General features: G+C 56.4%; 91 protein-coding genes, 1 pseudogene and 1 other annotated feature (2 of these 93 running past the window's edge). Of the genes and pseudogenes, 45 read left to right on the top strand and 47 right to left on the bottom strand.

Translation table 11 applies throughout. The annotated features are described in order from the left end of the window. The 5 genes from H2O17_RS02385 to H2O17_RS02365 all read right to left on the bottom strand — a co-directional run. Positions 1-1104: the 5' portion of a dipeptide ABC transporter ATP-binding protein gene (locus H2O17_RS02385; protein WP_182050167.1), read on the bottom strand. The gene continues 624 nt to the left of window position 1, outside the view; only the first 1104 of its 1728 coding nucleotides appear in the window; it begins with the start codon at positions 1102-1104; the stop codon falls past the left edge of the window. Next, positions 1104-2054, bottom strand: a complete 951-nt coding sequence (locus H2O17_RS02380) for an ABC transporter permease (protein ID WP_182050166.1) — start codon at positions 2052-2054, stop codon at positions 1104-1106. The genes H2O17_RS02385 and H2O17_RS02380 overlap by 1 nt, the downstream gene beginning before the upstream one ends. Then, entirely contained in the window at positions 2047-2973 is a 927-nt protein-coding gene (locus H2O17_RS02375) for an ABC transporter permease (RefSeq protein ID WP_182050165.1), read from the bottom strand. The genes H2O17_RS02380 and H2O17_RS02375 overlap by 8 nt, the downstream gene beginning before the upstream one ends. A gap of 100 nt (positions 2974-3073) precedes the next feature. Then, on the bottom strand, positions 3074-4696 hold the full coding sequence (locus H2O17_RS02370) for a peptide ABC transporter substrate-binding protein (protein ID WP_182050164.1): 1623 nt from the start codon (positions 4694-4696) through the stop codon (positions 3074-3076). Positions 4697-5364: 668 nt separating this feature from the next. Continuing rightward, the gene (locus H2O17_RS02365) at positions 5365-6741 is read right to left on the bottom strand and encodes an amino acid permease (RefSeq protein WP_246311307.1); all 1377 of its coding nucleotides are present in this window, start codon (positions 6739-6741) and stop codon (positions 5365-5367) included. Positions 6742-6812: 71 nt separating this feature from the next. Between H2O17_RS02365 and def the strand changes: the two genes are divergently transcribed. After that, on the top strand, positions 6813-7373 hold the full coding sequence (gene def, locus H2O17_RS02360) for a peptide deformylase (RefSeq protein ID WP_182050163.1): 561 nt from the start codon (positions 6813-6815) through the stop codon (positions 7371-7373). Positions 7374-7487: 114 nt separating this feature from the next. On the opposite strand, the gene H2O17_RS02355 is transcribed toward def, so the two are convergent. The 7 genes from H2O17_RS02355 to H2O17_RS02325 form a co-directional block, all read right to left on the bottom strand. Further along, positions 7488-9260 (bottom strand): dipeptide ABC transporter ATP-binding protein, encoded by a 1773-nt coding sequence (locus tag H2O17_RS02355; protein WP_182050162.1) that lies wholly within the window; start codon positions 9258-9260, stop codon positions 7488-7490. Then, the gene (locus H2O17_RS02350; protein ID WP_182050161.1) at positions 9257-10297 is read right to left on the bottom strand and encodes an ABC transporter permease; all 1041 of its coding nucleotides are present in this window, start codon (positions 10295-10297) and stop codon (positions 9257-9259) included. Before H2O17_RS02350 ends, H2O17_RS02355 begins: the two co-directional genes overlap by 4 nt. Then, on the bottom strand, positions 10297-11400 hold the full coding sequence (locus H2O17_RS02345) for an ABC transporter permease (RefSeq protein WP_182050160.1): 1104 nt from the start codon (positions 11398-11400) through the stop codon (positions 10297-10299). Before H2O17_RS02345 ends, H2O17_RS02350 begins: the two co-directional genes overlap by 1 nt. A gap of 94 nt (positions 11401-11494) precedes the next feature. Beyond that, positions 11495-13129 (bottom strand): ABC transporter substrate-binding protein, encoded by a 1635-nt coding sequence (locus H2O17_RS02340; protein ID WP_182050159.1) that lies wholly within the window; start codon positions 13127-13129, stop codon positions 11495-11497. Positions 13130-13567: 438 nt separating this feature from the next. After that, positions 13568-15061: a multicopper oxidase domain-containing protein gene (locus H2O17_RS02335; protein WP_182050158.1), complete on the bottom strand. Its 1494-nt coding sequence runs from the start codon at positions 15059-15061 to the stop codon at positions 13568-13570. Beyond that, the gene (locus H2O17_RS02330) at positions 15042-16433 is read right to left on the bottom strand and encodes a hypothetical protein (RefSeq protein WP_182050157.1); all 1392 of its coding nucleotides are present in this window, start codon (positions 16431-16433) and stop codon (positions 15042-15044) included. The genes H2O17_RS02335 and H2O17_RS02330 overlap by 20 nt, the downstream gene beginning before the upstream one ends. A 5-nt stretch (positions 16434-16438) precedes the next feature. Further along, positions 16439-17719, bottom strand: a complete 1281-nt coding sequence (locus H2O17_RS02325) for a hypothetical protein (protein ID WP_182050156.1) — start codon at positions 17717-17719, stop codon at positions 16439-16441. 105 nt (positions 17720-17824) lie between these two features. Between H2O17_RS02325 and H2O17_RS02320 the strand changes: the two genes are divergently transcribed. The 3 genes from H2O17_RS02320 (at position 17825) to H2O17_RS02310 (ending at position 19478) form a co-directional block, all read left to right on the top strand. After that, positions 17825-18460 (top strand): helix-turn-helix transcriptional regulator, encoded by a 636-nt coding sequence (locus tag H2O17_RS02320; protein ID WP_182050155.1) that lies wholly within the window; start codon positions 17825-17827, stop codon positions 18458-18460. A gap of 143 nt (positions 18461-18603) precedes the next feature. After that, positions 18604-18981, top strand: coding sequence for a DUF488 domain-containing protein (locus tag H2O17_RS02315; RefSeq protein ID WP_182050154.1), 378 nt, complete (start codon positions 18604-18606; stop codon positions 18979-18981). A 47-nt stretch (positions 18982-19028) separates the two neighbouring features. Beyond that, positions 19029-19478 (top strand): VanZ family protein, encoded by a 450-nt coding sequence (locus H2O17_RS02310; protein WP_182050153.1) that lies wholly within the window; start codon positions 19029-19031, stop codon positions 19476-19478. 465 nt (positions 19479-19943) lie between these two features. On the opposite strand, the gene H2O17_RS02305 is transcribed toward H2O17_RS02310, so the two are convergent. Continuing rightward, positions 19944-20117, bottom strand: a complete 174-nt coding sequence (locus H2O17_RS02305) for a hypothetical protein (protein WP_182050152.1) — start codon at positions 20115-20117, stop codon at positions 19944-19946. A gap of 1948 nt (positions 20118-22065) precedes the next feature. Here H2O17_RS02305 and H2O17_RS02300 point away from each other — a divergent pair. The 4 genes from H2O17_RS02300 (at position 22066) to istA (ending at position 27193) form a co-directional block, all read left to right on the top strand. Beyond that, positions 22066-22788 (top strand): WecB/TagA/CpsF family glycosyltransferase, encoded by a 723-nt coding sequence (locus tag H2O17_RS02300; RefSeq protein WP_182050151.1) that lies wholly within the window; start codon positions 22066-22068, stop codon positions 22786-22788. Further along, the gene (locus H2O17_RS02295) at positions 22778-23881 is read left to right on the top strand and encodes a glycosyltransferase (RefSeq protein ID WP_182050150.1); all 1104 of its coding nucleotides are present in this window, start codon (positions 22778-22780) and stop codon (positions 23879-23881) included. The genes H2O17_RS02300 and H2O17_RS02295 overlap by 11 nt, the downstream gene beginning before the upstream one ends. 48 nt (positions 23882-23929) lie before the next feature. Next, the gene (locus H2O17_RS02290; protein ID WP_182050149.1) at positions 23930-25036 is read left to right on the top strand and encodes a glycosyltransferase family 2 protein; all 1107 of its coding nucleotides are present in this window, start codon (positions 23930-23932) and stop codon (positions 25034-25036) included. A 951-nt stretch (positions 25037-25987) separates the two neighbouring features. After that, positions 25988-27193: an IS21 family transposase gene (istA, locus tag H2O17_RS02285; protein ID WP_182050910.1), complete on the top strand. Its 1206-nt coding sequence runs from the start codon at positions 25988-25990 to the stop codon at positions 27191-27193. Between the two features lie 209 nt (positions 27194-27402). On the opposite strand, the gene H2O17_RS02280 is transcribed toward istA, so the two are convergent. Both H2O17_RS02280 and H2O17_RS02275 read right to left on the bottom strand, forming a co-directional pair. Beyond that, positions 27403-28655, bottom strand: a protein-coding gene (locus H2O17_RS02280; protein WP_246311266.1) for an IS3 family transposase whose coding sequence is annotated in 2 segments (ribosomal slippage) — positions 27403-28364 and positions 28364-28655 — 1254 coding nt in all. Because the reading frame shifts where the segments join, the coding sequence is not laid out codon by codon here. Then, positions 28234-28368: a sequence feature (AL1L pseudoknot), on the bottom strand. (Overlaps the previous gene by 135 nt.) Before the next feature lie 545 nt (positions 28656-29200). After that, positions 29201-29434: a hypothetical protein gene (locus tag H2O17_RS02275; protein ID WP_182050148.1), complete on the bottom strand. Its 234-nt coding sequence runs from the start codon at positions 29432-29434 to the stop codon at positions 29201-29203. Between the two features lie 688 nt (positions 29435-30122). On the opposite strand from H2O17_RS02275, the pseudogene H2O17_RS02270 reads away from it, so the two are divergent. Both H2O17_RS02270 and H2O17_RS02265 read left to right on the top strand, forming a co-directional pair. After that, positions 30123-31274 (top strand): annotated as a pseudogene (locus H2O17_RS02270) (IS110 family RNA-guided transposase). Between the two features lie 1049 nt (positions 31275-32323). Further along, entirely contained in the window at positions 32324-33493 is a 1170-nt protein-coding gene (locus H2O17_RS02265) for a hypothetical protein (protein ID WP_182050147.1), read from the top strand. 1699 nt (positions 33494-35192) lie between these two features. Here the strand turns inward: H2O17_RS02265 and H2O17_RS02260 are convergent. The 3 genes from H2O17_RS02260 to H2O17_RS02250 all read right to left on the bottom strand — a co-directional run bounded on the left by H2O17_RS02260 (position 35193) and on the right by H2O17_RS02250 (position 40292). Continuing rightward, positions 35193-36278 carry a polysaccharide pyruvyl transferase family protein gene (locus H2O17_RS02260; protein WP_182050146.1) on the bottom strand — a complete coding sequence of 362 codons (1086 nt, stop codon included), beginning with the start codon at positions 36276-36278 and terminating at the stop codon, positions 35193-35195. 367 nt (positions 36279-36645) lie between these two features. Beyond that, complete coding sequence (locus H2O17_RS02255) at positions 36646-38175, bottom strand: lipopolysaccharide biosynthesis protein (RefSeq protein WP_182050145.1); 1530 nt, start codon at positions 38173-38175, stop codon at positions 36646-36648. A 1931-nt stretch (positions 38176-40106) separates the two neighbouring features. After that, the gene (locus H2O17_RS02250) at positions 40107-40292 is read right to left on the bottom strand and encodes a hypothetical protein (protein WP_182050144.1); all 186 of its coding nucleotides are present in this window, start codon (positions 40290-40292) and stop codon (positions 40107-40109) included. Positions 40293-40472: 180 nt separating this feature from the next. On the opposite strand from H2O17_RS02250, the gene H2O17_RS02245 reads away from it, so the two are divergent. The 4 genes from H2O17_RS02245 (at position 40473) to H2O17_RS02230 (ending at position 44695) form a co-directional block, all read left to right on the top strand. Then, the gene (locus tag H2O17_RS02245) at positions 40473-41453 is read left to right on the top strand and encodes a nitroreductase family protein (protein WP_182050143.1); all 981 of its coding nucleotides are present in this window, start codon (positions 40473-40475) and stop codon (positions 41451-41453) included. A gap of 799 nt (positions 41454-42252) precedes the next feature. Continuing rightward, positions 42253-42858 (top strand): ATP-binding cassette domain-containing protein, encoded by a 606-nt coding sequence (locus H2O17_RS02240; RefSeq protein WP_281363057.1) that lies wholly within the window; start codon positions 42253-42255, stop codon positions 42856-42858. Next, positions 42855-44099, top strand: a complete 1245-nt coding sequence (locus tag H2O17_RS02235) for a hypothetical protein (protein WP_182050141.1) — start codon at positions 42855-42857, stop codon at positions 44097-44099. Before H2O17_RS02240 ends, H2O17_RS02235 begins: the two co-directional genes overlap by 4 nt. Then, a complete protein-coding gene (locus H2O17_RS02230) occupies positions 44096-44695 on the top strand; it encodes a hypothetical protein (RefSeq protein WP_182050140.1) in 600 nt (199 codons plus the stop codon). The genes H2O17_RS02235 and H2O17_RS02230 overlap by 4 nt, the downstream gene beginning before the upstream one ends. A gap of 214 nt (positions 44696-44909) precedes the next feature. Here the strand turns inward: H2O17_RS02230 and H2O17_RS02225 are convergent, their stop codons facing one another. Further along, positions 44910-46388 carry an ApeA N-terminal domain 1-containing protein gene (locus H2O17_RS02225; protein ID WP_182050139.1) on the bottom strand — a complete coding sequence of 493 codons (1479 nt, stop codon included), beginning with the start codon at positions 46386-46388 and terminating at the stop codon, positions 44910-44912. Positions 46389-46868: 480 nt separating this feature from the next. Between H2O17_RS02225 and H2O17_RS02220 the strand changes: the two genes are divergently transcribed. Continuing rightward, positions 46869-47837 carry an AbaSI family restriction endonuclease gene (locus H2O17_RS02220; protein WP_182050138.1) on the top strand — a complete coding sequence of 323 codons (969 nt, stop codon included), beginning with the start codon at positions 46869-46871 and terminating at the stop codon, positions 47835-47837. A 394-nt stretch (positions 47838-48231) separates the two neighbouring features. Here the strand turns inward: H2O17_RS02220 and H2O17_RS02215 are convergent, their stop codons facing one another. Further along, complete coding sequence (locus tag H2O17_RS02215) at positions 48232-50034, bottom strand: BCCT family transporter (RefSeq protein WP_182050137.1); 1803 nt, start codon at positions 50032-50034, stop codon at positions 48232-48234. A gap of 476 nt (positions 50035-50510) precedes the next feature. Here H2O17_RS02215 and H2O17_RS02210 point away from each other — a divergent pair, with 476 nt between their 5' ends. After that, positions 50511-50717: a hypothetical protein gene (locus tag H2O17_RS02210; RefSeq protein ID WP_182050136.1), complete on the top strand. Its 207-nt coding sequence runs from the start codon at positions 50511-50513 to the stop codon at positions 50715-50717. A 50-nt stretch (positions 50718-50767) separates the two neighbouring features. On the opposite strand, the gene H2O17_RS02205 is transcribed toward H2O17_RS02210, so the two are convergent. From H2O17_RS02205 to H2O17_RS02190, 4 genes are all read right to left on the bottom strand, one after another. Next, on the bottom strand, positions 50768-51103 hold the full coding sequence (locus H2O17_RS02205; protein ID WP_182050135.1) for a DUF2283 domain-containing protein: 336 nt from the start codon (positions 51101-51103) through the stop codon (positions 50768-50770). A gap of 252 nt (positions 51104-51355) precedes the next feature. Next, a complete protein-coding gene (locus H2O17_RS02200) occupies positions 51356-51754 on the bottom strand; it encodes a hypothetical protein (protein ID WP_182050134.1) in 399 nt (132 codons plus the stop codon). 155 nt (positions 51755-51909) lie between these two features. Further along, on the bottom strand, positions 51910-52995 hold the full coding sequence (locus H2O17_RS02195; protein WP_246311305.1) for an ImmA/IrrE family metallo-endopeptidase: 1086 nt from the start codon (positions 52993-52995) through the stop codon (positions 51910-51912). A 50-nt stretch (positions 52996-53045) separates the two neighbouring features. Further along, positions 53046-53279, bottom strand: coding sequence for a type II toxin-antitoxin system RelE/ParE family toxin (locus H2O17_RS02190; RefSeq protein ID WP_246311303.1), 234 nt, complete (start codon positions 53277-53279; stop codon positions 53046-53048). Positions 53280-53890: 611 nt separating this feature from the next. Here H2O17_RS02190 and H2O17_RS02185 point away from each other — a divergent pair. The 3 genes from H2O17_RS02185 (at position 53891) to H2O17_RS02175 (ending at position 56461) form a co-directional block, all read left to right on the top strand. After that, on the top strand, positions 53891-55048 hold the full coding sequence (locus H2O17_RS02185; protein ID WP_182050132.1) for an ImmA/IrrE family metallo-endopeptidase: 1158 nt from the start codon (positions 53891-53893) through the stop codon (positions 55046-55048). Beyond that, complete coding sequence (locus tag H2O17_RS02180; protein WP_182050908.1) at positions 55048-55545, top strand: DUF4411 family protein; 498 nt, start codon at positions 55048-55050, stop codon at positions 55543-55545. The genes H2O17_RS02185 and H2O17_RS02180 overlap by 1 nt, the downstream gene beginning before the upstream one ends. A 262-nt stretch (positions 55546-55807) precedes the next feature. Further along, positions 55808-56461 carry an SDR family oxidoreductase gene (locus tag H2O17_RS02175; RefSeq protein ID WP_182050131.1) on the top strand — a complete coding sequence of 218 codons (654 nt, stop codon included), beginning with the start codon at positions 55808-55810 and terminating at the stop codon, positions 56459-56461. Between the two features lie 53 nt (positions 56462-56514). Here the strand turns inward: H2O17_RS02175 and H2O17_RS02170 are convergent, their stop codons facing one another. Together H2O17_RS02170 and H2O17_RS02165 are read right to left on the bottom strand one after the other, a co-directional pair. Next, on the bottom strand, positions 56515-59163 hold the full coding sequence (locus H2O17_RS02170; protein WP_182050130.1) for a phosphoenolpyruvate carboxylase: 2649 nt from the start codon (positions 59161-59163) through the stop codon (positions 56515-56517). Positions 59164-59329: 166 nt separating this feature from the next. Continuing rightward, entirely contained in the window at positions 59330-66943 is a 7614-nt protein-coding gene (locus H2O17_RS02165) for a DUF5979 domain-containing protein (RefSeq protein ID WP_182050129.1), read from the bottom strand. 695 nt (positions 66944-67638) lie between these two features. Here H2O17_RS02165 and H2O17_RS02160 point away from each other — a divergent pair. From H2O17_RS02160 to H2O17_RS02145, 5 genes are all read left to right on the top strand, one after another. Then, complete coding sequence (locus H2O17_RS02160; RefSeq protein WP_182050128.1) at positions 67639-69183, top strand: sugar transferase; 1545 nt, start codon at positions 67639-67641, stop codon at positions 69181-69183. 164 nt (positions 69184-69347) lie between these two features. Then, positions 69348-70775: a tyrosine-protein kinase domain-containing protein gene (locus tag H2O17_RS02155; protein WP_182050127.1), complete on the top strand. Its 1428-nt coding sequence runs from the start codon at positions 69348-69350 to the stop codon at positions 70773-70775. Between the two features lie 125 nt (positions 70776-70900). Next, positions 70901-71290, top strand: coding sequence for a hypothetical protein (locus H2O17_RS11610; RefSeq protein ID WP_246311302.1), 390 nt, complete (start codon positions 70901-70903; stop codon positions 71288-71290). Next, a complete protein-coding gene (locus H2O17_RS02150) occupies positions 71232-71579 on the top strand; it encodes a nitrogen fixation protein FixC (RefSeq protein WP_246311301.1) in 348 nt (115 codons plus the stop codon). The genes H2O17_RS11610 and H2O17_RS02150 overlap by 59 nt, the downstream gene beginning before the upstream one ends. A gap of 61 nt (positions 71580-71640) precedes the next feature. Beyond that, on the top strand, positions 71641-71928 hold the full coding sequence (locus tag H2O17_RS02145; RefSeq protein ID WP_182050126.1) for a ferredoxin family protein: 288 nt from the start codon (positions 71641-71643) through the stop codon (positions 71926-71928). A 93-nt stretch (positions 71929-72021) separates the two neighbouring features. On the opposite strand, the gene H2O17_RS02140 is transcribed toward H2O17_RS02145, so the two are convergent. The 3 genes from H2O17_RS02140 to H2O17_RS02130 form a co-directional block, all read right to left on the bottom strand. Continuing rightward, positions 72022-72429, bottom strand: a complete 408-nt coding sequence (locus tag H2O17_RS02140; RefSeq protein ID WP_182050125.1) for a hypothetical protein — start codon at positions 72427-72429, stop codon at positions 72022-72024. An 87-nt stretch (positions 72430-72516) separates the two neighbouring features. Then, entirely contained in the window at positions 72517-74697 is a 2181-nt protein-coding gene (locus H2O17_RS02135; protein WP_220456806.1) for a YhgE/Pip domain-containing protein, read from the bottom strand. Beyond that, on the bottom strand, positions 74694-77369 hold the full coding sequence (locus tag H2O17_RS02130) for a YhgE/Pip domain-containing protein (protein WP_182050124.1): 2676 nt from the start codon (positions 77367-77369) through the stop codon (positions 74694-74696). The genes H2O17_RS02135 and H2O17_RS02130 overlap by 4 nt, the downstream gene beginning before the upstream one ends. Positions 77370-77601: 232 nt before the next feature. On the opposite strand from H2O17_RS02130, the gene H2O17_RS02125 reads away from it, so the two are divergent. Further along, entirely contained in the window at positions 77602-79107 is a 1506-nt protein-coding gene (locus H2O17_RS02125) for a purine-cytosine permease family protein (protein ID WP_182050123.1), read from the top strand. Between the two features lie 68 nt (positions 79108-79175). Here the strand turns inward: H2O17_RS02125 and H2O17_RS02120 are convergent, their stop codons facing one another. The 3 genes from H2O17_RS02120 to H2O17_RS02110 all read right to left on the bottom strand — a co-directional run bounded on the left by H2O17_RS02120 (position 79176) and on the right by H2O17_RS02110 (position 82201). Then, positions 79176-79853 carry a hypothetical protein gene (locus H2O17_RS02120; protein WP_182050122.1) on the bottom strand — a complete coding sequence of 226 codons (678 nt, stop codon included), beginning with the start codon at positions 79851-79853 and terminating at the stop codon, positions 79176-79178. Further along, positions 79850-80074, bottom strand: a complete 225-nt coding sequence (locus tag H2O17_RS02115) for a hypothetical protein (RefSeq protein ID WP_182050121.1) — start codon at positions 80072-80074, stop codon at positions 79850-79852. Before H2O17_RS02115 ends, H2O17_RS02120 begins: the two co-directional genes overlap by 4 nt. 69 nt (positions 80075-80143) lie before the next feature. Continuing rightward, the gene (locus H2O17_RS02110) at positions 80144-82201 is read right to left on the bottom strand and encodes an ABC transporter ATP-binding protein (protein WP_182050120.1); all 2058 of its coding nucleotides are present in this window, start codon (positions 82199-82201) and stop codon (positions 80144-80146) included. A gap of 150 nt (positions 82202-82351) precedes the next feature. Between H2O17_RS02110 and H2O17_RS11465 the strand changes: the two genes are divergently transcribed. The 3 genes from H2O17_RS11465 to nrdG all read left to right on the top strand — a co-directional run bounded on the left by H2O17_RS11465 (position 82352) and on the right by nrdG (position 86590). Further along, on the top strand, positions 82352-83056 hold the full coding sequence (locus tag H2O17_RS11465; RefSeq protein ID WP_220456805.1) for a MarR family winged helix-turn-helix transcriptional regulator: 705 nt from the start codon (positions 82352-82354) through the stop codon (positions 83054-83056). Positions 83057-83429: 373 nt separating this feature from the next. Then, positions 83430-85829 (top strand): anaerobic ribonucleoside-triphosphate reductase, encoded by a 2400-nt coding sequence (gene nrdD, locus H2O17_RS02100; RefSeq protein ID WP_182050119.1) that lies wholly within the window; start codon positions 83430-83432, stop codon positions 85827-85829. After that, positions 85826-86590 (top strand): anaerobic ribonucleoside-triphosphate reductase activating protein, encoded by a 765-nt coding sequence (nrdG, locus tag H2O17_RS02095; RefSeq protein WP_182050118.1) that lies wholly within the window; start codon positions 85826-85828, stop codon positions 86588-86590. Before nrdD ends, nrdG begins: the two co-directional genes overlap by 4 nt. A 47-nt stretch (positions 86591-86637) precedes the next feature. Here nrdG and H2O17_RS02090 read toward each other — a convergent pair whose 3' ends face one another. Continuing rightward, on the bottom strand, positions 86638-88959 hold the full coding sequence (locus H2O17_RS02090) for an AAA family ATPase (RefSeq protein ID WP_182050117.1): 2322 nt from the start codon (positions 88957-88959) through the stop codon (positions 86638-86640). 199 nt (positions 88960-89158) lie between these two features. Beyond that, complete coding sequence (locus H2O17_RS02085; RefSeq protein WP_182050116.1) at positions 89159-91039, bottom strand: MFS transporter; 1881 nt, start codon at positions 91037-91039, stop codon at positions 89159-89161. A 638-nt stretch (positions 91040-91677) separates the two neighbouring features. Between H2O17_RS02085 and H2O17_RS02080 the strand changes: the two genes are divergently transcribed. From H2O17_RS02080 to H2O17_RS02070, 3 genes are all read left to right on the top strand, one after another. Continuing rightward, positions 91678-92127, top strand: a complete 450-nt coding sequence (locus H2O17_RS02080) for a hypothetical protein (RefSeq protein ID WP_182050115.1) — start codon at positions 91678-91680, stop codon at positions 92125-92127. A gap of 74 nt (positions 92128-92201) precedes the next feature. Further along, positions 92202-92936 carry a signal peptidase I gene (locus H2O17_RS02075; RefSeq protein WP_182050114.1) on the top strand — a complete coding sequence of 245 codons (735 nt, stop codon included), beginning with the start codon at positions 92202-92204 and terminating at the stop codon, positions 92934-92936. Next, complete coding sequence (locus H2O17_RS02070) at positions 92933-93751, top strand: hypothetical protein (protein WP_182050113.1); 819 nt, start codon at positions 92933-92935, stop codon at positions 93749-93751. Before H2O17_RS02075 ends, H2O17_RS02070 begins: the two co-directional genes overlap by 4 nt. On the opposite strand, the gene H2O17_RS02065 is transcribed toward H2O17_RS02070, so the two are convergent. The 3 genes from H2O17_RS02065 to H2O17_RS02055 all read right to left on the bottom strand — a co-directional run bounded on the left by H2O17_RS02065 (position 93651) and on the right by H2O17_RS02055 (position 95207). Further along, on the bottom strand, positions 93651-94295 hold the full coding sequence (locus H2O17_RS02065; protein ID WP_182050112.1) for a GrpB family protein: 645 nt from the start codon (positions 94293-94295) through the stop codon (positions 93651-93653). The two genes, H2O17_RS02070 and H2O17_RS02065, sit on opposite strands and share 101 nt — an antisense overlap. Before the next feature lie 2 nt (positions 94296-94297). Further along, positions 94298-94855, bottom strand: a complete 558-nt coding sequence (locus tag H2O17_RS02060; RefSeq protein WP_182050111.1) for a dihydrofolate reductase family protein — start codon at positions 94853-94855, stop codon at positions 94298-94300. A 145-nt stretch (positions 94856-95000) separates the two neighbouring features. Further along, entirely contained in the window at positions 95001-95207 is a 207-nt protein-coding gene (locus H2O17_RS02055) for a hypothetical protein (RefSeq protein ID WP_182050110.1), read from the bottom strand. Between the two features lie 359 nt (positions 95208-95566). Here H2O17_RS02055 and H2O17_RS02050 point away from each other — a divergent pair, with 359 nt between their 5' ends. From H2O17_RS02050 to H2O17_RS02040, 3 genes are all read left to right on the top strand, one after another. Further along, the gene (locus H2O17_RS02050; protein ID WP_182050109.1) at positions 95567-95812 is read left to right on the top strand and encodes a hypothetical protein; all 246 of its coding nucleotides are present in this window, start codon (positions 95567-95569) and stop codon (positions 95810-95812) included. Next, a complete protein-coding gene (locus H2O17_RS02045) occupies positions 95809-96834 on the top strand; it encodes an SRPBCC domain-containing protein (RefSeq protein WP_182050108.1) in 1026 nt (341 codons plus the stop codon). Before H2O17_RS02050 ends, H2O17_RS02045 begins: the two co-directional genes overlap by 4 nt. 122 nt (positions 96835-96956) lie before the next feature. Continuing rightward, entirely contained in the window at positions 96957-97274 is a 318-nt protein-coding gene (locus H2O17_RS02040) for an SDR family NAD(P)-dependent oxidoreductase (protein WP_220456804.1), read from the top strand. Positions 97275-98061: 787 nt separating this feature from the next. On the opposite strand, the gene H2O17_RS02035 is transcribed toward H2O17_RS02040, so the two are convergent. The 4 genes from H2O17_RS02035 to H2O17_RS02020 all read right to left on the bottom strand — a co-directional run bounded on the left by H2O17_RS02035 (position 98062) and on the right by H2O17_RS02020 (position 99556). Continuing rightward, positions 98062-98319, bottom strand: coding sequence for a type II toxin-antitoxin system RelE family toxin (locus H2O17_RS02035; RefSeq protein WP_182050107.1), 258 nt, complete (start codon positions 98317-98319; stop codon positions 98062-98064). A gap of 9 nt (positions 98320-98328) precedes the next feature. Then, positions 98329-98574, bottom strand: coding sequence for a type II toxin-antitoxin system Phd/YefM family antitoxin (locus H2O17_RS02030; RefSeq protein WP_182050106.1), 246 nt, complete (start codon positions 98572-98574; stop codon positions 98329-98331). Positions 98575-98777: 203 nt separating this feature from the next. Beyond that, the gene (locus H2O17_RS02025) at positions 98778-99401 is read right to left on the bottom strand and encodes a Fic family protein (protein WP_182050105.1); all 624 of its coding nucleotides are present in this window, start codon (positions 99399-99401) and stop codon (positions 98778-98780) included. After that, positions 99401-99556 carry a hypothetical protein gene (locus H2O17_RS02020; RefSeq protein WP_182050104.1) on the bottom strand — a complete coding sequence of 52 codons (156 nt, stop codon included), beginning with the start codon at positions 99554-99556 and terminating at the stop codon, positions 99401-99403. The genes H2O17_RS02025 and H2O17_RS02020 overlap by 1 nt, the downstream gene beginning before the upstream one ends. 315 nt (positions 99557-99871) lie before the next feature. On the opposite strand from H2O17_RS02020, the gene H2O17_RS02015 reads away from it, so the two are divergent. The 3 genes from H2O17_RS02015 (at position 99872) to H2O17_RS02010 (ending at position 101243) form a co-directional block, all read left to right on the top strand. Next, positions 99872-100132, top strand: a complete 261-nt coding sequence (locus tag H2O17_RS02015) for a hypothetical protein (RefSeq protein WP_182050103.1) — start codon at positions 99872-99874, stop codon at positions 100130-100132. Positions 100133-100679: 547 nt separating this feature from the next. Next, the gene (locus tag H2O17_RS11460) at positions 100680-100826 is read left to right on the top strand and encodes a P-loop NTPase family protein (RefSeq protein WP_220456803.1); all 147 of its coding nucleotides are present in this window, start codon (positions 100680-100682) and stop codon (positions 100824-100826) included. Positions 100827-100868: 42 nt separating this feature from the next. After that, positions 100869-101243 (top strand): P-loop NTPase family protein, encoded by a 375-nt coding sequence (locus H2O17_RS02010; RefSeq protein WP_220456802.1) that lies wholly within the window; start codon positions 100869-100871, stop codon positions 101241-101243. A gap of 458 nt (positions 101244-101701) precedes the next feature. On the opposite strand, the gene ychF is transcribed toward H2O17_RS02010, so the two are convergent. Then, complete coding sequence (gene ychF, locus H2O17_RS02005; RefSeq protein ID WP_182050102.1) at positions 101702-102781, bottom strand: redox-regulated ATPase YchF; 1080 nt, start codon at positions 102779-102781, stop codon at positions 101702-101704. A gap of 124 nt (positions 102782-102905) precedes the next feature. On the opposite strand from ychF, the gene H2O17_RS02000 reads away from it, so the two are divergent. Then, entirely contained in the window at positions 102906-104093 is a 1188-nt protein-coding gene (locus tag H2O17_RS02000; RefSeq protein ID WP_246311300.1) for a DNA recombination protein RmuC, read from the top strand. On the opposite strand, the gene H2O17_RS01995 is transcribed toward H2O17_RS02000, so the two are convergent. Together H2O17_RS01995 and H2O17_RS01990 are read right to left on the bottom strand one after the other, a co-directional pair. Beyond that, positions 104090-104887: a DNA alkylation repair protein gene (locus H2O17_RS01995; RefSeq protein WP_246311299.1), complete on the bottom strand. Its 798-nt coding sequence runs from the start codon at positions 104885-104887 to the stop codon at positions 104090-104092. The genes H2O17_RS02000 and H2O17_RS01995 overlap by 4 nt on opposite strands. Further along, positions 104887-106044: a 4-hydroxy-3-methylbut-2-enyl diphosphate reductase gene (locus H2O17_RS01990; protein ID WP_182050101.1), complete on the bottom strand. Its 1158-nt coding sequence runs from the start codon at positions 106042-106044 to the stop codon at positions 104887-104889. The genes H2O17_RS01995 and H2O17_RS01990 overlap by 1 nt, the downstream gene beginning before the upstream one ends. Positions 106045-106345: 301 nt before the next feature. Between H2O17_RS01990 and xseA the strand changes: the two genes are divergently transcribed. Genes xseA through H2O17_RS01975 form a run of 3 tightly spaced genes read left to right on the top strand, consistent with a single transcriptional unit; the run spans position 106346 to position 108886 of the window. Beyond that, on the top strand, positions 106346-107605 hold the full coding sequence (gene xseA / locus H2O17_RS01985; protein WP_182050100.1) for an exodeoxyribonuclease VII large subunit: 1260 nt from the start codon (positions 106346-106348) through the stop codon (positions 107603-107605). Next, positions 107598-107894, top strand: a complete 297-nt coding sequence (locus H2O17_RS01980) for an exodeoxyribonuclease VII small subunit (RefSeq protein ID WP_182050099.1) — start codon at positions 107598-107600, stop codon at positions 107892-107894. The genes xseA and H2O17_RS01980 overlap by 8 nt, the downstream gene beginning before the upstream one ends. Further along, a complete protein-coding gene (locus H2O17_RS01975; RefSeq protein WP_182050098.1) occupies positions 107891-108886 on the top strand; it encodes a PfkB family carbohydrate kinase in 996 nt (331 codons plus the stop codon). Before H2O17_RS01980 ends, H2O17_RS01975 begins: the two co-directional genes overlap by 4 nt. A 22-nt stretch (positions 108887-108908) precedes the next feature. Here H2O17_RS01975 and H2O17_RS01970 read toward each other — a convergent pair whose 3' ends face one another. Then, complete coding sequence (locus H2O17_RS01970) at positions 108909-109670, bottom strand: isoprenyl transferase (RefSeq protein WP_182050097.1); 762 nt, start codon at positions 109668-109670, stop codon at positions 108909-108911. Between the two features lie 223 nt (positions 109671-109893). Between H2O17_RS01970 and trhA the strand changes: the two genes are divergently transcribed. The 4 genes from trhA (at position 109894) to H2O17_RS01950 (ending at position 112724) form a co-directional block, all read left to right on the top strand. Further along, on the top strand, positions 109894-110625 hold the full coding sequence (gene trhA, locus H2O17_RS01965; RefSeq protein WP_182050096.1) for a PAQR family membrane homeostasis protein TrhA: 732 nt from the start codon (positions 109894-109896) through the stop codon (positions 110623-110625). 174 nt (positions 110626-110799) lie between these two features. Then, positions 110800-111285, top strand: coding sequence for a transcription elongation factor GreA (gene greA / locus H2O17_RS01960; RefSeq protein WP_182050095.1), 486 nt, complete (start codon positions 110800-110802; stop codon positions 111283-111285). Between the two features lie 162 nt (positions 111286-111447). After that, positions 111448-112128 (top strand): peptide-methionine (S)-S-oxide reductase MsrA, encoded by a 681-nt coding sequence (msrA, locus tag H2O17_RS01955; protein ID WP_182050094.1) that lies wholly within the window; start codon positions 111448-111450, stop codon positions 112126-112128. A gap of 110 nt (positions 112129-112238) precedes the next feature. Beyond that, complete coding sequence (locus tag H2O17_RS01950) at positions 112239-112724, top strand: ribose-5-phosphate isomerase (RefSeq protein WP_182050093.1); 486 nt, start codon at positions 112239-112241, stop codon at positions 112722-112724. 226 nt (positions 112725-112950) lie between these two features. On the opposite strand, the gene H2O17_RS01945 is transcribed toward H2O17_RS01950, so the two are convergent. Continuing rightward, the gene (locus H2O17_RS01945) at positions 112951-113883 is read right to left on the bottom strand and encodes a DeoR/GlpR family DNA-binding transcription regulator (RefSeq protein WP_182050092.1); all 933 of its coding nucleotides are present in this window, start codon (positions 113881-113883) and stop codon (positions 112951-112953) included. Positions 113884-113888: 5 nt separating this feature from the next. Continuing rightward, a protein-coding gene (locus H2O17_RS01940; protein WP_182050091.1) for an ATP-binding cassette domain-containing protein crosses the window boundary here: on the bottom strand, positions 113889-115343 show its 3' portion. Its footprint extends 900 nt past the window's final position; only the last 1455 of its 2355 coding nucleotides appear in the window; its start codon lies beyond the right edge, outside the window — the gene reads right to left on this strand; it ends in the stop codon at positions 113889-113891.

The following is a 115343-nucleotide window of genomic DNA, read 5'->3' as shown; positions in this document are numbered from 1 at the left end:
CATGTTCGCCACGGTCGACTTGCCGGAGCCCGACTCGCCTACCAGCGCGAGCGTGGTTTTGCGGCGCACATCGAAACTGACATGGTCGACAGCGCGAAGTACCTTGGCCTCGCCCTTCGCCCCGCGCACATCGAAATCGCGCACCAAATCCTTAACGCCAATGATCACATCAGTGGAGGTAGCTCCCGCGCCCGCGCCCGTCAGTTCTTCTTCAGTTACCTGAACGCCTGCGGCGTGGGCCGATTCAATGCGAGCAGATGCGAGTGAAGGCGCTGCCTTCACGAGGCGCTGCGTGTAGGGGTGCTGAGGATGCTGGAGAATCTCCAGCGCTGGCCCAGATTCCACGATGCGGCCACGATGCATCACGATGAGGTGCTCAGCGCGCTCAGCAGCCAAACCCAAATCGTGCGTAATGAACAGAACCGCGGTTCCCAGCTCCTGAGTCATCTCCTGCATATGATCCAAGATCCGACGCTGGACGGTCACGTCCAACGCGGATGTCGGTTCATCGGCGATGAGCAGCTTGGGGCTAGCGGCCAAGCCGATAGCAATGAGTACGCGCTGGCGCATGCCACCGGAAAACTCGTGAGGGAATTGCTTGGCGCGGCGTTCCGCATCCGGCAGTCCAGCTTCCTCAAGGAGGTCGGCAACTCGTTGACCTTCCTCAGAACGAGGAACAACGTGGTTGGCCCGCAGCGCTTCCTTCACCTGGGTACCGATACGCCACACGGGATTGAGGTTGGTCATGGGGTCCTGAGGAACCATGCCAATCTCTTTGCCGCGGACGGACTCCATCTCCTTGTCAGACAGATGCGTGATGTCACGCCCCGCCAACTCGATGGTTCCGCCCGTCACCTGACCGGTGCCGGGAAGTAGGCCGATCACAGCGGCCGCGGAGGTGGACTTGCCAGATCCAGATTCACCCACGATGGCAACAGTCTGGCCGGGGTAAATCACGAAGCTTGCTTTGCGAACCGCGGGCACCATGCCAGTCGAGGATCGGAAGGAAACCTCAAGATCAGTCACCTTCAACAGCGGTTCGAGCTCTTCGCGCTCGGGTACCGCCACGGCTTCAGCCGATTGGTTGGAGATTGATTGTGTCATTACTTGCGTGCCTTCGGATCAAGGGCGTCGCGTACCACGTCGCCCATCATGATGAAGCTCAGCACCGTTAGTGCCAGAGCCATAGCCGGGTAGAACAGGATCATTGGAGCAGTTCTCAAGGAGGCCTGAGCTGTTGAGATATCCCCGCCCCACGAGACGATCGAAGGCGGCAAGCCAATACCCATGAAGGACAAGGTGGCCTCGGTAACGATGAATGTTCCAAGTGCAACCGTGGCGTACACGATCATTGGCGCTGCCGCATTGGGCAGGATGTGGGAAATAAGGATCCTTGCCTTCGATGTGCCCAGAGCGCGAGCCGCAGTCACGTACTCCTCATTCTTGGCTGACATCACAGCACCACGCGTGATTCGTGCGATCTGCACCCAGCCGAAGATCGCCAGCACCACCACAACCATCGCAACGTTGCGGTTGTCCTTGAAGAGCTGCATGATCACAATAGCAGCCAAGATCAGCGGAATCGCGAAGAAGATGTCAGTGACACGCGAAATTAGTGAGTCCAGCCAGCCACCAATGTAGCCCGCGAGCGAACCCAAAACTCCACCCAGAATAACCACTGCGATCGTGGAGAGGACTCCAACTGATACCGATGCGCGAGCACCGTAAATGACGCGCGAGTAGATGTCGCATCCCTGACGGTCAAAACCAAATGGATGACCACTTGTGGGACTTCCCTGAGAGTTGGCCAGATCGCAGTAGCGTGGGTCAACCGAGGTGAAGAGCTGCGGGAAGATCGAAATTGCCAGTGCAACAAAGATGATGATCGCGGATATCCAGAACAGAGGGCGGCGCCGCATGTTGCGCCACGCTTCTTTCCATAACGACGACGGCGCGCGGTCGTCGTCGACAGCGTCTACGGCACCGAGTCCGGTTTCGTCTGTTTCCGATACGTAGTGGCCCTGGTACGGGTGAGCCGTTGGGAAATTACTCATAACGAATCCTTGGATCGAGCACTGCATAAAGAAGGTCAACAAGGAGGTTGACAATAATGTAGATGAGAACCATGACGGTGGTAATTGAAACGACCGTGGAAGGCTCACCCTTAAGTACCGCTTGGTAAAGCGTTCCGCCAATGCCGTTGACGGCGAAGATACCTTCCGTCACGATTGCGCCACCCATCAATGCGCCTAGGTCGCCACCCAAGAAGGTGACCACCGGGATGAGTGAGTTACGCAGAATGTGGCGAGTCATGACGGAACCATTTGACATGCCCTTGGCACGTGCTGTGCGAACGAAATCAGCAGAGACGTTCTCAACAACAGACTGGCGGGTCAATCGGATCACATATGCCAGTGATCCGATGGAAAGCACAATTGCAGGCATCAACAGACTTCGGAAGCTCACGTTTGGCCCAACCGTTGCAGGGAGTATCCCCCACTTCACGCCCACGAAGTATTGCATCAAGAAGCCCATCACGAAGATGGGAACAGAGATGAATACCAATGAAAGCACCAGCGCGGAGGAATCAATGATTCCACCTTTGCGAACGCCAGCGATGACGCCAATGAGGATTCCCAACACTGCTTCAATGATGATCGCCATGAGGGCGAGGCGAAGCGTGATGGGGAATGCATGGCTGATGACGTCAGAGACGGCACGCCCTGAGAAGGTAGTGCCGAAGTCAAGCGTGAAGACGCCCTTGATGTACAGCAGATACTGCAACACGAAAGGCTTGTCGAGGTTGTATTCCTGTTCGATCCTTTGCCGAACGGCCTCCGTCACTCCGCGTTCGCCGCCGAGGGCAGCAACAGGGTCACCTGGAAGGAGGTACACCATCGCGAAGATGAGGAATGTCGCCCCAAAGAAGACTGGAATAGTCTGCAGGAGGCGCCGGCCAACGTACCGGAGCATATCGTTGTCCTTTGGTTTGATGAATTGAGGGTTGGTGTGGACCGGAAAATGAGGGAGGGGGCGGAAGCGAATCCGCGCCCTCCCTCATTTGGTCATTCAATCAGTTCTTGGTGACCGCGTAGTAGAGCGGGACCGAGTTCCAACCGAACACGACGTTGTCAACGGATTCGCCGTAGCCACCGGTGACGTTCGAGTACCAGAGCGGAATGGCCGGCAGATCGGTCAGGAGGATTTCCTGAGCCTGGTCGAGCAGTCCGTTAGCGGTGTCCACGTCAGATGCTGCCGCAGCCTGTGAAAGCAACGAATCGAACTCGGGGTTCGAGTAGTCGCCGTCGTTCGAACCTGCGCCTGTGGCGTAGATCGGAGCGAGGAAGTTGTACAGGCCCGGGTAATCGGCCTGCCAACCGGTGCGGAACGCGGTGGTGATGGTGCGGTCAGTAACCTCGGTACGCAGGGAAGCGAAATCGGGGTACGGTGCACCTTCAGCATCGATACCAAGAGTGTTCTTGATCGAGTTGGTCACAGCATCAACCCAGGTCTGGTGCCCGCCATCAGAGTTGTAAGCAATAGCGAAGGTTCCTTCCCATGGGGAGATGGCGTCAGCCTGAGCCCACAGGTCAGCAGCGCGATCCGGATCGTAGGTCAGGATGTCTGAGCCTTCGAGGGAATCGTTGAAGCCGTCCACGACTGGTGACGTGAAGTCAACGGCCGGGGTGCGGGTGCCAGAGAAGATCGTGTCGGTGATCTGATCACGATTGATGGAAAGCGAGATTGCCTCGCGGCGCAGCTGGCCTTCCTCGCCACTGAAGTGTGGGAGCGACTGAGGAATGGTGAAGGACTGGAACACAGCAGAAGGCTGGTTCACTGCGCGATCGCCAAGTTCATCTTCGAAGGTCGAAAGAGCCGAATCGGGAATGGCATCGAGGATGTCAAGGTTGCCTGCAGTCAGATCGGCGTAGGCCGCATCCTGCTGGGCGTAGAAGACGATTGTCACGCCACCGTTCTGAGCAGCGCGGTCGCCCTGGTACTCAGGGTTCGGAACGAGCTGAATCTGAACGTTGTGCTCCCATGCATCGTCGCTTGCAAGCATGTAGGGGCCGTTGCCAACTGGGTGCTCGCCACCGTTTTCGGTATCAGCAAGCGTTGAATCCGGCAGCGGGAAGAAGGCTGAGTAGCCAAGGCGCTGCGGGAAGTCGGATTCCGGCTGGTTGAGAGCAACGGTGAAGGTGTAGTCGTCCACCACTGTGAGGCCGGTGAGCTCCGAGCCAGCTTCATCCGAGTAGCCCTCAATTGGCTCGAAGAAGTATGCGCTCAGCTGAGCTTCGGAAACTGCGAGCTTCCATGCATCAACGAAGTTGTGAGCCTGAACCTCGGTGCCGTCCGAGAACTTCTGGCCTTCCTTGATCTTGATGGTGTAATTCTGGGAGTCATCGGTCTCGATAGACTCAGCCATCTCGTTGTGCGTGGCGCCTTCGGCGTCGTAGTACACGAGACCGGCGAAGAGCAGGTCGACGATTCGGCCGCCACCGGTTTCATTGGTGTTGGCTGGGATGAGCGGATTCTGTGGCTCGGAACCATTCGCGGTGACGATTCCGGTTGATGCTCCCGCTGTGCTTGAGGCATCGGCAGATGAATTGTCATCTGAAGCCGTTCCTGATGAGCAAGCAGAGAGCGCAAGAGCAAGTGCCGCTGGCACTGCCAGTAGGGACCGCTTGAATTTCATAGATTCTCCTGCGTCAAGATATGTGCGGCTTGTGTGGAGCCGATGACCCGGATGGGTCAGATATCCAAGTGCTCCATCCACGATGTGGACAAAGCGTCTTGCGGATGAGTGTAGTGTCCGAAAGATTAACGGAAAGTTACATGGCTCACCAGTGGTTGTGAGCGTGGTGTTATATTGACAGGCTGCTTTCATAGCCACGCAACACCCGAAAGCGTCTTTCTTTTTGCATCATCACCGGCTTGGATTCTTCCACTTTTTGGCGAATTCTCCGCCGATACAATCGCAGACTCACGCCCGAATCAACCACTAGCTTCCCCCCGACTCAACCGGCCCAATTCGGTTCAATTGGGCTGGAAAACGCGGGAATGGTCGAGACCTGGAACACACCGCGCGCCCCTTTCCAAAGTGCATCACTCCATCGGGCTTTGCACCGTTTTCCGCGCATAAGTTCAGGCAAGAGTGGGTGCACTCAAACGAAGGCGCATCATCATTACCACAGATCACCAACCACCTTGTGACCTTACTCACAAAACCAGCATTCCCAGAGAAAATCTCAGATAGTGATACGTTTTGAGCCGTCGGTGCGCGGACTTTGCGGGCGCCACGAAAGCCTCGCATCCGGGTGCTGAGCGGCCGTGGCCACCTCCACGCAGAGCCTTCACACCCGCTTACCGAGCCTTCGCACCCCAGCGCTTCTTAACCTCATACGCCCCAAGAAGGACCGCTAGCCACACGATCCCCACCGCGATGGCCGTGCGGTAGTTGGGAGAGAGTGCCATTTGAACAACCACGTAACCGAGGGCAACCAAGACGATCACAGTGGATACCTTGCCGCCGGGCAGCTTGAACGCGAGTTGAGAGACGCCATCTGCGCCGATTTTGGCCCTGAACTTCAGCTGCGTAATCATGATCATGACCCAGTTGATGATTCCGGCAATAAGTGCCACTGACAGCAGATAGCTGAAGGCGAACTCCTGCCACAGGAACACCACGAGCACAGAAACGAGGCCTGCGAGGGATGAGACCGTCACGCCAGCAAATGGGGCGCCACGGCTTGAAAGCCTCGTGAGGAATCCTGGGGCGTTCTTTTGGCCAGCAAGCGTGAAAAGCATGCGGCCATTGGAGTAGAGGGCGGAGTTGTATACGGAAAGTGCAGCAGTGAGAACCACAAGGTTGAGGATGTGTGCAGCGAAGCTGATACCCACGTTGTCGAAGATCTGAACAAATGGGCTGAGTTCGCCGTCGATCCGATTCCATGGAACCACTGACATGATCACGGCGAGTGACCCCACGTAGAAAATGAGAATGCGGTAAACGATTTGGTTGATGGCGCGCGGGATGGTGCGCTTTGGATCTTCTGCCTCACCCGCAGTCACGCCAATGAGTTCGATGCCTCCGAAGGAGAACATCACGGGTACCAGCGCCATGGCCGCCCCGCTGAAGCCGTTGGGGAACCAACCGCCTTCCCGCCACAGGTGAGTGAAGGAGGGATCTGGAAGGCTGGAGCTATTGTTGATCCCCGCGATCACCACAATTGCGCCCAGCACGATCATTCCAATGACGGCCACCACTTTGATGATGGCGAACCAGAACTCGAATTCACCGAACGCCTTCACGCTCACGAGGTTGATGAAAGTGATCACAACGAGCGCCACGAGCGCAGATACCCACGCCGGTACCCCCGGAAGCCAATAGTTGATATAGAGGCCAATTACGGAAAGTTCGGCCATGGATACCAGCACATAGTTGAACCAGTAGTTCCATCCGGAAACAAACCCTGCCCGGGGAGACCAGTATTCATATGCGTATAGCGAGAACGCACCTGATACTGGGTGATCCACCGACATCTCCCCCAATGCGCGCATCACCAAGAAGATAATGGCGCCGCCCACAAGGTAGGTGAAGAGGATACTGGGACCGGCCAGGGCAATCGATGATGCCGATCCGTAGAATAACCCCGTGCCAATTGCGCCACCTAGCGCAATCATCTGCACGTGGCGGTTCTTCAGGCTGCGGTGCAGTTCAGGTTCGTTGGCTTTGCTCACCACCGCAGAATATCCCGTATTCGCACGGCGCCCCGGGACTATCCGGCAGGTGGTGCGGCTAGGCTCGATACATGACTATTCTTCCCATCCTCATCTGGGGCGATCCCGTGTTGCATTCGCCCGCGCAGCCCGTTTCTGTGATCGACGACGACGTCCGCACTCTCATTTCCGACATGTTTGAGACCATGGACGCTGCGCCGGGTGTGGGGCTTGCGGCACCTCAGGTGGGGGTTCCACTGTGTATCTACACTTATTCCTTCACACCGCACGGTGGTGAGCTGTGGCGGGGAGCGATTATCAATCCGCAGCTGTGGATGATCCCCACGCGTTTTGGAGATCCAGATAAGCAGACGGAATCCGAAGGCTGCCTATCTTTCCCCGATTACAAGTTCCCCATCGTTCGATCCGACCATGTGAGGGTGAGCGGGCTAGATGTTGATGGCCAACCCGTTCAGATTGATGTGACGGGTTGGAAAGCTCGGATCATGCAGCACGAATTCGATCATCTCAACGGCGGCCTGTATATCAACCGTCTGGCTGAGCCCTACCGTTCGGAGGCGCTGGCTTCGGCCGAGGAGGAAGGGTGGGGAGTGCCCGGAAAGGCATGGCTCCCACAGGTGGAAGAAGGCTGAGGGAAAGGTATCCTTGCCCTCAGCCTTCACGCTTAGCAGCCGCAGCCGTTACGCTGATCTGCCTTCACGCCCAGCACCCGCAACCTTCGGGTTTAGCGGCTGGCAGCTTCACACTCAGTGCCCGGCAGCCTCACGTTCAGCTGCCACGATGCGTTCGAACTCCGCACGGCGGAGGGTTTGGGCATCGGGATCGGGAACAGGGAGGGAAGCCAGAAGGCGCTTGGTGTAGCCCTCCTGAGGGTTCATGAGGATGTCAGATCCGCGGCCCACCTCGATGAGCTCGCCGCGGTGTAGCACGCCGATTCGGTTGGCCAGCATGTCTACCACCGCAAGATCGTGGGTGATGAACAAGCAGGCGAATCCGAACTCTCGCTGGAGCTCCTTGAAGAGCTCTAGTACCTTTGCCTGCACGGAGACGTCCAATGCAGAGGTGGGCTCATCGGCAATAACCAACTTGGGCTCCAGGACCAAGGCACGCGCCAGCGATATTCGCTGGCGCTGACCGCCCGATAGTTCGTGGGGGTAGCGCCCAGCGTAGGCAGCGGGCAGTTGGACTGCTTCCAGCAGTTCAGCTACACGCTTCTTGCGTTCGCTAGCGTGGAGATCCTTGCGATGAATCACCATTGGTTCGGCAATCGCGTCACCCACGGTCAGGTGAGGGTCAAAGCTTGTTGCCGGGTCCTGAAACACGAATCCGATATCTTTGCGCACGGGCCGGAAGTCGCGTTCCTTAAACCCACGCATCTCGTGACCCAGTACGGTGAGCGATCCACCCGTCACCTTCTCGAGGCCCACCATCGCCCGGCCAATGGTGGTCTTTCCCGATCCGGACTCACCAACCAGCCCGAACACTTCGCCGTCGTGCAACTGGAGGTCTACTCCGCGCACAGCACGGAACGCCGGGCTGCCGAGCCGACCCGGATATGTGACCTCGAGCCCCTTGGCTTCAACCACGATAGGGTGGGACTGGAGCTCGTCGCGGTCAGCTTCCGACATGGTTCCTGAAACCGATGTGCGCCCCAGGTGGGGAACGGACGCGAGCAAGGCCTTTGTGTAATCGCGCTGCGGATCATAGAACAACTCATTCGCCGGTGCGCGCTCGATGATTTCGCCCTGATACATGACGGCCACCGAATCGGCCAGATCGGCCACCACACCCATGTTGTGGGTGATGAGAAGAATCGAGGTCTGGTATTCATCGCGGATCGCCCGCAGAAGGGCGAGGATCTCCGCCTGAACCGTCACGTCCAAGGCGGTGGTCGGTTCATCGGCGATGATGAGCTTTGCCCCCATCGCGAGCGCCATCGCAATAGCAATGCGCTGCTTCTGGCCACCGGAGAATTCGTGAGGGTAGTAGTTGATGCGCTTTTCGGGATCAGGGATGCCCACCATTTTCAGCACCCGCACGGCTTCAGCCCGGATCTCCTTCTTCTTCAGCTTCGGGTTGTGGGCGCGCAGGCCCTCCCCGATCTGCCACCAGATGGGAAACACGGGGTTGAGCGAGCCGGATGGCTCTTGGAACACCATCGCGGCACTTTCGCCGCGCAGCTTGCGGAGCTTGGCACCGCGTAGCCCAACAACGTTTGTTCCCTCAATAAGGATGGTGCCCGACGTCGTCGCCGTCTCCGGAAGGAGGTTGAGGACCGAACGTGCGGTGACGGTCTTTCCGGAACCGGATTCGCCTACGATCGCGAGGATCTCGCCCGGATCGAGGTAGAGAGATACGCCGTCCACTGCGCGCACATCACCCTGATCGGTGGCGAAATCGACGTTGAGGTCAACAATCTTGAGCCGGCGCGGCTGCGAGAGCTCATCTTCAAATTCTTCCTTGGAGTACGCCGTGCCGTTGAACTCCCGGTGGACTCCATTCCAGTCCTGTGCGCTCATGACCGCTCTCCTTCCGAATAGGTATCGGTTTCCTCAGAGACGATCTGGCTTTCCGAGATCGCCTTGGCGGCGTCGAGCGGAACTCGCTTCTTGGTGCGGCGGCGGGTGCGCAACCGTGGGTCGTTCAGATCGTTGAGCGATTCGCCCACCAAGGTGATACCCAAGACCGTCAAAACGATGGCGAGTCCGGGGAACACTGCTGTCCACCAGTTCCCGGCGGCGACGTCGGCAACTGCCCGGTTGAGGTCATAGCCCCATTCGGCGGCAGCTGTCTGCTCGATTCCGAATCCAAGGAAGCCCAGGCCAGCCAGTGTCAGAACTGCCTCAGAGCAGTTGAGAGTCAGGATGAGAGGCAGGGTGCGGGTGGAGTTGCGCAGCACGTGACCGAACATGATGGTGCGCCGTGGGGCGCCCACCACCTGAGAGGCTTCAACGAACGGTTCATTCTTCAAGCGCACGGCTTCGGCGCGAATAACTCGGAAGTACTGCGGTATGAACACCACGGTGATGGAGAGGGCCGCAGAGAGGATGCCGCCCCACGCGCTGGACTGACCACCCGAGATGACGATCGAAAGAACGATCGCCAGGAGGAGGGATGGGAAGGCGTAGACGGCGTCGCAGATCATGACCAGGATTCGGTCAAGCCAGCCGCCGATGTACCCCGAAATGACACCCAGAACCACGCCGATGATCGCGGAGGCGATTACCGCCAAGATAATCACGGCACACGCGGTGCGAGCACCCCACACCACGCGCGAAAACACATCGAAACCACCAACTGTTGTGCCCCAGATATTGACGCTGTTTGGTGGTTGCTGAGCGCCGAAGCTTCCGTCGGCGTTGGAACTCTGTGCCCAGCTGAACGGTGCGATAAGCGGCGCGAATATGGCGACGACGATGAGGATGGCCGTCAGTACGAGGCCAGCTACGAGCATCCCGCGTTGGAGGCCATGGGATCTGCGGACATCTGAAACGACTGGCAGACGCCAGAACCAATGCTCTCTCTTCACCTCAAGGGCAGCTGTATCGGTACTCATCAGTACCTCACTCTCGGGTCGATGAGGGCAGCAATGATGTCCACGATGAAGTTCACGACCGCCACGATAACGGCCATCATCATGACGATGCCCTGAACTGCTACATAATCACGGGCCTGCATGTACTGAGAAAGCATGTAGCCCAAGCCGCCCCACTCAAAGGTGGTTTCCGTCAGTACTGCGCCGCCAAGGCTCATCGCGATCTGCATACCCATCACTGTGATCACAGGGATCAATGCGGGGCGCAACGCGTGCCGTGCCACGAGCTTGGTCTCGCTCACTCCGCGGGAGCGAGCCGATTCGATGTAGGGCTGCTCCAACGTGCCAATGAGGTTGGTGCGCACCAAGCGGAGGAAAATGCCTCCGGTCAACATACCCAGCGCGATGGCGGGAAGCACAGCGTGTTCAAGCACATCGGCCACCAGACTCATATCACCCAACCGCAGGGCATCGAGCAAGTAGAGCCCAGTGGGATTAGTGATCTGACTGATCGTGAGCGCACCTTGAGAGGAAACGCGCCCGGAGGTGGGCAGAATGCCTAGGTTGATGGAGAAGATCAGTTTGAGGATGAGGCCAAGGAAGAACACCGGGGTGGCGTAGCCCAGGATGGCGAAGATTCGCAATACTGCATCAGGCCAGCGATCGCGGTAGCGGGCAGCAATCATGCCCAGCGGAATGCCGATCACCAGAGCCACAACCAAGGAGAACAGCACAAGCTCCAGGGTGGCCGCACCGTAGGTGGCCAGCATGGAGGAGACTTCGCGGTTATCTGAGAAGGTCGTTCCGAAATCGCCGTGAAGCATGTTCCACAGGTACTCGAGGTACTGGATGATGAGCGGGCGATCATATCCGGCGTCCGCAATGCGTTCAGCAAGCTGCTCAGGTGTGAGGCGCCCGCCAAGGGCTGCCGTGATGGGATCACCGGTTGCCCGCATCACGAAGAACACCACGGTGACCAAGATGAAGATGGTTGGGAAGATTAAGAGGAAACGGATGAAGATGTATCGGAGTAGCCCGCCTCCCCCGCGTTCGGTCTTCCCTTCATCGGGCGGAGTTAGGGCCGCAGCCTCCTCCGCAAGGGTTGGTGTGGGCTCTTCACTCATCTGTTCTCCTCGGTTATCGGGTACCAGCGCCCCGAATCCTCGGGGCGCTGGTACCTCTGCTTCATGAAACTAGTGGTGCGTCAGTGACTCACAGTCACTTCGTCACACCCGCCAAGCGGAGCTTGAATGAAGCGTCGAGTGTTACGCCAGAAACATCAGATCCGGCAACCGCCACCTGCTTGCCCTGGAGGAGCGGCAGAGTGGAGATATCGTCAGAAACGAGATCCTGAATCTTCTCAAGCGTTGCCAGGCGTTCGTCTGGATCAGCCTGAGTGACCTGCTCGGCAATCAGAGACTGCACTTCAGTATTCTCATAGTGGTTGGCTAGGAAGTTGTCAGCAGTGAAGAACGGCGTCAGGTAGTTATCCGGATCCGAGTAATCGGGGAACCAGCCCAGCTGGTAGGCCGGATACACATCTGCCACGCGGTCCTTGGAGTACTGCACCCATTCAGTGGACTGCAGATCAACTGTGAACAAGCCGGAGGATTCGAGCTGGCTCTTGATCGCTGCGTACTCATCGCCTGATGAGGAACCGTAGTGATCCGGGTTGTACTGCAGAGCCAAGGTCACGGGCGTCTCAATGCCAGCAGCCGCGAGGATCTCAGCAGCCTTGTCTGAATCCGGCCCACCTTCACCATCGCCATACTTGGTCATGAAGTCCTGAGTTGCTCCTTCAAGGCCTTCGGGAACGTAGGAATACAGCGGCGAGTAGGTGTCCTTGTACACGTCAGTTGCGATCGCTTGGCGATCAACCAAGTTGGCAACTGCTTGGCGAACTGCGAGCGCCTTGTCTGAATCAGCATCGGCAGTAGCTGCACCGAATGGCATCGTGTCGAAGTTGAACACGATGTAGCGGATTTCGCCACCAGGGCCCTCGACTACCTGAACGTTGTCATCATCGGAGAGATCCTCAACGTCAGTTGCGGAAAGTGAACGATAGGCAACATCAATCGCGTTCTTCTGAATATCCAACTTCATGTTGTTGGCATCCTTGTAATACGTGATCGTGACGCCGTCATTCTTTACGTCACCCAAGCTGCCCTGGTAACCATCGAATGGTTCAAGTGCAACGAGTTCGTTGAGCGTGTAGCTCGAAATCGAGTACTGGCCGGCGAACGGTTCAGCTGCCACGATTTCGTCGTCGGACAAAATGGAATCAGCTGGGAACACTTCCTCATCAACAATGGGGCCGGCGGGGCTCGAAAGCACCTGTGGCCACGTCTGGTCATTGGCGGCCTTGAGGTGGAACACCACAGTGACATCGTCAGGGGTATCAATGGAATCCAGCGAACCGAGCAGGCTGGATGGGCCATTGGGATCAGCGATGGCTAGCTGGCGTTCGAAGCTGAACTTGACGTCAGAGGACGTCAAATCATGCCCGTTGGCAAACGTCAGATCAGGCTTGAGCACCACGGTGTATTCCGTATCCGAGGTGAACTCGGCGGATGCGGCAATGTCAGGAGTGGGCGTGACGTCCTCGGCACCAGGAACGGTGTTGAGGAGGAATGGGTACACCTGGTTCATGACCATGAACGAGCCGTTGTCATATGAACCGGCCGGATCAATACTCGAAACCTTGTCGGTAGTACCCACAGTGAGTACGGAGGAATCGCCGCTCGCGCCAGATGACGTGGAATCACCTGAATCGTTAGACGTGGTCGCGCACGCGGAGGTCAGCCCCAGTATGGCTAACGCGGCAATAGCTGCTTTCGCAGATTTGCGAGACATCTTGTCTCCCTTCAATGTTTGGGCGTGTGGGCCCATATTCGCTTTGGCCGTGATGGCCCGCTGATGGGACGATCACTCGTCCCTTTGGGGAGAGTTTCCTCCTCTGAATGTTGCCATCATGTTTCATCTCACACTCTGACACACCACAAGGCAATGCCCGGCTGGTCCTTGACTTATGCGCACACGCGGTATCGAGCGGAAATGTGCCACATATGCCGCGCAAAGATGTCACATTGCGGACTTTGCTTCGATGTGGCTGGACCCACAGTTCGGGCAGGATCTTGCGTACTTTCTGGGCCGACGACGGCGCGCTCCACCCGTTCGCCTGCCCGCCCGGTCTGTTGGCCGCCGTTCCGTTGCCGCCCGTTCCGTTGCGTGGCCGTTCCTTTGCGTGGCCGTTCCGATGCCCGCCCGTTCCGCTGCCCACCCAACTCTGAGCTACTCCAAAACTTCCAGCACCCCATGTGCCCCTTTTTCAGCCAAGCTCATCTGGTGGTTGACGATCGCATAGTGCCCGGCCTCACTGGGAACGAACTCGACGAAGCCGCCTTCTGCGGCCTGGAGCGAAAGCACCTGCGCACCGGTTGTGCCTCGAGTGACCCCATCTGCCGACGTTCCGTGATACACGCTGTAGGCTCCTTCGCTCCACACCGTGTCAAACTGCGTGCCTACCACATGGAATGACCACGGGCTGTTCGGCCCTGCATCCAGCACCCACATTCGCACGCGCTCCCCCACCTTGGCAGTGAGCGGGTGGGCATCGTATTGGAAGGCGCGCCCGTTGAAAGCGACGACGTCGGGAATACCTGCCGCGACCTTCGTTGCGTCGGCCGCTTCACCATCAGCTCCGAGGTACATCTCGGACTGAATCAAGACGTAACTGCGGTCCACTTCTTCTAAGCCGTCAGGCTCAATCACAACGGCCCCAAACATGCCATTGGCAATGTGGCTGGACATGGGCATAGTGGAGCAGTGGTACATCCACACGCCGGAGCGGCCCGCCGTGAACGTGTATTCGAGGCTCTGGCCCGGTTCGATGGTGCGCATGGGTTCATCAGGGGCGAGTTCGCCGGCATGGAAGTCAATGGAATGGCCCATCGTGCCTTCGTTGACCAGCGTGATGTGGAAGGTATCCCCTACGCGCCCGTGCAAGATGGGCCCGGGCGAGGTCCCGTTGTAGGTCCACACGGCCCGCGTAACGCCCGCGGCGACCTCCTCGGTCCCCTCGGTCACAGTGAATGTGTAACTGTGTTCGGTTGAATCGTCCAGTTCGCTGAGATCGGCTGGGTAGGGTTCAGCGTTCTCCGCCGCCTCCGCAAGTTCCGCCATGGTGGGTACGCTCGAATCCGTTGCCGTGCTCGAATGATCCATGTCGCCCTCGCCCGAATCCGCGCTGGCAACCGAACTCGCATCCGCATCCGCGCCCGCATCCTCATCCGAACTCGCACCCACGGCCACCACGTCCAGCACCATGCCCATTTGCCGATGCCCGGGCAGCGAGCACCATCCTTCGAGGTCCTCGCTCACCACCCCCGCGTCCACAACCGCCTGCGCACCGGGGGCCACAGCGCCCGATTCGGCTCCGTTCGCAAACACGAGGTCGTGGCGTTGATCGCCTGTGTTGACGAAGGTGATCTGGAGCCTGTCACCGGCCGGTACCTCAATGCTGGAAGGCACAAACGCCATTCCGTCCACCTTCACGGTCACGTCCGTGGTGTGCCCGGTTTCCATCACCGACGACGACGCAGCGCCCTCACTCGCTTCTCCCACACCCGTACTCGCGTCCACGAGGCTCGGCCGCACGAGGAGTGCCGCCACACTGATGACCACCACAATCACTACGCCCACCACACGAGCGGCTGAGCGCGAAAGTGCGGTGCCTTCTTGACCGGGCAGCGTGCGCGGGCGACCTTCAGAGGTTGGGTTGGTCATTGTTCACTCCGTTCGTGGGGGCGGAAGAGTTGGAGGCGTTCGGAGGGGTGGGTATGTGTGATCTTGCGGTGATCACCCTGTTCGCTGTGCGGCCTGTACGCACTTGGCGGATACCTGCGATGGCAAGCGCGGCGACGTCGGCGGCGAAACAAGCCAAGACGATCACCCACCACGCGGTCAATGATCCTGCGCCGGAAATAGCGCTGGCGGTCAGAAGCGCGAGCGCGGCGTTGCGAACCATCACGCGAGTGGGAGCAGCAAACTCCAGAATCGCCATGCCGTGGCGCATCACTGCCGGGCCGCCGCCGATTACCACGGGCATGAGGTAGGCCAGGGCCGCCATAAGGACTTGCCCTAATCCGCCTGCACCGATGATGGGCAACCAAGGCAGATTGGCGGTGCGAAGGGCCGAAGCGCTCATAGATGTGAAGGCATGGAAGGCTACTGCCCCCAAGCCCACTGTGATCCAGATGAACGCGGCTGCCATAGTCCACGTGGCGTAGTTTGAGAGGCCTTTGGCACGTGCCGAAGCGATCATCGGCACACTAACTCCGAATCCGAGGCCCGCGGCCAGTCCCAGCAGGCCTATCCCAACTCCGGGCATCCACTCAATAACGGCGCAGGTGGCGGCTACCAGAATCGCGCCGGCCATCCACGGCAATGCGGCAACGGCTCGCGCAGGCGCGCCCGCATCCATCTTGGTGCGCAGGATTGTGGGCCACAGGGTAACCAGCGTGCCAGCGATTGTGAGGCCCACCCATCCGCACACGTTAACGAGGGCATGGGCAACCGTCATACCTTCGCGTGCCTCGAGCAGCCATGCGGGAGCGTGCGGGCCGAACATGGCCACCGTGAGGAATCCCGCCAGAATGCAGCCGAGCACGAGGAATGCAGCGGAAGCCACGTAATACCGCAGGACCACTGCGAAACGGTTCCCAAACTTGGCCCTCGAAGCGAGCAGCAGCGCCAAGCCGTGCCACGCGATGACGGCTCCGATGCCTGCTGCTCCGGCAACGGTTCCCCACACGTTGGCCGTCCACATTGCCACGACCAGCCCTACGAGCACCACGTTGAAGGCAATGGTTCGGGCGGTGGCGTCGCGGCCTGCACGCTTGTCCTGGGCTGGAAGGTGCAGGAGTGCGCGTGCGAAGAACCACGTCCACTGCATGATGGCGTTGCTCAGTACGCCGAGCGTGACAACGTGAATCATTGTCCAGAGAGGTTGTGGCAGCACGTTCTTGGTGGAAAGGCCCACGGCCATGACCGCGAGCGCGGCAACAAGCCAAGCGGTGGTGATGCGGTCGGTGCGGGCGCGGCGCGCGGACGTGGGCTTCTTGGGCCGGGATGCCGCCGGGCGTTCGGAGATGTCCATGTGCGTCACTTGGCTTCCTGGCTCTGAGTGGTTTCTGGTCTATGAGTGGTTTCTGGTTCCGATTCCCCTGCTGGGTCCGGCCCTGCCTCCACGCTGGATTCTCCTGCCGCCAACCGTGGCTTTCGCCCCGCCCCAACCAGGCTCACCGCAAGCACGAGGAACGCCAGCACTGCGCACACAGAGAGCGCACCGCCGAACTGCCATGGAACGGTCGCTTCCCGAGCGCCGGCAATCACTCTGATGAGCAGCCCTGCATGCAGTAGACCTGCCACTGCCCACATCGCCGGGTGATACGGCAGAGGCCTGCGCACGATCGCGGGGATGATCACAGGAGCGTGGGCAATCACCATGGAGAGCGCAAAGCCGATGGTGAGCGAGTGGACGGCGGCGTCGTACTGGAAGCCCGTCCACACCGGACCACTCACGATCCACAGGCCCGCTGAAACCAATCCCCAGACGTAGGCAAGGATCATGCAGGCAGCAGAAAGGCGGGGCAAGCCGGTGGAGCGGATGAGGTGGCGGGCGGCGTCATGGAGGCCGACGTCGATAAGCAGTACGGCAAGAGCGATGCCCAACAAGGGGTAGCCAATTGTGGGAGTGACCAGTGTGGCTACCAGCGTTAGGGTGAGCGCGGTGGATTCGGCGAGTACGCGCTGTTCGGTTGTGCCAGAGGCGAATGAGATACGGGCCAACTCGAGGCGCTCGCCAATGATTGTGAGCACCAGGAACATCACCCACCACGGAACGATGATGGCAACCTCGAATCCTCGTGCCCACATTGCTACTCCGCCCAAGCCGATGATCGCACCAAGCGCCTGCACCAACACTGAGTAGGAAGCTTGCCGGCGCCACACGGCCCAGTAGATCGCGGTGAAGAAGGCCATGGAAGCGAGCCATGCTCCTCCCGGAAGAGCCCTGCCACCCGGCACATCCACGCCAGCGATGGAAGCAATGAGTAGAGCAGCTGCGAGGCCACTGGCCGCAGGAGCTCCGTAAGCCCAAAGCCGGGACTTCTCGGCTTGCAGTGCCACGGCACGTTCCAGAGTGATGGCGGTACCGAGGAAACCATAGACCATGAGGATGCCGTGGGCAGACGCGAGCGAATCCGAATGCACGGGCGCGGGCACACCCAGCCTCAACAGGGCTGCGTTCAGGCCGCTCAGCACACTGACTGCAGCAAAGAGGAGCAGAACCAACCGCACCCGGGGAACGCGCCGGGATGCCTTGGGAACAGGTGCACCCGCGGGCGCCTCTGGCTTTCCCGCAGCGGTTTCAGGTTCCGCCATTGCCACTCCTTCACAACCGTGGTGCTCGTGGATCACCAGCTCAGCAGCTCACAACGTTCTTGATCTTCTCGAAGGATTATAGAGGATGGTGATAGTTTATATTCTATGAGTGATGCACAGAGCGCTAACGTGCACGCAGCACTGGCCGTGCCGGCTAGGCGGGAGCTGCTCGATGCCCTTGAGAGCGCTGGCCAGCCGCTAACTGCCCAGCAGATAGCAAAAGCAATCGGACTGCATGTCACCACTGTGCGGTTTCACCTTGACCAGTTGGAACAGGCCGGGCTGGTGGCGCGCGAGGTCCATCATGAGAGCCGCCGCGGCAGGCCGAGCGTGCGCTACCAGTCCACGGCTACGCATGGCGAGCAGGCCAGCGACCAAATGATTGGTGCCTTAGCCGGAATGCTGGCGACGAACGGAGCACCAGGCGAAGATCCCCGAGCGGCCGGCCTCCGCTGGGCGGCCGGCCTAGATCGCCCAGCCGGTGAACACCAGCAGGCCGTCGCCAGTGAATTCGCACGGATGGGCTTCTCCCCCACAATTGCCGGCAGCTCTATTGAATTGCATTCGTGCCCGTTCCGGGAGGCCGCTCGCGTTCACCCGGGCATTGTGTGCCAAGTACACCTCGGATTGGCGCAGGGCCTAGCAACCCGCACACACAATGGCGAACAGGCACATGTGGAGCTCGAACCCTTCGTAGCACCGGATCTGTGCTTGCTGCATTTCCTGCCTGAGGCCGGCTAACGAGTCCGGCAACTGGCGTACGGCAGCCGGACTCCCCAACTCCCCAACTCCCCGACTCCCCGACTCCCCGACTCCCCGACTCCCCGACTCCCCGACCATCAACACAAAGGAACAACGATGCGTCAACAAATTTGGACTATCTGATGGAAGTCCCGCAGGGATGGCACGTTCAGATCAAACGTGTATATGAGGCACCGGAAGCCAGTGACGGTTTCCGTGTTCTGGTGGATCGGTTGTGGCCGCGCGGGGTGAGCCATGAACGTGCAGCACTTGACCTCTGGTTGAAGGATGTTGCGCCCAGCCCGGAGCTACGCACGCAGTGGAATCACGACCCGGTCCACTTCGAGGAGTTCGCGCAACGGTATCGCGAAGAGCTCGATGAGAACCCGGCAGCGCGGCACCTCGAAGACCTCATCCAACGCGAGGGCACGGTAACGCTCATCTATGCGGCCCGCGACTCGAAGATCAACCACGCACGAGTGCTGCGGGACTACTTGGCGGCAGGCGAGCTGAGCACCTGAAATGGTCTGCCGCGGCCGCAAGCCGTGACCTGCGCTAATCTTGGCCCGTGCGCAGGAGTCAATGGGTTGGAGTTGCAGGGTTTACCCTCACGGCCCTCGTTGTGCTCGTGATAACGCTCAGCCCCAACCGGGTAGACGAGGGCCGCATGCCGGAGATCATCCGGTTTCTCACCTTCTGGCATAGCCACGGGTTACCAAGCTGGTTCAGATACAAGCAGCTCGAGTTCTCCGCCAACATCGTGATGACCATTCCTCTCGGACTCTTCGCGGGAATGGCGCTACCAAAGCCCAAGCGGCAGATCGCATTCATCGCGCTGCCAGTTATGGCTGCCTTGGTTGAACTCAGCCAAGCCCTGTTTCTTGCGGGCAGAGTTGCATCGATCTGGGACGTGGTAGCAAACAGTCTTGGCGCCTGGATCGGTTTGCTCGTCGCGATCTATGCCGACGCCGAATATGTCTGTCGCCAACGTACGGTGCTAAGGCAGCCGATAGAATAGCAACCAGTTCCGTCAGAACTCCTTGGCCGAGTCAGCGACTGCAGGCAGGACTTACACTTCGCCCAACACCAACCGCAGACGGAAGTGCACCCCAAGAACAGCGGGCCCTTCTCGAAAGAGAACCAATGCGGCGAAACCATCCAGACCGGCAAGAACCTGCTTCTCACCATCTTCGCACAGTGGTGAAGACCTTAGATGTTGCGCTTGAACGCCGCACAAACCCCATTTGGAAGGCTGGTCATTCTCGCGTTCACTCCAAAAGAGTGTTTACTGCGCCGGCTCGCTTGGGTGTTTGGTGCAGACTACTTCCCTTGCGTAGCTGTTGAGACGGTCGGAAAGCCGGAAGCTCGCGCCACTAGGTACGGGTCTCCATATCCAGCTGATAAGAACGGAAGAGCCGGCAGTGCAATCAGCGCGAATCTCAACGCCACCATGTTTCATCGCAAACACCATCTAGATCTGCCGCTAAGTAGGTCTATCTAGGACAGTCTTGGGCGACTCCAGACTGCCAGACTTCACCGTGCTGATTGGCGCTCTCATCAGTGCCAGAAGCAATGACGACTCGGCAGCAACAATCGGCAAGTTGGCGCCGATCGACCATCGGAACCACCACGAACGAGCAAACTGCACTAGTATCATGATGAAAATAGTGACGCCATCACGCATCAGTCCTTTTTGGAAATCAAGACGCTCACCAAGGCAGCGAGATCAATTACTCGTCCATTGCGGCGGTCAAATGACGAGGAACTCACAGTAGACACAGTTGCGCCGAAAATGCCACTGCCCCGTTCTGTCTCAGCGCGGCGCGCATGCGGCATGCCATTGTTATGCCGCGGTCAGTCTGAATCTCATAGAAAAACAAGTTATGCTGACCAATACCGCAGAAGGATCTGTGAGAATCACGGCGACATTCTAGCATTCAAGACTATTCTTCAGACTATCGACCTAGTCGGCATTTGACCCACAGTCACAACAGGACTGGCACATTTGGGATGCCACAGTTTCACTCCGCTTCCACCATGATTGCAGATTAGATTCTATTCATTTAGCACGTTTGTCGTTGTTCTTTCGCACCGATACGTGTCGTAGGCAATCATCCGCCATCGAATCATTCAGCTTTCTCATTGAGCGCGATGCAAAGAGTGTCAATCCGGGCTATTGCACGAGTAGGTTTCGTCATTCTGATCACCTGGTGGTTCTCGGTGGCATGTGCGCTCTAATCCATGACCATTTGGTTTACGGAGAGCAACAAATGCCTGTATCTTTCATCGTGGACTTTGCAATCTCGCTAGCTTTCACGTCTGGGTGCATTGTCGCTGACAATACCACTTAGGACAAGATATGCAGTCTTGGCATGTCTTTCGTGCGATCATCTTTTCGGAAACGAACGATTCCACTTGCTCGTCAACTGTCGCTGGACCTAATTGTAATGGCACTGGCGCTCAGGATGGTAGCGGGCGGAGCCTCCTGGATGACAACTCAGACTGTCTCTGGGAGCAGACCCCTATTGCGTATCGTGCAAACGGGGCATGACAGTAGGAACTGCAGTTTCAGTCAGGAGGACTCAAACACCCTGATGATCTCGCCGCATCGCCTATCTGAGCAAAGACCTTGTCAACCTATTATGTGCGTTATCTACTAAGTGCCGGTATGGCAGCCGCGCACCAACCGTCTACGGCACGCAGCTACATGTGGAATCGAAACACGTAAGGCAAATCCGAGTGCACGCGGCGGCCAGCACCATCGCTTCGCATTGCGTCAACAAGCTCAACACCTATCCCGGCGCGCGCGACAAGGCCACCTTTCATCCTCCACGCACCAGGATACCCGACAATCCGATCTAAACAGATTCAAGTCAACAGACCGGCATTGAAACGACTTCTGGAACTCAGGCAATATGCTCTTCTGGCGCCTACTCAAGGAACACAAACAATTGAAATCACGGGCCAATTGGGTCGCTTGGTACTTTTCCACCCGACACCGTCGTAGAATCTGTGACTGTCTGGTCGAAGATCGACGGCATCAGTAATGCCCAAGCTTCTTGCTATATCGTGGCGGCAGGTGGACTCTGCAGCTGCGCTAGTCTTTCATTGGCAGAACCCCGACGATTACACTTGAGTACCGGCGAAATGACACCTTCCTTAAGAGGGGATGTATACGATAGCCTAAAAAGAGGTGTTCGCGTGTCCTTTGAGGCGTGATACCGTTCTCTGGCCGATCTCGATCAATTCACCAGAACGAACAGCGAATCTGTCGGCAATTAACCCTCCAATTGCGTCCAATCTCAAGATGAGCTGAGAAGCAGGTCGTCCGTATGAAAGAACTCCGGTAACAGACGATCTCGATGTCTAGTCGAGAATCTCTATGTTGTCTTCGTTCCCAATCGAGACACTTTTCAGTCTCTAACTGAAAGACGCGACTACAATAGGCGCTAACAATCCGGTTCACGAGTATAGACAGCTATTGGCAGGATGCAATGACGTGTAATCACTTTGCTCAACCCAGACCGACCACCGAGCCATTTCCCGGACGTGTAAGGGGTCTACTTCTTGGGGTTGATGTCACGCCCCTGACGAGAGATCAGCTTTTGGCTGCAATTGTCGCGCTCAAGAACCATTCAGGACAGCACTTCGTTCTAGGCCAGAACCTTCACAGCGCGTACCTTTACCGTAAAGACCAACAGCTTAAGGCTCTGTATGACAGAGCCGCAATTGTGATCGCCGATGGAAAACCAGTACAGGTTGATACGGCAATCACCATGCGACTTCGAAAAGGGCTTGCCGTAACACGTGTTGAACGAATCGGGTCAACTGACTGGCTTGAGATGCTCGTGAGGACCGGAGCCTTTTCGCGTATTGCGGTAATTGGAGCCATCGAAAGCGCGAACGTGTCGTTTATCACCCTACTCAAGCAACACTGTAGCTCGGCGACATACCTGTCACTGCCCGGCGAGCTTTGGAACTCCAAGAGTGAAGAGAACACCGTAACTGCAATCCAAACGTTTAAACCTGACTTGGTGCTGATTGGTCTTGGAATGCCGCTGCAAGAGAGCTTTCTAATTAGGAATGTTGAGCGGATTCCAGAAGCGATTTATGTTGTAGTTGGAGGTGCTATAGACCAGCTATCTGGTGTGCAGGCCCTCGCCCCTCGCTGGCTTGGACGAATCGGCCTTGAATGGCTCTGGCGTTTATGTGCGCATCCTCGCAGGTTGGCCTACCGGTACTCCGTTGAACCCGCTCTACTCCTGGTCGAGCGGACTCGAGAAGTGTGGCGCCTATTGAGCGATCGGAGTCGACCATATGAGCACTGAAAACCGCATCGTCTTTGTTCAGCCCCATCTCCGCTTTGGCGGAGCAGAGAAGCAGACCGCTTTGATACTAAATAGCTTAGTAGACTCTGGCAACAGCTGCACGCTTATCCTACACCGCAAGGAGGGCGGCCTCCTAAATACACTTGACCCGAGGATCAGAATCATCGATCTTGGATTTCAGAGCCACCTCCGGATTCCATTTGGCGTACTGAAATTGGCAAACATACTGCGTGAGATCGAGCCTTCAGTGATCGTCGCCAGACTTTGGTCATCAATTCTGACTGTGGGCATCGCAAAACGCTTTGCTCCACAACACAACTACTTCTTTTATGAGGATCTTGACCCACGCAATCATACTGACTACATTCGCTTCGGCAAGATCAAGAAGAGCCTTGTGAAGCGAGTGTTCAATCAGAACTACGACAAACTAATCGCAAACACGGAACATGTTTCAACCGCTATGTGCGAAGAATACTCGATTCCGTCCAAACCCCAAGTGATTGAATGCGGTATTGATACCAGCGAGTGTCGTGGACTAGCCTTGGCATCTCCTGCCGCTCCCATATCAGATTCAAGAGATTTCCTTCGTATTGTTACTGTAGGAAGCTTAACTGAGAGAAAAGGAATAACGCAGCTCTTCAACATACTTAAGGAAATGACGATACCGATTCACTGGACATTGGTCGGACAAGGTCCACTTCGCGACACCTTGCTTCACGAATCCAGGTCCGAGAACGGAAATCTCACAGTCTCAATCATAGATGGCACTGACAACCCATATCCATATATCGCAAGTTCTGACTTACTTCTACATGGCGCACTTAGTGAGTCCTTTGGGATTGTACTGGTTGAGGCGATTGCCCTTGGAGTCCCAGTCATTGCAAACGCCGCCAATGGGCCTGCTGAAATCAAGAGGCAGCTTCCAAATGCAGAGGTATCTCTCTTGTGGCTGGAACGCGAACCCGAGGAACTGGCTAGCCTTCTTCAAAGGTACTATCGTGATATGGACGTGCGTCAGCGCCGGTTCACGGCGGATCTCGGACCATATGAGTTATCTGTAGTGTTAGAGAAGTGGCGCTCATTGATGAGCTAGCGGTCTTTCACGACCGATTGGCAAGACGTCCTAGAATGGTAGTATCATTTGATTGCGATTGATCTGAACATAAGCGTCATCGTTCCAGCGTATAATGCGGAAGCTGCCATAGAGCGCTGCATTCACTCTATTCAAGATCAGACTCTGCAACCCGTGGAGATCATAGTTGTTGACGATGGGTCGACAGATTCTACGCTTGCTATTGTCACCGAATTAGCTGATGCGGATCATAGAATTAAAGTTGTTTCGCAAGCGAATGCTGGGGTTTCTGCTGCACGAAATCTGGCACTGGATTACTGTTCTGGTGATTACATTCTATTTGTGGATTCCGATGATTGGATTCATCGCGAAGCACTGTACCGCCTTTCCTATCCTCTCGCTACAGGAGAGGCTGAGCTAAGTCGCATGCAATATCAAATGGTAGAGAACACAACCAACGTAGCTGCGAATGCCCGCATTCGGCCCCGTGTATATCAGTCTTTTGCGGATCTTGAAGCTATTCAAAGAGCTTTCCTTGGCGGCGATGAACCGTGCTACTTGTGGCTGTTCTTGTTTCCAGCTCAACTTTTGGACGGCCGCCGATTTGACATAAGCTTGGCATGGATGGAAGATGTTGTATTTCTCGCTCCGATCCTATTTGAAGTTCATTCAATTGCGATTCTTGACTACTGCGGGTATTTCTACTTTCAGAACCCGGTTGGTGCTACTTCGAGTCCAAGGCACATGATTAGGAACATTGTCACCCAGACAAATATATTGCTTGAGATTGACAACATTGTCTCTTCATATAGCACCTCCACTCATTTGCGATCTTCTATTATTTCGGACAGGCTTTTGGCATTTGGTCGCTACATTGTTTCCTGCGTCGCAAATGATCGTCTGTCGATTGAAGAGCTTCAAATCGTGCACGCGACATTGTCGAAAGATCAGATATATTTCAGATATTTTCAGCTTTCGGGAGTTTCGTCGTTCTCTGTAGTAGGTTTGCTACTCGATATGGTAGTCAAAGGTAGAGAACGCAGTTTTTTGGTTTATTGTCGCTTCTTGGCGATGGCATACCGTTTTCGACACCAGATCCGAACAGTAGTTCAGCGGAGTTCGGAGCATTTTATTCGAACGCGTGCTCGTCGCCTTCTGCTTCAGAACGGATCATAGATCTGGTTCATCTGGAAAGGCAGCCGGTATATCATTAACTCTTGGCTCTCAGATCAGGCTTCGCAGGTTTACTTTGACACATCAGGCAGGCGAGTTGGATATTGCGCGAGATTCGCAGCGTGTTTACACATTTTTATAGGAATTTGGTGAAATGCCCCGGGGCTTTGCCTCATCCTTAATGAGGTCGCCAGTATGCTTGCGGCCTGGCCAACCTTGATAGATCTTGAATAACGGGAAAGTGTCTGATGAGCTTGAAGAAGACAAACCATTGGGGCGCACTGCTACAGTTTGCTCGGTCCAGGGTGACGAGGTCTTTTCGACGAATGTGGCATCTGGACACATCGTCTTCCACTTTCCCTCTGTCAACTCATTCAGCCCTACGTGCAACGATACTGGTGTTGTTTTGCGAGTCTAAGAGATTATCGTAATCTGCTTTTCTCATGGTTCCGAAGTCTATGCTTGGATTCTCATAGAAACGCGGCTGTGATTGTCGACGAGTTTTATTGCTTTCGGCAGCACAGTATTTCTTGCACTTTGTGCATAGTTGAACGTCAACAATCTGGGAGTCAGACAATTTGTCTATCTTGGAATGCATCAGTTGCAATGTAAACGACAGCCTCAAATGCATCCTGCTTCGACTCGCCTTTCTTGTCACCCCGACTGACGCACGGATACCTATCGTCGTTTCTGCTACGGTCGAAAGAGCGACCAACACAAGCGCCGTTAACCAAGACATTGGTGCACTCCCCCCACAGAGTCTTGGAAGCTCTCTACACTTTGCCTGGGACCCAACCGATGTTGGAGGAATTGCTGGACGAACAACATAGGGACGTTCCGCGTTGGGGTCGTCAATTCCTTAAGCAGTTGGAGCTGTCGGCGGCAGTTGAAAAGTGAGCAGTTTCGGCAGTTGAAAAGTGAGCACTTCGACTAACGATGTGGAGTGTGATTTCAATGCACGATTGGGAAAAGATCCGGGTGCTTGCCCGCGAGGGTGTACCGAAGGCTCGTATTGCTGCTGAGCTGGGTATCTCACGCAATACGGTGGACCGGGCGGTGAAGTCTGATCAGCCGCCGCGTTATGTCCGCACGAAGACACCGACGAAGTTTGGGGAGTACGAGGCCCGGATACGGTGGCTGTTGGAGGAGTGTCCAACGATGCCGGCCTCGGTGATCGGCGAGCGGGTGGGCTGGCCCTACTCGGAGAGGACCTTGCGGCAGAATGTGGCACGGATCCGTCCTGAGTATGCGCCGCGACGTCTCGATCCTGCGGACCGGTTGGAGTGGGAGATCGGGGATGTGGCCCAGTGTGACCTGTGGTTCCCCAATGTTGATATCCCGATCGGGAACGGCAAGACGGCACGCTTCCCGGTCCTGACGATGATCCTGGCCTGGTCAAAATATCCCGTCGCCTTGATGATCCCGACCCGGCAACGCCCGGACCTGCTGTTGGGCATGTGGGACGGGATCAGCACCTTTGGCAGGATTCCTCGACGCCTATTGTGGGACAACGAGTCCGGAATCGGACGATACGGCAAGCTCGGGCAGGAAGTCGCGGAGTTCTGTGGAACCCTCGGGGTGAAGCTCGTCCAAGCCAAACCCTATGACCCTGAGACCAAGGGCGTGGTCGAACGGTTCAACTCCTACCTGGAAACCTCGTTCCTGCCCGGGCGGACGTTCACCAGTCCCAAGGATTTCAATGCTCAACTCACCGGCTGGCTCGAGGTGATCCGAGGGAAGAAACCACGAGGGAAAGACCAAACCCGGGGCCAGGCCCTGACCGTCGAGCTCGAGCATATGGGTGCGTTACCGCCGGTTGATCCCGCAGCGACGTGGACTGTGCAGACGCGGTTGGGACGTGACTACTACATCGAGATCGGCGCGAACGCCTACAGTGTGGACCCCACGTGGATCGGGCACCGCATCGACGTCACCATGAACCTGTCAACGGTCCAAGTCAGGACGGGCGGGAAGGTCATCACGACCCATGATCGTCTTTGGGGCAGCGGCGGTCAGGTGACCGACCCTGACCATGTGGAGACCGCTCGGAAGCTGCGTGCGACCTTTCAGCAGCGCCAGGGCCTACCCGGCTACGGAGTGACGGTCCAGGGCGGGGACCTGGCAGTGTATGACCAGATCTTTGACATCGAGGTGGCCTAAATGGAGGCGATCAAAGACGTCACGTACTACACGAGTGCGTTGAAAGCACCACGTATTCAAGCTTCTTTCGCTCGCCTGGCTGACACCGGGCGCGCACAGGGCTGGACGTTCGAAGAGTACCTGGCCGCGGTCTTGGAAGCCGAGGTCACCGCCCGGGAAGCATCTGGGGCCGAGATACTGAAGCGCCCTGGGTTTAGTGGAGACTCAGCTCATTTGATTTCAACCAGTTCTTGGGCGCTGGTAACCCCAGCATAGAACGATTCCTCGAACTCCGTTGGAGGCACATCACCGAGGTAGCCATGGAGTCGTTTCGTGTTGTGCCAGTGCACCCACCCCAGCGTCGCGAGCTCGAGGTCATCGACCGTTTTCCACGGCCCCGGTTTCGCGGGCCCGCGCACAAGCTCAGCCTTGTAATAGCCGTTCACTGTCTCAGCGAGCGCGTTATCGTAGCTGTCGCCAACGGTCCCGATCGAGGGCGTCGCCCCGATCTCGGCGAGGCGTTCCCCATAGCGAATGGACGTGAATTGACTGCCCGCGTCGCTGTGACAACGCAGCTCGGGAAGATGCCTGCCGCGTGACCAGCGGGCCATTTCAATCGCATCGAGCACCGTCTCGGTCTTCATGTTCGATGCACATCGCCAGCCCACAATCATGCGGCTGAACGCGTCGATGATGAAGCACACGTAAGCGATGCCCTGCCAGGTGGGCACGAACGTCAGATCTGTCACCCACAGCTGATTCGGCGCATCTGCATTGAAGACGCGGTTCACGAGATCGGGATGCCTCGGCATCTTCGGATCAGGCTTCGTCGTCTTGACCCGTTTCTCGCGCCGTACCCCTTCAATCTGAAGGATTTTCATCAGTCTCGCGACTTGGTCACGACCGATATCGATACCCGATCGCTGGGCTGCTTTCCAGAGCTTACGCACCCCATAGACCGAGTAGTTTGACTCCCAGAGCTCGAGCAACCGTGGCGCGACCTCCGCGTCCCGAATTTGCCGGGCTGATGCCGGCCTGCCGTTCGCGGCGTAATACGTAGACGGGGCCACCTGCAATACCTTGCAGATGCGCTCGACCCCGAGCCTGCGTCCAGCAACAATATCGTCCTTGTTCGCGTTGATGAATGCCACTACATCTTGTGTTGGCGGTCGAGCTCCGCCCCGAAGAAAGACGCGGCCCGCTTCAAGATTTCATTCGCGCGCTTGAGCTCGCGCACCTCTTGTTCAAGCTCACGCATCCGAGCCTGCTCGTCGGTCGTGACCCCGGCTTTCACGCCGTCATCGATATCAGCCTGGCGCACCCAGGCCCGCACCGACTCAACCCCGTAACCGAGCTGCTCGGCCACGCGCGAGGTCGTTCCTTGGCTCGTACCGAGCTCGACGCGAAGTGTGCGCACCATCCGGACCGCAGCAGCTTTCTCTTCAGCCGAGTAGCGGCGTCCCTTGTTCTTGTGTTGGGCCATGAATCTATTCTCCATCCGTAACTCTGGAGCCTCCAACAAACCCAGGTCGTATCAGCTTGGGCTGCTTGGTGCTCATTGGCCTGAAATAACGATCACGATGCTTGCGAAGTATTTCGGTGTCTAGGTGGGGACACCCCACAAGTAGCTGCGCGAGAAACGTGTCCGGTTTGGTGAGAAACCGGGGGACATCAAAGCGAGGTCTGAGAGCGGCGTTTGCTTCGTCAGCGCAACCGGCAGCTCGAGCGAGACGATGAGGTTCTTCGTCGCACGGCGGCGTATGTGAGTCAGGAGAACCTATCGAGAACAGGATTTACCTGGCAGTGAGCGAGCTCGCCGAGGATGGCGCTCCGGTCTCGGTGTCCTTGCCAGTAGTGAAGCTCTCCAGAGAACCGTATTACCACTGGTTATGGTGTCCAGGAGCGAGGCTGAACTCATCGGAGCTCATCGAGATATTTCCGTGTTTGATGACCATAAGGATGATCCCCTGTACGGTGGCCGTTTCATAGCTAACGAGGTCGGGGAGGCTGTCCAGAGTATGTGTGATCCTACTGCGTGGAGGATTTGCGCGGATAACCGGTGGTGGTCCGGTTGTGAGAAGAAGACGGGCCGGAGCAGAAGAAGTCAGGACCGCCGTTCATGACGACCTGTGTGCCTTTGAGGACAAGCATGGAGTCACGCCGCACCGGTTCACCGGCAGTGGTCCCAATGAGCTGTGGTTGACCGACACTTCGGAACACACCACGCGGGAAGGCAAGCAGTGCCTGTGTGCCATCAAGCATCCATTCTCAGCCCGCAAAATGTGGGAGTCCATTGGTCCGAGCATGACAGTCCGTCTCGCAGCGAACGCCATGGGAGACGCAGTGTGTTTGCGCGGGAGTATGAGAAAGGGCGCAAAGCACAAGGCGACCGTACAAGCCAGTTCCGCAACCGCATATTCGTGTACGCTACAGCCTGTCATGGACTGGCAGGGAGCGTGGAAAGCATGAGTGCTGCCGCAGACAACCCAATGATGGACAGCTTCTTCCCTCTCCTCCAAAAGGATATACTTGACCAGCAACGGTGGGACAACCGCGAACAACTCCGCGCCAGCATTGTGTGGTGCATAGAGAAGACCGACCATCGCAGACACAGGCAAAGTCCGCCTCGGCAAGCTGGCACCCGTCGAATACGTAACCATTCTATAAACCAACAGACCACACCAGCCACCTGACTAAGCTACCCCGTTACCTTGTTGATGGGTCCTTTTGGCGTGTGTTGATTGGGCTTGTCGATCAGTCGCCCTGGCATGGTGTCGCGCCCCTGCCTATTCAATGATCCGAGGGGTGCTGCCACTAGGGACGATTGACAGTGGGTGATCGCTGATGAGGGGCTCGGCACCAGCGTTGGATGCCTGTCGTACACGTGGATGTGAGACTTACTGTCTAGACCTGATCGATTGCACTGAAATGTCAGTTGAGAGGAGCAAAGATGGTCACTCAACAAGCACCACATGTCTTCCTAGGGCTCGACGTAGGTAAGACGCAGCACTGGGCCTGCGCAGTCACCGCAGATCAGAAAGCTATCTGGAACAAGGCACCACCTAACGATGAAGCGAAGCTTGTTGACATGTACACCCACCTGCAAGAACACGGGCAGCTCCTTGTTGTTGTAGATCAGCCAGCAACTATTGGCGCCCTAACAGTTGCCATAGCACAACACATGGGAATCCCGGTTGCCTACCGTCCGGGATTGACGATGCGCCCCACCGCGGACCTATACCCAAAGGACGCGAAGACAGACGAAAAAGACGCCTTCATCATTGCTGACGCTGCCAGAAGCCTGCCACACCCGCTGCGGCAGCGAACCGAGGCTGACGTTGATGAAGCCACCTTGGGCATGCTCACTGGCTTCGATCTGGATCTGGCTCGGCAAGTGAACCACGTATCAAACCGGATTCGCGGATTGTTCACCCAGATCCACCCTACCCTCGAGAAAGTGGTGGGGCTGCGCCTGGAACACGACGCAATCCTGGAAATGCTGATCTCTTGACCAACCCCCAAGAAGCTCCGCACAGCAGGCAGAGCCCGGATCGACGCGAAACTCACGAAACAAACAGTGATAGTCACCGGGACTGATGCCGCCGGCATCGTCATCCCACACCTGGCTCGCCAACTCATTCATCTTCACCTCCAGCGAGCCGATGTTGCCTGAGAAGCTGAAGAAATCGTCCTTAACCACCCTCTTTACCTAGTCCTGACCTCGATGCCCGGAGTAGGACTCAGGACCGCGGCCGTGATCATTGCTGAACTCTCCGGGAAAACCTTCACCAGTGCCGCAGCATTGGCTTCCTACACAGGGCTAGCACCAACCACCAGACAATCCGGGACGTCCATCAAAGCCGAACGGGTCAGCCACAGCGGGAACAAAAGACTCAAACGGGCCTTGTTCCTCTCAGTCTTCGCTGTGATCCGCACCAACCCCGCCAGTCGCGCCTACTACGACCGCAAACGCAACCAAGGCAAACGCCACAATCAAGCCATCACCGCACTAGCCCACCGCAGCCTCACAGTCTTCGACGCCATGCTCCGAGACAGCACCCTCTACGAAGGGCGAACCACACCACCAGCCCTCGCCGCTTGACAAACAACATAAGGGACCCCACTTGAACATGCGGTGTTTCTCAGGTCCACAGGCTTTGTGATCTCCAAACTCAGGAGTGCGTGCGCATAACAAGACTCACGCCCCGCAACGATGACAGAGCAGGCGAATCAACCTCGACCAAAACCGAGCGCTGATGGCACGTATTGAAGCGAACTAGCGTTCAAGGATACGCGAACTGGAGCTAGTTCACACCAAGATCCTTGGCAAGGTAAGCCCGCTGGCTACTGACCAAGCGAGATAGGATCTCAATATTGAAAGAGCGCGCAGACCCCAAGTCTCCGACAGCTGACGCGCGACCTATTTCGGGTTTCTCGCCCTCACATGCAACTCAGTCATTTGTTCACGCGAAATCGCTATTTGGAACGTCGCTTCGGCGCTCCGTTTCAAGGCCGCGACCACGCGACTGCCCGAAATAGCTGCAAGCGGTAGACCAAACGTCGGATTGACGGTCCTAAGTATACAATCCGACTATAAGTCGGCACGCTCCATCATGTTCTGCAAGAATCGTGATACTGAGCTCGATCAACTCCTGCGCGCCGGAAACATCGGCAACACCTTCGACAATGCCGTGAGTGAAGAAAACCAAGGACCTTTGGGAAAGGCGTGTATCCGACTACAACAGTCAAAAACACCGAGTAGGGCCAACATGCGAAAGCTAGCTGGATCTGACCGTCCACCCCAGAACACCCTGGCGACGGAAATGAACGGCCACCAACCGATCTAAACCACGTACGCCGAAAAGACACACTCGACGGCTTCAAGCATCGAGAGACGAACGAAAGTACCAAACTGATGTCAGACAAAACCAACTCTCAAGAATCATCCCTAGAATAAGTGATGCGGAATACAGAACGGTTCAGACCGCATGGAGAGTGGTTCGTCCATCTGACAAAACATGCAACAATCAAGACAGATGCCTGATCGCGACGCTTCACGATTTGAAGGTAGAGCTGACTCAGTTCCGCGCCCTCGTATCCACCGCACCAGCATTAGGGTCATGCGACACTCACGATAGGTAGACCAAAACAGTGAACCAAAACAACAGACGCAGGTCGTTTCCAACTAACCGGCTTGCCCAACGATTGACCGAATTGATACTTCCATCAGCAGCGGCCCTGTTTCCAATAACTGCTGTGCTCAACAAGATAGTGCCATCAGCGATACTAGAGGGTTTGCTACTGATGTTGATACTTCTATCTGTGCTATTGGTTGCTACATACGCACAGCTCTCCTTAAGTATATGCCTACTGGGAGTGCTCGGAACCATAATTGTTGCGGTTACTCAACGGCCTAACCTGTTTGCAGTATTCCTTATTCCACTCGTCGCCTTTATTCTCAATTGGACAGATCTGTCTATAGTTACAAGACGATTTCTTACAATTAGCCTCGTCATATATACAGTCATAATCCTTCTGTATTACACCATCGGTTTCGGCAACGACAGTGATTACATTTCTTGGCGTAGCTATTCGGAAGAATTTGTCTATCGCAAAGCCTTGGGATTCTCACATCCAAATCGAGCTATGATGTATTGGGAGGCGATTGCAGTCCCTCTCCTTATGTTTTCATCCATCAAATGGCGCATCAAATTGTTGCCCTTAGTCATAGCGATATCGGTGTTTCTATATACCGAAACAGACTCCCGAACATCTTTTGTCCTTATAATGATATGTGTTGTATTTGTGGTTATAGGAAATAAACGAATTGAACAACCTGTCAGTAAAACAGTCCGAGGATGGGTTTGTGTCACTCCGGCAGTTTTCGCGCTCTTCGCGTTCGCTCTGCCTGCCTTTGCGGACAACGCGAAAGTCAATGCGATGCTGAGCGGAAGGCCCACAATCTATCTTAACCTTCTAAATGACTATTCGATCTTGGCGCCCTTTGGCACAAAAGCGGTCGAGAATGGAATTGTGGACAATGGTTTCATCCAGCTGTTCCTGGCAAAAGGTGCCACGCTGGCAATTCTATACATCACTTTGCTAATGCGGTTGCTGACTATGGCCCCTAAAATGTCATTTCGAACTGTAGCGATTTTGGGGCTATTCTTGGTTCTTGCGCTATTTGAAACCACGCTTCTCAGCATCGTTCACTTGTTTTCAGTGATACTTGCGTGCGAGTTCGATCGACGAGCATTCAGCGGTACGAACCCAGAAGTCCACTCCAACTCATCGAAAACTCCGCTTAAACGACTAAACTAGCTCGCTGCATCATCGATCGCATCAATCGACTGGGTTAAGCCACGACATAAGATCGTTAAAAACCGACCAGCTTTGCAAAGCCCCGCCACGAAACATATGTAAAGCCAGTGTGGCGCAGGCATCGTACGTTCGGACCAATGTTGCACCAAATCAAAGCTCTCAATTCAGAGTTCGTGAAGAAACTCGTAAACATGGCGTCACTACAATTCGCCGAGCACGTGAGACAATTCAGACAATCGTTAGAAGAGAGCCTGGACGTTTTGGAGCGCAACCCGTCTGATGTATGCACATAGATCGTCGGCCGCATGATCACGTTCAGGCTCAGAGAGGTCCACATAGATCTACTGGCCTCCTAACAACGACTAGAACTGTGGCGGATGACCGCTCGACTGAATTCTTCTGACAAAAGGAGAAGACTGTCGACTACTTGCACAAGGGGCACCACTTAGCGACCGTTGTTGCCAGTAAACACTCCTGAAGCGAAGCAATCGTCGGACCGCATGGAAGACTAAAATGACGTTGTCGAAACGGAAGAAGCTACACTTACACGCTGAGTCGGGCAACATCTTTGGCTGACAACCAAACATTGCCATAAGTCCGTGTCAAACGGTGAGATTGCGCGTATTTCTGTCGGTTTCACCTTCGAAAGAACAGATTCTAGCAGAATGTTAATTGGTCATGACATATTTGTGCCAAACTGTTTAACCAAAACCTCACTGTCGGTACATTGCCATAATAAAAGGCAAGGCCACCAGGTTCACCGCTCTAATCAGGCATATCTGTAGCGCAATACAGAACCACCGCCAACACTTCTCCAGATCGTCCATATCACAGTACTAAGCCACAATGACCTGTCAGTTATACCTACTTTTGGAGAGATTGCGCCCACGCTAACACACAGAGACCAGCCCTCCTAAGAATGGCAAATATCCTCCTCACAAAACACGCAGTATGTGTCGTGCAATGAACGGCTCTCGATAGAGCATTTGCGACGACGCAACATGTGTTGATTGGAGCACTAAAGGCGCTCAATCACTGCAACTTGTCATTGCACGCGGTCGCCGCATCTCTGTGCATAGCATCTCAGTCTCCGGACATAGGTTCTCCGCAACCGCATCTTTGGTATCAGAAAGCACCTAGCTTGCGATGAAGAATGTCGATACCATGCGAGCACATCCCAGAAGTAGAACCCAGACGGTCCTCCGACCGAAGCTTTCACACCTGAACAACGAGTTGTTCTAACGTCGATGCTCGAATACCCAGAAAAGCCCTTCAACGGGCAGCTTGGCGCGTTCGACATCCAAATACTGCAATTTCCGACGATACTTGCCCAACATACTTTTGATAGCCACGGACCATTCGCCAGATCTCAGAATGACTAGATCGAATTGCCCTTCGGCACGCATTCACAGTAATGAAGGCACGGTATCAATGATTGCCATAGACCTAGGCGAGTGGAACGACTGAAGTGAATCAACGCACAGCAACCGCCAAATTGGTTCCTAAGCATCTAACTGAAGATCTCAGTTTCTGGTCCTAACACAGACCACGCGGAAGAACCCAGCCTCAGCGCTGCCGAGAAGCACACCGAGTGGCTACACCTGTAGTCGACGAACAGCATTTTGCACCACAGATCAAGGTCGTACCAACGCACTAACAGCTTTAGAACGCACATAGCCTGTCACAATAATCTGGCTTGCTATCTGACTGTCTTTATCCCATCCAGAACGTCTTGCAGATAGAGTATCGAAGCCCTTTGCTCCGTTTCAATCCAGCGATTCGCTTGCGCGAAGTCTATGGACTCTTCAAAACGAAAGTCCGCAAGGTCCGATTCAGATCGAATAAGTCTGTCCATAAGTCCAGCATTCTCCAGCAAAGACTCGACACGCGAGGCACCTCGGACAGTGTTGCAGATTGTTACAAATGGTTTGTTGAAAATAATAGAAAAGACGGTACCGTGAAAGGAATCAGTGACAATAAACTCTGCATCGGAAAAACCTCTCAGCCAGTCCTCAACAGGAGCTAGAGCAGCCTGATTCAACAACACATGACTCGCCATGTTTAGATGCAACTTGGCGGCCTCGAGTGTTGATTGGGAAAACTCATTCTCATCAAGAATATAAGAACATATTCCGCCAGGATCTTTGTTGTAGCCCTTGTCGGCTAACTGCTGATATACGCGTTTACCTATTATCATTGTGGGGTCAATGTGACACATAGCTTCCACACCAAAGAAGTCGCTGCAAATAGCAACGCCCGATATTTCACGAACTGACACAGCATCAAACCGCTTAATAGCTCTCCGTGCCCGTAGGCGCTGTATTAATGAGTATTCAGCAATGTTGTCAACACCAAAAGAAGCGGCATAGGAGAGTTTCTTGACAGCCTTAGGCACAAAGCCAAGGAAATTGACACCTAGCGCTCCATACGGTTCTCTCCATACTTGATCGCTTCCGACAATGACGGCTTTGTACCGGCCCGTATTACGCTTTGCTTCATTGAACGAAACTACTTTGAGATACTCTTTCACAAAGCTCTTTGAAGCCTCCGCATACCCTTCTGGCCGTCCGTTCCTAGCGTTGCCTTTGATGATTCTTGCCAGCCATTTGACTCCAGGAACACGTTTCAACGAACGCTTCCAGCACCTTCCCACTCCACCGACGGCAGCCGTCGTCGACACGTTATACCCAAGATCCGAGATAACGCTCTGCAGGGCATAAGCTTGCAGGATTCCTCCGTAATTCTCCCCTATCGGAAGAGTCACAATAAGCACAGAGTCTTGCATGAGCTTTCCAATCTATCTATGTGAGCCACTACACTCGCTTTGTCATTTCCGGCCTAGGATTGGCTCTGTCACCACAACTATAGTGCTGATCTAGCATCTGGTGGATACTGATGTGGCATGCCAACGTTCGCATGTAGTACGCTGGTCCAGCATAAGTAAATCTGGACTTCTTCGCAATCGCGGATACAATTTTTCGAGTTGGGCGTTGCCTTTTGAAGACTCTCTCGGGAATGCTAGATGTCTTTGCCTTTGGTCGAATGGCGTCTTAGCTATTTGTTCTTGGCGTGATGACCAGCCAATCGGTCTTGAAACCGTATTGACTGCACGCTCTCATACCTGTACAGAATTCCGTCGAGGCTACATAATTCTAATCGTGATGCCGACGCCAACGCCTTAGCTTAGTGCTTAACGAAGCTCTTTCTTGTTGGTCGAGAACAATGATGTAGACCGCCACTGTGTACAACAACGAGTAGACGAGGCCCCACGTGATGAAGAGGTTCCAAGTCTCGGCTGGAATCGCAAACGACCCAACCACGCACACTGCACAGACCAACGCTCCCACAAAGGCAATCGGAACGATCCTCTTCCAGAATCTCACCATGTCGAGGCCGATCCTCTTCTGGTAATACCAGTTCATGAAGAGACCACTTCCAAACACAATGTATGCGACATATCCAATTGCTGGAGCCCAGAATCCAAGAATCGGCACCAAGAGTGCAGTGAGGGTGACGTTGAGAATTGCCATCAGGAGGTATGCAATACTCCGTGCCCGATGACGATTCTTTGCACGTTGGATCTCAATGCCAGTATTCTGGACAAGCGGGACAAACAGCGGTGCCACCATGACCAGAACAAGATAATACCCGTCCAAGAAGTCCGGGCCGGCCCACCTTTCGACAAAGAACCTTCCAAGAAGAATAAAGCCTCCAAAGACATACACGAATAGTGTTGCTTGGTAGCGGCCCACACGTGCCATTAGATCTGTGAGTTCCGCATTGTCATCCGACTCGGCGACCATACGATTGATTTTCGGCGTGAAGATACTCGACATGGTTGTCGACAGGGAGTAGAAGACCGAACGGATCTGCACTGAGACGGCAAAGACTGCAACCGTGCTGGCACTCGTAAGTGCACCAAGCAGGACATTTGGCACATTCTGGTTGATGAGCTCACAGACTTGGTTGGTGAAGATCCACGCACTGAAAGCGGCAACAGAGCGGAACAAAACACTGTCAAAGTGCCGCACATCGAAGCGCATGCCGAGTTTGCCGATCGCAAAACGCGCATTAAGTATAAGCAATACAAAGGTCACCGCGAGCTGCGCCACAGCGGCGCCCACGGCACCCATACCAAGGTTGAGCAGACCGTATGCCAGACCGGGCGTTGCAAGTGTTGTCAACATCTGACGCGATTGCTGGAACTTGAACTGCTCATGGGCAAGAATGAATGCATCGAAGACCGTTGACAGCAGCGTCATCGTTATGTTGAAGGTCATGACGACGATTAGCTTCTGAGCCAAGTTAACTTCATCATCAGTGAAACTTCCAGAGAAGATACTGCTCGCATTGGCTGCAAGTAGGAGGCCGAGCACGAGAGCGATGGCGCATACGGCGATATAGAGCAACAAGTACATGCCATTCAAGCGCCTTATTTCATCCTCTGACCCGTGAATGTGCCGCTGAGTGTAGAAGCGTACGTACGCCTCGGAGAAGCCAAAAGTCAGCAGCGATAGAGAGAACACAAACGAGTACGAAGTTTGGTAAACGCCGTAATCCGCCTGTCCAACGAACGAGAGCAGCATCGGCGTATAGATCAAGTAAACGAGATTCTTGACCAGAATATTGGTATATCCGAGAACGGCGCCGACCTTGCGCTGGCTAGACAATTGCAAACTCACTTCCACTCATCACGTCGTTGAGTCTCCTTAGAACTGTCTCACCCATAACGCCGTCATGTCTCATAGGAATCTCAGCAGAATGTCGCGATGAAAGAGACAAAAGACCAGCTTGCGAGAAGAGCGATGGCGTAGAGCGATGAGAAACCAGATTGAACTTTACCCGAACCCGACAGCTCATCCTCTCCCATCCAGCAGTCGGAGACAAATGGTAGTCGATTCTCTAGTGAGCGTGAGCTAGATACCAGACCAGTCTTCGTGCATTGGAAAGAGACCGAATGCCACCAGACTCTCGGCACTCTTAAAGCTGCCACTCACGTTCATCGGTTGAAGATTCTCAGGTGGTCGCACCCAGACGGGCCACATAGCCAGGCAGAATACAAGCAGCAACACTACTACCGGTAGCAAACCACGCCGAATCGCGTTGGGTCTCCGCAAAAGATGGCGGGTGACGTCGGGCAGTTTCAAAGCGGCATGAGCGGGTGGCACTCTCGAACCAGCTGGCGACAGTACGCAAGTCGACAGTAGGCAAGTCTTTGACGTAGCAGTACTTTTCCTCGACAGACAACTGCAATCAGAGCGCCGCACCTGCCACGCTGACAACGACGCAGATCCCGAGGGCTTTCCGTCTTTCAGTGGTGAACAAACCCCTTACGACACGGAACGTGTCTCTCCACATTCTTTCGCTCCAAATCTCTACGAGAATGGCTCGATGATGAGACCGATCGTTCCTAGGGACACCCTTTCTCATCGACCTCGTCAAGATGGGCCATGATCCCATCGACTTCGTGACTACGATGCCCCATCAGCCCTAGGTCAAGCACGCAATTGAGGATACTCTCGGTGACCTAGCACTGCATGCAAACCAATTTCGCTATTCTCGAGCTATCCTCCTTCGCCAACACAAGCGACCATTCGGGAGACTTCTCGTGAACGTCAATCAGATCTCCACAAGACCATTTACCACACCTACGACAGTCTAGAACGTGCCAACCAAAGCCACCTCCTTCTGCAGCGAGTCGGATCCAGACACGCCGCTGTGCAGACGACACAATAAAATGTACGCAGTCTGGAATACGCTCAGTCTAGCCGTCGAAAAGCGGACCGAACGTCGCACGCTATGCTCATTCTCGGAAACTGAACTCAATACCTGATTTTTTGCCGATGATGCAGACATAACAAGATTGCAGATCTTCCTGACGTCTAATGGGGGACCCACTTGGAATCAGAAGTATCACATTCATAGGAACCTGAATCCGTTAATGTCTGGCAAGGCGGAGCTGCCGTACCGTTCCGTGTCTATTATGTTCACCTGTTAAGTAAACCTTCGTGGTTTGGGAACGTATAGCAAACGAGCAGATCAGAACTGACATCGCGGAAACTGAAAGGGCGCGGGCCTGTCAACGCATCGATTCGATGCATAATCACGTTCTGTTTCACAGGCTTGCTCACCGGGTAATTACCGGCCTAGGCACAGATACGGGCCACTGAACCAGAATACTGCCTTTAAGGCTGCGCACCTCGAACCTCATATCGGCTTACGTCCTGCAACATGTGCGTTCAAAGAAGGAAACAAACTGACAGCCAAACCGGCAGCAAGAATCCCACATCATCAGCAGCACAATCTGAGCAAGATGTCATAGATCGAACCTGAAACTGTCGAAATAGCTTCAATCCAAACTGGTCACAAACGGAAGTACGGACATCACTGACAGTCGAAAACAGTGTGATAACGATACTCGCAGATAGGGCCTCCTCCTCAGTGTTCTTCAAACGGCACCGGTGGTTTCCAACGGCCAACTGTTCGAAAGCTCCTTCACGGTTCCGAGGAACGGGATGTGTACATCGCCGACATGGTCAGTTACCGCAGTCGTCGATGGGGCGTGACTACGAAAACGTGTGGTCTTGCAAGCACTAGTCCGTTCATGCAATTCTCAGCTCAGATGCTCAGCCATCTCCCTACTCAGAGCCATTTCTAGGACCGACTTTGTCAACGGCTTCAGCAAACTGTCAAAGACCATCAGATCCGAACCAGCAGCCTTAGCCAGATGAGCCAGTTCGGCAGCGGCAACCATCACAAGTGCTGATTCTGCGCCAGTCCTCGGCTTCTTCGATGCCATACACGCCAATGTTTCAACAGACATGACCCGCGCCCACCATCTACGCCAACAACGAGTCAGCAACTCAGAGCAACCACACCACACCAAACCCACAATCGTCTTTGGCATTATGCCTTTGATAGGCTGCATTGGTGTACCCAAGAAGGGTCCTCATAATCTGCCTCTGAAGGATAAGCTCACATGCCACGTCTTCGCTCTGAACTGAAACGATATGCACCAAAGTGGGCATTGGATGTTTACAAGTCCTTGACTATTGCAAGGGAGTTCCTCGCTGATTTCTTTGACTACTCTGCGTCAACGTCAGCTTTGTTTCCCAAATCGAACAGTTCGAAGCGTGATTATCGGGAACAGCTTCAGGCAAGGTTGACTTTCTTTACCCACGGACTTGAGAAAGGAATGGCACTTCCACAGCCAAAGAACCCATTTGGTGTTGAGAGAATGGATCTGATGCGATCGCTGCTTGAATCAGCAGAGCAATGCTCCGTTCGCCTTGAGTCCGACAATGCTTACGCTGCAATTGCCGAGGTCGAGAGCTTCAACGATACGAACGAACTATCAGACTTATTGGCACCGATCGTGGATCAACCGCCAGTGACGCTTCCCATCGATGCGGTTCAAAGCTTCGTCAAGTCAAGGCATAGTGTGCGGCACTTTGATCAGACCCGTCGCGTAAGCGTTGACCAGATACGTCAAATTGCACAATTGGCCGGCACCACACCTTCGGTATGCAACCGCCAAGCATTCCGCGTCTATTATTATGACGACTCAACTCAAGTGCAAGATCTATTGCGCCTTCAGAACGGTAACAGAGGTTTCAACCAAACAATACCTGCACTAATGGTTGTAACAGTGCGCCGCTCGTCCTTCTCTGGTCCAGGTGAGAGAAACCAAAGGTGGATCGATGGTGGGTTGTTTGCAATGTCATTGGTTTGGCTTCTACATGCATCTGGTCTCGGTTCCTGTCTTTTGAACTGGTCCGAGACACATGAGAAGTCACGTACATGCCGACCTGTGGCTGGCATTCCTGCCTCGGAGGATATTGTTGTATTCATTGCCGTAGGGTACCCTGCAGAGAATTACCGTCAAACGCTCTCACCCAGAAGGGATATAGACGACATCTTCGTTGACCATTCCACGCACGCAACAGACTTTTCTGAGTAATTGCTGACGGAGTTGGACCCATTTCAGAACTGTGCACTGTGCTGCCAAGAACAGTTCAACTCATCACAGTTCATTGCACAGGGAAGACTCGAAGAGTTGTCCCGCACAGACCATCTTAAGACCTTGAGACAGTCTACTAATCGGTCACGGTAATGATAAGTTCCACGGGTCCTGTTCGCAGCTTACTGGCCATTTGCTGATCACGTATCGCTCACCATTCGCGAACTTCAGAACATAGACACCACAGCGGTGCCTTTCAGTTACGAGCGCGGCTATCGAGAGTACTTGCTCTAGTACCCACCGACGGACCTCGAATGCTTCCACGTCAGTACTTGACATAGCCGCCTTATCCATTCAGCCAACCTCTCACCCGATCACAATATCCTGCCGCCAAGCTGTCTACGGCATGGTGACCACACCGCCCGTGGCACGATCGTCTCTTGGACCCGCGCATAGAGTCTTTGCAGCTCAGACCACTGCTAATCATCATCAGATATCAGGAAGAGTGACCTCAAGCGAGCATTCACTCGTCTGCGGTGGCACCGAGACGTCCCCCGAGCGCACAATGAACCTGTCACCAACGCACGCTTAGTCCTGAATGAACCACTGAGCCTCTTGCGCTATAAAGACGGAGATTCTCGACTCCACTCGCTGCTGGTATTGAGTGTTGGACTGGATGGGAGAGCTATGACGGAAGTGCCGATTCCCGTGGTTGAGTGCTCTGATTTGGAGTTCCGTTATCGGCGTGGGTTCAATCTGGGCCCATTGAGCTTCACGTTAAACACTGGTGTGACGTGCCTTGTGGGCGCACGGCGCTGGGAAATCAACTCTCTTCCGTTTGATTTCGGGAGAGCTACGCCGCCCTGCAGACTCCGTCCGGTTTTCGCGAGCAGCGGGCCTGGGCGTTCTCCCCCAGTCGCCAGCGTTCCCTACAAACGCAACCTGTGAGCAGTTCATATCGCACGTGGCGTGGCTGCACGGTGTGCCACGGGCGGAACGGAGTGCCGCCGTGGATGCTGCGCTGGACCGTGTGGGGTTGTCAGAACGCAAAAGCTCAACAATCAAGTCACTATCAGGCGGCATGGTGCGCAGGCTCGGGATAGCACAAGCTATTGTTCATAATCCCAGCGTTCTTCTACTTGACGAACCCACTGTGGGTCTCGATCCCGTTCAGCGCCTAGCAATCCGCTCCGTCCTTGAGGATCTCGGGGAGACGCACATCGTCTTTGTCTCAACTCACCTGGTAGAGGACGTACGCGCACTAGCGCAGAGAGTGATCGTCATGTCCGAAGGTTCGATGGTCTTCGATGGAGCAGTGGAGACCTTAGAAAGCCTAGCTTCTGACGACATGCCTGGAGAGACTGCGCTTGAACGCTCTCTGGCAGCACTGATGGGCGCAGAATGAGACTGCGGTGGGCGTATGCGGCACGTACGCTAGCAGGACCTTGGGTAGCACTAGCGGTGATCGTCCTTGATGTAGGTGTGGCCCTACTTCGCGGTGCACCATACTTAGGCGAAGCGGTCTTCACGGTTCGTTGGATGGCATTGGCTGTTTGGATGATTAGTGCACTCGTGGGCGCAGTTGCCGCTGTGGATTCGGCCCACTTAGCCCAGCCAGGTCGCCGTCATCTGAGCCTAGCCACAGCGGGTGGGCGGCGAGAGTTCGTATGGGCGGCGTTATGGGCTGAGGTACCCGCAGCAGTTGTTCACCTGCTCGCCATCCTGGTTTTGTTTGGCATTGGCGGCGCTCCCCATCCGTTTGTTGGATGGTTCCCCGTGGCACTAGCTATGGCCGCACAGGCAGCCTCCATCATGTGGTTTGCGGCATTAGGCAGTTTCGTCGGCAGACTCACCCAACCAGTTGTTGCTGGCCTACTTGGGGCCGCAGGCGCCTACGCCGCATCCCTCATCTTCACCACGGTCTCATCAGGAGGTCGGGGGTTTCACCCACTTGGCGACAGCGGCGCCACTATCTCCCAAGTCGGGTTGGTGTGGAACACAGGGTTCCTTTGGCTCCAGCTGACCATCACCCTCCTCACGGCCGGTCTCCTTCTGCTGTCACGCCCGCGTGCAGCTCATGGTTGGTTGCTGCCATCTCCTGCGATAGTTGCCGCTGGGTTCGTCGTCGTTATTCTTCTTGGCGCTTCAATGAAGGTACCCGGGAATCAGATGGTTCCTACAGCTGAAGAACCCACACACTGCGCGGGAACGGACCCCACGATCTGCGTTTACGGCGAACACGAGCGCAATGCTGCACCGGATATTGCGACAGTACGTCAGCTTGTGAATAGTGCGCGGGAAGCCGGTTACGATGCCCTAGTTCCCGCTCAGGTTGTAGAAGCTTCGCGGTCACGGAATCCGGGCGATCCCGATTCACGGACAACGGCGTTTGGGCCAATTGAACAGGACCCAGATGACGTCTCAATACTCATTCAAGAGATGTTGACACCAGCATGGTGCCCAGCGCTATCAGGGAACGATGCAATTCCTGACCACTACTGGACTGACATGGAGAACATCGTCTACACGTGGAGTGGGCAACTAGGAGATGCCACCATATTCACTGGCGACGAGCATACTCTCAGCCCCGAGGACATCAGCGAGATCCTCAATAGATGGGCGGCCTGCGATCTGGGGGCAACGTGAGCGAAGGGCGTGCGTGGCTGGGCGTCTATCGTACCCGGCCAGCTATTGCAATCATCGCGACATGCGCCGTGTGTTCATTCCTGCTGCGCGACATCCTCGTATCCCGTGCCTTCACCCAATGGCTGGTAGCGCCGCTAGCCCTACCCGTATTCATCACCTGCCCAGCCGGAATCGCAGTGGCCATAGGATGCATCGGACCCCCGGCCCGCCTACCCGATCCCCCTCGAGTGAAGCTGGCTCGGGGCCTGTGGGCCGTGCTTCTCATGGCTCTGGCCGCGGGGGCTTGCATATTGGGGACACTGGGTGGCGGGCTCGGCGTGGCCTCGGCCGGAATCGTTGTCCGGAACGTCCTAGTGTTTGCCGCATTGAGCCTTGCTGCGGTTATCGCCGGCTGGACCTCATTCGCCTGGCTTCTTCCACTGATGTTGGTGCTGGTTGGTATCCAGTTCGGCGTATCGGGCGACGGTGGTTACCCGTGGTGGGCCGTATTCTTGGCACCTCAGGCAAATGGGCGCGAGTTACTGGTGGCTGCCCTAGCCTTCTCAGGGGTGGTGCTGGTGTATGCGCTGCGGCCTCCGGTGATTCGCCGGGAGTGATGGGCGAGGGCGATAGTGTGACTAGTCTGATCTGAATACGACCACGTTCCGTGTGTTGTGAAGTTCAGTGAGCAACGTGGACAAACGGGAGCAAGCTCGATCGGTCGGTGCCCACAGGGTCCAGTCCGGACGCCCGAGGGAGCCGCGCTTCGGGTACCGGCACGCTTCCCGCTGGGAATGAACGAAGCGCAGCACGTCAGGACGAGAACCTCAATCAGGAGGTCTTCCTTCCCAACCAGCGGCGAGCATCGGAGGCGGTTTGGCGCAGATTGGGGTTCGTCTGAACGATCTCTCGCTGGCGCTCGGCAGAGATGCCAAGTTCTTGAAGAAGGTTGAGGACAACAACCGCGGTAGTGACTCTGACGACCGCAGACAGTTCCTCCATCGAGTGGCGCGGAGTCTGTCCCTGGTGAGCAAGATCGTTACGCGCCTGCGACGCGGACTGTGCCCACCGGTCCTTGTCTGGCATTAGGAGATCGACCACGCCCGCGTCCATCCTCTCGACAAGCCCAAGGAGACGGCTCCTGAGATTCGGAGTGTTCTGGAGCTTGCTCCGAACCCAGTCCCGGCGTTCTTCAGACACGTTAGAAAGGATCTGTTCCCGTAGCAGTGCGAACTCTTCTTCAGGGATCGGAGGAGAGCCAACATGCAGTTTCCCTTGGAGCACTTCGGCAGCGCCGACCGAGATCAGCAAGTTGTTTTCGATGTACAGAGCCGGGTCGTATCTGAGACCCAGGATCATGCTCGCTGCGGCTTGCAGTCGCTCGTGAACCTCGCACCACCGTGGGACGATCTCCTCAAACGGCACGTCATTGCATGTGAACAACACTCGATGCGGCTTCACCGCTTCAGCATCGCCGTCGCCTATGACTGTGGGGCGATAGAGGACTTCCGCGTACCGTGCGGGAACCGGGCGCTCGGGCAGCGAATCAACGGTGGGGCCAGAAAGCCTCAGCCGCAGCCAGAGAACGCCACAGGCTCGATGGGCGGACAAAGACAGGAGGTCTTGGAACAGGCCTGCATATCGGATCGCATCCTCCAGCGGACATCCATCCGAAGGGTTGACTCGCACGAACGGTGTGTCCGTGGCGCGGCCGAAATCAACCCCGCGCCGAGTCTCCACGAAGGGCAACGTGTACCTATGAGAGAGGGAGTAGTTCGTCCCGTCTACCTCGACTGACGTCTCAGAGGCAGGTGAAAGCTCGAGAGTGCTCTTGCCGTTGAGTCTGCCGTCTTCCAACTCGAATGCTGACTGCAATGCAGACGAAGCAGCCCAGACTCCAAGGTCTTCCACGGAGAAATCGCACCCTAAAAACGCTGACTCCTCAGGTGACGCTATGTGGGCGCCGACCAATGCCGAGTCCACTGAGATGACTTGCTTCTCCGGACTCTTGACTCGCGCGCCCCAGGTGATGGGCGAATGCGTCGGTGAGCAACCGAGGAGCGTGATCTCTCGGCGGTTAGCCACTCCGTGAATGGCGTCCCAGGATTGAAGCCCCTGGTAGACAGTCACCTTGCCGTTCTCGGGCTTGCTCATAATCCGGTCCTCAAGGCGACCCATGAGAGTGAGCGTCGATCCAGTCCCCGGCGCGTATCGGAGCGTCCCTGGAATCTGTTCGTCCGGGGCGTCAGGTAGCCACCAAAGCCCGGACCATTCTGTCTCGCTATTCAGACATAGGAGGTCATCGGCCATCTCGCTGACCTCGGCCGCCTCGACGTGGTACTGACCTATTCACAGTGCTAAGCGTACCGGGCGCATCATCACAGGTGCGAGCATCGAGCTTGGACCGGTGCACCTAGTTCAGGAGCCTCCGCTACCGCGGAGACTCCTTGTTTACACATTGACCGAAATGCCACAACGTCGCGGGTGTCGTGAAAGTCAGTGAGCAGCTCGGAGCGAAAGCGTCACCTTGCACCAGATCAACGAGAACCGACCTCGATGTCCAAGGCACAGATCGAGGGCGGCCAGTTCCCCATCTCGCGCGTTAGATATAGCCCCGTAGTCCCCGATCCGAATGAAGGGCGTTCTGTCTCCACCCTTACCGTTTTGCGAAAGCTCGAATGACGCAGTCCGAGGAAAAGCAATGGAAACATTCAATTACGAAGCGCGCAATGGCAACGAGATCGGCCGAGTAGACTACAACGGCAAGGCCAAGCAGGAAGGAAGCTGCCGATGCCCAGTATGGATAAGTCAAACTACCTCTTTCGGCAGTTCTCTCATCGAACACGTAACAAAGATTTTGAGAACTATGTGGTCAACGCGATCTGGAACAGAGTTGGCGATCTTGAAGTTCTTCCCGTCACACAGCAACTTGTGCGAACGAAGAAAGGACCAAGATTCATTGATCTTTACTTCCCCCAGGTTGGCGTGGCTATCGAGTGCGATGAACTACACCACGAGAGCGACGACCAAGCCTCTAGGGACGCGATACGCGAGGCGAGCGTGTTCGACGCACTGACCTCTTTTGACGAGGCCGCACTAGAGGGTGGGCTTCACCACGTCCGACAGGCGGAGTTCAAGGACAGCGAGGAGCTAGAGTCCCGGCTCGATGAGTTGGCGGAGATCGTGCGTAAACGGGTGGAGGAGCAAAGGGAGGCTGGCACGTTTGAGCCATGGGTTGAGGTCCATCCTGATCCCGTGGATTACCTCCGTGATCGCGAGTGGCTGGACCTTGATGAGTGTGCTCGGGACCGTGTCGGGTTCCAGTACGTCGTGGACATCCCGAACTCTTTGTTTGGTACTGCTTTGACTCCGAGGCAAAGTCAAGGCTGGGGTTCCTATCGCAGGCTTGACGAGTATGACCCCGCATACGGGGACCTGCACCTATCTTTGGCAAACCTTCGCGTTGACAGCGATGATCGCGGGATGAACTGGGACAATACTTTAAGTAGCGACGGACTGACACTTCGGGAAACGCGCCTTCAGAGAAACCAAGACGAGGGACAGGCTTGGGAGAAAGAACTCCGAGTCTGGTTCGTCAAGGACCAAAGGACAAACAGAGATCAATCGTGGCGTTTCGCGGGCATTTACGAGTTGCAGGACATGAGAGGTGGCACCCGGGTTTGGAATCGCATTGCCACCCGACTGCGCTTACCCACGCCCGATGCGCCACTGGACCCCAGCTTGCCCTTGTTTGATTAGCGAAGTAAACCTGAGTTGAGGTGTTTCTTGGTGTATGTCGATGACCTAGCTGCAGCCAAGGCGAAGTCTGAGGGAAGAACAGCGTTCATCAATTCACACAGTTTGGATGCATGTCCCGATGACTGGTTATCACCTCGACCCTCCGAATACACCAGAGGCTCGAAGTGATCAGGCGTTCTGCTAGACATTGAAGCGGAACTCGACCTGATTCAGATCAGTTGTTATCGTCTTGTTGCTAGTCCACAGAAACCTGCAGGCTGTGGGCCCATGCTTACCCGCTCATTACCCGCCGCGCCTGCTTCTTAGACCATTCCGAGATAAGCTCGCAGAGTGCCCCAGCACAATCCAGCCACCCTAGTGCCGATCCACCATCTGTCATCCTGCGCGCGCTATTTCACGCAGTCCCATGCTCAGCCGCTGGCTTGGCACCTTGGTGTGCCGGTTCCTGAGTACTCGATTCATCAGTTCTCAGCTCGAAGGCTTCGCCGTCGTGCTTTTCAATAGCCGAAGCAACGCTCTGCTCCAGAACCTCGCGCGCCAAACTATTCCGGATCACCAACGGATCACGCGATAGATCCCGCCACAAAGAAACGCACAACAACAACATCACAATGACAAACGGCAAAGCCGTCACAATCGTAATGTTCTTCAAGCCATTCAAAGCAGCCTCCGGATGATCCCCTCCCGCAAGCAGCATGATCGCGGCCACCGCACCCGTCGCCGCACCCCAGAACACCACATTCCACCGCGAAGGATTCTCAGCACCGTTCTCCGAAAAGCTCGCCATGACGATGGAAGCCGAATCCGCACCCGTCACAAAGAAGATCGCCACCAACACCACACACAAACCCACAAGAACGGCAGTCATCCACGCCGGAATAGGAAGCGCATCAAGGAACTGAAAGAGCACAGTATCTGAATTGACACTCTTGGTGCCATCAGGACCAGTGGTGACCATCAGGCTCGCCGCACTCGCCGCATCCTCCGCGCGACGCAGTAACCCGATAGCTCCTCCACCAAAAATCGCAAACCATAAGACGGAGACAACGGACGGTACCAGTAGCACTCCCGTCACGAACTGACGCACTGTCCTTCCCCGCGAGATTCGACCAATGAACGAACCGACAAACGGGCACCATGAGACCCACCATGCCCAGTAGAAAATAGTCCAGTTGGCCATCCACTCATCGATGGATGCATCTCCGCTACCGGCAGTGCGCGATGCCATTGCCGGGAGGTCTGAGATAAAGGAACCAACCGCGTTTGGGATGATGTTGAGGATGAAAAGTGTGGGGCCGGCAAAGAAGACGAGCACGGCCAAGGCGATGGCCAGCAGCATATTGATATTGGATAGCCATTGAATGCCGCGCTCAATTCCAGAGACCGCGGAAGCAATAAAGGCCGCAGTGAGGATCGCAATGATGGCGGTGAGAACTGCAGAGTTTGCCTGTGGGATCGCGCCACTTTGCTCTAAGCCACCGCCGATCTGGAGCGCACCTAGACCCAGCGAACAAGCTGAACCAAAAAGAGTGGCCACAATTGCTAGGACGTTGATGATACGCCCGCCGGCACTATTAACTGCACGTTGGCCAAAGAGCCCGGCAAACATCGAAGAAAAGAGCTGGGTGCGTCCCAGACGATACGTGCCATACGCCATTCCCAATCCAACGATCGCGTACATCGCCCACGGATACAGAGTCCAATGGAACATCGTGGTACCCATCGCAGTGCTCACCGCAGCTGTGGTTTCTGCCGTCACAGTGCCCGGCGGCGGGGAGACGTAAAAGAACAAGGGCTCGGCCACACCGTAGAACATGAGGCCAATACCCATGCCTGCGGCAAACATCATCGAGATCCAGGACCAGGTGGAGTACTGCGGGACGTCCTGGTCCTTACCCAGCGGAATCCGGCCAAACCGGGTGAATGCCACAACCAGCACGAAGACCACGAATACCGTCGCCGCGATCACGAACAACCAACCGAAGTTCGTGATCACTCCGCTGAGCGCTGTCGAAGCGACGTTGCCGAGGCCGTCGGAATCAACGAGGCCCCACACAAGGAAGGCAATGGCCACAGCTGCTGCAGCACCGAAAACCCATCTATCAACCCCGGTGCGAATCTCACCTTCTTCCTCATCCTTGGTGACTTCCTTGAAAGTCTCGATCAGGTCCTTGGTGTGATTGGCGTCAAGAGTCATGAGTTCGATGTGCTCCTGCGTGTTCGCTGAGGGTCACGGCGGTTCTACGGAATCACCGATCTCACGAATGGGCCTCATATATTGCATGAGGCCGCGCAGGCCAGCCTCTCCCTTCGTTGGTTCGGAAACAATGCCTTGCCAGCATACCCTAGACAGGAAATGTTGAGTATGAGCCGGGACTCAGGGAACGTGTTTGTACCACGGCCTCCTGCCGCCAAGCCGTCACCGGCATGGTGACTACTATCTCCGGTCGCAGGCTTCCTTATTAATACTTCGGCCTCAGTCACATTCCTCTCGGTATGTACTGTGGTGCTCACAATCGCAGGTCTGACTCTGGGGAAGGACCTACCGGCACTACGCACGATAGGTTGGAAGATCATACCTGTAGGACTCGTGGCGATCACCGCCTCATACCTTCTATCCGTGGTCGTAGCGGAGTTCGCGCTGGGACTGTGGGGGTAGGCTGAGCCAACTGTGTGAGCGGGAGTCGGCGTGAAGGCACGGCTGCAGACGAATGGAAGAACTGCTCAAGGCCCGTTGTTCTACAGTGGCGCATCAACCCGTTCCGCACAGCGGAGACGGAGTCTGGATCCTCGGGAAAAGTCATCGGGATCTGGACCGCGCGGAAGCGTTACGGCGTACTGCTCGGCCTCACCGTTCCAACGAACCATGCCCGGTACTGACATTCAGATCGTGCCGCTCCACGATCCGTTGAAACACCAGACGCGGCAACTCAGCAAGCTGTGAGATGCAACTGACTCCGCACGTTCGAGACAGCATCCGGGCCATCGCTAAACGACATCGGGCTCTCGATGCTCGTACGCATGCATTGGAAGATGGCTTGCACCTCGCTCCGGACATGGTAAGCGCGGAAGATCTCATCAAATGGAACCTTCGTTCCAAGTCCCAGAACCTCGATTCCTACCACCATACCCATCGAGTCAAGATCAACAAGAACGTTATTGTTGAGCTCGACGGTTCTTGACACAGGCTCGCTTGAGACACGGATGTACCCGGCATCGGCATCTTTGTCGATTTCAACCTTAACTTTGTGGATGCTGACGGACATCTTTCTCCCCTTCTCAGTGATCGGACTCTCGCTGAAAGCAGGTGAGCACCTTCAATCTATCATTGGCATCAGCGGGCCACGAAGTTGCAACCTCTACTGGAGAAGGCGGTTCATGATCGACAAACCTCCTCGATCTAGGCTCCTTGCCATCGACAACAATGTCAGGTTGGTCCACAGTCAGTATTGCCCTCTCGAGGGTGACTCCGCGTCCAACCATTCGCACGCTGCCATGCCGCGTCACGTCACGTCACGTCACAACCCAAGCACTCTTTTGTACGAGACGAAGACGTGCTTATCGTCGATCCCACCAATGTCAACGCACACGCGCCTCATATCAAATGGGCTGACAATCTGGCATGAGCCATCGCGCTGAGCAAGCTCGCTCAGCGCATCAGGCATACTCGCCTCACGATCGATGGAGACATCGAGCCAGCAGCCACCAGATGCGCAACTCATTTCGCTGCCGTCAACAACCAACCCGGCAGGCAACTGCGCATGACTGAGCGATGGCGTGGAGGCGCCGTCGTCGAACTCAACCCAAAGGACCGGACCGCCATAGAACAGAACGGCAATCAGGAGGAATGCTGCCGCGAACTTCCACCACACACGGGACGTGGTGCCGGGCGGCTTCTCATCGTTGGAACAACTCACCACCCGACTCTAACGCCGAGCTGGATATCGGCGGTGGCAAGGCACAGGTCTGAGATTACCGAACGAAGAGCGTTTGAGATTACCGAACGAAGAGAGTTTGAACTGGGCTCGCCGTGACCACAACGAGGTCACCCATGCGTATCGTCAGAACAAGCTCACGAAGGATCGTCTTCACTCCATTTCAGAGTAACGCGGAAGCCATGCCCCCAAGCGAAGTCCCCTGTGATCCGCTGCGCTTGACCAAGCACGATACTGGGTGCAATACCCAGTTCATCTGCAAGTGCACGTACGGCCGCCGAGTTGCGGTTTGTTGGCAGGCGGTCCGTGAACTCCGCGGGAATCAGCGTGCGCGCAGCATAACTGTCAGCTTCATCCTCGATCTTGCCCTCCATCCCCTGCATGAACACACTCTTCTGACCGTGAAGCAGAGTATGACCAATCTCGTGGAACAGTGTGAACCACATTTGGTCGTCTGTCTTGCCACGCATCGAAAGCTGAATAACAGGGCGCCCTGCGATCCATCGAGTCGCACCACCGGCGCCAAACCCCGGAATTGGTGGAACCAAGCACACTGCAACACCGGCGTCCCTAAGCAACGCCTGTGCTCGGGTAATGGCGGCCACAGGATCCGATCCACCTGTCAGAAGACGTAGTTCGGGAACGAGTGCGATCACTGCGTCTCTGCTGAACTCAGGAAGTGCACTCACATTCGCAAGCTTCTCCCCCACAGCCAACCATGTGGCGCGTTCAAAGGTTTTCTCATTAGTGAGTGGCACCTTTCGATATGCCACCTTCGCGTGAAGCCATGTTGCGTCGAAGGAGTCAAGATGAGCGATACCAAACAGCGTCAACAACCCGCGAACTGTTCCAGCCTTGTCACGCTGTTCGGCCGTGACAAAACCCCACTTCCGCAGGTAAGCAAGAGGGAAGGCCTTGGCCTTCACATACTGCTCTTCAAGCTCGACCTTCTCCGCCAACCTGACGAGCTCCTCACGGTACTTCACCTCGAAGCCGTTCCACATCCGAGCAGGAATACCCGTGACCCGTTCCAAGTCCACAGCAATCCTTGCTGAAAGTGGCGCCTTGCCGGAAAGGAGCTCAGAGATATGCTTTGGCGTGACACCCAACCTGCGGGCAAGCTCAGCAGCGTTCACCCCATTGTCATCGAGCCACTCCGCAATGTGCTCGCCTGGTGCCACCGCATAATCCGGCTGCGCTGAATACGATGCCAACCCAGACATTGCCATCTCCCCTTTTCCTGGCCATCCAAAGCCAATCCGCAGTCAAGTTGTCAGTGATAGTCGCCAATCTCAACAATCCAAACGACGACATTCCCATCTTCGGGCGCGACGATCAGCCGCCAATTGGCAGTGAGCCTTCCAGACCATTGTCCGATTCGATCCCCAGTTAGGGCTTCCCATTTTCCTGGGAAACAGAGAAGCTCGTCGATCTCAGTTGCCAAACTCAGTTCATTCAGACGAAGGCGCAGGGCTTTGGCACGTTGGTCCCCAAGCTTCCTTCGCATGTACGTGGACTCCGTGCATTTGCGCTCCATATCGCGATTCTTGTACCTTATCTGCACAAGCGTTACCTAAATCGTAACACTTTGCTAGCCGAGGGAACATGGCTTTTGCTACTCTTCATTGATCGTCAACCTCAGCTCTTCTGATCCTGCAGTCATTCCCCGTCACATTTTAGTGCGGCAGCCCGACAGTTCTGCCCTTCACATTCCGGGCGTGGATGCGCCGTCGTCGGACTCTACCCAGAGAACCGGCCCGCCATAGAACAGAACGGAAATCAGTAGGAATGCTGCTGCGAACTTCCACCACGCGCGGGATCTGGTTTTAGGTGGTTTGCATTCAACGAATGTCACGGCCCAAGTGTAGCTAGGGGAATCACGGCAAGCCCATCGTTACTGCGAAATGCGGCAGGGCCCGTGGTAACTGCCACAAGGTCAACTACCTAGTCAGGCATCTGATCACGCAGCCACAACAGGTGGCGCACATCTGAATCCTCATTCGAGGCAGCCAACCAGGTTGTCAAGCGCCTGTTAGTTCTCCGTGAATTTGTCCTCCCCCTTTCCTAGAATGGGAGGGACTTCAAAGGCACAACCAATATGAGAATGGAGGGATTCGCATGAAGGTTCGCGTGGACGTCTCTGCTGACCTCCTTCATTGGGCAGTTGACCGTGCCGGGTGGGACCCGGAGACAACCGCGCGCCGCGCACCGTATTTCAATGAATGGAAAGCAGGGACAAAGCAACCCACTCTGAAGCAGTTGCAGGATTTTGCCTCCGCTACCCACGCCCCTTTCGGGATGCTTTTCCTCACGGAACCACCAATCGAGGAAGTCCCGATCCCCGATATGAGGACGATTGGGAACAAGGCAGTTCCTCGGCCATCGGCAGACTTACTCGACACCATCTACCTATGCCAAGCCAGGCAGGACTGGTATCGGGAGTACACAGCGGAGAATCGCATTCCACCACCGGAACTGGTCAGCTCCGCATCCACAAGAACACCACCAAAAGATGTCGCCGGCCGGTTGCGTGACGAACTCGGATTTAACCTGAGCGAACGAAGTTCGTCATCCAATTGGGAGACAGCCTTCAGGCAGTTGATCGACCGGATCGAGGAACTCGGAGTCCTCGTCATGATCAACGGTGTAGTCGGGGCAAACAACTTCCGAACGCTCAACCCCGAGGAGTTCCGAGGATTCGCCCTAACCGATACCCGGGCTCCGTTAATCTTCATCAATGGAGCTGACACCAAAGCTGCACAGATCTTCACCATCATCCACGAGCTCGCTCATGTGTGCCTTGGTATGAGCGCTCTGTCCGACGCAACCATGGCAGGGCAAGTAGGCAACGATCACGAGCGGTGGTGTAACGAGGTTGCCGCCGAAGTGCTACTTCCTTTGGAGTCCCTCCGCAAGGACTTCAAGGGCGCGATCACAATTAGCGAGCTGGAACGATTGGCGAAGCTGTACCGCGTAAGTACGCTCGTCGTAACAAAACGCATCTTCGACGCTGGTTTCTTAGCATGGGACGAGTACCAGGAAACCTACCGCGCTGAACATGCCCGAGTGATAGGTCTGCTCGCGGCCGGCCGTGCAAGAACTTCCGGCGGCAACTTCTACTACACGCAACCGATCCGCTTGAGTCACACCTTTGCGAAGTCTGTTGTTGCCAGCACACTGGAAGGCTCCACCACGTACCGTGAAGCCTATCGATTGCTCGGGATCAAAAAGCATTCCACGTTTGAGAATCTTGCCGAAGAACTGGAAGTGGCGTGATGTTCCTTCTGGACACAAATGTGCTCATCGAAGCCAAGAATCGCTACTATGGCTTTGACTTCGTCCCAGGGTTCTGGGCATGGCTGAATCTGGCAAATCGGAACGGAATAGCATGCAGCATCGATGCAGTGTATGACGAACTCCGCGCCGGTAACGATGCCCTCGCCGACTGGGCTACCAACAATGCCGACTTTTTTCGTCCACTCGATCAGGGCACGACGCACCACTTTAGCGAGATATCAGCATGGGCAGACAGCCAAAATTTCAAACCGGCAGCGCTGAACAGCTTTTCCCGAGACAACGCTGATTTTCTCCTCATTGCCTACGCACGGGAACATCAATGCACGGTCGTCACACATGAGCGATCTCGGCCGAATGCCCATGGAAGGGTAATGATCCCAGATGTATGCCATGCCATGAACGTCAACACCACCGATCCCTTCAAGATGCTCCGCCAAACAGGTGCCATCTTCGATCTCTGTGCAAACACGCCGTGAGGTCGTTACATTCCCAAATCTAGGTTGAATTCATGCTTCTTTCTGGACTGCGCCTCAGGTGATTGGTTTTTGCCACTTCACCTGCGAGAATCAACTGCGGTGCGGCGTCCTACGCTACCTCTTGGACACGTTCTAGACGACCTTTTGGACGGTACTCAAACTCCCTTTTCACTCCGAGACCACTACACTCCCAGATCTCTGCATATGCAGATACTGTGGAACCTACGCCAGTAGATGGGCCTCAATCGGAAAGGGCAAGTTCATGAGCAAAATCATCGTGATCGGAGGCCACGGTCACGTGGCACGGCTCCTCACGCCAATCCTCGTCTCCAGAGGTGACACCGTTACCTCGATCATCCGTAACCCAGACCAAGCCGCAGAACTTGAATCACTCGGCGCGAAGCCCGTTGTAGCCGACGTCGAAAAACTAACCATCGATAGCTTTGGAGATGTGATCCAAGGGCACGACGCCGTCGTCTGGTCCGCTGGCGCTGGCGGCGGAAACCCCTCCCGTACCTCGGCAATCGACCGAGACGCCGCAATCTACTCCATGCAGGCAGCCAAGATACAGGGCGTGAGCCGGTACGTGATGGTTTCCTATTCCGGCTCGTACATCAACCATGGGGTAGATGAGCACAACGACTTCTTCACCTACGCGCAGTCCAAGGCAATTGCCGATGCCGTACTGCGTAACAGCGGGCTGGACTACACCATCGTGGGCCCGGGAGCACTCACACATGAACCCGGTACCGGCCTAGTATCACCAGCCGACGCACACGGCAGCGTACCCCGCGCAGATGTGGCTGCATTCGTCGCCGCGGTCCTCCACGATCCAACCAGCATTGGGCAAACGTACCGTTTCACCAGTGGAGACACCGCCATTGCAGACTTCGTGAAGTCTGGCGGAACCCACTGAGAAACGCGTGTGGGCGCACCAGCATCCCGGAGCGCCCACACTCCAAGCCGTTCTTAACCCGTGTTCTGCACTCCAGCGGAAACACCTGAAACAGAGAGCAACAGCAAGTGTTCCCAATCTTTGTTGGGCTTCTCGTCGTCGCCGGAACGAAGCATCCGCAACGCACGCAACTGCAGAAGTGACAGCGCATCCACGTACGGGCTTCTCAGTTCCACAGCAGTGCGCAGCGCTGGGCGATTATCCAGCAGGGCGTCTCCCCCAACGATTCGCACGATCCACTCGCGGGTCAGTTCCATCTCTTCTAGGACGGTCTCGGTGAAGTCCGGGCGGTCACCCAACTCAAGGTAACGCCGCGCGATGCGCGAATCAGCCTTGGCCAAGCTCATTCCCACGTTGTCGATGACAGTGCGGAACAACGGCCACTCTTCGTAAGCCTCGCGCAGAAGAACCTCATCCCCCACGTCCGCCAACGCCGTTCCCAGCCCAAACCAACCAGCCAGATTGATCCTGGCCTGCGACCAAGCGAATACCCACGGGATCGCGCGAAGATCAGTCAGCGACTCCACAGAAAGCCCACGCCGCGCCGGGCGGGACCCCAACTGCAAGCGCCCGATCTCCTCCATCGGCGTGACAATCGCAAACCACGGCGCAAAGCCTTCACCCTGAACCAACGAATCGAATCTCGCGCGCGAAGAAGCGATGAGCTGCTGAGCCGTCTGCTCATACTTGTTGGCGGCCGCCACATTGCGCTGCTCGATCGAGGGAGCCACAGCCAACAGCGTTGCAGCAGCTACTTGATCAATGTGGCGCATAGCGATCGTTGGATCGCCATATCGCGCAAACACAACCTCGCCCTGCTCAGTGAGCTTGAACCTGCCATCCACCGAATGTGGTGGCTGAGCCAGAATCGCAGTATTGGTTGGGCCGCCGCCGCGCCCAAGTGCTCCACCGCGGCCGTGGAACAGCGTCAGTTCGATTCCGTTTTGCACGGCCCATTGCGCGATGCTCTGTTGGGCATCGTAGAGTGCCAGGTTGGCCGCGAGCGGCCCCACGTCCTTTGAGGAGTCCGAGTAGCCGAGCATGACCTCAAGCTTGCCGCCCGTGGCGTCGAGCCGTGCCGCAAAAGCCGGATAGCGCACCACTTCTTCCAGAATCGATCGCGCTGCCTGCAGATCATCAAACGTCTCGAAGAGAGGGATGACGTCAAGAACAGGAGCTGCACCCGAATACTCAGCGAGCCGATACACATTGATAAGGTCTTGAGCGGACCGCGTGAATGAGACGATGTAACGCCCCGCAGCATCCGGCCCATAACGCCGTTGGAGCTGTGCCACTGTCCGGAAGACCTCGAGGATCTCCTGAGTCTTCTCCGAAGGCGCTTCGCCCGCATCGAGCTCCGCCAGTGCGGCAGCATGCACTGCCGAATGCTGGCGCACTTCGAGTTCAGCCAAATGGAAACCAAAGGTCTCCACCTGCCAAATCAGCGACTGAATGCTGCCATATGCCTGGCGCTGAGCACCCGACGCCCGCAGCGATTCCTGCACAACCCGAAGCTCACGGATCAGTTCAGCCGGATCGGCATATGCCAGATCGGCGTCGCGCAACCGCGTAGCAGCAATGCGGGCCGCGATCACTGTCATAACCTGCTTGTGCGGTTCGTTCGGTGCGCGCCGTGCCGAATCGGACGCCAACTCCTCATTGACCGTATACATGCTGTGCCACAGGTTCAGAAGCTCGTTGGAAGGCGAGGTCTCATCCGAACCGAGCGTCAATCCACGAGCAATCCGCGAAGCCGTTGCTTCGAGGCCGCGCAGGACATGGTCCGATGCGATCGACGCCGCCTTCTTCGTCACTGAGGCTGTCACAAATGGGTTACCGTCTCGATCGCCGCCCACCCACGTGCCTAGCCGCATGAAGGGAGCCACGATCGGTTTACTCCGGCCCGCATCCTCACCCTGAAGAGCGTCGTCAACATAGCGGTATACACGCGGCACCACTTCATACAACGTGGAATCGAAGATGGTCATAAGAGACCGAACTTCATCTTCAGGTCCAGGCTGTACGGAACGCAGCGGCGCCGTGCGCCACAGGGTATCAATCTCCTCGAGCAGGAGCCTGCGGTTACGCCGCTCTTCTTCAACCGCGCTGCCCACGCTCGCACGCTCACCAAGTAGCGCAGATAGCCTGCGCAGGCTTGAAGCTACCGCGCGGCGGCGCGCCTCGGTGGGATGCGCAGTAAAGACTGGATGGAAGCGGAGGTCTTTCAGCCGCTCGCGGGCCGCATCCTCCCCAATCTCAGCGGAAAGCTGCGCCAGAGCCTTGGGCACGGTATCAATATCGCCCTCTAGCTCGGATTCCCCAGCGTGAATCTGACGTACCCTTTGAGTCTCCTCGGCGAGGTTCACCAGATGGAAGTAGACGGTGAAAGCCCTCGCCACCTCATCAGCGCGCTGCACTGAGAACGCCTCGGCTATCTCTGTCGCCTTGGCGAACGCTTCCGGCGAATCATCACGGTAGGCCTCGATGGATGCGAGACGGAGGGCTTCGACGTCGTCAAACAAACCCGGCGAACCGCTCTCACTCAAAACCTGGCCAAGGAGTGTGGTCAACAAGCGCACATCTGCACGGATTTGCCCGGGTAGTTCGTGACCATCGGGCGCACCGGATCCTACGGGCATCGGGGTGGTGTTGATATCTGGCATGCCGCAATCCTAGGCCTAAGGGCCTAGGTATAGTGCGCGATGACCAACTTCTGAACGTGCGAACGAATGAGGGCCAGCACCCCTGGGGATGCTGGCCCTCACTCTACTCAGTGATCGGATCACCGTTTGGCGGAAGATCCCTCACAGGTATTACCTATGACCGTTCTTACTCTTCGCGCTTGCGCCGAGAGATAACAACCGCCAAGGCGCCACCCGCAAGAAGCACAACCACTGCGATCGCGAGGCCGCGAACGTCAATACCGGTGTCCGGGAGCTTCGCGATGAAGGTGTTAGTGACCTGCACGTTCACATCCTCATTTGCTCCCACCAGCACGGTGGCAGTGGTGGAATCGTACTTCTTACCGCCCACGGAGATGGACGTGGAATCCGCGCCACCTGCGTTGGCCTCAGTCACAACACAGGAAGCTCCGGCTGCGACATTGGTGATCTGTGCGCGCCAATCGGATGCACGATTGAGTTCCACAGTTCCGTTCCACACGTTGGTGCCTTCTGGATGGCTGGCATCTGTCAGTACACACTCCACGTCCACGGTGAAGGTCTTACCTTCAGCCGTCTTGGCGGCCGAACCGTCGATCACCTTCGCGATTGCAATGGTGCCCACATCGTAGGAGTTGATGAGCGTTGCCGAGTTGGCAATCTCTGCTCCCACGGGCTCTAGCCCGGTGAGGGTCCACTGTGTTCCCGTGATGGTGTCATTGACATCCGTGCGTTCAAACACGGTGCTCACGGCACCCGCTGAATCCGTTTCGGTCACTGTGCAGTCGCCGCCGGCTGGCAAGCCATTCCACACGACCGTCTCACCATCAGCAATCGTGCGATCGGCCTGCTCGATTTCCACCGGCTGACCATTGAACGTGCACTCAATCGCAACAGTGAACGGACCATAGGCGATCGGGTTGCCTTCGGAATCTACAGCTGCAGTATCCACATGCTTCGTCACGGAGACTTCAGCGAGGTCGAAGCGGTTATCCACTTCCACGCCCACCTGAGCCTGATCATCGTTCGAAGCAATGGTCGGATCGGCAACTACCGTGAAGGTAACACCCGTTGCGGCATCGCTCCACTCTGAATCACCTTGGCGAATCGTGCTGACCGTGGCACCTCCATCGGAGGTTTCGGTCAGTGTGCACAGCGCACCATTTGGCAACCCGGTGTAGTCAGCCCCAGGATTCTCAGCGCTGACCGTCCGTGTGGCTCCATCTGGGATCCGCACGGGCTCGCCATTCAAGGTGCACTCGAGAGTCACTTCGAAGTCCGCGGTTCCGTATGTAGCCGCGCCATCGCCGGTCACGTCCTTTGTTACGTGCAGGGATCCAGCGAGGTAGCGGTTCGTCACCGTTACTGCCACAGGTTCAGTTTCACCTTCGGAGATGGTTACAGTTCCAACAGTCTGGTCCTCATCGTTGTTCGGAGTGATGACCACACCATCCGCGCCTTGAAGGTCAGGTTCCGTAATGGTGCAGTCGGTGCCAGCCACCAGGCTTGGTACGAACTGCGACCATCCGTTGCCCTTGTTCAGCTCGAACTGAGTGTTCAGCAGTTCCTCACCTTGGTACTCGCACACGACGTCCACGGTGAACGTGGTGTCATCCGCCAGATCGGCAGCTCCACCAACCAGTTCCTTCGTGATCTCGAGCTGAGCCACGCTTCCGAAGTTGTTGGTGAAATCAACGGAGTTTGTGCCCGACGACGTCGCCAGCCCATCAAGTTCTGCACTGCGAGCTTCGTTGTCTTCAGTCACAGTGCCGTGAGCCGAATCGTCTGAATTGACAGACTCTGCTTCAACAACCGTGGAATCTGCACCACGAGCGTCCGTCTCAGTGACGGTACACGTGGCATTGACTGGTAGGCCCTCAATCACGCGCGATTCGTCAGCATTCAATGTGAAGCTGGCATCCTCACCCAGATCGATCGGCTCACCGAGGAAAGAGCACTCCACTTCGAACGCGAAACCCGAGGGGAAGTTATCGGCTGTGGTATCAACCGACTTCGATACCGTCAGGCTCGTGAGTTCATAGGTGTTTGTGAGATCCACTGTTGGGATCGTCTCGGAATTCAAACCATCTGGCACCGTAACAGTTGTGGACGTTGCCGTGGTCTGACCGGTTTCATCGGACTCCTCCACGTAGCAGCTTGCGCCGTACGGAAGGTTATCGATCTGAACCGTCTCGCCATTCTTGATGGTGAACTCACGGCCCGGGATCTCAACTCCTGCAGACTCGCAAACGAGCGTTCCAGAGAACTCGAGGTCCTCAGGCACGAACTCCGCGGCGTCACCGGTGATCGACTTACTAATCTTGACCGAACCGGTAATGAGGGCGATGCCAACCATGGACTGATCGCGGGCGCGGAGCCTATCGATCTTCCCGTCGTTGTCCCACAACATGGAAACCGTCAGCGAGTTGTTCGCAACGGAATCAGCATCCGCCACGTTGGCGCTGTAGGCCGGTGTGGTGGTGGTGAACGTAATGTTCACTTGGCCACCTGGAACAACTGTTCCATCCACAACGAACAGCAACGCTGTCACATCAGAAGCGGTATTGGTTCCAAGGGGAACCCACTTTGATGCGTCCGTACCAGTTTGATCAAGGCAACTTGCCAGCTTCGTGGGGTCATTGACCCCCGTCATGCACAAGCCTTCCTTGCTCGCCGTTGACTCGTACACCGTCAAGGTCTGCCCGGAAGCAGGATCAACAAGCTTGGGAGCTTGACCAGTGAAGGTTGGATCCCACTGCGAGTTACGGATCAGATCCGCCACAAGGGTGGAGTCCCCTGTGACTGGCAGGTAATCTGCCACGACCAACTGGGTGGCGTTTGCGGTGCCATCATTGGTGAGGGTCAGCTGCCATTCTTCGGTCTGGCCCGGAGCGGTACGCGGGACGCATGGGTACTTTGAGTAGCCATAGTTTTCGGCGGCGATCTCAGCACACTGTGCAACAGAAGTTCTGGTGCGAACTGAGAGGAACCCGTATTCGTTTGAAGGATCACCATTCGAGTCCAGCGGACGCACGGACTTGATACCGCGAACACTTGCCGCCGTTGTGGGCCGCACTGTGGCGGATGTGGAACACGTGGTGGCATCCTCGCTCAGCGAAGCGGTGTATCCGTTGGGTGCGGTACACGTATCCCACGGGCGATCCCCCGATACTCCGAAGGTGTTAGTGATGTCCTGACCAGCAAGTACTCCTGGAACAAACACCATCTCAAAGCTGATGGTGTAGGTCTGGCCCGGAGCAAACGTAGTGCCTTCTGGGAAGGTGAACGTCAGAGTTGGCGTATCACTATCGAGATCCTCAACCACCGTCACCGAGGCGGCGTCTGTTGGCATCGGGGTTCCGTTGGTCGAATTGGAACCACTGAGCGTGTAGGTGTAGCGAACTGCGCCTTCCGCCTCATCGGGATCGAACTGAACCAGCGTTCCGAGTGTGTCACTCCACGGGAGGGAATCAACAACTACGGGGTCAACAACATCGCGGTCACCAGTGTTGGTGAAGGTCAACGTGTACGGGAATACCTGGCCTGGTGCCTTGACACCCGTCGGATCCTTCTTCACCTGAACGCCGTTCTTGGCGTGCTTGTAGGTGATAGTCGCAGTGGCCGAGTTATCAGCTTGGCCACCCCAGATCCCGGTGATGTGTGCTTTAACCACGTTGGTTGTAACACCAAGCACGGTCTCACCTGGAGCAATCGTGCCGGTGGACAAGGTGGATGGCACCTCGCCGCCGGTGCGCAGCTCGGCGCGGCGAACAACCTCGAGTGGAATCTGCACGGTAGGTGCAAATGGGTTGGCCCACTGCGAGCCGCCCTGGCGTGAGACCTTGATCCGAATGCCCTGCACATCGGTACCTGAAGCAGGTGCCCACGTGCGAGCTTGGGTCTGGCTCATTTCGCTCGACCATTCTGACCACGTACCGCCAGTTGCTTCGCAGCCCACATCAGAAGCTGCTGCAATCGCAGCCGCATCGAATGTGCGTCCAGTACACACGGAGAACTGGACAACGGCGTTGTTTGCCGGCGAGAAGGTTGGCAGTGTCAGAGTGTTGGAAACCTTCGAATAATCGTAGGCATTCCAGAATGTGGCCGCATCGTCAGTGATGACGATCGACTTGGTTCGCTCACTGCCAGTAGGGGTGGCCGCCAGAGTCATCGTGACTGCAGAGTTATTCGGTTCAGTCTGCGAAGCCACGGAGAACGTCTTGGCGGCGTTCACACCGATGTTCGCTTCCTGCAGCTTGACGTCAGCGGTTGCATCATCACTGAGCGTGTCCGATACGAAGGACTCTCCGTTGTATCTGCGATCAGACACCGTGGCCAACATGTCGTTATACACAACGGCGTTGTCAACCTGAGTCACGGTATCGCCCGAGGTCCGCTCGGTTTGGCGCAGTTCCAGATCAAGCACCAAAGTGCCCGTTCCATTCCGGCTGCCAGAAGCGATTGATCCTGAGTAGGTCACGGTCAGACCCGTAACTGTGCGCAGGTCCGATTCGGACATAGCTTGCAGCTTGGCCAGCGCGGCGCTCGCAGTTGGCTCTGAGATTGACGGAATCGGATTACCCGTGGCAGTGAAGTCTACCTTGACATTAGTGGTGCCTGCGGGAGCGGTCATCGCCTGGACGCGAACGAGGTCAAACACCTCGAATGGCGAATCGGCGTTACCAGAGATTGCCCCGGGTTCCACGATCTGAAGGGAATCCACGATTCCGGAGACCGCCTGACCGCCTGACGTCACGCCGCTAGCGGTGGTGTTTGTAGCCGAAAGCGTTACACGCGTAGTCGGAATAGCCTGCGTGTTCCAGTCCTGTGGAACCGTTACAGGGCTACCATCCCACTTCTTGCTTGCAGTGATTCCAAGGTCCGGATCAACGATTTGAACAGTATCGCTGTCAGTGACATCGAATGCCTTCTCATCATCAATGTAGCCAGTGATCGTAGACGAGTTGAGAACCTCGCTCGCGGTGTTCGTGTTGTAGGTGGGCCCTTCCACGACGGGAGTGTCAGAGTCCGAGCGGAGCGTGTCACGCAACTGGAAAGTCAGCGGAATTACCCGGCCGTCTCCGGTGGAGATTCCGGAACCTGCCTGTGGCTGGTCCACGCTGCTCGGATTGCGGTTGGCCCTTTCTGTCACGATGAACCGCACACCAGTTGTGGTCTGCTGCTCGGAGCTTGTCAGAGTGATGGCCGGAATACTCGTTCCCGAACACGGTGCCGCAGTGGTGCACGTGGAAGCATCTTCCCATTGACCCGTGCTGGAGTTAAACAGCTGGACCGTCACCTGGTCATATGCAAACTGGGCGTCATTGATCGGACCTATGGTTGTCACATTGAAGGTGTCAAACACAGAATCAGCAAGTGAACCAGGTTCGCCGTCGCCGGCAATTCCGGGTTCAGTGATGATGATCTTGTCTACACCTTGTACGCCGCCAAGACCCCATGTGAGATTGGCGGTGGTGTTCTGCCGGGAATGGCTGAACACCAGGTCCGGCGTCCAAGACTTGTCGTAGCTGACTCCGGTGCCAGGCCCTTCGTCTGTGGGCAGAAGGTTGACCACCGGGCAGGACTCTAGTTCTGCCCTGTTAGAGACAGTTGCGCCATTGGAACCCTGCGATGCCGAACAGTTCTCCAACGAAGCCACATAGGACTCGCCTTCCGCTGCCTGAGTGGGGAGAGGCTCACCCGAGTCGCGCAGAGTTTCCCGCGTTGCGAAAGTCAGGTTCGGGCTGAAGGTCTGCCCGGCAGTGAATCCATCGTCTGAGGAGTAAATGAAGCGAATCCCGTAGATGTCATCACGAAGCGATGCCGGGATATCGCCTGAGAAGATCCCGTTGGCGGATCCGGAGATATCCACCATGCCGGGAATATCGTAGAAGTTGCCATCCGCATCCCGGTACTGAACCGTCAAAGTGGCGTTCGTTGGGATCTGAGCCAACGTCACCGCAGTTGCGTCGAAATAGTTGTACCAGTCTGTCAGTCCGGTAGTGGTCTGCGGATCATCAATGATCACTTGCTTGGCACGGACTGTGGTCTCCGGATAGTTCGCAATGGTTGCGGTGAGCTTTGCAGTAGTCGACTGACCGGAGCGCGCCCATAGCGTGTCATGCGAAAGTGACTTGGTAGTGGAGATCGCGATGCGATCGCCATATACGGTCAGATCGTCGCTTGCAGTCTTATCTGCTGGATCCGGCAGATCGTCAGCTCCGGTACCCGAGACCGTGATCTCGTTAGTTCCAGAGATCATGTCTGTGTTCATCGAAGCAGGCGCATTCACCGTGAAAGGTACTTCAGCTTCTGCTCCCTGTTCAATTGAACCCGCAAACGTAATGACGAATCCAATAACGCGCTTGCCATCTGTTGGAGCGGGTAGCGTGCCCTCAGAAGAAGTCGAGGCGGACGAGTTCGTGGAATCGGAGTAGCTGTACGTGATGGTCGCTTCAGTGGCGCCAGCAGGCCATGTGATACCGCTAGAGAATCCGGCAAATGTGACGCCACCCTCAGCAAAAGCGGGTGAAAGGATATTCGTAGCGGAAGCCGGATCTGTGGGCTCGGCAATTGTCAGCTCAGAGAGCGTGACTGTACCGGTGTTCTTGGCTCCCAGCGTCACAAGGCTGCTCGTGGTGTTCCCAGTTGTAGCAATTCGCTCAGGAGAGAAGGACTTTGAGGCTGACACGCTTGACGCCACGGGGCGGAGCACCAGGCTCGCGTCCTTCGTCGCTATGGCTGAAGACTGGGAGTCTAGGCCCACCACAGCTGAAGACTCGTTAGGAATAGTGGTTTCGCTCGTTAGAGCACTCACTGAATCTCGTTGTGTCAGCGCGAGGCCAACGGAAGCACTCGCTCCCACAGGGATGGAGGCTGTATCAGACTGAAACTCCACACGGACAGCGCGGATATCGTAAGCCGTGACGCCGCTAGGTAGCGAAAGTGCTTGGCCCGCTGGCGTTACTGTTCCTGCGGTCCATGTGGATCCATCGGTGGTCACAGAGACCACGGCGCGAGTTGCGCCCTCAGGCCATGAGACATCCCCTAGTGAGGCAACCGCCAGGTACTGCTGGAAGACAGAATTGTTTGGATCGGCCGGATCCTGCAAGGTCAATGACGATACAGAGGTGTTCGAGTTGTTGCTGCCACCGAAGGTCACGCCGACACTCGCACCGGGTTGTGCAAGAAGTGACGTATCGGAGAACGTCTTAGTTGCGGCCGCGACGAGCGAGACGGGTACATTGGCCGTCACTGCCGCATCATCAGTCTTCACCGATGCGTTGTCAGCAACGATCGATGCTGTATTGGTAAAGACCTCACCATCGCGTGATTGATCAATGGCGGTTAGCTTCACTGGGATGCGCACTTGCGCACCGGAGCTGAGGCCAAATGCGCCCGATGGACTAACTAGGTTCTCCTTGAATGCAACAGTTACGGTCTGGCCGGAAACCGAGATTTCGGCTTCCTGGCTCGAATAGACCGCATCCTTTACAATCTCAAGCCCGTCCGGGATGACGTCTGTCAAAGTAGCGTTCACACACTGGTCAACATTTTGGTTACACGTGACGTCGATATACCAATCGAACTGCTCGCCCACGGTGACCGTTGGTGCATCGGGCAGGTCATATTCTGTTCCGTCCACGGTGACTGACTTGTCAATCGTGACGCCTGCTTGTGTTAATGAATCATCTGCCTGCGCGGCTGGCGCAACCAGCCCAATAGTTGTAATGGCAGTAAAGAACGCGAGAATGCCGGTAAACCAGCGACTTCTGTGATGCATCGGCGAAGACGCCACAGTACCTCCTAAGTCCGAAACGAATGGCCAACTCTGCTTCGAAAACAGAAAAATCCGGTGAGCACACGCAAAGATCCATCCATGCCAAGGGTGAGCAGGCCGTAGGACACAGTAATGTTATAGGAAACCAAAGACAATAAATGGAAGATCGTGAAAAAGATCTGCCAAACGCAGCATGCGAGAGGAAAAAAGTACTAGTCGCCCTATAGATGTCTATCTTGGAAACTTTCCAGAATCCGCAGTAACTCACCAAACAACGCCCCCATCAGGCAAAATGCCGGCATTTCTCCCCACATGAAACAAGCCTCTGTCAAGAGTGCGTCATCTCACACTTGGTGATGTGAAATCACAGAAACCCTTTTGCCACCAACGGTCAGCCGCTCCTCAGAACCACTGCCCTCCTCGCTGATCTCAGGATTCTCTAAGCACTTGGACATATCGGCCACTAATTGCGAAGAGGAAAGTATTTCCACACAAACACGTCCGATATTCCGATACCTGTCACTTGTGTGCATTCTTCTATTTCGTGCGATGGGCACACTAATATCTGTCCGAAGTTTGGAATAGGCTCAGAACCGTTAGCAGAGATACATCACTCCCCACCATCGCAACCACACATTGTGTTTGGGAATGTGAAAATCTCCCTTAACCTTCACACGCGGTTCACCACGAGGATTCTGATGGCAATTGATGCAACTTGGTACACGAAGCTAAGGCGGTCTACTCAGACGTCAGAAGATGGCCTTCGTGGTCCTGCTGCCACACCAGAGCACACATGGCAGTGGCTGATATCTGGGCGTCTGGCGGCAAGCGATTTCGTTGTAGTAACGCTTGCTGTGTTCCTGACTCAGATCGCGTGGCTGGGTTGGGGAACAACAGATCTCACGGCTACCCCATGGCGCCAGCAAATTGCAGGAGTACCGTATTACGTTGCGACGTGTGGAATCATCCTCGTCTGGTTGACCGCACTGTCAGTTGGAAACACTCGTGACGTGAAGATAATTGGTTCCGATAGCACCGAATATAGCCGTGTCGCGTCAGTCTCAATGCATGTTTTTGGCATTGTCGCCATGGTGGCGTACTTCGGACGCATAGATCTTGCTCGCGGTTTCATGGTGTTGGCATTCCCCATTGGTACGATCGCTTTGCTTGTCTCACGATGGCTGTGGCGCAAATGGTTAATCTCGCAGTGGCGTCAGCAACGCATGCGCACAAACGTCTTCATAGTCGGCACACAAGAGTCCGTCACGGCCATCGTTGACCGCCTTCTTGTTGCTCGGCCCAGCCCTTTCAACGTCATCGCAGTGGCCGCGGCGGATCCGCATCAGGATTTGTGGGGCGATAGCATCACGGTGCGCGGCCGGAGCTTCCCCGTAGTCTCCCTGAAGACGGATGTGAGCAGACAGATGCAGCGCCTCGGTGCCAACACCCTCGTGCTCGCAGGCGGTCACATGATGCCGGCCCGCCGAGTGAGCGAAATAAGTTGGAGCCTTCAACCTAATCGCCAGCGCCTTGTGGTCTCATCAGGTGTTATGGGCGTGGGAGCAACACGTTTGGCCGTGCGCCCTGTGGCAGGGCTTCCGTTGGTACAAGTTGAACCGCCAGCAATCACTCGGCCGCAGCACCTTGCCAAGCGGAGCTTTGATGTTATTGCATCGGGTTTAGGGATTATTCTCATCAGCCCTCTGCTAGCCACAATTGCACTTATCGTAAAGCTCAGTGATGGTGGCCCAGTGTTCTTCAAACAAGAACGCGTTGGTCTAGAGGGCACTGTGTTCAATATGTACAAGTTCCGCAGCATGCATGTTGACGCCGAACAGAGACTCATCGAACTCAAGAAGAAGTATCCCGCGGATGCTGGCAATAGCACTCTCTTCAAGTTGAAGGACGACCCCCGCGTTACGCGGGTCGGAAAGTACTTGCGCCGCTATTCGCTTGACGAACTCCCCCAGCTGTTCAACGTGCTCAACGGCACGATGTCACTCGTTGGCCCGCGGCCACCGCTCATGCGTGAAGTCAAAACATATGACAGACATGTGTATCGAAAGTTCATCGTGAAACCTGGCATAACTGGGCTGTGGCAGGTCAATGGACGTTCAAATCTCTCCTGGGAAGATAGCGTGCGGTTTGATCTCTACTACGCAGAGAACTGGACCATGATGGGTGACCTACAGATTCTCTTCCGCACATTCAAAGCCGTTGTTGGAAGCGATGGCGCGTACTAGCACGCAATGAGGTTTGGAGCACCCATCAACCACATATTCTTGGCCCAAGAACCGCGCAGGATTCAAGGCGGCAACGCATTGTCAGGTATCTTAGATAGGACTCGTGTCCACTCGATCTCAAATTCCCTTGGCCGGGTCACACACTATTGGAGAGGCATGGCTCAATGACACTTCAAGATTATCTAGTGATCTTCCGGAAGAACTGGGTGGTCATTGTGATCTGTACTTTGGTGGCGGCAGGCCTGAGCGTTGCATGGACCCTCACGCGAACACCGACATACGAAGCTACCACCCAGCTCTACGTCTCCGTTCGCACTGCGGATTCCTCCTCATCAGATCTCTACCAAGGATCGAACTACGCCCAGCAAGCAGTCGCATCCTATGTTGATGTTGTGACTACTTCAGTGGTGCTTGACGAAGTCATCTCAGAACTCGGCCTTGATCTCACGGCCGCAGAACTCGCTGACGAGATCGACGCTTCCACGCCTACAAATACCGTTCTCATCAACATCACCGTGTCTGATTCGGATCCCAGCCAATCCGCGTTGATTGCGAACACCGTAGGCTCTGTGTTCATTGACCTCGTTGAGAATCAACTCGAGAAGCCAGCGGACAACTCACCAGCACGGGTACAGATTGACACTGTGGAGCCAGCCATTGCTCCCATATCACCAGCAAGTCCCAGCATGCCAAAGAACATCGCACTGGGGCTGATCTGTGGCGTCGCGATTGGGATTGGCATCGCAGTTCTGCGCGAGGTGCTTGACACGCGAATTCGCTCCAAGAGCGATCTTCGGGCGATCACGGACATCGCCGTCATCGGCACAACCATCTTCAACCCAGATTCGGCCGAACACCCACTCATTGCTCAAGCCGAACCCCAAAGCCCAAGTGCTGAAGCATATCGTTCTCTGCGCACGAACCTGCAGTTCCTCAGCGCCGAGAATCCCAAGAAGAGCTTCGTGTTTACATCGTCAAGCCCGTCCGAGGGAAAGAGCACAACAGCAGCGAACTTGGCTATTGTGTTGGCCGATGCGGGCCACCGCGTTGCACTCATCGATGCGGACCTACGCAAACCGCGCGTCGCCGCCCTCCTTGGAGTCGAAGGGGCCGTTGGCCTCACGGACCTTCTCATCGGCAAAGTCACCTATGATGAGGTTCTGCTCAAGACGGGCCGCAAGCAACTCTTTGTGCTTCCAGCTGGCCGTATCCCACCCAATCCCAGTGAGCTTCTTGGTTCCATCGCCATGGATCACGTGATTGAAACCCTGAGCTCCCACTTCGATTACGTCATCATCGATGCCCCACCCATCCTCGCTGCAACAGATGCGGCCGTGGTAGGTAAGAAGGCTGCGGGTGTACTACTCCTCGCCGCGAGTGGAAAGACCCACAGGCCTGAACTTGTTTCCGCACTCGAAGCCCTAAACAATGTCGAATGCGATGTTCGCGGAATCATCATGACAATGGTCCCCACCTCCGGCCCCGATTCCTACCGGTACAGCCGCACGTACTACCATGCAAGCTTCGATGAAGCACCTAAAGGTTCTGGCCACCTCAATGGCGAACCCATTATGGGCGCAGTCAACAGCTGATTGAATCACATCGAATTCTCACGATCTGGACCAGCACTATGTGGGTCCAAGGTGATACCGATTGATCAGTCGTGGTGACTGAAGCTCCCGAGTCGGACTCGTCCACGCCACCTAGACTGGTAGGTATGAACAACAGCAGTGTGCTCATGGAGCAGCTTGTCCGCATCTCCGACGTCCTCGACTGGTCGGCAGAGAATGCGGCAAGCTACAACCTCGCCATCGCCATCCTCAAGGAAATGACTGGGGCTGTACTTGCTCCTACCTTCTTACTCGATGCCACTGCCACAGAACTAGTGCTACTCGCGGATGACGAGTTCTCTCGTCTTCCGCCCGCCTTTGAGACCATGCCCGCGTGGATGCACGTGCGCCAACCATGGGTCAACAGCCAAGCCCGGCCTTCTCCTCATCGGGGACGCCGCAGGTTTCACATTGAACACCGGACTGACGATACGCGGGATGGACCTTGCGGCCGGTTCCGCTATTGCCGCCGCCCGCGCGGCACATACCGCCCTTGAAAAGGGTACGTTTGGACAGGAAGCCATGGATGCCTACCCGCGTGACCTTGCCGAAAGCTTCGTAGGCAAAGACTTAGCGACGTACGCCAAAGCACCTGCATTCCTCGAAAACGAGCGGATGTACACACAGTACGGCCCACTGCTGGCGGATATTCTGCACGATGCATACGATCTGGACCTCTCCCCGCGCCGCCACATCGTGCGCACCGCCACCGATGCCTTCAAAAAGTCCGGGCTACGCCTTAGATCTGTAATTCGCGACGCCGTCGCCGGCGTGCGAGCACTATAAACCAACGAAAGTGCTATGGCCGGCGTGCGAGCACTATAAACCAACGGAGAGCACCTCGAAGATGATAAACAAGAGCATTCCTGAACGGCTAGCGGGCAACGTCTATGAAATAGACGAAGAAGAAAGCCATATTGACATCAATCAAGAACTGGCCAGGAGCACGGGGTCAGGCAAAGTGCTAGTGAAGGTATGCCCCGCGCACGTCTATTCCGAAAAGGCTGACGGGAGCATTGGCGTGGAATACGCTGCGTGCCTCGAATGCGGCACGTGTTTGGCTGTAGCTGCGCCGGGCGTCCTCACATGGCACTATCCTCGCAGCGGATTCGGCGTCACGTTCCGCGAGGGGTAGCGAGGAGAAGTGTGGGAGGTGAGGAGTGGCGACGGGCTGCGAAGAGAGGTGAGGAGTGGCGAGGGGTAATCCGCATCATGTGGCGAGGGTTCTCTAGTCAAGGTCCCTCAGGAGGCGCCTCACACCAGCGCGGGATATGAGCAGCGCAAGGATGAGTCCGGTGACGGCGAAGAAGCCACCTAGTTGAACTTGGCCCTGAAAAGCCACGCTCACTGCCTCCAGAGCCGCAAACTTGCTGCCCACTAATAACGCCCACAACAAGATTCCTGAAGCGATACGCCCAGTCAGGCTTGTCGCAGCTTTCAAGCGGCCCTTCACGCGATCCTTGAGCGCCACAACTACTTCAAGTATCAGCTTGAGCAGAACCGCAGTGAGCAGTGAGAGCGTGAAGGTCTCAGTGATTACCTGGGGTAGATACTCTGCTGCCAGATTAAGGACCACAACGTAGACGAAGACGTCCACCACATCAGCAGGCCGGAGATGAACACGAAATCGACTCATCGCAGCAGCCCCCTTAGCTTGCAAGGATCCGATTCAGTAGGCCCTTATCTTAACCCGAGGCGCGCGAGGCGCCAGCAGGTTTCCCGCCTACCCCATCACCTTTGTGGACTCTAGGGCCTCGGCTGTGCGCCTGTTGAAGCCTACAAGTGGCTTACGCAGATACAGGCCAAGGATCAGCGCCGGAATCACAAACAACACGAGGAAGCCAAGTGCCTTCCAGAAGTCGGCATGGTAGATTCCAGCGATCGCTGATCGATACGCCTCAACGGCATATGTCGCAGGCAGGAACTTGCTGATGTGTTGGAACCATTCGGGCAGAAGTTGAAGCGGATAGGCAGCCCCAGCTCCCGATATTTGGATCACCAAGAGGAACACCCCAACGGCTTTTCCGGCACTTCCGAATGCCACCACTAGCGTGTATATGAGGAAAGTGAACACAAGTGATGTGGTCCAGCCAGCCAACATATACAGCCACGGGTGCACAGCTTGCACTCCAACAAAGAATAGGTTCCCAAGCCCTAGCAACGTACTCTGAGCCAATCCCATGGCAGCAAAGATTCCGTAGCGGCCAAAGAACTTCTCATTCGATGTCAGCTTCTCTCCACCTGGCACGTCTGTGTTGGCCACGCTGACTTTGATGCCCACTGACATGAGGAGTGCACCCACCCAGAACGCCAGCACAGAGTACAGCGGCGCCATCGAGCTACCGAAGTTTGCCACTGGGAACACAGCTGTGCGTTCGAGGCCAATAGGCGAGGCAAGTGAAGCAGCGAGTGTATCTGGGTTCGCGCCAACGATCTGCTCCAGCTGGCTGAGATCGCCAGACGAACTGGCGGCCTCAAGTGCATCGCTCACAGAGTCGAACGTGCTTGCGGCATCATCTAGCTTGTCCTGCAGGTGCGTCATGACTTCCTGCGCACTGGAAAGCTGATCGTTGATGGAATCTCCGGCCCCGGAGAGTCTGTCCACCGCGGAGTTCGCATCATCGCCGATGCCAGCGATTGAGGTCAGCGCGGTGTTGAGCGTACTGGCAAGGTCTTGGAGGCTCCCCTTGAGATTATTCGTGTACTCATCGCTCAGATCTGTAACGCTCTGCTTGGCTTGTGAGATCGCATCATTGAGCGCATCGTGAGTATCCTGCGAGTTCGCTACACCCGAACGCAGGGCAGCAGCAGCGTTATCCAGACCGTCCTTCACGGCCTCCTGACGCGAGACGGCTCCATCAAGGATCGCGAGCACCGGATCGAGTGCACCATCTGGAAGCACGGGTGCGACGTCGTCAACCAACGTCGAACGCAACTCCTCATAGGCATCAATCTGGGCCTGAACCCGATCGGAGAGGGCATCAAGCACGCCAGCCTGCGCTTCCACGCTGTTCTGGGCAGCTGAGAATGCCACATCCACTTGCTTTCCGAGCGATTCGTAGCTCGCAACACTCGAAGCGAGGGCGTCACTCAAACCGTCAGCGACCGAATCGATGGTGGACTTAACGGTACCTACGCTGCTCACAGCACTTCCCACAGCGGCGGACGAATCGTTGAGCGCCGCGGAGGTTCCTTTCACGAGGTTCGCTGCGCTGGTCACGAGCCCCTGGCTGGATCCCACAATGGAGGAGAACGCTCCGATATTTGTGGATGCCGAACGAAGTTGCGTGGAGGTCTGACCCACCTGAGCCTGAAGCTGACTGAGCAGAACCTTGGTATCGGCAGAGTTCAGGTACTCGGAAAGATCAGACAAGATTCCCACGGCGATCTCACTGATCGTCTGTGTGAACACTTTGTTTATTTGCGCAGAAAGGGTACTGGCCCCCTGCCCAGTGATCTTTGGAGCCAGCGAGTTCTTCTTCTCGTTCGTGTAGTAATCGATAGCCGTGCGCGTGCCGCCGTCGGCATAGAACGTGAGCATGTCCTGGCTGAACGACGCCGGAAGCACGATCGCAGCATAGAACTTGCCGGATTTCGTGCCATCAATAGCAGCATCCTCGCTGGTCACAACCCAATCCAGATCCTCATTCGCGCGCAAGGCAGAAACCACTTGGTCGCCAATGTTGATCTGAATTGGGATCAGATCGCTCTTGTAGCCTTCGTCCCTGTTGGCCACAGCCACCGTGAGCCCCTGAGTGTTCTTCAGGGGATCCCAGCTCGCGATCACGTTGAACCATGTGAACAAGGACGGAAGGATCGCCAAGCCGACCACCACAACAACTGCCATTGTGTTCTTGGTGGCCTGAGCGATGTCCCGCCGGAAAATACTCCATGCGCCCTTCACTTGGCATCAACTTCTTTCGAGCTGGCAGCTTCTTCCGGGCGGTGAGTATCTTGTGCAACCTCAGTTGCCTCCGAACTCTGGGTTGTCTCAGATCCCTCAATCAAGGGGTGAAGCTTCGTCTGACCCGCCGGTCTTCTCTTCCTTCGTCCCTCGATCGCCTGATGCAGTTCGTTATCTGGCATGTTGGTTAGTTCGAGCCCATCTTCGATCGCATCACGAATGTACTCAATCACTATGAGATAGCCGAAGAGCAGGAGGAACCAGGCTACCCACAAGCCCAACACCAGTGCCTTCACAGAAGGATCCGAGGCGGGGATGAGCGTCAACACGACGGGCATTATGAAGCCCGCGATCAAACCTCCGCGTCGCAAACGTGGATAGTAGCGAGCAAAAGTGGCGGCCCGGCGTTCTAGCCTGTGGCGATAATCCTCCCGGTTAGCCAGCGAACGCAGAGCCTGTGAAAGCCTGTAAGTGCCCGAATCGTTCACTTCTTCCGCCACAAGAAGATTCGTTTCAACGATGCCCTTGTTGAAGAGCCGCGTGATGGTGACAAGCTTTGAGCGCAGCAGCAAGCCCAAGATGAACGCAGCCGCAACGAATAGCGTCAACACACTCAGCCGCTGCCAGTAATGGCCGTCGTAGAAACCTGCAATCGTCTCACGCATCGCGTCGATCCCATATGTGAATGGGAAGAACGGATAGAGATTCTGGAAGAAGGACGGCATCATTTCGATGGGATACAGACCTGAAGCACCTGGAATCTGCACAATCACGAAGATCACGCAAAGCCCCTTGCCTATGTGTGCAAATGTCACAGATAGCGCATAGATGATGCTCAGATATGTCAATGCAATGAACACACCTGTAGCCACAAACGCTACTGGATTGACCGTCTGCACTCCGATAATGAGGTTGCCAAATGTGACCAGCAATCCCTGCAGTGCGCTGATGACTGCAAGTAACAGCCACCGACCCAAGTACGCCTGGCGCACGGTCAGGCCGGGCACGCCTTCGTCGTCGACCTCCAACTTCATGATGACCATGAGGACAAAGGCACCAATCCACAACGAAAGGTTGGTGAAGAGCGCAGCCATTCCGGAGCCGTAGGAATTGACGGGGAACACGACTTTTTCATTGACCTCGACCGGTGACGTCATGAAGGAGGCGATTTGTTGCGCGTTCAAGTTAGTGATTGAGTTCAGTTGATCCCAGACCGACGCCGAACCGAGCGCCACCACGTCCGTACGCAACGTTCCAAGGCTGTCCTGGAAGCCCGAAAGGTTGTCCATCATTCCGCCCAGCGCAGTGCTGGTATCGGCGAGCTGACTGTCCAAAGAATCGAGCAAACCTGAGGCCGAGGCCAGTTGCGAACGCTGCGCTTGGAGGGCCGCCGCGAATCCGCTGGCACTGCCCGATAGCGTGCTCAGCTGCTGATTGAGCTTTGGCATGCCGTCTAGGAGTAGGTCACGCACCGTGTCCGCGTTGGATGAGGTGTTCTGAAGTGCGGAATCGAGTGCTGTAGCAGCATCTGCCACGGCCTGGACGGCATCATTCGATGTACCACCTAGATCGAGGGCTTGAAGGGACGTCAGCAACTCCTGATCGGCGGCATTCCTATCATTGAGAGCGTCGAGTACCTGATTGAGTTGCGTCACGACCGCCGGATCTAGCCCACCATTGCTGATGAGTTCTTGGATCTGGTCGATCGCTCTCCCATTCGATTCGACTACCGCAGCGACGCCGTCGATCGCAGTCCCAACGTGCGTATTTGCCCCTTGCAACGCCACATTGAGGTCCGCCAATCCCCCTTGTGATTGGGAAGAAACGTTCGCCAAGATCCGCGTGGCGTCCGCAAAAGAAGAACTGAACTGCGAGCCAAACGTGGTCAGATCCTGTTGCGCCTGAGCCGCGATTGCCTGACTCTGCGAAATAGCCTTCTGGGAGGCTTGAAGAGCGGTATCAACGTCGGCCAAGGTGGCCTTAGCATCTGTTAGATTCTCACGCGCCGTTGCGAGGTCATCTTGAAGCTCTTGGAGGCTCTGTTTGCCTTCTTCGATCGACGACGACGCCTCATCCAACGTCTGTAACGCTGTGCGCTGGCCTTCCTCGAGCTTATCTTGGGCGTCCGTCCCCACGTCACTGAGGGCATCGGCTGCGGCTTCAGCAACAGTTGCCGTAAAGGAACTCGTAATCTGCTGAACCAGGGTCTGCGCGCCCACGTCCGTCAGTTTCGGAGCAACTGCGTTCGCCTTCTCATTGACAAAGTACTCAACTTTAGGCTGGGTGAAGTCTCCCGAAGTGATACTGAGAAGGTTGGAAGAGAAATCTGCGGGGATCACAATTGCCGCGTAGCTATCTCCGCGCTTGACCCGGGCCTCTGCCTCATCCTCATCCACGAAGGTCCAGCCAAGTTGGTCGTTTTGCTTGAGTTCTTCAACTACTTGGGCACCCACGTTTACGTCGCCCGTCAGCTCGGAAGTGGCGCCCTCATCGAGGTTAGTTACCGCAACGCTGATATTGGCAGTCTTGCTGTAAGGATCCCAGAACGCGATGACGTTTACCCACGCATAGAGCGCGGGTGTAACGATCAGGCCCAACAAGATGATCCATGCTTGGGGAACTATGAGGATACGCCGGAGATCCCGCCGAAATACATGCCAGATGTTCCTCATCAGGTTCCTCCATGCCGGCGCCATGTGGGAGAGCGCGGGAGCTGTGGTAGAGCATCGCTACCTGCGATTTGATCATTCAAGCCTACGCCCGAGCATACTGTGCTCAACAAGCCACTAGGCTAATGTCACATCCACTCTGATCGTTTCGACCCTCGTGTCCAAAAGACGATTCCACCGCACAGAATGAGTAACGTGGCAATTGCACACTAGGGCCCATCGTGAAGGAATACTAATGAGCCACAACGATTCACTCCTACCCGACCTACCAACCGCGCCTCAAACTCGCGGCAGAATCGAACTCACCGGAATCGAAATCGTCAACGAATCCGAACGAACCGCCAAACCACGCAATCTCTTTCTGCCTTGGTTCGCCTCCAATATCTCCGTGTTTGGCATGAGTTACGGAGCGTGGGTGCTGGGCTTTGGAATCTCATTCTGGCAAGCCACGATCGTCGCGGTGATCGGCGCGATCCTTTCCTTCGCCATCTGCGGCGTGATCGCACTGGGTGGCAAGCGTGGCTCGGTTCCCACCATGGTGATGTCACGCTCCGCGTTTGGAGTACAAGGCGCAAAGGTTCCGGGCGTCATTTCCTGGCTGACGTCTATTGGCTGGGAAACTTCACTCGCAATCACCGCAGTACTCGCCACCGCAACGATCTTTGAACGCCTCGGCTGGGTGGGCAGCGATCACACAGCCATCGAAATCGTGGCGGCAATCGTGGTGGCCATACTGATTGTTCTGGGAGCCGTAGCCGGCTACCACATCATTATGCGGATGCAGGCCGTGCTCACCTGGCTGACCGGCATCACCACTATCATCTACATCATCCTAGTTATTCCAAGCATCGACTGGCCTACCCTCACTTCCATCCCGGCTGGATCATTCCCCGCCATGATCGGTGGAATGACCATGGTTATGACCGGAATGGGACTCGGCTGGGTGAACATCGCTGCGGACTGGTCACGCTACCAGTCACGCGAGGCACGCGGTTCCTCAATTATCTTCTGGAACACTTTTGGTGGATCGCTAGGCCCAGTAGTACTCATTACCTTTGGACTCATGCTTGCCGGTTCATCGGCCGAGCTGTCAGAAAACATCGGGATGGACCCGGTTGGTGCACTCGCCACGCTGTTGCCCACATGGTTCCTTATTCCCTTCCTTATCACCGCGATCCTTTCCCTTCTTTCAGGTGCCATCAATGGCATCTACTCCTCCGGACTTACCCTGCTGACCTTGGGCATCAAGATCCCCCGGCCAGTCGCTTCGCTCATTGACGGCACGATCCTCACATTGGGAACTATCTACGTGGTGTTCTTCTCGCCCACCTTCATCGGGCCATTCCAGTCATTCCTTGTCACGCTCGGTGTTCCCCTTGCAGCTTGGGCTGGAATCATGATGGCGGACATCGCACTGCGCAAGAAGAGCTACGACGAGTTCGCACTCTTTAACTCCTCTGGACGCTATGGGGCATTCAATTGGAGCGCGCTTATCCTTATGGCCGCCGCGTGCATCATTGGCTGGGGCCTAGTAGTTAACGGGTACTCCGACGCCTCGTGGAACGATTGGCAGGGTTACCTGTTGGGCATCATCGGTGGCAAGGATGGCGTGTGGGCTTCCGGCAACATCGGTGTGATCATCGCGTTGATCATCGGCTTCCTCGGCTATTACCTTCTCAGCGCCTCGCGGGTGGCAGGCCAAGAGGCCTCGCAGGAAGAGTATCTGCAAGTCAGCGAATAGGCATGATGGGATGTTCGGCCACCTGCTCCACCACTAGGCGGAGTGGGTGGCCGAACTGCGTAACTCAGTTAGAATCTCACGGGTTGCGTGAGAAGTAGGGCAATACTTACGGCCATCACAACCCCAGCCACCACAACAACGCCGTGGGACATGCGCGGGAGCGAAAGCTTGGACGCAATGCCTGCCAAGAACAAGACGGATGCAAAGAGCAGAGAGTTCAGCACATAACTATTGCTAGCTTCGCTGGCGAAGTCCGCTGCCGCAAGGGCCTCTTCGGCACGAGCAGTTGCTGCATCTGCTTCTTTCTGCGTAGGCAGAACATATTCGGCCTGCTCAAATGGTTTACCCGCGGGGACGTGCATGCCCGCTTCCACTGGAAATGCAATCCAGGTATCGAAAGCCTCCTGAAAATGCGGCTGAAATCTCTGCTCAACTTCCGAAGCTAGGACCTCATTCTCTGAAACCTTCGCCTCGAGCCACAGCGAAAAGATCGAGAGATCGTTGGAAAGCTGGCGATCAGCGATTGCCGACTGCCGCTCAGACTCAAACCTCTCTCCTGTGGCAGCACGAGACTCATGCGAGTAGACGTGATTCCACAACGATGCTTGAAAGCCACACCAAGCCGAAGCGAGAGTCGCCAATGAAAGGACGATGGCGGACAGGAGATTCCAGCGATATTCGGGATCCCTGCTGGGAACAGCCGCACTTTCGGTGGCAGATGTCTCTGCCACTCCATTCGCGCTCATCGTGCCTCACCGTTGATCCGTTGATCCGTTGATCCGTTGATCCGTTGATCCGTTGATCCGTTGATCCGTTGATCCGTTGATCCGTTGATCCGTTGATCCGTTGATCCGTTGATCCGTTGATCCGTTGATCCAATGGTGCCGGATATGGTTGCACTATGCGCGAGGTTCTCCTGTTCGAATCGCAAACTGCCCTCCGCAGTACCTGCCACAACCGCCGGCATGCAACCTACTCGCCAACCCCACTAGATGGACGGCGCATCAGCTGGACGGCGCATCAGCTGGACGGCCCATCAGTCGGACGGTCCACTGGCTGAACCGCTAAGCGAGGCGAACAACCCATGCTGCTGCCTCAGCTCGTGCGCGCTACCTCTTTCCACAATGTGCCCGTCTTTCAGGACAACAACCTGATCGGCTGACTCCACAGTGGAGAGCCTGTGCGCAATCGTCACCGTGGTGCGGCCCACCGCGAGCGCCTCGAGCGCCGCCTGGACTTGCGCCTCGGTGGCGTTGTCCAGAGCGCTGGTGGCCTCATCAAGTATGAGGATGCGTGGGTTGCGCAAGAGTGTTCGTGCAATAGATAGACGCTGTTGCTCTCCCCCAGAAAAGCGGTAGCCGCGTGCACCCACTACCGTGTCCAGACCGTCGGGCAACTCACTGATCATCTGACCAATCTGAGCAGTCTGGAGTGCATCCCACATCTGATCTTCGGAGGCCTCACGGCTACCGAGCAGCAAGTTCTCACGAATCGACGCATGTATCAGGTAGGTCTCTTGGCTCACCACGCCCACGAGTTCGGCAAGGTTCCGTGAAGTCATATCTCGAACATCCACACCATCAATTGAGATAGCTCCAGAGGTGGGATCGTAGAGTCGCGTAAGCAACGCTGCCAAGGTGGACTTGCCCGATCCAGTGGGGCCGACGATCGCCGTCGTCGTTCCAGAAGGTATGTGAATACTGACGTTGCGAACTACTGGATCGCCAGCTTCGTATCCAAAGGTGACGTCGTTGAATTGGACGTCACCCTCAACATCGTCCTTCACGAGCGATATTGGAGAGACTGGCTCCTTGATATCAGGCTGCAGGTCCAGATACTCGAAAATACGGCTGAATAGCGCCATCGCGGTCACCCATTGAACACCCACGTCCAGAAGACCCATGAGGGGCCGGAAGAGCGTAGTTTGCAGGGCCGTGAATGCAACAAGCGTGCCCACCGTCATTCCTCCAGAGGTAGCTGGCAAACCCGCAACCAGATAGATCGCGGCTGGAATCGCGGCAAAAACTATGGACATCGTGGCCATTCGCCACTTGCCCGCCAGCTGGGACTGCACCTCCAGATCTATGAGGCGAAGGGAAGATTCTTCAAATCGATCGGTGTTCCACTGTGCGGTTCCCAGAGTCTTAGCCAAACGCACTCCTGATACCGAAAGGCTCTCCTCAACTTGCGTGTGAAGGTTTGAGAGTTCAGCCTGCTTGGCGGCCGTGATATCGCGGCGGAGCAAAGCCACCCGGCGGCTAAGCCACACCGCGGGTGGCAGTATCACTAAGGAAAGGGCTGTGAGCCGTGGCGAGAGTGCCAACATTGCTACCACCGTCGCGATCACGGTAGTCACTTGGGAGGCAACGGATGTGGCGGTCGATGTGATTACGCTCTGCATTCCAGAAATGTCATGCGTGAGCCTGGACTGAATCTCGCCACCGCGCGTTCGGGTGAAGAACTGTAGAGACTGCTTTTGCAGATGCGCGAAAACGGATGTTCGCAGATCATGCATCACGGCTTGGCCCATCCTGGTTGCAAGCCACGTCTGCACCACTCCTACCAGAGAACTCACCGCCGCGACCGCAACCATTGCCGCAGTGAGCCACACGAGCAGGCGAACGTTGGCGTTGGGAAGGGCGTCGTCGATCACAGAGCGCACAAGGAAAGGTTGAGCCATCGTCACCAATGATGAAATCGTTATGAGAACGACGACGGCAACGATCTCCCATGTATGTCCTGAAAAGAGTCTCACCACTCGTCTGACAGCCACGGGATGGCTAGCAAGCTGATCCCGATCTAGCTGAGAGACGCGGGCAGGACCACGGCCGCCCACAAAGGAGTCGGACGAGGCGCGCCCGGCGCGAGGGTCCGTTGAGGTGGACGTGCGGCTGCGGTTCGGCCGCTCGGGACGGCTGCCAGAACCGGGTGAATCGGGACGGTTGCGGGAACTAGGCGAATCGGGATGGTTGCGGGAACTAGGCGAATCGGGATGGTTGCGGGTGGTGCCGCTGTGGCTGCGCGAAGACGTGGTGAGCGCGGAAGATCCTTGTGACCTGCGGGATTGATCTTGCAGTGATGTCGATGTGTTCATGGGTCACCTCCATAGTGAGAGGTCCGAGATAAAGCACGTGGTATGTGTGGGGCACGTGGTGCCTCGTGTGCTTCGGGAACTGTGTGTCCGTAATCAATTAGTGAGGTTACCTCACTATGTGGTAACCGTCAAGAGTGTTAGGCTTGCTCCATGGGCGATCTAGGGAATCGGGCAGCACCACGCAACTCACAGGCCTCTGCAGGTGAGGGCGCGCATGAGTTTGACGTCAAGAACGCGCACTCGGGTGAGGCGGAGAACCCACGCTTGGGTAAGGCGGAGAACGCACATTCGGGTGAGGCGGAGAACGCGCACTCGGTTGAGGCGAAAAGTGTAAACGGGGTTGAGGCGAAAAGCTGGCCGGACCGCCAGAAGCTTGACTATCTACACCCGGCCGCGACTCATCACGGGCACAAACACAGAGGCCCCGAATCCTTTGATCCCGAGACTGCCGATCTTCGTAGCCTTATGCACCACACTTCCCGAACATTGAGACGAACGTGGATTGCGCAGCTCGAACCTTGGGAGTTAACTCCATTTCAGTGGCGAGCTCTGCGTACCCTTTCGGAGTGCGACGGGGACGCTCGGCCTAGCGCCATCGCCGATCGGCTAGGCATCACTCCACGTTCAGCCACGGAAGTCATCGACCAACTTGAGGCCAAAGGCTTGGTGGAGCGCAGCCCCGATCCCAAGGACCGCAGGGCAACCAGAGTCCAGCTCACTGAAGCGGGAACAGCAACTGCGCACAGCATCCTCTCCGAGGGAACCGCCCACTCCGAGCAGTACTTCGCACCACTCTCCCCTGCGGAACAGGCACAACTGGCCTCTCTGCTCAGGAAGCTGGCTCGCACCCGGTAGGAATCTCACAGCCCGCGCACGTTCTGTGGAGGAACTGCGCTGCGCCGATATGCCGACTATCCGAAAACCGACTAACCGAAAGCCGGTCAGCCAGTGCTCGGATGCGCAGCCATGCACATTAGCCGACTCTAAGGCGACCACCGCGCAGCGATGTACCAGATCCATGCGCCCCATCCAAAAGCAACGGCCGTGGCAATGATCACCGACCTTGAGAGGAGATGGGAGCACGCCCCTCAGATCGGCCAGACAAAGCCATTTCATTCTGGCAAGGTGGCGCCACACCACGCTTCATTCGAAGCGACACACAACATGTGGGTCGTAAGCACCTCTGGGCCCCAAGATGTAGTGTTGAGGGGTAGTGAGAAGAGGAACCATGACCGCCACTGAAGTCGTCGAACGCCCATCAGCACAGGGCAATTTGGCAATCCCGCGAACCGTCGAAAAGCGTGACGGACGGTTAGTCGATTTTGATCGGGACCGGATCACGAACGCCGTTGTTTCCGCTTATGACGATGTGCACCGGGATGAAGATCCCGCGCGTGCCCAGAACATAGAAGCGATCGTAGACGAAGTGGTTGACGCGCTCTCCCACCGCCAAGGCGGGCCTGTGGATATTGCAACGATCCAGACTCTTGTGGAACGTGCGCTTGTCAATGCCCACGAGTACGAGGTTGCGCAGGCATATACCTCCTACCGCCTTCGCCGTGACATTGAGCGCTCCAAGGCTAGTGACGTCAACGAGGCTGTTAAGAAGCTCGTGGATCGCGACGAATCACTGGTTAAGGAGAACGCGAACAAGGACAGCCGGGTGTTCGCAACTCAACGCGATCTGCTTGCCGGGTCCGTCTCCAAGGCCACCGCACTCTCACAACTGCCTGCCGACGTGGCCAACGCACACATGAAGGGCCAGCTCCACTTCCATGACATGGACTACAGCCCTTTCACGTCCATGACCAACTGCTCCTTGCCTGATTTCGGTGACATGTTGGCCCGTGGTTTTGTGCTGGGTAATGCACGCATGGAGTCCCCGCACTCAATCGGTACTGCCACAACACAGATCACCCAGATCATCAAGGACATCGCGAGTGCACAGTACGGCGGCCAGACCGTCAACAGGTGCGATGAGATGCTTGCTCCATATGCGGAACTCGATTACCGCAAGCATCTGAAGATGGCCCGGATCATGATCCCCGATGGCACCGATGAAGAGCTGGCCACGAACATCATCGCCACACTCAAGGCTGGCGAACCGGGTTGGTTGCACACGGAAGATCGGGAACCGCTGCCGGCGGATACCCCCTTCACAACCGAAGCGCCAAAGCTTGAGCAACTACGTGAGGTCTACGCCAAGCTTCTGACCCGCAAATCCATCTATGACGCCATGCAAACCATGGAATACCAGATCAACTCCAACCGGGTGAGCAATGGCCAAACCCCATTTGTCACCGTCGGTTTTGGGCTTGGCACCTCATGGTTTGCGCGCGAAATTCAACGCGCCATCTTCCTTAACCGCATCCGCGGGCTGGGCGCTGAGGAACGCACTGCGATCTTCCCCAAGCTGACCTTCACCATCAAAGCGGGCATCAACGCTGCACCCGGCGATCCAAACTATGATCTCAAGGAACTCGCACTCGAGTGCTCTACCAAGCGCATGTACCCTGACGTGCTGTTCTACGAAAACATCGTGCGTATCACCGGTTCGTTCAAGGCGCCTATGGGGTGCCGTTCATTCCTCCACGCCTGGACTGATCCAGAAACTGGGCAACCCGTGGAAGATGGCCGGATGAACCTCGGCGTTGTCACGGTCAACATCCCGCGCATCGCTTTGGAAGCGCAGGGCAGTATTGACCAGTTCTGGAAGCTGTTCGACGAACGCATGGGAGTTGCACACAAGGCCCTGCGATTCCGTATAGACCGCTGCCGGGAGGCTGAACCTGCCGCAGCTCCCAGCCTCTATCAACACGGCGCATTCGGGCGCCTGAATGCCGACGACGACGTCGATACCTTGTTCCGCAACGGGCGCGCGTCGATTTCATTGGGCTACATCGGCCTAGCGGAAACAGTCTCTGTGTTCTATGGCAAGGACTGGATCAGTGACCACTCCTGGGACCCCGCTGGTCGCGAGTTCGCGCTGTCCATCGTACGCCGCATGGCCGAACTGTGCTCCGAATGGGAGGCTGGCGAAGGCTACCACTACTCCGTGTACTCAACTCCAGCTGAGAGCTTGACTGACAGATTCGCCAGACTAGATAAGGCGGCTTTCGGAGAAATCGAACGCGTAACTGATCACGACTTCTACACCAACTCATTCCACTACCCCGTCTGGCTGCGCCCAACTCCCATGGAGAAACTCGACTATGAGGTCGACTTCCCCGCCTACGCCTCCGGCGGTTTCATCAACTACTGCGAGTTTCCATCTATGCAGCAGAACCCAAAGGCCTTGGAGGCTGTGTGGGACTATGCGCGTGAGATCGGGATCGGGTACCTGGGCACCAACACCCCTATCGATCATTGCTACGCCTGTGGGTTCGAAGGGGACTTCGAACCCACAGCAGAGGGCTTCCGCTGCCCCGAGTGTGGGAATCAGGATCCTGAGAAGTGCGACGTCACAAAGAGGACCTGCGGATACCTAGGCAACCCTGTGCAGCGCCCCATGGTGCACGGGCGGCATGAGGAGATCACCCACCGCGTCAAGCACATGGCTGGCGAAACTGGCCACGTAATGCTGGCAGACGGTACTCGCCGCGAGTGGTTCAACGGCGAACTCGAATGAGTGGGTCCCATGGGCCGATCCTTGGCCCAACCTCGGGCCAAGGCCACGTGGATTTGGGAAACCAAAGCGCCTCTGGGCCCGGGGAAGGTTGTGAGTCCGCGCAGCGCCTCGGGCCTGGTGTGCCTTGCCAGACGTCCCGCAATCCACGGGCTGGCCAATGGCAGGGCGAACACCTCAGCCAAAAGATGATCGCAGATTACAAGCGCTTCATCATGACGGACGGCGAGGGCATCCGGTGCTCGCTGTACGTCAGCGGCTGCCCATTTCAATGTGAAGGCTGTTGGAACGAATCCATCTGGAACTTTCGCGCGGGCCAGCCGTACACGCGAGAACTAGAGGATCGGATCATCTCTGACCTCTCAAAGACCTACGTTCAAGGCATGACCTTCCTTGGTGGCGAGCCCATGCTCAACACCCCCGTCCTGCTCCCACTGGCACGCCGGATACGCCAAGAGTTCGGGACCACTCGTGACATCTGGTGCTGGACCGGCTACACGTGGGAAGAACTCATGCGTGCTGGTGAGACCGCAGACAAACTCGAGCTGCTCTCACTCACAGACGTCCTTGTGGATGGGCGGTACATAGAGTCGCAGAAAGACCTCCTGCTTCAATTCCGTGGATCCTCAAACCAGCGCATCATCGACGTGCCGGCATCTCTTGCCACCGGGGAATGTATGACATGGAGTCGCACGCGCGATCTGGCGCACCATATTCCCGAGATCTACACGAAGGAACGACTGGCGGGCGAAGGCTCACACTAGAACGCTCCAGCTAGAACGCTCACGCCAGAACGCTCCAGCTAGAACGCTCACGCTACGTTCTCAGACCCAGCCAGCTCCTCAGCCCACCCGAGGAACTCGTCCACAGTGATGACAGGCTTCTTCCATTGGGCCGCATTCTTCGCCTTGCCTGACTGTGTGCCCCGCGCGGCCACCACCAGAACATCTGTACGCGTCTTCGTCATGTTCTCCGAAAGTGCCAGCCCACGATCCACAGCGATCCTCTGCAGGTCAGTGCGATCAACTACACCCCGCCCTGCAACCACAGCCGTTCCGGTGAAGCACAGGCGAGCACCCGGGACCAAAATAGCGCTCAACTCGGCACTCTCTGCAAGGTGGAAATCCTCCGGAAGAATGCTCACGCCATAGCGCTGCTCGACCGTCTGGATGCGTTCCACCACTTCTCTATCACGATCAACCACACGCTCCCATGCGCCCTTTAACAGCGTGGCAAGCTCCTGAGCTGGGTCATCGTCAGCGCCGAGATTGCCGCCCACAGTGAAACCGTCCGGGCCCTTCACCCCATCCACACCGGTCGTCCTAGCAAGCACAAATCCGCGTCCTCGTGGCTGCGCAGGGAAGGCTGTGCCTCCACCGGCTTCCTGACCAAATACGCGCATTCCAGTGGCACGCATCGCGCGGGCACGGTCGAGTGCCCTACCCGATTCAAGTCCCTTGCGCTCAGCCGAATTCACAGCCTCGATGGGGATCTCGCGACCCAAGGGTGTCATTTCAACGATGCCGTTCCGCTTCAGCTCAGAGTCAATGATGCTCAGCGTGGTATCAATACCGACGCCGGCAGGTACGCGCCCGGCTAACAGCGGTGAGAGGGCGGCCCATGCCTCAGATAGAACGGGCGCCAGCTGAGTGTCACGAGTAGTGATCCCGTAGGCTTGCTCCGCCTGATACAAATCGCTCGTGGGATTGACAACCGTTGTCGCTTCGTCGTCGTCGGTCACAACAGCGATCTCCACGGGACGTGGCCGATATCGATCGCCCTCGTTCCCTACCGTTAGTGCGGCGATATAGACGTTGCCGAGCGTCTGGGCAGAAGCGTTCGACGTGTTCAAGAACCTGCGAACGCGGATATCAGTCTTGAGATCGCGGGGAAGCACATCGCGCTTGAGCACCAGACCATTGAGGTTCGTACACCGGCTCAGCGCCACATACAACTGCCCATTCGCAAACGTTCCACCGGTAAGATCAACGATCACCCGATCCAGAGTTTGGCCCTGGCTCTTGTGAATAGTGATCGCCCATGCCAGCTTCATCGGCAACTGCCGGAAAGAGCCGACGACGTCGTGCGCCAACCGGCCTCCGTCCACTCGCGGGCGAGTGATCTCCCATGTATGGCGCTCCACGTTTACGCGGCCGCCATCGCGAAGCAGAACGGTAACAACCGGTTCATCTTCCTCCTGCGTGATGGCCTCTACCCGGCCGATGCTCCCGTTGACCCACCTGTTACCAGAATCATTGTTCAACAACATGATCTGAGCGCCCACGGCAATCGCAAGGTCCGACTCCGTAGGTACATCAAAACCGTCTAGGTCCCCATGACATGTGGCATGAAAATGAACTGGTGGAAGAGGAAGCCGTTCAAGCATTGCCCGGTTGCGCGCCCCAACAATCCGATTCGTAGTTGCCAAGGTCAACCAAAAATCGTTTACATCCGGTTCAAAGGCGGGATCAGTGTGGCGGTTCAATTCGGCGCGGGCGTTCTGCAACAGGGAGCCTTCACGCACCGAGTTCAGAAGTTCGACCATACGAGAATCACCAATCTGGCGAAACACAGTGGTCAGCTCAACTGTCGGAAATGTGGCGCGGTCAAATGAGTCAGCCGAAAAGAAGAATGGTGTTTTGTACCTCAGCTCAAAGTGGCTGAGCTCCGAATCACGCACTACCGGTGGAAGCTGAAACAAGTCGCCCACCAGCACCAACTGCACTCCCCCGAAGCGTTCCCCCGGGTGTGGTCCGAACAGCTCCAGCGCCGCGACCATCGCATCAAACAGATCGGCGCGAACCATAGAGACTTCATCAACAATGAGAATATCTAGGCTCTGAATGGCCTTCGCGAAGCGAGTTGGGCGGTAGGAACCACTTCGAACTAGGTGCTCGTCTACTCCCGTGGGGAAAGAAAACAGACGATGAATCGTATAGCCGTCCACGTTCAGCGCTGCAATACCTGTGGGGGCAACTGTGATTGCACGCCGATCCGTCCGCTCAAGGAAGTATCGGATCAGTGTGGACTTACCGGTACCAGCTTTTCCGGTCAGGAACACGCTCTGACCTTGATCCAGGAGCTTAAGCGCGTCGGAAAACTCAGAGGTGATGGTGAGTGAAGTGGCTGGCACAGCAAAGTTTTACCACATGGGCCGCTGGCGGGCGCGGCAAACTGACCAATTGCAGCAACAGCAAACTGACCAATTTCAGCAACAAGGGCGCGCTGGAAGTTGGGCCAGAACCCAAAGTCACTCACAACACTTGCAGTGCTGGCCGCGGGCGGTTTGGAACGCCACCTTCGTTCCAAACCCCCCGCGAGCTTCGTGGTATCTACTGCACTTGCTGATCGTCCATGGGGGTCATAAATGAACCGAGCAACGTACGTACCAAGTCGCCGCGTGTCACCACGCCAATCAGTGTGCCGCCAGACATGACCGGCACCTTCTTCATACGGCGAGTTCCGAGCAACTTAGCGACCTCTTCAACTGATGAGTTGATATCCACAGCAACTACCGAATCCGTTGCGAGCTCCATAACATTGAGGCTCATAACCTCGTCGATTCGATTCTGGAAATCGGGATTCTGACGATAGATGTTGAGCCCAAATGCGATATCTGCTGCGGAGTCAGCGTGTTCGGAGACGGCCCGCAGAATATCGCCATCGGTTATGTAGCCGCACACCGCTCCCTTTTCATCCGTGATCGGGATACCGGAGGTTCCCTTCATAACAAACTGTTCCACAACCATACGGACGCTCGCAGTTGAAGGTACAGAAAACACATCCGCCCGCATGAGGGTAGCGATAGATGGCCTTGCTGCCACGTCGGCCTTTCGATCCCGCGCAAGCATACGAGTGTAGAAGAATGCCACTACTACGCCCACCACAGCAATCACCCCAGCCACACGAATAGCCTGCGCAAATCCGGCCGCATTGGCTTGTTCTGCGGTGACGCCAGAAGCGACATGGCCGGCCGACGTCGAAGAGAGAATGCCAATCAACAATGATGGTCCGATCGCTGCGGCCAACTGGATCGATGTGTTGAGCAGTGCAACACCGTGTGGATGATCATTACCCGCGAGCGTGGCCAATCCAGTGGCTTGAGAAGGCGAAAGAATGAGGCCCACCCCAGCAAACACGATCGATGCGGCAATCAGCACGCCGAGCCAGGTCATGTGCGGGGCAACAAGAGTCATCGTCAGCTGACCCACAGCAGTCAACGCGAAGCCGATGATCAGCAAAGGCCACGGGCCTCTCGCGTCCATAACCTTTCCGCCCACGACGGCCGTGGCCGAGTTGAGAAGGATCGGGAGGATAAGCAATGCGCCAGCCATCAGAGCCGTCATCCCAAAGGAACCCTGAAAGTACAGTGGCAATAGAACAGAGAGCGAGAACGTCATCATCATCGCAACCACCACAAGGATCGCCGACGGCCAAAACCTTAGCGAGGTCATGGGATGAAAGCTGAGGATTGGGTTGGTCAGGCGGAACTGACGGCGCACGAACACCGCCAAGATAAGAATGCCCACCACGGCCGATCCGGCTGCGACTCCTGGCCTCACTGTGATCTCTGACAGTCCGAATACCACTCCAAGCAAGCCGAGCGCGATGAGAAGAACCGAAGGAACATCGAGTCTGACATGTTCGGGTTCAGCCACGTTGCGAACCGCGAAGTAACCCCATACCCCGAGTGCAAGGATGGCGACGAGCGTGGGCAGGAAGATAGTGTGCCATCCGAAGAAGGTCACCATGAGGCCTGCCACTACTGGGCCAAAAGCAGGCCCAAATGTAATTGTCATTCCGCCAATGGACAGGTAGAGGCCAAGTCTCTTGCGTGGGGCTATTGCCATAACCGTACTCATCATGGTGGGGATGAAGATTCCGGTGCCAACGGCTTGGCAGAGTCTGCATACAAGGAGCCAAGGGAAGGATGGTGCAAAGAAGGCGGCCGCTGAACCAACAGCGAGAATTGACACTCCGATGAAGAACAACCGCCGTACCCCGACACGTCTGTATAGATACGCCGATATGGCCACGATGATAGTTGTGATCATCATGTATCCCGTCACGAGCCATTGGGCTGTGCCCGCTGAAACGTGGTAATCAGCCATGATGTCAACAAGTGCCACATTGACAATGTTCTCGTTGAATGCCGCAACGAATGCCCCGATATAAAGCACGGGGAGCATACCTATGGTGCGATCTTGTCGCATTGGATTCCTAACTCCACTCGCCAGCCCCGGCAAATCGAAGTGGATACAGCCGGCAACCGGCCAAACAACCGCCCGCGCGGCCTGCTCATTGCAGGTGCATCATATATATTTCCTGAGCACGTTCATAAGTCATGCAAATCGTCAGATGCTGAGTTTTCTACCATAGGAATCGCGCAGCGAGGAGCATTCTGATGCGTAATTTCACGGGGTTCTCAGTGGATAATGGCAGCGGTGGTGGGAGGTGTCACACCTTTTGGCAGGTGCTGGAGTCAGCGGATTTGTGGGGCAGTTGAGGCATTCTTCACGCTAGGAGCTCCACTGCACCGCCCAATTGTTCGCACTTATCGCGACTAAAGCCTGGCGCCCACATCCCCAGCGCGAAAGCAGACCCAATCCAGAAGTCGCGCACAATTCTCTCCACAACGGACGAACGCAATCTGGTGAGCAAAACGCCATTCTGGATAGGATGTTTGTCCTATCTGAATCGACAGAAGTATGAATCTGTCAGGGTGGTTTTCCTAGGCAACTCAAAGACTTGACAACACCGCGTGACGCGACGATGACCCGAGGAAGTTTCTTTCACAGTTCGTTGACGAAAGACACTTTGTTAGCTCAATCTCACCCCTCCGTAGGACATAATGAATAATAATTCCTCAAGCCGCATAAACAACCGCCGCAAGGGCGCAGCAGTTCTCCTGGCAGCAATCGCTGCACGTGGAATTGGTTTCGGCGCTGCATCCCAACTGAACTTGTCGTGGAACGGAACCTACCAAGCAGGCTCCGTGACAGTTGATTCGAATTGCCAAGCAACCGGCCAAGATATCACCGTTGGATTCTCGGATCCCATCTTCAACGCCGCCGTTACCCTACCGTGGACGATCTCAACAATCCAGTTTGCTGACGTCAGTGACGCCTGCAACACAAAGTCTTACTCAGTTGCGTACCAAAGCTCCGGCTCAGATGAATGGACTGAACTCGTTTCGGGCCAGACCTTGAACCTCTCGAACGGCGCATTCGACGTCGACCTTCCCTCTTCTGTGGACCCGCAGGAGATCGCCAACGTTGCACTGACCATTTACGGCAACTGACCTAACACGCAATGAAAATGCGCCCCGGCACGTTCGCTTGCCGGGGCGCCAACTGCAATGAAGGCGGTGACAACATGCCCAGAACCCGTACTCGCGTGGCGATTTCGGTGATCGAATGGGTCATGTTCTTTGCCGCTGTTGCCGCTCTGTGGCCTTCTCAACTGGGCGGGTGCACTGGCTTCGTCATCATCAACGGCCCATCGATGGAACCTACTTTGATGCCCGGCGATCTAGCCATTACCCAGTGCATATCCGAACCGCAGGTGGGGCGGGTGGTCATCTACACTCCCATCTCCGATGAGAAGGGCCTGGTGATTCATCGGATCGTTGGCGGAGACGAATCCGGATGGAAGCTTCAAGGCGACAACAACAGCTGGGTTGATCCCTTTTCCCCAACGAACGACGACGTCAAGGGCACACTACTTCTCCGCGTTCCCTACGTAGGGAACGTGCTCGGCTTCCTCGCTTCTCCGGCCATCTACCTCTCCTTGCTCGCATTAGCAGCTGCACTTGTTCTATGGCCTGCGCGGGCGAAGCCTGATCCTGCGAAGGATCAGTACAAGGCGAGTGCCGTGCTGGAAACGAGTATTGGACTGGGATCGACGGGAGAACTTGATCCTTCGAGAGTCCTCGACCCGTTGAGCACTCTTGACCCAGAGAGCGGGCGAAAGCCCGAACCGGAACTTGTGCCAGAACTCCAACCCACACGTGAACTTGTGAGGGCAGTAGAAGGTTCCACACCGCCGGCGCGCGGCAATCAGCTCGACACCTCTGGCAACCCACCCGCCCATAAGGCAGGCATTCTGTGACTGGGCGGCGAATTCGGGTGGTTTCGGCCATCCTGCTAGCGATCGCCGCCATCTCAACAGCTTCGGCCTCGCAGCTTGTCATGGAACCCGCTTCAGCGACCCTCGTAAGCTCACATGAACGGTGCTCCAACACCGCAGTGAACGTTACGGCTACGGATTCTCAGTCGCTCACGATTAGTGGAATCGATACCGCGGCATGCGCTGGACTTCCGCTCGAGCTCTGGGTCAGCGACGGCACCAAAACTGCAACCGCAGCAGTGGCATCCATTGTGTCGGGCAAGGAATCGGTCACGCTTTCCAACAGCGTTAACGTTGCGAAGGTGCAGGCGAACATGGTGATGGTCAAGGTGGGCAACTGGCCAATTCCTTCCACCTGGACGAACTCATCGAAGGTGCCCGTACCTCTGTTGACCTGCGTGGTCCCAGGCAGTGATGTATCTTGTTCCGCGGCGATCACTGCCAAGAACTCATGGGGATCCGAGTTCGTCTACGACGTCACGATCACCACTAACAGTGTGACACCTGTGCCGTGGATGGTCACTATCAACCTGTCAATGACCCCAGACCCATTCCCGTTCGTCGCCAACGAGGTCAATGAGTACAGCGGCGGAGCAGGCATCTTCTATTCTCAGTCCGCATGCAATGCAACGCCTCGCACCATGACGGTCCGCAACGGCGACTGGCGTACCATCAGCAAGTCCCAGTCTCAAGTGCTCAAGATCGATGGAAGGCAGGCAGCCTCCGGCAAACCTGCGGGCGGCCAAGTGCTGCTTTCCATGCCCGTGAGGTGGGCTTGCGACCAGCACCGCGGGTGAGCGCGGTCTTCGCCTCGGTGTAGGCATCCCGATCATGTTCGAACTGTGCTCGTAAGTCACGCTTGAGAAACGCATAATCGCGGCAGGTTTCGGGATGCTCCAACAGGTAATCCCGAAAGTACAGTTCGTCGGGATCTTCAGTTCTGCGCACGTGCAGGTGGAACACCTTCTCGGCAAAGCCCAGCGGGGTGTATCCCTTGTTGAACCCAAGGTGTAAGGGCTCAACTTCGGAGCCATACATCTGGCACCATCCGGCCCCACGGATTCGCGCAGCCGCGTGGATGGCAGGCGTTTCACCGCCGAGTTCCACGAGGATGTCCACCGTCGGCTTGGCTAGGAGGCCAGGCACCGCCGTCGACCCAATATGACTGATACGAACAGCACTGGAGCCTAGAACGTTCGCGAGCGCCGCCGATTCCTCAGCGAACCACGTGAACCATTCCGGGTTGTGGTTCTGGAGAATGATCGGAAAGAGCTGCCAGAGCTCAGTCAACGTGAGGTCTCCGAGATTCCGCGAGGAACCCTGAGATGAAAGTTCTGACATGACTAAGCAACCACCGATGAGAGGGGTGCCGAAGGCTTGTCGCGAAGGACCCGGTAGTGTGCGCACACAAAAGCCCGGTTGCGTGTTACCTCAAGGAGTTCGAGATCTAGATTTCTGGGCAGGAGCGGCTGGCCCGAACCAAGAGTTACAGGAGCGAACTGCAACCAGATCTCATCGAGTAGACCGGCGTCTGCAAACTGGCCGGCCACATCGCCGCCGCCCACTACCCAGACATCGGCTCCGCCTGCCGCCTCAAGTATTTCTCCACATAGTTGATCGACTTTGCCCCGAACGAGACGCACATCCGCAGCCTCAGGCAACACAAGTTCTCGGCTGCTCAGGACGAATACCGGCTGCGTGTAGGGCCACTGCTCTTCTGCCGCGCGAAGCCACTCATAGGTGGACGAACCCATCACCAGTGCACCGATGCCGCCGATGAACTCGTGGTAATTCATCGGGCCCTCTTCGTCAAAATCCTGCTTGAAGAGCCACTCGTGGGAATGGTCAGAGGTGGCGATAAAACCATCCAAGCTGGTGGCCGTATAGAAATGAACCGTCATGACGCAAAGCTACACGTCTTTCTTGCTTGCGAGACACCCCGGAAAAGGACCGAAACACGCCGGCGCCGCATGGTCTCATGCCTGTGCAGAACCACAATTCTCTTCCTGCAGGTATGTGGCGTGCCCACTAGGCCAGAACCGAGAATCACTTCACGCGTTCGAACGATACCGTCTTGCCCTTCAACGAAATGTGGCCGACCTGGTAGCCGTATGCGATCAGTTCCTTCTTTGCATTGAGAAACGAATGGTCTATCGGGAACCCCAACACTTCCTGAATCTCTTCAAACGTCATCGTGAAACCCGATGAGTCTCGCATACTGATGTTGTGCCAGAGCGGTTCAAACTTACTCATATCCAGACCTTCCAGTGGTCAAACGCCCTAAGTACAACGGCGCTCTGGCCGTGAAACTGTGGCTGGGTACAGCGGACACGGTGAGACGGTGTCACGTTCGCGCACGCTTCATCTGGGCAGGCGAACATGACGACCTCCTTCGCAGCTAAGCGACTTGTGTAAGAAAACGGTATCGCCTCCAGAAGACCGTGGGTGGGTCTACGTACACAAATAGCCTCATTCGCTGAAGGAAGCGATGGGATTCTTGTGGTTCCCAAGGGAGCTGTGTGGCGCCGTCGTCGACAGTGCTTCGGTGTAATCGCGTAAGCCCTGCGCAACCTAGGTTGACACCTCCATTCTTAGCAACGTAGGTTGACGGCATGGAGTCTTCGCAGATCGCAGCAATAGCAACGGATACGAGCGACCCGAGAGCGGGATTACGAGCGGTAGCATCCTTGCGCAAGCTCGCGGACACCTTAGAGCTTCGTCAGGTTGAGGCCGCGTTGCGTTCAGGAATGAACTGGCAGGAGATCGCCGACGCGCTCGGAGTAACCCGACAGGCTGCTCACAAGAAGCATTCCAAACGAATTGACCCCACGATCCCCTTACCCAGGAGGACCTCATGAACAAGTTCGTACGTGCCGCGCAAACAAGTCATTCGCTTTCGCTTACTGCCATGGAGGAGGCTTCCCGAGAGGGACTCCGCGCAGCGGATATTGAACACATGTTCCTTGCACTCGTCATCGATGCCCAACCTGCCGGCCACGCACTGCGCAGCTTGGGCATCGACCTTGATAGTGCCCGTCGCGCTGTCAAAGAACAGCATGATGCGCAACTGGCTTCACTCGGCATCGAGGCGTCATTCCCTGAGGCCGGGCGGATCGTGTTCCACGAGACGGATGGATACCAGTGGAGCCCTCGTGCTCTTGACGTCATTGCGAAGTCCAGCCGCCACAGAAACACGGGTGACGCTGCTGCAGTGCTCCGTGAACTAGTCGCTGAGCCCAGCGGTTTGATCAACGATATACTCGCTCGCCTCGACACCACATCCGAAGCAGTCATCGAACGCCTCAACCAGCACGACCCATTCGCTGAGAAGAGTGCGCCTGGCGGAGGGATTGGTGTTCTTACCGGAGTGTCCGTGACAATGCGGATTGTGGGATCGTCCGAGACGTTCGTTCCCGCACCATTGAACGAAGTGTGGGTATTCCTCGCAGATCCCACGCATGTCCCCATGTGGGACCCCAGCATCGGCAGCATCGACTCCACCAGTCTGGACGCGATGCCGGGTTCAGTCTGGGAGGGTTCAGTCTGGGAGGGTGCTGCCCCGACAAGCCACCCCAACGGAAAGCCCATGAGGATCAAGTCTCAGTTCCGCCGACGCAGCATTGAACTCGTCGCAGCTCACCGGCCAGACAGGATTACATGGAACTTCGGGTACCCCGACGTCGCGCGAAGCAATCCGGTTCTGACCGAGTTCAGCCTGGCGGCCACGACAGGTGGCACGCACGTTCGGATCAGCAAGTCACGGCCCCGAAGGCAAGGCTGGCGCGGACTGATTGCTATGCCATTACGTCCGATCCAAAAGTTCCTCATGTGGATCGCGGTGTCCCAGACAGCCAGCGCAATCAGCCGTGCGTTTCGGTAGTCCCAAGGTTTAGTTATGGGACTCTTCTTGTAGTTCCCAAGGGAGTTTAGGTGGCGCAGCCCCTGTCCCTACTCACGCCTCTGGAATACCGAGATGAAGACTGCGGAGCGATCTAGACCCGATTGCTTGATGCCGGCACCACCCGCGCAGGGAACGGCGTCTATGCCGCCACCACGTGGGGCATGAACGGCTGGTCGGAATCCATGCGGCAGGAACTCCTGCCCAGTACCCGCGTCATCCTCATCCAGCCCGGTGCCGTCCACACCGAGCTACCCACCCACATCACTCATGAGGCCACCCGCGAGGCTGTGCAGAATGGCTACGCCAAAGCCAACGTTCAGCCCAAGGAGATCGTGGAGGTAATCTGCTTCGTTCTGGCCCGGCCTCGACATCTGGCCATCAACGAGGTCCTTCTCCGTCCTGCCGACCAGCTCGGCTGACTTCCTCGGTCAATCACTCATGCAGGGGCTCGGAGTGGTTTGAGTCAGTCCGAAAGCGTCGCCCACACGCGCGAAAGCGCGAACCACGAGTTGCGAATCGCGAGCCCCAGCCCCAAAACCACTGGCCTGGAGCTAACTTGAATGAATTACATCTCGGCGCGACCATTTCCATCAACAGATCCATGGATCCCAACTGTTTCGTCATGGACGCTATGCCAAGTTCGCAGGCGGTGCAGTTATCTGTGCATTCCCAGCGGTACTTTATATTGTCAAAACTAGCTCGCATCTCACTCGCAATGTAAGCCGGGTCAAGGGACTGCTGCACGTTTGAGTGACAGTTTGGTCAGGCTGCTTGTGCGGCCTGCCCGTTCATAATGGTTTCAAAGTCGATGGGTTTCACCGAGGCCAGAGAACTCGAACACCCGATCCGAACATTCGTCCAGTTCGATTGAGTGGGACGAGGCAGACAATAGTTACGCGTTGAAGCGGCACTCCGCCGAGTTCCGTAGTCGATACGCATCTGCTTATGGCCAATCACATCAGCTGACGATGCAGCTCAATTCTGTGGCTTCGCTAGTCGATTATCATTCCGAAGATTTCTACATCAAACCTAAACGTGCAGCAGTCCCTCTCTTATACCCAACAACAACACCGATTAGGTGATTTGGCGTCTGTTCGTTAGGTGATTTGGCTAGACATTAGGTCTGAACTCCATCACGTTTGCGTGTTGTGAGTATCTGGTGGGCAGACATGAGCAACTATGGGCAAACGTGGCACACACATCGGATCAGCGATAGATCTCGCGGCGATGACCGAGGCGCAACACGAGGACAACTAGCTCCTCGTCTCGCACGTCATAGACAACTCGGTAGTCGCCAACCCGTATGCGGAGTTCCCCATCGCCACCCTTCATTTGGAGGCACCCAAGCGGTCGCAGCTCAGACGCAAGTTCACTAATTGCGTCAGCCACACGACGAACCGTCACTCGGTCTAGCTTTAGCATCGCTTTTTCTGCCGAGGGCACGTAGCTAATGGCGTAAGTCATCAGCTCGATTCACAAGCCGAGTTCGCGCATAAGATCATCGTGAGAGATGCGGCCATCCTCGCGACGCGCTTCTGCCGCGGCACGGATATCTTCTTGATCTTCAAGCGCCTGCATCGCACGGTCGAAAAACTCCGGAGACACCACCACAGCTCGGCGACCCACCCCACGAGAGGTAATCTCAACAGGCTCGCGCTGCGCAGCGGCGATGTAATCACTCTGCTGGCTACGAAACTGGGAGAGAGTCACGGAAATCACGCCAAAAGCGTACCACTTGTACAAGTCGTACGTAATCTCAGGTCAACCTAGGGTCGCCCACACCAACCCCATAATCACAGATTGAAACGCCATTCCACCGAGTTCCGTAGCCGATACACGTCAGGATCCTAGGAGCATTGGTGAGGAAAAACCTGTTATGCCGCAGCATCATTGACCCTTACCTAGAGATGATCCTGCGTGACTCACATCTGGATTACGGGTATGAACTCAGCTAGTGGTTTAGGGTCACGACTAACGTCATACTGCTTCAGCAGCGCAATGTACTGCTTCTTGTCAACTTCCCAGTCGTAACTCTCAAACAAACTGTCCATCTCCTGAGCCGCCAGGAACACTAGATCAGCGAGAAGCCGTGTGACACGACCATTCCCATCAACAAACCCATGAATTCTAACCGTTTCAGCGTGAACAGCGATGCCAAGTTCGCGGGCAGTCCAGTCACTGGTGTGGTCCCAGCGATACTCTATGTTCTGAAGACTGGCTCGCATCTCAGTTGCGATGTAGGCCGGGTCGATACCAATACTTAGCTCTCGGTGTCTATATATGCCTGCCCACGTCCATAAGTCCCCATAGAGCTTGGCGTGCAGTGCTCTTAGGAAAGCGTCGCCAAGAAGATCCTTGAGAACAAGTTGCCCTTCAACGATTTGGCTTTGAAGCGCGATGCTGACTTCATCTGCGATCGCCTGCTCAACTTCAAACAGATCGGCCTTGTTTGGCTGGTCACCGAATATTTCCCGAGCGCGCGCAGTTAGCGCACTAGCCTCGTCTGGCGTTATCGGCGTCTCGCCATAGCCAGGATCGAGGTTCATTAGGATCGTTTCTCACGGCTCACTAAGAAACGCTCAACACGGTCTGAACGTTTGGAATCAACAGGGACCGAGCGATTCTCAAGCGCAGCGGAAGCCCGAATCGAACGCATAGCAGAACGACGAATTGCTTCAGCCGTAACGTTCTTGCGTTTCATAACGGCACCTCCTCCATCTTGTTCCTAAAGTAATTGTATACACGAAAGCCCACCCACACCCTTGACAAGATTCTCGCGGAAAGCCGAAACGTTCCCTCAGCGCCCCACACTGGCACGTAGAACTCATGACCAAACCCTCAGGTCACGTGTCCAAACTCCACCAGTTTCCGTGTGTTATGACGATCAGTGATCAAGATGAACAGATAAGAGCGAGCTTGATTGATCGGGAGTCACCCGGGTGTGGTGCCCGTTGGGAATTGGCTACCCTCTCACTGACGAAGAATAGGAGTTGCGAACCACCTTCGCCCCAGAGCAGTGAGCGCGACCGCTGCAGCAGCGACCTTGGCTGCAACGGCATCAAACTACGATCCCTTCGTGCTCAACTCAGTATGCGATGCCAACATCGGACTTACGTCGTCTAAGTCGTCGAAGTCCATTCCATGCAAGTCTGGGATGACACGACGCGTCGAGAGCAGCGTGGCAAGTGCCTTCTCGGTCAAGACCTCAGACTCAATACTCTTCGGTATCACTGACGCGACAAACGTCATCCCGACGCAGGATTTCCGTAACCCCTGATCGATTTCCCAGCTCATTGGCGAACCGAGAGAAAGCTCTTCCTCGCTCAATGCTTGCGGCGGGGTCGATCTTGACTCCGCCGTACCGGACTTCGATCAGCGGGAAAGTCAACAGATGCAGAGCGAGGGCCGCACCGATGCGCGGCCGCGCAGAGTCACCTTCCAGCCTGCCTAGCGAGTCTCGACCTTCAGCTCGGAACTCCGTGTAGGTCGGTCCCTAGGCATCGACAGGATCGGGGCCGGAGAAGTCATTACGATGATCAATGGTCGACGACACGCGAGTCATCTTGAACGCACCCGTGGCATCTTGACCAACAGTCTCCCAGGTGATGCGGGTTCCCAGCGCGAACGCGCGCAGACGTCCCTGACCGAGCCTGCCATGCAGAGGTCGTTTCTCACGCTCGGTGAAGCGCGCCCCCGAGCTTCCAGGAATTCCCCACCCACTTGAAGTCCCGCTCGACGCGTTACGGGCTCATGCCGAGGCCATCATCGCGAGCATGAAGCCACGGACGAGGGTGCCTGGAGGCCGGATAGCCTACAATTGCGTGGTGCCCGTTGGAACTCTGGACGACGTCGTTTCGGCCAGCCGTATTCTCGTTTATGGGGTGACCGGTTCGGGTAAGTCAACAGCCGCTCTATCCTTGGGAGAGATTCTCGAGTTGCCCGTCCACTTGGTTGACGAGGAGTTCGGCTAGCTACCGAACTGGACCCCTCAACCGGTTGATGAAATAGAGACGATGGTCGCATCGGAAGTTGGCAACGAGCACTGGATTTTCGATTCGGCGTATAGCCAGTTCCTCGACCTCGTTCTGACTCGAGTCGAGGTGGTAATCGGACTCGACTATCCGCGGTGGCTCAGCCTTTCGCGCCTGATCCGCCGCACCATGCGACGACTCGTCACAAAGGAGCAGTCCTGCAATGGCAACGTCGAGTCGTGGAGCACAGTGTTCTCAAAGAAGTCAATAATCGCATGGCACTTCAGGAGCTTCACTCATAAACACGACCGGATGTTCGCATGGGCCAATCAAGCCGATGGCCCCAAAGTAATGCTGATACAAGACCCAGCTCAGCTTGCCTGGCTGATTTCCACATTGAAACAACTGCACAGATAAGCCCAATTGCCCCCACAGAAGTCATGGGCCTTGGCCTCGTTCTATCAGTGCGGATGAGGACCGCCTACGCTAACGCCAGTCAGCGAATACTCGACCCGGCCGTCGGTGCCCAGCTCCTATTGACTTGCCCAGCGGGCGGCATTGGCGCGTCGTCGTCGATGGCACGTCCAACTATGACGGAGTTCTTTGCGTTCCGTGCACTGTGAGTATTTGCTGGGTGGGTGTGAGTAGGTCTGGATCGATTCGCCAAGACACTTCCCCGTCACCAGTAGACTCGCCGCAGCGTCCTGCGACGTCTACGAGTGGTAGCATGGCCTTGAGCCTGCCCAAGCTGCGCCTACCCGGTAAGGGAGCAGCCCGCCCGCTGCTTGGAGAGGGTGGCAGCCCGTTCGAGCCGGGCCAGGTCCGGGGGACTCACTTCTCAGCGGGAGATGTCGGAGTCTCCACCATCACGCACCTCAAACGTTAAACCTAAACTCCACCACGTCGCCGTCGGCCATCACGTAGTCCTTGCCTTCCATTCGCACCTTGCCGTGCGCGCGAGCTTCCGCAACCGATCCGTACTCCACGAGGTCCTCGTACGAAACGATTTCCGCCTTAATGAAGCCCTTTTCAAAGTCGGTGTGGATAACACCCGCAGCCTTGGGCGCTGTGTCACCCTTATGAATGGTCCACGCACGCGATTCCTTTTCACCAGCTGTGAGGTAGGTTTGCAACCCCAGCGTGTCAAAACCAACCCGGGCCAACTGATCCAATCCAGACTCTGCCTGACCAGTAGACTCCAGCATCTCCTTTGCTTCGTCAGGCTCAAGTTCAATCAACTCTGATTCGAACTTGGCATCAAGGAAGATTGCTTCAGCCGGTGCCACGGACTCACGAAGCTTGGCTTGCATGGACGTATCGGCCAGGCCGTCGTCGTCAGTATTGAAAACGTAGATAAACGGCTTCGCGCTCATGAGCTGGAACTGCTTAAGGATCTCGGGTTCAAAATCCTTGTTGTTCGCGGAAATGACCTTGCCCTCTTCGAGCAGCTTCAACGCGGCTTCGGCTGTGGCGAGCACTTCCTTCGGTGTCTTCTTGCCCGTGACTTCCTTCTGAATTCGCGGAATCTGACGCTCAAGGGTCTGCATGTCAGCCAGAATCAGCTCGGTTGTGACCGTCTCAATATCATCCAGAGGATCAACGCGTCCTTCAACATGGACCACATCGGGATCAGCAAACGCACGTGTCACGAGGCAGATTGCGTCGGCCTCACGAATGTTCGCCAAGAACTGGTTGCCGAGCCCCTCACCTTGAGATGCACCGCGAACGATTCCCGCGATGTCCACAAAAGAGACAGTTGCAGGCACTACCTTCTGAGAGTGGAACAGATCCGAAAGTACGTCCAGGCGTTTGTCCGGAAGAGGGACGACGCCGACGTTCGGTTCGATAGTCGCGAACGGATAGTTGGCTGCGAGTACGGTTGCGCGGGTCAGCGCATTGAACAGGGTCGATTTTCCGACGTTCGGTAGGCCGGCAATTCCAATAGTCAGTGACACGCAGCCAAGTCTAGCTGCCCACAAGAGTCGGTTTGTGTTGAGCACCTGACACTGAGGTCCAGGCCATGCTCACACCCGCGTTGATGCCACAGAATGTGTCCTACAAGCATGGTTCACTAAACCTATGACCCTCTCTCCAATCGTTCTCATCTTGCTCGTGCTCCTATGTATCGGCGTCGGCGCCGCCATCGGGTATCTGTATGCCGTAGCGCACGGGCGTGGCAGTGTGGATCGGGATAATGCTCGCCTGGGCCAGTTGCAGGCGGAAGCCAGCGCTGCTGGTGCGCGCGCAGCTCGGCTTGAACAGGAGAACAACGGCCTTATTGAACGGGCACGTCAGGACAACAACGTGATGCGTTCACTCGCTCCGTTGGGCCAGCAGTTGGAGGCGTTGGACCAGAAGGTCCAACGCCTCGGCAAGGTCAACGCCGCCCAAGGAGCAGAGTTGCGGGAACAGCTTTCAACCGCTGCGCGCACTCAGCAAGAACTGGCAAGGGAAACCTCCACGCTGCGCACCGCTCTGACCTCCACCTCAACCCGCGGTACGTGGGGTGAGGTGGAGTTGCGCCGAATCGTTGAAGCCGCCGGAATGCTGCAACACGTGGATTTCTCTACTCAGTTGAGCACAGGAAAGCTATCAATCAATGGGTCTGCCTCACGCCCCGATATGCTGATCCACTTGCCAGGCGGGGGCCACCTCGCTATCGATGCCAAAGTGCCGCTCAACTCTCTGATGCGGGCTCAAGCCATTGAGGGATCAGATCACGTGTCTGAAACCCAACGCGCAGGTCTCATGGCCGATCACGCGAAGGCCCTTCGCGGGCACGTCAACGCACTCATCAAGCGGAACTACCCTGCCGATTTCCCGGGTTCACCCCAGTTGACCGTCATGTTCTTGCCTGCCGAATCGCTTCTCTCTGAGGCACTTTCCAGTGATCCAACACTTCTCGAAGATGCACTCCGCGCAGGAATATCGCCAACTTCCCCAAGTTCCCTGTTGGCACTCCTGCGCTCAGTTGCAGCGGTATGGGCCACCACCCAGATCACCCAAGAATCTCAAGACATCATGAACCTCGGCCGCACTTTGGTTCAGAGGCTCGGGGTTGTGGCCGGTCATCTTGACTCACTTGGCAACTCTCTCCGCAGCTCAGTCAAGAACTACAACAAGACGGTGGCCTCTTTGGAGTCTCGCGTTCTTGTTACCGCCCGCGAGTTTGAGTCGCTTGAATCCAATGTTCCCGCGCCCAAGCCAGTGACCTCTGACGATGCCCAAGTGCGTAGCCTAACCACTGCCGAACTGACTATCGACTAGGTGGTTGCAGCCGCAGCAGTGTTGTCCGTATTGCCCAAATACTTCGATCCTTCTCGAATCGAAAGCGCCGATAGATCGGCGCGATGCGCGTCAATGAACTCACCCACCCACGCCGGGTTACTCTTCGAGTAATCCCGCAGAGCCCACCCAATTGCCTTGTTGATGAAGAACTGCGTAGATCCGAGGTTCAGCTCAATGATCGTCGCCAATAGGGCCTCGTCGGTCAGGTGCTTCCACGTCAGCTGGTGATCAATAGCAAGACGCCGAATCCAGAAGCTCTCATCCACAGCCCACTGGAGCATCACGGACTTCAACTCCGGATTGGCCGCAACAATGTGGCTCACACTCTTCTGGAGTGAATCAACACTATCCCACCATGGTTTGGATATCGCGAGCGCTCGCACCCTCTCCAGATCCTCGCCGCTGAGCATCTTCCGAACGGCGAATAGGTAGTCAGCAGCAACGTATTGAAACTCGCGATGCGGCAACGCCCAACACTGTGCCACAAATGCCCAATCCGGACGCGGATCACGCCTAGCAACGGAGAAATACGACTTCGTGATAGCGCGACGTTCAGGTGTAGTGAGTCCCAAGAAAAGGAACTGGTCACGCATATATGCCGCCATCTGCACGGCTTTCTCAGGATTGCCCGCACCAAAGAGTTCGCCGATCAAGCCGGCTCCATCCATATGGGTGTCGAAGGGATCCATCGTGGAATCGAGGAACTCCTCTTGGCCACCAGATGCACGTTCGTGAGCGCTCGGGTGTTCCTCTGAGCTTTCGAACTGATCCATCACTGCACAGATGTGGCCGCGCTAGCTTCGCTAGCCCTCGCCTGAGGTGAATCGCCATCGTGCGCGCCAGCAACATTCTCCGGGGCAACCCCGATAGCTTCACCAACACCCACCCCTGGAGCACCCGCCTCCGGTGCACCCACCTGCGAAACACCGGCCCGTACCTCGCGCACCTTGTGCGGCCGATCGGGGTGTGCACCAACTGCTTTCAAGTCTGCCCGCAGGTTCTTCGGCAATGAGAAGCGAATATCTTCGCTGGCTGTGGTCACAAGATCCACTTCGGTATAGCCGAGCCCTCCCAAATTCTCCACCACATCGCGAACCAGAATCTCGGGCACCGACGCGCCAGAAGTCAGACCGACCGTTGTTGCACCTTCCATCCACTCCGGAAGAACCTCTTCTGCATGATCCACACGATAGGCGGCGCCTGCGCCAGCCTCCAGAGCGACCTCTACAAGGCGCACAGAGTTTGAAGAGTTCGCAGAACCAACCACGATCACCACGTCGCACTTAGCTGCCATGGCCTTGACAGCGCCCTGACGGTTTTGGGTGGCGTAGCAGATGTCATCAGATGGCGGATCGATGAGATGCGGGAACCGTTCGCGAAGCAACTCCACAGTCCGCATCGTCTCATCCACTGAGAGCGTGGTTTGAGAGATCCACACCACTTTGTCTGGATCGCGCACCTCCACAGCACCAACCTCATCTGGCCCATTCACCACTTGGATGTGATCAGGTGCCTCGCCTTGCGTGCCTTCCACTTCCTCGTGCCCGGTGTGGCCAATCAACAGGATGTCGTAATCGTCGTCGGCGTAACGAACGGCTTGCTTGTGGACCTTGGTGACCAGTGGGCACGTAGCATCGATCGTCTGCAGGTGGCGTGCGGCCGCTTCGCGATGAACCTGCGGGGAAACACCGTGAGCGGAGAACACCACGCGGGCACCTTCGGGTACCTCATCTGTCTCAGAAACAAAGATTGCCCCACGCTTGGTGAGTGTTTCCACAACATACTTGTTGTGGACAATTTCTTTGCGCACGTAGACGGGAGCGCCATAGAGTTCCAGCGCCTTTTCCACGGCATCCACGGCGCGGTCAACGCCTGCGCAGTAGCCGCGCGGGGTCGCCAACAGAATCCGCTTGCCGTCTGGCGATGGCACGGACGGAACGTGGGATGGAAACGCCGATGCTCCTGCGAGCGATATCGTGGGGCCCTGGCTGAATTGCGAAGTCACCCCTCAAGGTTACGTGGACCTTCGCACAACCGCGAGAGTAGCCGGTCACTCGATCAGGGTTGCTTGTGGCACCGCCAAGCACACCAGTCACAGGTTTCGCGAGCGGCGAATTCTAACCCGCGTGGAGGGCCTCGGCGTCCATCTCCCAGTCATTCTGGGAAACCTTGCCGAAAGATGGGACACACGGCACAGATTCCCAACCAAAAATCATGTAACCATGGTTTGTATGTTTTCAAAAATACCCGTACCTGCTGAGCTACCTCAGCACGCGGCGCAGACAACACCGGAGCGGCCTTGGCCACTGCGGCTGCTCTCCGCGAAAATTCGGGAATACGTGGCGGCTATGTCCCGCCTATGGGTGGAAGGCGAGGTCATCACCCTCCAGCGCCGCCCGGGAGCGAAGGTCCAGTTCTTCACCTTACGCGATCTCGAGGCAAACACCTCTATCACCGTCAAGATCATGACGCACCTGCTTCCAGCCACTGTCGAATCCGGCAGCCGCGTCGTAGTCTGTGCCAAACCTGACTTCTACGAAGGTAACGGTTCGTTGTCTTTGTGGGCCGACGACGTCCGCACGGTCGGCTTGGGAGACATCCTCGCACGTATTGAACTTCTCAAGGTTCAACTGGCCGCCGAAGGCCTGTTCGAAATCTCCCGTAAGCGGCATCTACCATTCCTGCCGCGCACGATCGGACTCATCTGCGGCCGCAACACAAAGGCGAAGGAAGACGTGGTGGTCAATGCGACTCTGCGCTGGCCCGCAGCCACGTTCGACATCCGTGAGGTCCAAGTCCAAGGCGCTGGTGCCGTGGAAGCGATGATCGCCGCATTAGTTGAGCTGGATGAAGCTGCAGATGTGGACGTCATTGTTCTGGCACGCGGCGGCGGAAGCGTGGAAGATCTCCTTCCCTTCTCCGATGAGCGCCTCGTGCGGGCAGCGGCAGCAGCCACCACACCAATAGTTTCCGCAATCGGCCATGAAGGCGACTCCCCTATTCTTGACCTCGTGGCTGACCTGCGTGCGTCCACACCAACGGATGCCGCAAAACGTATCGTGCCGGATGTGGCTGAAGAGGCGGCTGGCATCGCCGAAGCCCTGCGCCGCGGCCGCAACTCCATTGACCTCCGCATCGCGCAGGCTGAAGCAGAGCTCAACGCTCTGACCAGCCGGCCCACAATCGCCAACCCATTCACAATGGTGGACGTGCGCGAACAGGATCTCGCATCCCTCACCTCGTGGTTGCGCTCCTACACGAACCGCAGCATTGACGCTGCGGCGTTCGACACTTCTGTGCTCGTAGGAAAGTTGCGTGCCTTGTCACCGCAATCCACACTTGAGCGCGGGTATTCTATTCTTCTTCGCGATGGCCACGTGGTTTCGCGATCCTCACAGGTGGAAGCCGGTACCCCCGTGCACGCCGTTCTTTCGGCAGGCCACCTCGAACTAACAGTCCGCGAAGTCTCACAAGGAGCCCGCAATGTCTGAAGCGACACCCACCAAGGGTGCGCCGTCCCAACTCGACGCACGAGTCGCTGACCTCTCGTATGAGGAAGCACGCGGCCGTCTGGTCGAAATCGTGACGCGCCTCGAACAAGGGGCAATCCCCCTCGAGGAATCGATTGAACTGTGGGAACTTGGTGAAGCGTTGGCTCGCAGATGTCAGGCCTGGCTCGACGGCGCACGCGAGCGCCTCGCTACCGCACAGAATCGCGAACCAGGTGGTCAAGCAGCGGCGGGAACCGCAGACCTTACAGAGGAGGGAGAAGAGTCATGAGCTGCCTAGTGATTGGCGAAGCTCTCGTAGATGAGATCGAAGGCCGCGACGGCATCATGCGGAGAATCCCCGGAGGTTCTATGCTGAACGTCGCAATTGGCCTGCGCCGCTTGAACCGGACGGTTCGATTGGTCACCGATATTGGTAATGACGACGACGGCGAGATGCTCGCGGAATACGCTGCTTCCAATGGTCTGGAGCTCTGGCTACGCCCGGATGCCGAGCGCAACAACCCCACATCGATCGCTCGTGCCACTGTGGCCGAAAGCGGGCAGGTCTCCTATGACGTGGACTTCACATGGGACATCCAATCGACGCCGGTCTCTGGTGCCTGCAAGCTAGATCTCGAAGTCTTGGCCCCCCACTCAGTTGCCATTGGTTCCTTTGCATGCCACTTTGAGCCAGGTGCTTCCAAGGTACGTTCATGGGTTGAGATGCTGCGAAGCACTGCCACGATCTTCTACGATCCCAATGTTCGCCCGAACGTGCTTGAGGACCTCGAGACCATCCGCGCGCAAGTTGAGGATTTCGTCAGGATTTCTGACATCGTCAAGGTCTCTTGGAAAGACATCACTGCGCTGTATGGTGCCGACGTCGACGTCGACGCGAAAGTGAAGGAGTGGCTGGCATCTGGCCCTGCCTTGGTCGTGCTAACTACGGGAGCTGACGGCGCCACGATGTACAGTGCCTCGGGCTACATCGTTGGTGTGGCAGCTCCACGGGTTGATGTAGTGGACACCGTGGGTGCTGGGGCGGCATTCTTCTCTGCGTTGATCGATGGCCTATCACGGGTCTCACTTGACGGTGCGGAAGCCCGCGAGAACCTGCGGACGATTTCTCTGACCAATCTCCAGACTTTGGGTGCTTACGCGGCTACTGCCGCCACGATTACAGTTTCCCGAAGTGGCGCAAACCCGCCCAGTCGTGACGAACTCATCGACCGCAATGAGTACTACCAGGCAAGTGGCATCAACGCTTTGGTGCATAGTTGATGTGATTGCAGGGGTTGGGGTGTCAGCGTCCCAGCCTACGGTCCCGTTGGGTATAATCGCGCAGAGCGCGCAGAAAGTCAGTGCGCCGAAAATCCGGCCAGTACGCCTCGCAGAAATAGAGTTCGGTGTGTACGGATTGCCACAGCATGAAGCCTGACATTCGCTGTTCGCCACTTGTGCGTATGACTAGGTCAGGATCAGGTTGCCCCTTGGTATAGAGGTGCGACGTGATGTCATCTGTAGAAATCGATTGTGCAACACTTTCGATGCTGCGCCCGGCAGCAGCCTCTTCATGGAGGAGTCCGCGTACAGCGTCGGCAATTTCCTGACGCCCGCCGTATCCTACGGCGATGTTGACTTCCATTCCCGAAACACCAGCAGTGCGGGCTTCTGCCTTCCGCAAGCGCTCGGCCGACTCCTGTGGGAGCATTCCCAAGTTGCCGACCATTCGGAGTGACCACTTGCCTGTTTCGGCTAGCGACTCAACGGTATCGGCGATGATGGAAACCAGTTCCGTCAGCTCGGACTCGTCGCGCTTGAGATTGTCGGTGGAAAGCAGCCACAAGGTGACAATCTCCGTTCCCACTTCCTCGCACCAATCGAGAAACTCCGCAATCTTGAGTGCGCCGCGCCGGTGCCCATAGGCGGCCGACTGGCCAACCTCGCGAGCCCAACGCCGATTGCCGTCAAGCATGACTGCGATGTGGCGAGGCAAGTGCTCAAGCTCTAGGTTTCGGCGAAGCCGCCGCTCGTAAAGCGTGTACAGAAAGGCCGGTGCCTGCACGTCACTCCTTCCCTCCGAGTATCTGCACTGAGCTTAATACGACAAGCTGCACGTCTTGCGCCAAATGCCACGGCCGGGCTGAACAGCCCTGTTCTCTGCTAAGTCATCAGACTAGAATGTTGATGTTTGGCGCCTCCGCCACTGTCTGAAACCTGCGTTTCGGGACTCCCGTCATGGGTGAGATTGCCGCCAAATCGATAAGTCAGGGTTCTCAGGAGGGCACATGCCAGCATCGGTAAATGAAAACGATGTCTCTGCACCAGTGCGCGCGAATCCCAGTTCCCACACGTCCCGCATCAAAGAGCGAAAGGCACGCTTGGATCAGCTACCCAAGCCCAAGGCCCGCGGCTGGATTCATGCCATCACCGCACCCTTGGCACTTGCGAACTCGATCGTGCTCATCGTTTTGGCACAGACGCCCGGTGTCCGTGCCGCCTGCGTAGTGTTTGGGCTTTCGGCAGTGTTCCTCTTTGGGAACTCCGCTGTTTATCACCTCGGCAAGTGGTCAGTGAGGGTCCACTCAATTCTGCGACGGATTGACCACTCCAACATTTTCCTCCTCATTGCGGGAACCTACACTCCTCTATCTGTCGCCTTATTGCCGGCAAAAACCGCCGCGCTGGTGCTGTGTATTGTGTGGGCGGGCGCGATCGCTGGCATCCTCCTCTCCGTATTCAGGCCTGAAGCGCCGCGTTGGCTCTACACCCCGCTATATGTGGCCCTCGGCTGGGTTGCGGTTTGGTTCCTGCCAGACTTCTGGAGTGCTGGCAGTCCGGCTGTGGTGTGGCTGCTCATGTGTGGTGGTATTGCCTACACAGTTGGGGCGCTCTGCTATGGGTTGCGTTGGCCGAACCCTTGGCCCAAGATGTGGGGATTCCACGAGTTCTTTCACACGGGCACTCTGTTGGGATACGCGTGCCACGCAGTGGCCGTATGGATCGCAGTTATGGCGTAGGAGTCTTTCACCATTCATATGAGTCATCACCCCATATGAGTTGCGAAAAACCTTGACGCTGGTATGGTGAAGACCAGTTACAAAGGCATGCCTGCATACCGCGGGCATGTGTTTTTTTATCCTCTGACAACGCGACGGCGCATGACGTCGTCGAACATGACCGAAGGAGCAAGAATGGCTGACGAAAAGAAGGGAACATGGCTTTCCCCTGCCAGCTACGAGCGTTTGAGTGCCGAGCTTCGCGAGATGACCACCACTAGGCGAGCCGAGATCGCACAGAAGATCGAAGCCGCGCGTTCCGAAGGCGACTTGCGCGAAAACGGTGGTTACCAAGCGGCTCGCGAAGAACAGTCCAAGATGGAAGGGCGAATCATTGAGCTCACCCATCTTCTTGAGAACGCCCACGTGTCAGAGCCTGAGGCATCAGATGTCATCGTACCTGGAACGGTAGTAACGGCTTCGATCGCTGGGGAGGAAGAACGTTTCCTCATCGGCTCACGCGAGGCTGCTGACATGGTAAAGGTGGAGGTCTACCCAGAGAACGCACCCTTGGGCAAGGCAATCCTTGGCCTCAAGGCAGGCGATAAGACCTCGTTTAAGGCACGCAACGGCCGCGATATTCAGGTCGAAATCATTAAACTCGAGCCTTTCGAAGGCTAACTGTGCTCGCGTGCCAACTGGCCCGCACACAACCTGTTGGAATCCTTGGAAACTCTGGGGAATCAACTGACCTCCCGCTGTTCACTCATCGCGGGAGGTCTTTCATTTGGGGTGGCTGCGCCGCCACAATGTAGATGCATACCAACACAATTGGGAGGAAAAATGTTCGTCTGGGAACAATCGGCCAAGACCACAATGGTGGCCCCGGAGGATGCGCTAGCTGGGCGCCGCGAACTTGTCCTGCCTAACCCGCAGCCGCACACCGTTCTGGGAACAGACATTCTGGCAGAGCCAGAAGAGGACCAAGAGATCATCTACCTCGCCTCGGGATGTTTCTGGGGTGCCGAGAAGCTGGCGTGGGAGCTTGGCGCAGACTCAACTGCCGTGGGTTACATGGGCGGGTACACACCCAATCCAACCTATGAAGAGGTATGCACCGCCAAGACGGGTCACGCTGAAACCGTGCGCGTGCTTTTCACACCCGAGAAGCTCCCGTTGGAACAGTTGCTTCAGGCTTTCTTCGAGTCCCATGACCCCACGAGCTTGAATCGGCAAGGTGGCGACATCGGCACGCAGTACCGTTCAGCCATCTTCCCCACTACCCAGGCTCAAGAGGACTTGGCCCGCAAGATGATCGCCGGCTACCAAGAGGTGCTTTCACAACATGGCAAGGGTGAGATTGTCACCGAGGTTGTGCCAACGCTTTCAGCTGGTCCATTCTTCCCTGCCGAGGACTATCACCAGCAATACCTCGATAAAAACCCTGATGGTTATCAGTGCCATTCCCGCACGGGAGTGGCGTGCCCGCTCCCAGGAAGCGGACCGTTGGCGCAAGAGAAGTAGGGATCTCCACGCAACCACCCCACTAGTCACACGATCGCTGTTATTATTTTCATTGTTGATGTGAATAGTGGGGCGATCGCGTTCCACATCATCCATGAGATGGAGGAATCGTGGGGTTCAGAATCGTGGTCGGAGCCGATGAGGCGGGCGTGGATTACAAGGAAGCCATCAAGGCTGATCTGTTGAGCGATCCGCGCGTGGACGAAGTAATCGACGTCGGCATTACCCCCGGAGAATCAATCGCCTACCCACACAAGGCCGTTGCGGCCGCCCGTACAGTTGCCGAAGGCAAGGCTGACCGTGGCATTTTGGTCTGTGGAACCGGGATGGGAATGGCAATCTCTGCCAACAAAGTCCCCGGCATCCGCGTATGCACCGCTCATGACAGCTTTTCAGTGGAACGCCTCGTGCTTTCCAACGATGCTCAGGTGCTCTGTTTGGGTCAGCGCGTGATTGGGCGTGAACTCGCACGCCGCCTAGCCAAGGAGTTCCTTGACTACACATTTGATCCGAGTTCTCACTCTCAAGCGAATGTGGAACTCATTGAGAAGTACGAAACAGACACAGAAGGCGAAGCGGCCACATCAAGCTGCTGATCGCCGCTGACAGCTGTGCGGGTAGCTGCTGACAGCTGTGCGGGTGGCCGCACAGCTGCCAATAGCTCCTCATGCCCATAACAACCAAGGTGCCCGGCCGCTCCTGAGGAGCATTCCCGACCATCTTTGGAAACTATCGTATAAACACCGTGTGGGAGGTTCGTGAACGCCTAAGTTCACGCACCTCCCACACGTGCTCCCATCACTCGTTGGGACGGCACTCGCCTCACGCCTGCTGCTTGGACGTGTTGCTCGCTGCAGGTCCAGCCACAGTAAGGTTCACTCCCGCCTCCCTCAGCTCGTCGATCTTCTTCTGAGGCGTCGCGTCGTCGACCACTACGTGAGTAAACTCCGTCAAGTCTGCGAACTCGAACAACGCCTGACGGGTGAACTTAGAGTGGTCCAAAAGCATCACTGATACAGTCGCGGAATCCAGCATCGCTCTCTTGACCTCGGCCGTCTCCGCATAGGGGTGGAAACACTGCAATCCGAGCACCGCGGATGCCGACATCACACAAAAGTCCGCGTGCATCGATCGAATGTTGTGCACTGAGGTAGGCCCCAACAAGGCTCGCGCCCATGGCTGATATTCACCGCCAGTAATGATCAGTTTGTCCGGCAACGAACCGGTCACCTCGTTGGCCACTTGGAGCGAGTTGGTGACGATCGTGATGGAAGAAAGATCCTCCAGCGCCCGGAGCAGCCAGATGCCCGACGTCGAATCGTCCATCATGACCGAACTGCCGGGCCGGATTAGCCTGGCCGCGCTCGCCGCAACAGTCTGTTTGTTCAGTGCCGCCTGCTCGAGGCGGAACTCCGCATCAACCTCATGTAACCCACTGGCCACCGCGACCACTTGCCCTCGATGGCGTTGGAGTATCCCCCGCTCCTCAAGAGCAGCGATATCACGGTAGATCGTCATGCTCGAAACTCCGTTGAGTTCCGCTAGTTGATCAATGCTCATTGAACCTGTGCGAATGACCATCTCCGCAATTGCCAGTTGCCGACCGCGTGGCCCATCTAGGCTGCCAAACTCTCCATCGCCACGTGGTTCCACCACAGAAGGCCCTCCAACTACGTGTTTCACGTTATCGTCCGGGTGGCCAGCCTGATCTCGCACATTCAGGGCATGGCTCCGGCCACCATCACTGATCCCCATGCTGTTTATTGAATATATCGCGCTAAGTACCTAGCAGTGAGGCCATCGCCTCTCACAAGATCCCGAGGCGTACCCGAGAAGATGACTTTGCCACCATCGTGACCAGCCCCTGGGCCCATATCGATTACCCAATCCGCGTGGGCAATCACAGCCAGATGGTGTTCAAGAACAATCAAGGACTTCCCCGCGTCGACCATCGAATCAAGCAGAGAAAGCAGTTGACGAACGTCAGCCAGGTGCAGACCCACAGTGGGCTCATCCAGAACAATTATGCCGCCCTTCTGCCCGAGATGGCTGGCAAGCTTGATGCGCTGGCGCTCACCACCCGAAAGCGTCGTGAGCGGTTGCCCCAAGCTAAGGTATCCCAGGCCAACGTCCACCAAATGGCCAAGTATCGTCTTGGCCGGTGGAACTTTTGACTCCGGACGTCCAAAGAAATCGTGCGCTTCGCCAACGGGCATCTCAAGCACTTCCGAAATGTTGCGTCCACCAAGTGTGTATTCGAGCACGCTGGCGTCGAACCTTCTTCCCTCGCATACTTCGCACGTGGTGGTAACGCCACTCATCACCCCCAGAGGCGTGTAGATCGTTCCAGTACCTTTGCACTCTGGGCAGGCGCCTTCCGAGTTAGATGAGAAGAGCGCCGGTTTTACCCCATTTTCCTTTGCAAAAGCCTTTCGAACTGGTTCAAGCAGCCCCGTGTAGGTTGCCGCGTTAGACCTGTTCGACCCTTTGATGGGAGTCTGATCCACCGCCACGATTCCTTCTTCGGCCGCGCGGCGTGGAGAAATAGAACCGTGGATGAGTGAGCTCTTTCCAGACCCGGCGACTCCTGTAATGACGGTCAGGAGTCCAAGAGGCACGTCGACGTCGACGTTCTTTAGGTTGTTGGTTGTGGCGCCTCGGATTTCCAGAGCGCCCTTGGGTGACCGTACGTCATTCTTGAGAGCAACCTTGTCCTCCAGGTGGCGCCCTGTGAGGGTATCCGAGTGGCGCAGTTCCTCAACTGTGCCTTCGAAGCAGATTTCGCCACCAGCTCGCCCTGCGCCCGGGCCCAGATCAACCACATGGTCCGCGATTGCAATGGTCTCTGGCTTGTGTTCTACAACCAGCACAGTATTGCCCTTGTCGCGCAACTTGAGAAGCAGCTTGTTCATTCGATCGATGTCGTGGGGATGCAGGCCAATTGTTGGCTCATCAAACACGTAAGTCACGTCTGTGAGAGCCGAACCTAGATGGCGAATCATCTTTGCCCGCTGGGCTTCACCACCTGAGAGCGTCGCGGCGGGCCGATTGAGTGACAGGTAACCTAGACCGATCTCAACAAAGTCGGTCAACGTGTCAGTCAGAGCGTTCAGCAGTGGTGCCACTGAAGGCTCATTCACCTGTGCAACCCACTTCGCAAGATCGCTTACCTGCATCGCCGTCACATCAGCGATGGAGACGCCATCAATCTTTGA

Origin of the sequence: Changpingibacter yushuensis (genome assembly GCF_014041995.1) — a bacterium.
Lineage (GTDB): Bacteria > Actinomycetota > Actinomycetes > Actinomycetales > Actinomycetaceae > Changpingibacter > Changpingibacter yushuensis.
This window is presented reverse-complemented; position numbering and strand designations above follow the sequence as displayed.

Coding starts and splice junctions, on each gene's coding strand:
- H2O17_RS02170 (WP_182050130.1), bottom strand. CDS start 59,163: ATGCCAGATATCAACACCACCCCGATGCCCGTAGGATCCGGTGCGCCC.
- H2O17_RS01995 (WP_246311299.1), bottom strand. CDS start 104,887: ATGGATCAGTTCGAAAGCTCAGAGGAACACCCGAGCGCTCACGAACGT.
- H2O17_RS02140 (WP_182050125.1), bottom strand. CDS start 72,429: ATGAGTCGATTTCGTGTTCATCTCCGGCCTGCTGATGTGGTGGACGTC.
- H2O17_RS02020 (WP_182050104.1), bottom strand. CDS start 99,556: ATGAAACGCAAGAACGTTACGGCTGAAGCAATTCGTCGTTCTGCTATG.
- H2O17_RS02305 (WP_182050152.1), bottom strand. CDS start 20,117: ATGATACTAGTGCAGTTTGCTCGTTCGTGGTGGTTCCGATGGTCGATC.
- H2O17_RS02345 (WP_182050160.1), bottom strand. CDS start 11,400: ATGAGTGAAGAGCCCACACCAACCCTTGCGGAGGAGGCTGCGGCCCTA.
- H2O17_RS02110 (WP_182050120.1), bottom strand. CDS start 82,201: ATGAACACATCGACATCACTGCAAGATCAATCCCGCAGGTCACAAGGA.
- H2O17_RS02225 (WP_182050139.1), bottom strand. CDS start 46,388: ATGGCCGATGACCTCCTATGTCTGAATAGCGAGACAGAATGGTCCGGG.
- H2O17_RS02335 (WP_182050158.1), bottom strand. CDS start 15,061: ATGACCAACCCAACCTCTGAAGGTCGCCCGCGCACGCTGCCCGGTCAA.
- H2O17_RS02130 (WP_182050124.1), bottom strand. CDS start 77,369: ATGAGGAACATCTGGCATGTATTTCGGCGGGATCTCCGGCGTATCCTC.
- H2O17_RS02275 (WP_182050148.1), bottom strand. CDS start 29,434: ATGCTTGATGGCACACAGGCACTGCTTGCCTTCCCGCGTGGTGTGTTC.
- H2O17_RS02165 (WP_182050129.1), bottom strand. CDS start 66,943: ATGCATCACAGAAGTCGCTGGTTTACCGGCATTCTCGCGTTCTTTACT.
- H2O17_RS02375 (WP_182050165.1), bottom strand. CDS start 2,973: ATGCTCCGGTACGTTGGCCGGCGCCTCCTGCAGACTATTCCAGTCTTC.
- H2O17_RS02060 (WP_182050111.1), bottom strand. CDS start 94,855: ATGACGGTTCATTTCTATACGGCCACCAGCTTGGATGGTTTTATCGCC.
- H2O17_RS02185 (WP_182050132.1), top strand. CDS start 53,891: ATGAAGGTTCGCGTGGACGTCTCTGCTGACCTCCTTCATTGGGCAGTT.
- H2O17_RS02155 (WP_182050127.1), top strand. CDS start 69,348: ATGACACTTCAAGATTATCTAGTGATCTTCCGGAAGAACTGGGTGGTC.
- H2O17_RS01945 (WP_182050092.1), bottom strand. CDS start 113,883: ATGGGGATCAGTGATGGTGGCCGGAGCCATGCCCTGAATGTGCGAGAT.
- nrdD (WP_182050119.1), top strand. CDS start 83,430: ATGACCGCCACTGAAGTCGTCGAACGCCCATCAGCACAGGGCAATTTG.
- H2O17_RS02205 (WP_182050135.1), bottom strand. CDS start 51,103: ATGTCCGTCAGCATCCACAAAGTTAAGGTTGAAATCGACAAAGATGCC.
- H2O17_RS11610 (WP_246311302.1), top strand. CDS start 70,901: ATGAACAACAGCAGTGTGCTCATGGAGCAGCTTGTCCGCATCTCCGAC.
- H2O17_RS02145 (WP_182050126.1), top strand. CDS start 71,641: ATGATAAACAAGAGCATTCCTGAACGGCTAGCGGGCAACGTCTATGAA.
- msrA (WP_182050094.1), top strand. CDS start 111,448: ATGTTCGTCTGGGAACAATCGGCCAAGACCACAATGGTGGCCCCGGAG.
- H2O17_RS02075 (WP_182050114.1), top strand. CDS start 92,202: ATGCCCAGAACCCGTACTCGCGTGGCGATTTCGGTGATCGAATGGGTC.
- H2O17_RS02050 (WP_182050109.1), top strand. CDS start 95,567: ATGGAGTCTTCGCAGATCGCAGCAATAGCAACGGATACGAGCGACCCG.
- H2O17_RS02175 (WP_182050131.1), top strand. CDS start 55,808: ATGAGCAAAATCATCGTGATCGGAGGCCACGGTCACGTGGCACGGCTC.
- H2O17_RS02245 (WP_182050143.1), top strand. CDS start 40,473: ATGCCACGTCTTCGCTCTGAACTGAAACGATATGCACCAAAGTGGGCA.
- H2O17_RS02120 (WP_182050122.1), bottom strand. CDS start 79,853: ATGAGCGCGAATGGAGTGGCAGAGACATCTGCCACCGAAAGTGCGGCT.
- H2O17_RS02215 (WP_182050137.1), bottom strand. CDS start 50,034: ATGACTCTTGACGCCAATCACACCAAGGACCTGATCGAGACTTTCAAG.
- H2O17_RS02235 (WP_182050141.1), top strand. CDS start 42,855: ATGAGACTGCGGTGGGCGTATGCGGCACGTACGCTAGCAGGACCTTGG.
- H2O17_RS02035 (WP_182050107.1), bottom strand. CDS start 98,319: ATGACTTACGCCATTAGCTACGTGCCCTCGGCAGAAAAAGCGATGCTA.
- H2O17_RS02325 (WP_182050156.1), bottom strand. CDS start 17,719: ATGGCGGAACCTGAAACCGCTGCGGGAAAGCCAGAGGCGCCCGCGGGT.
- H2O17_RS02330 (WP_182050157.1), bottom strand. CDS start 16,433: ATGGACATCTCCGAACGCCCGGCGGCATCCCGGCCCAAGAAGCCCACG.
- H2O17_RS02000 (WP_246311300.1), top strand. CDS start 102,906: ATGACCCTCTCTCCAATCGTTCTCATCTTGCTCGTGCTCCTATGTATC.
- H2O17_RS02125 (WP_182050123.1), top strand. CDS start 77,602: ATGAGCCACAACGATTCACTCCTACCCGACCTACCAACCGCGCCTCAA.
- H2O17_RS02180 (WP_182050908.1), top strand. CDS start 55,048: ATGTTCCTTCTGGACACAAATGTGCTCATCGAAGCCAAGAATCGCTAC.
- H2O17_RS02380 (WP_182050166.1), bottom strand. CDS start 2,054: ATGAGTAATTTCCCAACGGCTCACCCGTACCAGGGCCACTACGTATCG.
- istA (WP_182050910.1), top strand. CDS start 25,988: ATGCACGATTGGGAAAAGATCCGGGTGCTTGCCCGCGAGGGTGTACCG.
- nrdG (WP_182050118.1), top strand. CDS start 85,826: ATGAGTGGGTCCCATGGGCCGATCCTTGGCCCAACCTCGGGCCAAGGC.
- H2O17_RS02045 (WP_182050108.1), top strand. CDS start 95,809: ATGAACAAGTTCGTACGTGCCGCGCAAACAAGTCATTCGCTTTCGCTT.
- H2O17_RS02115 (WP_182050121.1), bottom strand. CDS start 80,074: ATGCCGGCGGTTGTGGCAGGTACTGCGGAGGGCAGTTTGCGATTCGAA.
- H2O17_RS02340 (WP_182050159.1), bottom strand. CDS start 13,129: ATGTCTCGCAAATCTGCGAAAGCAGCTATTGCCGCGTTAGCCATACTG.
- H2O17_RS02085 (WP_182050116.1), bottom strand. CDS start 91,039: ATGCGACAAGATCGCACCATAGGTATGCTCCCCGTGCTTTATATCGGG.
- H2O17_RS02315 (WP_182050154.1), top strand. CDS start 18,604: ATGGAAGTCCCGCAGGGATGGCACGTTCAGATCAAACGTGTATATGAG.
- H2O17_RS11465 (WP_220456805.1), top strand. CDS start 82,352: ATGGGCGATCTAGGGAATCGGGCAGCACCACGCAACTCACAGGCCTCT.
- H2O17_RS02150 (WP_246311301.1), top strand. CDS start 71,232: ATGGACCTTGCGGCCGGTTCCGCTATTGCCGCCGCCCGCGCGGCACAT.
- H2O17_RS02355 (WP_182050162.1), bottom strand. CDS start 9,260: ATGAGCGCACAGGACTGGAATGGAGTCCACCGGGAGTTCAACGGCACG.
- def (WP_182050163.1), top strand. CDS start 6,813: ATGACTATTCTTCCCATCCTCATCTGGGGCGATCCCGTGTTGCATTCG.
- H2O17_RS01975 (WP_182050098.1), top strand. CDS start 107,891: ATGAGCTGCCTAGTGATTGGCGAAGCTCTCGTAGATGAGATCGAAGGC.
- H2O17_RS02295 (WP_182050150.1), top strand. CDS start 22,778: ATGAGCACTGAAAACCGCATCGTCTTTGTTCAGCCCCATCTCCGCTTT.
- H2O17_RS02025 (WP_182050105.1), bottom strand. CDS start 99,401: ATGAACCTCGATCCTGGCTATGGCGAGACGCCGATAACGCCAGACGAG.
- H2O17_RS02195 (WP_246311305.1), bottom strand. CDS start 52,995: ATGTCTGGGTTGGCATCGTATTCAGCGCAGCCGGATTATGCGGTGGCA.
- H2O17_RS02320 (WP_182050155.1), top strand. CDS start 17,825: ATGAGTGATGCACAGAGCGCTAACGTGCACGCAGCACTGGCCGTGCCG.
- H2O17_RS02010 (WP_220456802.1), top strand. CDS start 100,869: ATGGTCGCATCGGAAGTTGGCAACGAGCACTGGATTTTCGATTCGGCG.
- H2O17_RS02350 (WP_182050161.1), bottom strand. CDS start 10,297: ATGAGTACCGATACAGCTGCCCTTGAGGTGAAGAGAGAGCATTGGTTC.
- xseA (WP_182050100.1), top strand. CDS start 106,346: ATGTTTTCAAAAATACCCGTACCTGCTGAGCTACCTCAGCACGCGGCG.
- H2O17_RS02080 (WP_182050115.1), top strand. CDS start 91,678: ATGAATAATAATTCCTCAAGCCGCATAAACAACCGCCGCAAGGGCGCA.
- H2O17_RS02220 (WP_182050138.1), top strand. CDS start 46,869: ATGCCCAGTATGGATAAGTCAAACTACCTCTTTCGGCAGTTCTCTCAT.
- trhA (WP_182050096.1), top strand. CDS start 109,894: ATGCCAGCATCGGTAAATGAAAACGATGTCTCTGCACCAGTGCGCGCG.
- H2O17_RS02260 (WP_182050146.1), bottom strand. CDS start 36,278: ATGCAAGACTCTGTGCTTATTGTGACTCTTCCGATAGGGGAGAATTAC.
- H2O17_RS02250 (WP_182050144.1), bottom strand. CDS start 40,292: ATGGCATCGAAGAAGCCGAGGACTGGCGCAGAATCAGCACTTGTGATG.
- H2O17_RS02190 (WP_246311303.1), bottom strand. CDS start 53,279: ATGCGAAGGAAGCTTGGGGACCAACGTGCCAAAGCCCTGCGCCTTCGT.
- H2O17_RS02055 (WP_182050110.1), bottom strand. CDS start 95,207: ATGAGTAAGTTTGAACCGCTCTGGCACAACATCAGTATGCGAGACTCA.
- H2O17_RS02160 (WP_182050128.1), top strand. CDS start 67,639: ATGGCAATTGATGCAACTTGGTACACGAAGCTAAGGCGGTCTACTCAG.
- H2O17_RS02065 (WP_182050112.1), bottom strand. CDS start 94,295: ATGTCAGAACTTTCATCTCAGGGTTCCTCGCGGAATCTCGGAGACCTC.
- H2O17_RS01980 (WP_182050099.1), top strand. CDS start 107,598: ATGTCTGAAGCGACACCCACCAAGGGTGCGCCGTCCCAACTCGACGCA.
- greA (WP_182050095.1), top strand. CDS start 110,800: ATGGCTGACGAAAAGAAGGGAACATGGCTTTCCCCTGCCAGCTACGAG.
- H2O17_RS02370 (WP_182050164.1), bottom strand. CDS start 4,696: ATGAAATTCAAGCGGTCCCTACTGGCAGTGCCAGCGGCACTTGCTCTT.